We start from the raw sequence: 115343 nt of genomic DNA, 5'->3' as shown, positions 1-115343 counted from the left end.
CGGCAAACAGAGCCGCCAGCATGAATATCGGCCAGTCTTCGCGAACCACGGTAGATATAGCACCATTGGTCAATCCGTCATGGCCGACACCGACATCCATATAGTTGTCTCTGTTCTGCGCGTTGATCGCAAGTGGCAGCACATACTTATCGACACTTATCACTGTCGCACATTCATGCAGACGAAACGCCTCACGTGGATGCACGCTCACGCCATTCTGAGCCCGGCGTATCGAGATGCCGACATAGTGCTCTTGCAAATTGTGTTGCTTTAACTCAGTACTGAGCATTGCATCTCTCTAGAGGCAATCAGTGGTCTCGTGGCAATCGCATATACATGACGGAGGTGGACTTTGATGACACTCTTGATGATGGTGGCGATGATCGCCAGGACATGGAGGATGTTCCCGCTCGGTCATGTCGGCCAAGTCGACATCGCCGTCCATGTCGAGGTCGGCCACGGGGTAGACGGTCGGCTCGCCGTAGGACGAGTAGCGGACGTACTCCAGCGGCGTGCCGTCGGACTGCGTGACGGCCACGACGTCGGCCCGCCAGTTCTGGCAGAGGTAGCGGCGTTCTTCGAGGGTGCCGTCGGACGCGCAACGCCACGGGTCGACGCCGCCGCCGCAGGAGGTGTTGTCGCGGTCTCGCAGGATCATGGCGTCAATGTACGAACCCCCGCCGAACCCGCTACCAACTTCCTCGCGCTCAGCCAGGCCCCGGCGTGGTGCACGAACGCCTCCTTCGGGCTCGTGTCGGCGTTGCGGAACGTCGCGACCGCCCGCCACCGCTCGTCGTGCATGAGATAGTACCGCTCCTCGTCCTCCAGCGTTGCGTCGGCGTCGGTGTCGTACTGCCACATCGTGCGGAAGCCCAGGCCGTTGGTGCGCGGGCGGTGCGTACTGCGGTCGCGTTGGCACAAGCAGCCCTGAGAGATTGCTTACTCGCTTTGGGCCGCGGCGGAGTGCGCGTGCAGATGCCGCGATGAGTCGCCCAGCACCAAGCCCGCTCGGGAACGAACCCGCCCCTCGATAACCCCTCGGCGAGAAACCCGCCCAGCGACAAGTCCCTTCGGCGACACGCCCGCCCTGCGACAGGCTGGCGCGGCGACGAGCACCGGCCGCCGGTGGGTGGCGCGGTGCGGAGTTCTACTTGCACCGGACTCACGGACGTATGTGAAGTGCGGCCCAGCCCCTGCCGATCGACAGGGACGGCCGGTGGCATCCTCACCGATCCGCTCGCGGCTGTCCAAGTTCAGGGTCGTTGCCCCGACTCGACCCCGCCCGACGGTTTTGTCAGTGATGTTTCGGCTCGTCCCCCGGGTTCCCTTTGGCGAAGAAAGGCAGATTCATGGTTCGCGAGAACACGCTGTCCGACTTCGCCGCAATCCGGCGCAGGTCGGTTGGAGGGCACATCGCCGGCGCGCTGGCCGTGGCGTTGGTTACCGGCGTCGCGGGGGCCCAGCCCGAGGCGGGCGACGAGGGCGTCGCCGAGGAGTCGCGCTTCGGGATCACGCTGGGCGCGGACGTCACGAACGCGTACTTCTTCCGCGGCATACGTCAGGAGACCACCGGGTTCATCCTGCAGCCGTACGCCGACGTGTCGCTGGAGGTGTTCCGCGCCGAGGACGCGACGCTGTCGGTGAAGGCGGGGATGTGGAACTCGTACCACGGCACGTCAACGGGTTCATCGACGGGCGACAGCTTCATCAAGCATTGGTACGAGGCCGACATCTACGCCGGGTTCGGGCTCGCGACGGGCGAGTGGGCGTTCGACCTTCGGTACATCTGGTACACGAGCCCGAACGACGCGTTCGGCACGGTTGACGAGATCGATTTCAGCGTGGCGTACGACGACACGGAGCACCTGGGCGCGTGGGCGTTGAAGCCGGCGGTCACGCTCGCGACGGAGCTGGGATCGAACGCGGCCGACGGCGCGCGCAAAGGCACCTACCTGCAGGTGGGCGTCTCGCCGGGCTTCTCGATCGACGAGGGCGCGCTCGAAGGCGTGGCCGTCACGTTCCCGGCGGCGGTGGGCCTGAGCCTGAGCAACTACTACGAGGGCACCGGGGGTGAGAACGACGCGTTCGGCTTCGCGTCGATCGGTGTGAAGGTGTCGGTGCCGATCCCGACCGACCCCACGTGGGGGTCGTGGACGGCGAGCGCGGGCGTGCAGGTGCTGTTCCTGGGCGACGCGGCGGAGACTCTCAATCGCGGTGATACGACCGAGGTCATCGGCACGGTGGGCGTGTCGGCGACGTTCTAGCGGACGCGTCGGCGGATTGGTTGCGCGGGAGGTGGATCGCATGCAGCTCAAGGATCTCAGCGTCGGGCTTCGTTTCGGATTGCTGGTCGGTGTCGTCGTGCTGGTGCTCGGCATCGCCGGGTTCATCATCTACGGCAAGGTCGAAGCGACGAAGGTGCAGGGCCCGGCGTACCAGCGGATCATCCTCGGCAAGGACCTTGTTGCGGACATTCTTCCGCCGCCCGAGTACATCATCGAGAGCTACCTCACCACGCTCCAGCTCCCGCTGGCCGATGGTCCGCAGGAGATCGAGCGGCACGCGGCCCGTCTCGCAAAGCTCCGCGAGGAGTTCGAGGGCCGTCAGGACTACTGGGCGCAGACACTGCCCGAAGGCCCGATGCGCGCGATGCTGCTGCAGGAATGCGCGGTCCCCGCGCGTGAGTTCTACGACCTGGCGGAGAATCGCCTGCTCCCGCTCTACCGCGCCGGCAAGCGCGACGAGGCGCTCACGCTGCTGAAGGGAGATCTGCGGGGCGCGTACGACACGCACCGCGCGGCCGTCGACCGCCTGGTTGTCGCCGCCAACGACTATTCCGCCACCGTCGAGCGCGAAGTCGCCGCCCAGCTCCAGACGAGCTGGCTGGTGCTCGGCACCACCGGGGCCGCGGCGCTGGGCATCATCGCCGCGTTCTGCGCCGTGCTGGCACGCAGCCTCACCCGCCCGCTGGCGCAGTTCCAGGAGCGGTTCAAGGACATCGCCGCGGGCGACCTCACGGTCCAGCTCGACGCCGCCCGCAAGGACGAGCTCGGCTCGGTGGCACGGTACTTCAACCAGCTCGTCGCCCGCCTGAACTCGACGTTCGTCGAGGTGCAGGCGAGCGCGCGGGACATCGGCGCCGGCGCGACGCAGAACTCCTCGGCCAGCCAGTCGCTCGCCGAGGGCGCGAGCGAGCAGGCCGCCAGCCTCGAGCAGATCGGCGCCAGCGTCGAGCAGATGTCCTCGATGACGCAGCGCAACAGCGAGCACTGCAAGCAGGCGAGCGTGATGGCCGACAGCGCCAAGCGCGCCGCCGACAACGGGCAGCGTCAGATGACGCAGATGACCACGGCGATGGGCGAGATCAAGCAGTCGAGCGCCGAGATCGCCAAGATCATCCGGGTCATCGACGACATCGCGTTCCAGACGAACCTGCTCGCGCTGAACGCCGCCGTCGAGGCCGCCCGGGCCGGCGAGGCCGGCAAGGGCTTCGCCGTCGTCGCCGAAGAGGTCCGCTCGCTCGCGCAGCGTTCTGCCGAGGCCGCCAAGAGCACCTCGGGGATGATCGAGGTCGCCACCCGGCGTGCCGACAACGGCGTCGAGATCGCCGCGGCGGTCGGGCGCGCGCTCGACGAGATCGCCGCCTCCTCTTCAAAGGTCGACACGCTCCTCGCCGAGGTCGCCGCCGCCTCCGACGAGCAGAGCAAGGGGATCGGGCAGATCAACTCCGGGATCGCGGAGCTCGACAAGGTGACGCAGCAGACCGCCGGGAACGCCGAGGAACTCGCCTCCGCCGCCGAGCAGACCGCCGCGCAGGTCTCCTCGCTCCAGGAACTCGTCCGCCAGTTCAAGACCTCCGCGCCCGCGCAGCGTGCCTCCTCCACGCCCGCACGCTCCGCCACTCCCCCGCCCGCCGCCGCCGTTCGCGGGCTGGCGGCCTGAGGACCACCACCCCACGCGTTCCGTGCCGGGCGGCTCCGGCCCTGCCCGGCGCCCCCGGATTCCTACGATTGCTCGGGCGAGCGTGCCGCGCGGCCCGCGCTTGCGTCCGCGCGTCGTTCCCGCGCTCTCGCCCCGCCGGGAGGCCGCTCATGTCCACCACGTTCGCCAACCCCATCGACATGCAGAACCGCCTCTTCTCCGAACTCTCGCGGATGTTCGGACGCGAGGTCCCGCTCTACGACAAGTCGCTGCTCGTGAACAGCGTGACCAACCGCGCCGTCTGCGACCTCCTCGCCGCCTGCTTCGACGGCTTTTCGATCACCGACGAGCAGCTCGACAAGACCAGCGGCGAACGCCACGGCGCCATCCGTATCGGCCGCCCCGACGAGTACCGCTGGATCGGCCGCTTCTTCGCCTGCTTCGCGATGCAGCCCCACAACTTCTACGACATGACCAGCGTCGGCGCGAAGAGCCAGCCCGTCATCGCCACCGCGTTCCGCTCGCTGGTGCACCCCGAGCACCGCATCTTCACCTCGCTCCTCCAGACGAGTTACTTCGACGACGACACCCGCCGGCGCGTCGAGGCGCTCCTGGCGCGCCGCCAGGTCTTCTCGCCCCGCGCCATGCAGCTCATCGAGGCGTGCGAGCGCGACGGCGGGCTTTCCTCCTCCGACGCCGACGCGCTGATCGCCGAGGGCACGACGCGCATCTTCAAGTGGACGGGGCGCGCGCACGACCACGCGCTCTACGCCCACCTCTGCAACGCCGGGTTCAAGATCGCCGCCGACATCGCGTGCTTCCAGGCCCACCACCTGAACCACCTCACGCCCAACACGTTCTGCATGGACCTGTACACCAGCGCCATGAAGTTCTGCCTGGGCGAGATGAAGGAGCCCACCTTCCGCACCCGCGCGTCGACCGCGCTGCAGCGCCTCGAGCAGCACGCCGACGCCCACTGGATGCGCCTGCACTTCAAACACCTCTCGCGCGACGAGATCGCCGCCTTCCGGCGCGCTGCCCCCGCCCCGGGCACCATCGCCCGCGCGGTCGACGCCCTCGTCGCGCGCCTCTCGCGCGACGACCTGCGCCTCGCCACGCTCAATCACGCCGGCTTCAAGGACTTCACCGAGGGACCCTCGCAGGACACCCCCGTCCTGCTGCGTCAGGACGCGTACAAGGCCCTCACCGAGCCCGTGCACTTCACCAACCCGGACGGCACGCAGTTCGACACCGTTCACACCGCCCGCTTCGGCGAGATCGAGCAGCGCTTCTACGCCACCACTCCCCACGGGCGAGAGCTCTACGACCGGTGCCTCGCCGCTGCCGAGCGTGATGTGCCCGCCACCCTCGCCAAGACCGACTTCTCCGCCTACGAGGCCGCCTACGCCAGTCATTTCGCGCAGTTCCCCAAGACGCTCCCGGAACTGCTCTCGCAGGGGTTCGTGTACGCCTGGTTCGAGCCCACCGCCAAGGGCCTGAACGCCCGCGGCACGATCGATTCCACCGACATCTTCGATCTCGTCCGCGAGGGCTACGCCGCGTACGAGGGGCTGCGCTACGAGGACTTCCTCCCGGTCAGCGCCGCGGGCATCTTCGCCTCCAACCTCAACCAGTACGGCACGCAGTCCACCGCCGCCGTCAAACCAACATACACCAAGCAGATGCTCGAGGAGATCCTCGGCAAGCCGATCATCGAGGCGGACGTCGTGTACCGGGGCCTGCACGCCGAGTCGCTCCTGCACACGTACGCCGAACTGGGGCTCACCGAGCGCCTCGACGCCGCGGCCCGCGCCGCGCTCGAGCGCGACGCCGCCGCCCTCCCGCCCGACGCCGCCTCGCGCTACGCGGAGCGCAGCGTGCTCGCGGCCCGGGCCTGAGCACACCGCGGATTCCGAAGCACCGTGCCGTTCCCAAGCACCGACCCGTCGCCAGGCTGTTCCCGCGCGCGGTCGCCAGCATCCCCTCGCGTCGCGCCGGCGATGCCCGCAGAACCGGCGAATCTGCATGAAAAGCGGCTCATGCGATATGGGCGCCGTGGCCCGCCCGCTACGCTCCGAGCCGAAAAACACCCAAGGCTGTGCGCGACGCGGTGGGGCCCGCCGGGCGCTTAGGAGACCGTGATGAAGCTGTCGCGAGCCGACACGCGAGCTGACGACGACGTCATCGCCGATCTGCAGGCCTCGAACTCCCAACTCCGCGAGAGCGAGCGCCGCTGGCGCGAGATCTTCCACGCCGTGCCCACCGCCATCTACGCCTGCGACGGCGCCGGGCGCGTCATCGCCTTCAACCAGGCCGCCGTCGAGCTGTGGGGGCGCGTGCCGTGCGTCGGCAAGGACTACTGGTGCGGCTCGCACCGGCTCTACCGCGACGACGGCACGGCCCTCGACCCGGCCCTCTGCCCCATGGCCAAGGCCGTACGGGGCGAACCCTTCGACGACTCGTCCGAAGTCATCATCGTCGAACGGCCGGACAGCACGCGCCGGTACGTGCGCCCCCACCCGCGTCCCCTGTGCGAAGCCGACGGATCCGTTGCCGGCGCCGTCAACCTCGTCGTCGACGTCACCGCCGAAGTGCTCGCGAACCAGGAGCGCCTCGCCACCGAGACCCGCTTCCGCCGCATGGCGGACGCGGCCCCCACGCTCATCTGGATGTCCGACACGCACGGGCAACGCGTCTGGTTCAACCGCCCGTGGCTCGACTTCACCGGACGCACCGCAGAACAGGAACTCGGCGACGCCTGGATGGACGGCGTGCACCCCGACGACCGCGCGACCTACCTCGACGCGTTCCGCGCGCACTTTCAGTCCCGCACCGAGTTCCGTCACGAGTACCGCCTCCGCCGCGCCGACGCCGAGTACCGCTGGGTGCTCGACCAGGGCGCGCCCAACTTCGCCGCGAACGGCGCGTTCGACGGGTTCATCGGATCGTGCGTCGACATCACCGACCAGGTCGCCGCACGGCGTCTGCTCGAGGAGCAGCACTCCCTGCTCGAGCAGGCAGTCCGCCACCGCACGCGCGAACTCGCCGCCGCCAGCGAGCGACTCCGGCTCACCGACCGCCTCGCCACCATCGGCACGCTGTCGGCGGGTCTGGGGCACGACATGGGCAACCTGCTGCTGCCCGTGCGGATGCGCCTCGACGCCATGGAGGCGAGCGATCTTCCCGACGAGGTCCGCGACGACGTCGCAGCCATCCGCAAGGCGCTCGATTACCTCCAGCGACTCACCGGCAGCCTCCGCATGCTCTCCGTCGATCCCGACCGCGAGGACGCGCAGGTGCCCACCGATGTCGCCGCCTGGTGGCAGGAGGCCGAGGGAATGCTGCTGAACGGGATCCCCCGCACCACGGCCCTCTCCGCGGATATCGAGCCGGGCCTTCCTCCCATCCAGCTCGGCAAGCCCGCGCTCACCCAGGCGATCTTCAATCTCGTGCAGAACGCCGGCGACGCGCTGCGCACCGCCGTCGAGGGGCGCGTCCAGTTCCGCGTCTCCCGCGCGCCCTGCGGCACGTGCGCCCGCCTCACCGTCAGCGACAACGGCCCGGGCATGTCTCCCGAAGCCCGCGCACGCTGCCTCGAGCCGTTCTTCACCACCAAGACCCGCGCCCTCGGCACGGGGCTGGGCCTCCCCCTCGTCAAGAGCATCGTCGCCCGCGCGGGCGGATCGCTGGAGGTCGAGAGCACCGAAGGAGGCGGCGCGAGCGTCACGCTCATCATCCCCCTGGCCGAGCCCCGCCCGACCATCGACCCGGGCCTGCAAGGCGTCGCCGCCGTCCAGTGCGCCGATCCGCGGGTCGCCAGCTACATCGACGCCATGCTGGCCGCGCGCCGGTACGCCGTTCGGCGCGCCGAGCCCGACGACACCACCCGCGTGTGGATCACCGATCGCGACGGCCCCGAAGGCCTCGCCGCGGCGCTCGCGTTTCTCCGCGATCGTCCGGACCGCCTCGTCATCTCCCTCACCGATGACGCCGATTCAGACAGTGGTCATCCGAGATTCACGCGCATCGGGCAAGGCTTACGCATGTCCGCGCTTCGAACAGCTCTCGATCGGGCGATGGCATTAGCCCAACTAACCTGAGAGGACGCGTCGTGTCGTCACAGCCTCCCGAGATCATTCGGTTGATGTGCATCGACGACAACGAGTTGCTCATCGACTGTCTCCGACGCCTGTGCGCGCAGCACGCGTGGATCGAGTGGGCGGGCGCCGCCACCAGCGATCGCGGCGTCGTCGACCTCGTGCGCGCACGCCGCCCCCATGTCATTCTGCTCGACGTGGACATGCCCGGCATCGACACCTTCGCCCTGGTCGCCAGCATCTTCGCCGCCGCGCCCGACGCCCGCGTCCTCATGCTCAGCGGGCACCTCAAGCCCGTCGACATCGAGCGCGCCTTCGACAGCGGGGTCTGGGGTTACATGTGCAAGAGCGACGATCCCTGGCTGATCTTCGACGGCGTCCGACGCGTCGCGCGAGGCGAGGTCGTGCTGAGCGACGACGCTCGCGCCGTGCACACCCATCATCCGCCCCGAAGCCGCGCGGCGCCCCCCCCCACTGGTCCTTCCACGCGGTCCAACGACTTCTCGACCGGCAATGCCTAAGGGCCCTCCGCGCCCGCAACCCGACGGATGATCGTCAGCACGTCCTTCGGCGGCGTCCCCTTGTCGATGTACTCCGCCGCGCCCGCCCGCTTTGATTCCCCCGACCACTCCAGCGGGCTGCGACCGGAATACACGATCGTCTTCACCTTCGGAAACTCCCCCGCGATCTCGGCGATCAACTCCATCGCCCCCGGCAGCGACAGATCGACCAGCACGACGTCCACCGCCGATTGACGCACCACCGGCAGCACGTCCGCGACCCGCTCCACCGCCGCGACCAGTTTCATGTCCGGCTGCGTCCGCACCAGCCGGTCCCACGCCGAGAGCAGCGGCGGATGATCGTCCACGTATACCAACTTGATCTGGGCATCCGGCATGTGCTGTCCCCTGACAGAATTCTCGCGTGTCCTGCGCGCACGAACCGGCCCAAGACGCCCGAGTATACACCGGGGCTTCGTCGAAAGGTCTCAGAATGTGCGTGTTTGTCCGCAAAAAAGAACATCTCTGTGCATGCGCGCACGGCGCGCGTGTTCGGCCCCGCGCTTCCCCCCACGCGGCCCGCACGGCGCGCAATGGTGTCTGCGATAACTGCGCACCGCGCATCGCGGCCGCGGTCGGCGTCGCCCGCTTGCAACACAATGCCCCGACGAAATACACCGCATGCCGCTCGGCGCCCGTGCCAGCCTTGCACTCGCCGGCATCCGCGCATCCAGGTAGACTCCCGCCGTGCCGCCTTCGCCGTCAACTCATGAAGGCCCCGACCACGGCCCGCCGAGCGGCGGCAACCCCGGGTCCGACCATCTCTTAGCGCTCGTGTACGAACAACTCCGGGAAGTGGCCCGGCATCGGCTGTCGGCGGAGAACCCCGGGCACACGCTTCAGGCGACCGCGCTCGTCCACGAGGCCTTCCTCCGCATCGGCCAGGACCGCCGCGTCCCGTTCCGCGACCGCGCCCACTTCTTCGCCGTCGCCGCCGAGGCCATGCGCCGGATCCTCATCGACCACGCCCGGGCCAAGGGCGCCGCCAAGCGGCGCCCGCCCGCCGCGGAGTTCCTCTCCGTCGTAGACCTGGCCGAGCACCGCGATCCCGAGCAGATCATGGCGCTCGACGCGGCCCTTCAACGCTTGGAGGGGGCGGAGCCCGAAGTCGCCGCCGTCGTGCGACTCCGCTTCTTCGCGGGGCTGAGCGGCAACGAGACCGCCGAAGCGCTCGGCATCTCGCCCCGTCAGGTCGACCGCCTCTGGGCCTACGCCCGGGCCTGGCTCGCGCGTGAGATTTCTCCATCGGAGTGACCGATGCTCGATCGCGCCAGAGTCCGGCAGGTGTTCGCAGACGCGGCTGATCTCCCGGCGGAACAGGTCGCCGCCTTCCTCGACCACGCGTGCGGGGACGACGCCGCCCTCCGGCGCGAGGTCGAGTCGTTGCTTGTCGCGGCGTCGCGCCGGCCGGGCTTCCTGGGCGCTCCCACCGCCGCGCCCCCCGCCCCCCGCCCCGTCGGCGAGTCTGTCGGCACCACGATCGATCAGTACCGCCTTCTGGAAGAGGTCGGCCAGGGCGGGTTCGGAACCGTGTACGCCGCAGAGCAACTGGCGCCCGTGCAGCGCCGCGTCGCGGTGAAGATCCTGAAGCTCGGCATGGACACGCGTGCCGTCATCGCGCGCTTCGAGGCCGAACGACAGGCGCTCGCGATGATGGACCACGCGAACATCGCGCGCGTGTTCGACGCGGGCGCGACCGAGTCCGGGCGGCCGTACTTCGTGATGGAGCTGGTGAAGGGCGAGGCGATCACCAGCTACTGCGATCAGAACAACCTGGACATCGCCGAACGCCTGGGCGTCTTCGTGCAGGTCTGCCGCGCCGTGCAGCACGCGCACGCGAAGGGCGTGGTCCACCGCGACATCAAGCCCGGCAACGTGCTGGTCTCGACGCAGGACGGGCGCCCGCACGCTAAGGTCATCGACTTCGGCATCGCCAAGGCGACGCAGCAGCACCACGCCGAGAAGACGGCCTTCACCGAGCTTCGCCAGTTCGTCGGCACGCCCGAGTACATGTCGCCCGAACAGGCCGAGGGATCGCAGAACACCGACACCCGCACAGACGTGTACAGCCTGGGCGTCGTGCTGTACGAACTGCTCACGGGCGCGACGCCCTTCGACCCCGTCGCGCTGCGCGCCGCGGCGTACGACGAGATCAAGCGCATCATCCGCGAGGTCGAGCCGCCCAAGCCCAGCACCCGCGTCAGCACACTCGGCGATTCCATCGCGTCCGTCGCGGCGCAGCGCCGCACCCCGCCCGCCAGGCTCTCGCCCCTGCTCCGGGGCGACCTCGACTGGGTCGTGATGCGCTGCCTCGAGAAGGATCGCGCCCGCCGGTACCCCACCCCCGACGCGCTCGCCGCCGACCTCGAGGCGTTCCTCCGCGGCGACGCGGTGAGCGCCGTCCCGCCCACGTCCGCCTACCGCGTCCGCAAGTTCGCCGCGAGAAACCGCGGGCTCGTCGCCGCGATCGGCGCGGTGTTCGCGGTCCTTCTGCTGGGCGTCGCGGGAACAACCCGGGGCATGATCGCGGCCCAGCGCGCCGAACGCACCGCTCAGCGCGAGCGGGGCGCCGCCGCGACTGTGCGCGACTTTCTCCGCGAGACGTTCGAGGGTGTTGCGCCGCAGGTCGCCCGAGGGCGGGACACCGCGCTGCTCAGCGCGCTCATGGACAACGCCGCCGCACGCATCGAGTCGGGCGAACTCCGCGAGAGCCCCCTCGCGGCGCTCGAGCTGCGCCTTGTGATTGCGGAGGTCAACCTCACGCTCGCCCGCTACGAGCACGCCCGCCGCATCACGGCGCCGATCGACGCGACGGCGTCCATGCCCGACCGCCTCCGCTCGCGCCTCCTTCTGCTCCGCGCCGAACTCGCCCTCGCCGACAGTGATCTGGACCGGTCCGAGTCGCTGCTCGCCGACGCGCAGCGCATCCACGACTCGCAGACGCATCCTGACCCGGTGCTCTACGTGCAGCTCCTGGGCGCCCGGGCGCACGCCGCCCTCGAGCGGAACCGACTCAGCGAAGCCATCGAACTGCAGCGGCGTGCGCTCTCCGCCGCCCGAGCGCTCCCCCGCCCCGACCCCGACCTCGTCGCCGACCGCCTCTACCGGCTGGGCAACGCGCTGAACAAGGCGGGGCACGAATCCGCCGCGCTGGAAGCATGGGCCGATGCCCTCCGCGTGCTCGACCAGGCCGCCGGCGATGACAACGACACCATGAGCTCGCCCACGCGGGTGGACGTGCTCGTGGCCCGCGCCGCCCTGCACGCACAGCACGCCGATCCGCAGCTCGCCCTCGCCGACCTGCACGCGGCGCAACGCCTCGGGGAACGCCTCTTCACGCCCAACCACCCCACCATGCTCGGTATCCGCTATGCGCTCGCCAACGTGCACCTCCACTCGGGCGACGGGCGCGATGCACTCGCCGAGTTCGCCGTCTTGCTCGCGGCGAACCGCGCGAGCTTCGGACCCGAAAGCCTCCACGTCGCCACGACGCTCGACTCGATCGCCGAGATCCACTTCATGGCCCGACGCTGGTCGGACGCGCTCGACACGGCCTTGGAGGTCGAGCGCATCCGCGCGCTCCACCTGCCGCCCGAGCAGCAGGCCGCCCTCGGCGGCTGGACAACCATCGTGAACAGCCTGTGCCGCCTCGGGCGCAGCGCCGAGGCCCTCCCCCTCGCGCGCCGATCTTTCGAGCTTCAGCGCGCCACCCTCGAGCCCGCCAGCGAGCCGGGCATCGTGGGCCGCTACGTGTACATCCAGTGCCTCTACGCGGCGAATCAGCTCGCCGAGACCATCGCGCAGGGCCGATCCTTCATCACGCTCTGCGCGGAGCAGCGCCCGGATGATCCGCCGCCCTCCCTGCTCGACGTCTACGTCATCACCGCCTCCGCGATGCTGGACAACGCTGATCCGCGCGACCTTCCCGAGTGCGAGCGATTCCTGCGCACCTGCATCCAAGAGCGGCTCGCGCTGCACGGCGAGAACGACCCCCGTGTCGCATTCGCCCGGATCTGGCTGGGACGGACGCTCGGGGCGGCGGCCCTCGCCCCCGACATGCAACCGCCGGACGGGGGCCAACTGGCCCGCCTGCGCGAGGCCGAATCGCTCATCGCGCCGAACTTCCAGACGCTCGCCGACAACGTCTGGCGGCTCGACCCGTCCATCCGCGCACGACGCGTGCACGACGCCGCGGATTCACTCATCGCCCTCTACGACGCCTGGGACCGCTTCGAGCCCGGCATGGATCGGAGCGATGATGCGCGCAAGTGGCGGGAGCGTCGCGACGCCGTCCTGCGTGCGGTTGAAGCAGGCCTCCCCACGCCCACCCGCTGATCCGGGAAGACCAGGGCTCCCCGCAGAATTCGTGACGCTCGCCTCCCGGCGAGCCCGCTTGTATTGATGTCCCCGGCGCGATCGCCGGGCGTACACCAGGAGCCTCCCATGCGCACCCGCACACCGACGCTAATCCTCGCGCTTGCACTCACGACCGCCGCCCATGCCCAGTCCACCGCGTTCACCTACCAGGGCGAGCTCGCCGACGGCGGATCGCCCGCGACCGGCACGTACGACCTTCGCTTCCGGATCTTTGACGCGTCCACGGCCGGTGCGCAGATCGGAGCGCAGTTCTGCGCGGATAATGTACAGGTCACAAATGGCAAGTTCAGCACGGCGCTGGATTTCGGCGCGGTGTTCGCGACGACCGCCGGGCGGTTCCTGGAGATCGAGGTCCGGCGCGACACGGGGCTGAACTGCGGGAACGCCGGCGGGTTCGTCATCCTCGCGCCGCGCCAGCCGCTCTCACCGGCGCCGCGCGCCACGGCCGCGAGCGTCGCGAACGCCCTCGCGGCCCCCGACGGTTCACCAGCCAGCGCGGTCGCCGTGGACAACGTCGGGAACGTCGGCATCGGTACGACCACACCACTGTCGCCCCTGCACATCGCCGCTGGCGCCGCGGTCTTTGACAATCCGGGCGGTGCGATCCGGGTCACGAAGACACAGGGGCTGCTGAGCAGCGACGATCTCGGGATATGGAATCGGGGCGGCAACGGGAACCAGCCCTTTGCAATCGCCGATTGGAACACGGGCTCGCGGGGCATCTTTATCAACACGGCTTCAGGAAACGTCGGCATCGGCACGTCCGCACCCTTGGCAAGACTCGATGTGCGGGGCGATATCCGGTTGGGTTCATCTGGCCAGTTCCGCGCCGCCGCCAGCGAGGAGAATCTTCGCATCGTGCGAGGGTCCGTCGAGACGCACCCGTTCGACGGCTGCGACTCGACGCCCACGATCGTCGCGGGCTCGGGCTTCACGGTGCAACGGTTCTCCTGCGGCCGATACCAGATCAACTTCACGACCCCTTTCACGGGAATCCCAACCGTGACTACGGCCGGGACGCACAACCAATCCGCGGGCTGCCCAACCTACGTCTCAGTCGTGAGCGCAAACGCTTCCAGTGTCATTGTGACCGTGCACTGCCGCCCGGAGACTGAGGCGGCGTGGCCGTTCAGTTTCATCGCCGTCGGCCCGCGGTGATTTCCATCGGGCGGCAACACCGACGCGATCGGCGCCGAACTCGCTGACACGCTGCCGGCTCGCGAGAGGCTGGTACCGGCGATCGCCGTGCCCATCAACATCGGCCACACCGGAAATGTGTGCAAGTCGGTCGGCAACTCCAACACCACGGTCGTCGGCGTGGGGAGCAGAGCGAACCACTCCTCCGTGTGTTCTGCTCGTGGCAGGCCGAGCTTCGAGATTCCTGGCGCTCGCCCGTCTGGTTCTCGCTTGAGATGGTGCTGGCAATCCCGCCGGCCCATACGGAGCGCACCATGCGGAGCACACTCGCCGTCCTTCTCGCGTCCCTCGCCGCCGCGGGCGCCGCCCACGCCCAGTCCACCGCGTTCACCTATCAGGGCGAACTCGCCGACGGGGGCATACCCGCCTCGGGCGCGTACGACATCCGCTTCCGACTCTTCGATGCGGCCACCGACGGCACGCAGGTCGGCACCACGGTGTGCGTGGACAACGTCGCCGTGACCAACGGGCGCTTCACCACGACCATCGACTTCGGCCAGCAGTTCGCCGTGCCGAGCGCCCGGTTCCTGCAGATCGAGGTCCGCGCCGACACCGGGCTCACCTGCACGAACACCACCGGCTTCTCCGTCCTGTCCCCGCGCCAACTCCTCACCGCCACCCCGCTCGCCAGCCACGCCAAGTCCGCATTCGCCCTCGACGCCGCCGACGGCTCGCCCGCCAACGCGGTGCTCGTCGACAACAACGGCAGGGTCGGCATCGGCACGACGACGCCCGGCAGTCTTCTGCACGTCTTCGGCAACCGCCCGGAACTGCGCCTGCAGGATGACGACCTTGCGGGGAGTTTCGCCCAGATCGATGATCAGAGCGCAGGCCAGATGCGCATCAACAAGGTTTCGACCGCAACGATCTCGTTCATCGACATCAACCCGCAGATCACCAACGGGATCAACGATGTGGCTGTCCGGTTCTTCCGCGAAACAAACACCACCGGCATCCGGCGCGTCCTGTTCCACGCCGGCAACAACTCCGCGGCGACATCCGCTGAGATCGGCGTCGGAGGCCGCAGTTCATACTTCCAAGTCGGCGGCGGCAACTTCGGCATCGGGACGGCGCTCCCGGCAACGAACCTCCACATCACCAAGCTCGGCGGCATCCCCAACGGCGGGCCGGTGATCGTCCTCCAGGACACCGGCGGCAACAGCACGCAGTCCGGCTACCTCGGCTTCTGGAACGGCAGCGGCGCCGAGACCGGCTGGATCGGCTACGGCACCCCCGGCAGCCCGCACATGACCATGATCAACACGCGCGCCGGGGGCGACATCTTCATCACGCCCGCCGCAGGCCGCGCCGTCAAGGTACCCGTGCTGGAGATCACCGGCGCCGACCTCGCCGAGAAGTTCCCCGCCAGCGAGACGCTCGAGCCCGGCACCGTCGTCGCCATCGACCCGGACAACGTCGGCCAACTCTGCATGTCCCGCGGCGCGTACAACACCCGCGTCGCCGGCGTCGTCAGCGGCGCCAACAACTTCTCGGTCGGCGCCGTCCTCGGCAACCTCCCCGGACACGAAGACGCCCCCGCCATCGCGCTCTCGGGGCGCGTCTACGTCCGCTGCGACGCCGCCACCGGCGCGATCGAGCCCGGCGACCTCCTCACCACCTCCGACACACCCGGGCACGCCATGAAGGCGACCGACCGCGACCGCGCAAACGGCGCCATCCTCGGCAAGGCGATGCAGCGTCTCGAAAAGGGCGAGCGCGGGCTCGTGCTCGTGCTCGTCAACCTGCAGTGAACGACCGCTCGGCACCGTCGCACACGCCGGCGACACAGGAAGGCGCAAGATGATCCCCGAGACCGCACAGCCTCTCGGTCACCCCTGGACATACCTCGTCGCATCGTGCCTCACCGCCGGCGCGGCGCTCGCCCAGCCGTCGACCAACGTTGGGCCCGGCGAGCAGCGATTCAACACGGGCAGCTACAAGGCGAGCCACAACTCGTACGAACGCGACGAGTCCTACGCGTCGCAGATCGACAACTGGAACTGCTGGTGCCTGGAGCTCGACATCGCCTGGCACCCGGACAACCAAGTCCGCGTCCAGCACGGGTGCAGCGTGCCCAACGCCGGCCCGCTCCTCCTGCCGCACCTCCAGGCCATCGCCCAGTCCATCGAAGCACAGGACCGCGTCACGGTCGTGTACATCGAGATGAAGGGTGGCTGCTTCGCATCCTGGCCGGCACGACAGGTCTACCGCTCGTACATCCGCAACGCCGTGGACACGGCGTTCGGCTTCCGCGTCTACCCCGCCAGCGAGTTCAAGCAGTTGGACCAGTTCGCCTGGCCCTCGTACCAGGAACTGCTCCGCCGCGGGTACCGCTGGATCGTCATCCTCGACGAAGAAGAGACCGGCTTCGCCGACGACGACTTCTTCTTCGGCATGGCGCGCGGCAACCCGCCCACGGCCTTCGAAGACAACAGCGTCCTCGTCAACAGCGGCAACGACGACCTGCCCACCGACCGCGGCTCCCAGCCCGACCGCTGGTTGTTCCGCGCCTACCCCACCCCCTTCTGCGATATCGGCGACGACGAGGGCTACTACGACGACGCGATCGCGAACGGCTATACCTTCGTCGCCACCAACTGCATCGATCGTCACTACACCATGACGCCCACCACGCACTCGCCGTCTCCCGTGCGCGTCACGAGCGGCGGCGGCGGCACCGAGTTCGGCACGCTCTCCTTCCCCTACCGCTTCGGCGACGGGCTCCTCCGCGCCGTCGACCGCGCCTCGCCACGCGTCCCCGTCAACATCGTCGGGGGAACGTACCACGTCCCGCCGGGCACCCGGCTCTCGCGTCCCGTCGTCCTGCGCGCGGCCGGCGGCCCCGTGCAGATCACCTCGCCCTGACCGACCGTCCGCGTCCCGTCTTCCCTCGCCCGCCACGAAGCGTCCACCTCTGCAATGGAGCATGCCATGCGCACACTCTGTCCGATCGTCCCCGTGCTCGCGTGCGTCGCCGCGATCTCGGGGCACGCCCGCGCCCAGACGCCCGACGCGTATTACATGCACGTGGGGAACTACCCCGTCGCCGAGACCAGTTGGAGCAACGACGCTCAGGGAGTCGATCACGACGACAACAACTGGTACATCACGACCACCCACGACCTGTGGAGAGTTCCTGTCGGGCTCGATCTCCGCACGGTGACAGCGTCATCCCCCGGCGTCATCCGGCGCGAGGTGGCGACTCGGTACCCGCCACTCGCGGCCTACGACCACCTCGGCGACCCGGACGTCTTTCGCTACCAAGGAACCGATTACCTCGTCGTCCCGATGGAAGATGAAGACGCCACCTGCAATGGCGGGGTCGGCGGCGCCGCCCTGGCGTTCTTTCGCATCACGCCTACCGATTTCTTCTACGTGACGCACCGACAAGTTCCCATCCTCTGCAATGACGCCGGCTGGGTCGCCATCAACAGCCAGGGCGGCATCGTCATGTCCCAGCAGCACGTCGGCGCCCCGCCCGGCTCCCCCGCCGTCACCCAGCGCGGCCTGCACTTCTTCACTCTCGACTGGAACCAGCTTCACAACGCCGATTCCGCCTCGTCCCTCACCTTCACGCACATGCAGCAGCTCACCGACGAATCCGGCAACCGCCTCGAGATGGTCACCATGCAGGGCGGCGAGTACGCCCCCGGCGACAACCTCCTCTACCTCGTCAGCGGGTTCTACGACGACTCCGGCGGTCGCGAAGAACGCGAGGGCATCCACGTCATCGATACGTCCACCTGGCAGCGCGTCGAGCACTCCACCCGCGGGTTCGGGCACTTCGATTTCTACTACGACCCGGGATTCCCCACCTACGAAGAGCCCGAAGGCCTCACCATCTGGGACCTGGACGACGGACGCAGCCCCGGCGTCCGGGGCCAACTCCACGTCTTCGTCTCCGACAACGACGCCGACGCCGGCGACATCGACTTCAAACACTACAGCTACATCATCCGGGCCGATCGCAACAGCGGCGTATCGTGCCAGACCGGCAGCCCATCCTGCCCGTTTCACACCGTCCAGGCCGCCGTCGCTCTGGCCTGGAACGGCGCCGAAGTCCGCGCCCGCGCCGGGGCGTACTCGGGCCCGCTCACCATCTCCAAGCGCATCCGCGTGTCGGCCGAAGGCGGCGTCGTCCGCATCGGAAACTGATGCCGCACATCGCCCCGCCCCGATCCCCGCGTGAATTCACCCCAGCGGCCGACAAGATCCCTTCAGTAGCGAGTTTCGGGGTGCGAGCCATCGCGGGTTGTACCTGGGAATCATCGACGCCAACATCTGCCGAACACGCCGTCCCGAGATTCCCAAGAACCCGCGGATCCACTCCCGGAACACGGCCTCGCGCTGTAGACTCCTCCCCGCCAGATTGGCAATGGCGGCGGACAGAGAGTTCACCGGCGAACTAAACCTCCGCTGACTTGTCGGTCTGGTGGGCCGTGGGGAGAGGTGGATCATGAACTGGTCGATCCGGGTGGCGTCCGCGCTGTTCGTGCTCGCGGTGGTGTCGTTCCTCGCCCGTGCGCAGTGCTCGCCGGGCATTCAATCCGAGTTCGGCGCCGGGGTGACAACGACCTACACCGTCAATAGCGCCTCCCAAGTGGTGGGTCTCGGCGACGAGTTCGCGCTGGTGAATGTCTCGAACCCCGCGGCCCCGCTTCGCATCTACGGCACACGCCTCGACGGACCCGTCGAGGACATCGACTCGATCGTGAGCCTCGAGTACACCGCCGTCACGCCCACCTCGCTGTACCGCATCCGCGCCGGACTCAACGGCCCCGAGATCCTCTGGCGCACCAGCGGCGGCATCCCGGGCGTCTTCCCCGCCATGCAGGGCGGGCGCGCCGTCTCCGAAAACGGGAACTTCCAGTACGTCGCGGCACAGAACGGCCTGCACATCTTTCTGGGAGGGATCCAGCGCGACCACGTGTCCATCGTCGCCGATGACGTCGCGCACTCAAGCCCGTCCACCGTCTGGACGGTGGACGGAGTCGCCCTGCGCCGCGTTACCCACAACGACGAAGGCCGCATCGCGGGCAGCATCGCGCAGTACTTCTTCGAAGATTCCCAGCAGAACCAGTACGTCCCCCGCGCGGTGCTCGTCGTGGGCGTCCAGCTCTTCGTGCTCACCACTCGCGCCCAGACCGGCATCCTCTGGGTCTTCGACATCCAGCCGGACCGCTCGCTGCTATCACGCGGCGAGGCGCTGTTCCCACTCGCCGGCAGCGCCTCTCGGGTTCGACTCGCCAAGAACGGCAGCTTCGTCTACGCGTGCATGGGCTCGCTGGGCACCCAGGTGTTCAACGTCTCAAACCCCGACAGCCCGAACTTCGTCACGTCCCTCGGCGGCGACAGCGACGACCGCGCGATGACCTTATTCGGCACCGGCACCGGCTCTCGCGCCTACGTCGCCAGCCTCGGGCAGGGCCTGCGCATCCTCGACGGCGGCACGCTCAGCCAGCTCGGTGCGTTCCGCCCCTTTCCCGGCGAGGCGCAGGACGTCGACATCTTCGCCGATTCCTACCTCGTCGTCGCCGACCGGCGCTCCGGCATGCACGTCTACGACATCGTCGCCAACCCGGGCGTCCCCACCTACCGCGGCTCGCGCGACTTTTCCGGCATCGCCACCCGCGTCAGCACCGCCGACTGGAACGCCTACTTCGCTACCGGCACCACCGTCACCGTTGTCCGTTTCTTCACGCCGACCAACCCGACAGTCATCGGCACGTTCAACGTCCCCGGCGGCGAGACCGCACGCGACGTGCTCACCAACGGGCTGCGCCTCTACGTCGCCACGCCCACCACGCTGCACGTCTACAACATCCAGACCACCCCGGGTGCGCCCCCGCTCATGGGCAGCATCGCCCTCCAGACCCCCTTCCCGGCGACCGGCCAGATGGGCTTGGGCGACAGCCGCGTCTTCGTCCCGACTCAGGCCGGCGTCGAGGTGATCAGCATCAACACCACCACCGGCGTCCCGACACGCAGCCAGGTGCTCGCCAAGGACGCCGACGACACCGTCATCTCCGTCGCCTCGCGATTCCTCACCGTGCCGTCGGCCGAGTTCGTCGCCATGCTCGTCCGCACGCCATCGCAGAACGGCTTCTATGACAGCTACCCGCGCGCGCATCTCTACACGCGCCGCGACTTCCCAACGCCTCGAATTCACGTCCGCTACGGCACCTGGGTCGGCCCGGGACACAGCGCCTTCGATCCGATTCCTCCCATCGATCGCGCCATCTCGATGCAGGGCTCGCTCCTCACCCCCTTCACCGACGACACGGTCTCCTTCGTCGACATCGGCAACCTCGGCTCACCCCAGGTCCTCGGCACCGTCCCGCTCGCGTCCTACGACGCCGGCGGCATCGTCGCCGGCGCCACGGGCGTCTACGCCGCCCGCGGCCTGAAGGGCGTCGCCGCCCTGGCCCGCTCCTTCAACAGCGCGCCCCAGGCTCGCTTCATCACGCGCCAGCCCTTCGTCCCGCCCTGCGCGGGCGGGACGGTGCAGCTCGCGGCCTCGTTCGCCGGCTCGCCACCCCCGTCCGTCTTCCGTTGGACCGCCCTCCACCTGCCGGATGATCCCGTCGTGGTCGATGGCGTGCAGCCCGATGGCTCGATCATCTCCGGCGCCACCACCGACACTCTCACGGTCTCCAACGTCGCCGCCGGGCCCTTGTGGTTCGCCTGCCGCGCCGAGAACGTCTGCGGCTTCGACTCCGTCTCCAGCGAGTACATCGAACTGCAACCCTGCTGCGACCCCGACTACAACCAGGACGGCAATGTCGACCAGGACGACGTGGAGTACCTCGTCAACGTCGTCGCCGGCGGCGCCAACCCCTCCGGCCGCGACCCTGACTTCAACCGCGACGGCAACGTCGATCAGGACGACATCATCACGCTGGTCGACGTGATCGCCGGCGGACCCTGCCCGTAGGCCGGCCGTCTCGGCGTGGGACGCGTGTCAAGACCTGCCCGGGACGCTCGACCCGATCGCGCGTGCGTGCGTCGCCGCAGCCCGCGAAATCGAGCGACGAGACAGCGGCAATGACCTCGATGGGATTCGAACCCATGTCCCCACCGTGAAAGGGTGGTGTCCTAGACCAGGCTAGACGACGAGGCCGGTCGCACAGGATAGGAACCCGGGGCCCGCGAATCATCCCATTCTCGCCGGTGCCCTCTCAAAACGTGGGCGATCCGCACACCGCCGATCCACGCCGCCCGGTCGCACTTCCCATCTGCGTCGCCCACCCGCACCACCACCCTGCGTCGCTAGCATCGCCGATGCCGGCCGCCCGCGCCCGCCCCTCCACCAACCCCCACGGCCCGAGCCTCGACGTTCTCGCGCCCCGCGCCGACCCGCTCGTGCTTTTCGGCGGCACGTTCGACCCGCCCCACCGCGCGCACCTGGTGGTCATCCCGCGCGCCGTCCGCCGCGCCCTCGGGCCCCGGGCCGCGGTCGTCTACGTCCCCGCCGCACGCAACCCGCTGAAGTCCGAAGGCCCAACCGCGTCAGACGCCCACCGCCTGCGGATGCTCGCCCTGGGCCTGGGGCTCAAAGCCGCCCGCGCGGGAACGCGCGCTCCGGCGCGGGCCGCGACGCCGACATCGTGCGTCTGGACGTACGAACTCGACAGCGCCGCGCGCCCGCGCCGGCAGGACGCGCCGCCGCGTCCCAGTTACACGATCGACACCGTCCGGCGGCTGCGCCGCCTCGTCGGCCCGCGCGTGCCCCTCCGCCTGCTCATTGGCGCCGACCAGGCCCGCGCGTTCCACAAGTGGCGACACGCCCGCGCGATCGTCCGCCTCGCCGAGCCCCTCGTCTTGCCCCGCGACGGCGTGGAGACTCCCGACGACCTCGCGCGCGCGATGGACACCGCCTTCTGGACGCCACGCGAACGCGCCGCCTGGGGCGATCGCCTTCTCCGGAGGCGCCCGGTCGAGGTCTCGGCGACCGCGATCCGCGCCGCGCTCCGCGGCGCGCCCCCGGACCACCGCGCCTGGCGCACGCACCCGGTGCTGCGCATGCTCACACCCCCGGTCGCGCGCTACATCGCCCGGCACGCCCTCTACGCCGTGGACGCCTCGCCCGCGCCGCCGTCCTCGCGGACGATCACGCCCGCGTCGGGCCCCGCCCCGGGCACGAAGCGCGGCACGACGCGCAGCACATCGATCGCCGCGCACTCGTCCACGTCCGCCGCCAGGCCCTGACGCGCCAGGTTCCGCCCGCCGCGGCTTGCGCGCATCGCCTCGTTCAGCCCGCCCGGCGACGCCAGCGCCCCGCGCCAGGCCATGAGCGCCACGCGCCCGGAATCCTCCGCCACCAACTGCCTCCCGGCCTCCACCAAGCGCTCGACAAACGCGCCCGCGGGCAGCACGTCGTCGAGGCTGATCTCACTTCGCGTGCCGCAGCACACGATGTGCACCGGGCGCGGGTCATTTGCCACCGCCTCGGCGACGGCCCCGAGGTTCGGAAACGCGCCGACGAGCACCCGCGCCCCGCCCCGCGCGTGCAGCAGCGCAGCGGTGCCGTTCGTCGTCGTGAATACGACCGTCGCGCCCGCGACGCGCTCCGGCGTGTACCGCCGGGGCGAGTTGTCGAGATCGAACCCGGGGATCAGCACGCCCCCGCGTTCGCCCCCGAGCACCACCCGCTCGCCCATCGCCCGCCAGCGTGTCCCCGAGGCCAGCGCGTCGTCCACCGTGAGCGCGGGCACGACCCGCGTCGCGCCCGACGCCAGCGCCGCCGCGATCGTCGCGCTTGCGCGCAGCGCGTCGATCACCACCACCGTCGCGCCCACGAGCGCGTCCGGCGACACCAGGTTCACGTGCAGATGCACCTGCAGCGGACGCTCGGTCACCACGAACTCGGGGGGCGGCGGAAGATCGGGCGCGGGCATCGTCCAGTCTATCGGCCCACCCGGCGCGGCACGCCCTTCCCATCGTCGGCGGCGACAGGAACCCGGCTTCCCCGACACCCGGTCCACGCCGACGCACGCACGCCCCCCCGAACGAAAAAGGCCCCCGATGCCGGGGGCCTTCGCACTGCGATCATGCCGCGCGGCTTACTTGTTGTTCTCGTCCTTCACCTTGAAGTCCGCGTCGATGACGTCGTCCTTGCCGCCCGCCGCGCCCCCCGCGCCGCCGCCGGACGGTGCCCCGCCCGACGCGCCGCCCGCGTTCTTCGCCGCCTCGGCCTCGTAGATCACCTTGCCCAGCTCCATGCTGGCGTTCTCGAGTTCCTTCACAGCGATGTCCAGCGCGTTCTTGTCGTCCCCCTTGATCTTGCTCTCGAGGTTCGACATCGCGCTCTCGATCTTCCCGCGCACCTCCTGCGACACCTTCCCGCCGTGCTCCTCCAGCGCCTTGCGCGTCTGGATCAGCATCGCGTCGGCCTTGTTCTTGGCGTCGATCATCTCCCGGCGCGCCTTGTCCTCCGCCGCGTGCGCCTCCGCGTCGCGCTTCATGCGGTCGATCTCGTCCTTCGACAGCCCGCCGCTGTTCGTGATCTTGATGTCCGCCTTCTTCCCGGTCCCCTTGTCGGTCGCGACGACCGTCAGGATCCCGTTGGCGTCGATCGCGAACTCCACCTCGATCTGCGGCAGGCCCCGCGGCGCGGGCGCGATGCCCTCGAGATCGAACTGCCCCAGCAGCCGGTTGTGCTGCGCGATCTCACGCTCGCCCTGGTACACCTTGATCGTCACGCTCGTCTGGTTGTCCGCCGCCGTCGAGAAGACCTCCTTCTTGCTCGTCGGCACCGTGGTGTTCCGCTCGATCAGCCGCGTCATGACCCCGCCCAGCGTCTCCACGCCCAGCGACAGGGGCGTCACGTCCAGCAGCAGGATGTCCTTGACGTCGCCCATCAGCACGCCGCCCTGGATGGCCGCCCCGATCGCGACCACCTCGTCCGGGTTCACGCTCTTGTTGGGCTCCTTGCCGAAGATCTCCTTCGCGATGGCCTGCGCCTTGGGCATGCGCGTGGAGCCGCCCACCAGCACCACCTCGTCGATCTTGTCGGTGCTCAGCTTCGCGTCCTTGAGCGCGTTCAGGCAGGGCTCCTTCAGCCGCTGGAACAGCGTGTCCGTCAGCGACTCGAACTTGCTCCGCGTCAGGCTCACCTGCAGGTGCTTGGGCCCGTTCTGGTCCGCCGTGATGAACGGCAGGTTGACCGTCGTCTCCTGCATCGTCGAGAGCTCGATCTTCGACTTCTCCGCCGCCTCCTTCAGGCGCTGCAGGGCCATCGCGTCCTTGCGGATGTCGATGCCCTCCTTCTTGCGGAACTCCTCCGCCAGGTAATCAATCACCACCTGGTCCCAGTCGTCGCCCCCCAGGTGCGTGTCGCCGTTGGTGCTCAGCACCTCGAACACCCCGTCACCGATGTCCAGGATCGACACGTCGAACGTGCCCCCGCCCAGGTCGAAGACCGCGATCTTCTGGTTCTTGCGCTTGTCAAGCCCGTACGCCAGCGCCGCCGCCGTCGGCTCGTTGATGATCCGCTCGACCTTCAGCCCCGCGATCTCGCCCGCGTCCTTCGTCGCCTGGCGCTGCGCGTCGTTGAAGTACGCCGGCACCGTGATCACCGCGCGCTCCACCTTCTCGCCCAGATAGTCCTCCGCCGTCTTCTTGAGATCCTGCAGGATGAACGCCGAAATCTGCTGCGGCGTGAACTCGCCCTGGTTCACCTTCACCTTCACAAACTCGTCCGCGCCACCCGTGAGCGCGTACGGCACCTTCGCCTCTTCGTTGCCCGCTTTCCCGTACCCCCCGGCCCCGCCCGACGACACCTCCGCGCGCCGACGACCCATGAACCGCTTGATCGAGAACACGGTGTTCCGCGGGTTCGTCACCTGCTGGTGCTTCGCCAGTTGCCCCACCAGACGCTCGCCCTTGTCCGTGAACCCCACCACCGACGGCGTGATCCGGTTGCCCGTGCTGTTCGTCAGAACCTTGGGCGAACCGCCCTCCATCACCGCCACGCACGAGTTCGTGGTGCCCAGGTCGATGCCGATGATCTTGGACATTGCGTGCCTTCCTTCCCGCCGCGGATGGTGCTGCGACCCGCGCGGCTGCTCCAGCGTAGTGCAATCCCGATGCCAGCGCCGTCCCGACGACGCGTCCGCCGCCCCGACGAAACCGCCCGGGCCGCAGCACCCCGCCCCCGTTCGACTGCCGATTTTGCAGCCTACGCCGCCAGCCGAGGGGCGCTCTCCGCCGCCGCCTGGGAATCCCGCAGCGAACGCTCGCAGATGCTCGCGAACTGCGCCTCCACCTTGTCGAACGCTTCCACCACCTTCGGGTCGAACTGCGTCCCGGCTCCCTCCCGGATGATCCGCGCCGCCTTCTCGTGCGGCATCGCCGCCTTATACACCCGCGCGGACGTCAACGCGTCGTACACGTCCGCCAGCGCCACGATCCGCGCCGCCAGCGGGATCTCCGTCCCCTTCAGCCCCGCCGGATACCCCGCCCCGTCCCACCGCTCGTGGTGCGAGTACGCCACCGACACCGCCATCTCGACCAGCGCATCCCGACCCAGCTTCCCGCGGATGGCGATCAGCGTGTCCGCGCCGATCACCGTGTGACGCTGCATCCGCGTCCGCTCCTCCGGCGTCAGCGCGCCGGGCTTCAGCAGCACCTCGTCGCAGATCCCCACCTTCCCGATGTCGTGCAGCGACGACGCCACCCGCAGGTCCTCCGCCCACGCGTCGTCGATCTCGGGGTACGACCCCCGCATCGCGCCTGCCAGGAGCGCGCAGTAGTCGGCGATCCGCTCCAGATGCCGCCCCGTGTCCGTGTCGCGACAGTCCGCCAGCTTCGCCAGCCCGAAGATCAGCGTGTTGCGCGCGTTGAGCGTCTCCCCGATCCGCACGTGCACTTCATGCTCCAGCCCGCGCCGCACCTCGTCCATCGCCCGGTCGTGCCGCCGCACCTGCCGGTACACCGCCACTCCCGTCAGCCCGAGCACGAACACGCCCGTCGCCAGCCCCAGCGTGCCCACCCCGCTCATCGCGGCCTGCGACACGCTCGCCAGCCCGCTCTCGGGCTGATGCACCAGCAGTCTCGCGTTCATCGCCGGAATGTGCTGCGCCGCCACGTAGTGCACGCCGTCGACCGAGAACCGCACCTGCCCGGGCACCGCGTACGGCTTGGACACCTCCGCCAACGCCACCGTCCGCCCGTTGCCCATCCGGAGCATCTCGGCCCCGAGATTCAGCTCCCGCAGCGACTGGTCCGTTCGGATCTCCGGATGGCACAGCACCCTGCCGTCCGGCCCGATCAGGCACGCGAACCCCCCCGCCGGCAGGTCGAGGTGCTCGATCATGTCCTGCACCTGCGACCACCGCTCCGACCCGTACTCGAGTTCGCCCTGTCCCAACCCCGCCATCGCCGCCGCGAGCGACTGGGCCGTCTCCACGTTCTTGTCGAGAATGGTCCGGGACAGCGCCCGGGATCCCTGCGCCCGCACGAATAGCACGGTGCCGGCCCACGCGATCCCCAGGATGGCCGCCTGCACGATGAGCGTCCCGGCGAGGGTTCGCCGCCACGTACCGCTCCTCACACCCGCCCCTTCCACGCGCGCCATGCGATGTGCTGGATCGACCCCCCGACCCCGGGCCCGCAGCGAATGCGGCAATCCGCCGCCCGGACGCGACGCCCGCAGCGCCCGCGCCGCCTGCGCCGCCCTGGCCCCACCGGCCCACCCCCCGCCGGCATGTATTTTCGAAGATTTCAGTTGTGGTTGAAAACTCGCCCCACGCCTACAGTCACCCGATGTCCGCCCTCGTCCCGCCGCCGTTCTCGAGCGCCGCACGCCCCGACCGCCGGTCGCGGTCCGATGCCCGCCTCGACCCCGTCCGCGACAAGGTCCTGCGGGGCGAGCGTCTCTCCCTCGCCGACGGCGACCTGCTCTACACCACGCCCGACCTGCACAGCGTGCTCGCGCTCGCCGACATCGTCCGGCGACGCCTGCACGGGACGAACGCGCATTACAACGTCAACCGCCACCTGAACTACTCGAACGTCTGTGCGCTCTCGTGCAAGTTCTGCGAGTTCTACCGCAAGAAGGACGACGCCGGCGCGTACACCCGCGACATGGACTACGTCCGCGCGGAAGCGCGCAAGGCGGTCGAGGCAGGCGCCACCGAGATCCACTCCGTCGGCGGGCTGCACCCGTACCTCCCGTTCTCGTACTACACCGACCTCATCTCCACCATCCGCGACGAGGCCGCCCGCCTCGGCAGCGACCTGCACGTCAAGGCCTTCACCGCCGTCGAGATCGTGCACCTGGCCAAGATCGCCAAGGTCTACAAGGGCGCCACCGACTTCAGCGACGCCGGGCGCCAGGCGCGCCTCGACGGCATCCGCTGGGTGCTCGAGCACCTGAAGCAGGCCGGGCTCGGCTCGCTGCCCGGCGGCGGGGCCGAGGTCTTCGACGACCGCGTCCACGACGAGGCGTACAAGGGCAAGATCCGCAGCGACGTCTGGCTCGACGTGCACCGCGTCGCGCACGAGATCGGCCTCAACACCAACGCCACCATTCTTTACGGGCACATCGAGAGCCGGCGCGAACGCCTCGTGCACATGGACATGCTCCGCACCGCCCAGGACGAAGCGCTCGGGCGACTACGAAAGTGGCAGAGTGGCACAGTGGCCGAGTGGCAGAGTGCGCCGGAATCAGAGCCCATCACGCTGACGAAGCCCGGCACGCCACTTCCCGAGAAGGTGGTCTTCGCCGCCCGGGATGCGCACCGCGCAACGCCGAATCCCGCTCCCGCGCCCGGCTACTTCCAGACCATCATCCCGCTGCCCTTCTTCCCCGATGGCTGCGATCTCGAGCACCTCCCCGGCCCCGGCGGGCTCGAGAACTACCGCACGCTCGCCATCGCCCGGCTGATGCTCGACAACTTCCCGCACGTCAAGGCATTCTGGATCATGCAGACCCTGCCGATGGCCCAGTTGATGCTCGAGAGCGGCGCCGACGACCTCGACGGCACCGTCGTGTGGTACGACATCACCCACGTCGGCGGCGCCTCCACGCACCAGGAAGTCGACGTCTGGGCGCTCCAGAAGGCCATCCGCGAGGCCGGCTTCATCCCGGTCGAGCGCGACACGCTCTACCGACGCGTGGTGCGCAACGCCGATCGCTGGCACGTGGAGGCCTGACCCGTGATCCTCGGCCGGGCGCCCGCGCCTCGTGCTTCCCCCCGCCTCGCGCGGAACGCGACCGCGCTGTGGCTGGTGCTCACCGCCGCCGCCGGGGCGGCCCTCGCGCTGGGCACGCTGCTCGGGCCTTCCGCCAACCTCATCTTCCTCGCGCTCCTCTTCTGCGGCACGTGCGGCGTGTGGATGTCCTTCGCCGGCAGGAGCGCCGATCACGAGGCCGGGTGGCTGCTCATGCTCGGCTGGGGCATCGTCGTGCAGATCGCCGGGCCCGTCGCCTTCATCGCCCCCGGGGCCTCGCTGCACGAGATCGCGATAGTTCCCGCCATGCTCACCGGCCCTGTGCTGTGGGTCGGCACCCGCTCGCGCCTCGTGCTCCTCGCCCCCGCCATCGGAGGCGCCGCCATCTACGCCCTGGGCGTGTGGGGCTTTCACCCGCTCACATGGGGCCTGGGCGTGTGGCTCGCGATCGTCTCGGCGGCGATGGGCGCCTGGGCCGCACGCGCCCGCGCGCACGAGCACCTCGTGCTCACGCGTGGGCGCTGCGGGTGTTGCCGCTACGACCTGCGCGATCTCGACAGCCCGCAATGCCCCGAATGCGGCTTCGCGCGCGGGTCGTTTCCCCCCGCCGCCTGAGCGAGCCCCACCGCGCGCACCAGCCGCACACGGATTGGGCCCCGGGACTTTGATGGGTCCACCACGCGCCCGCCCTGCGTGATCTCGACCTCGCGCTGCGCCTCCAGACGTCGGGCGGCCATGCGGGCCGGCTCCATCAGTTCGCGCCAGCCGTCGGGGCACACCGCACGGGCCGCCTCGCTCGGACAGATCGTCGCCCCCCTCGGACGCCCGCACAGCAGCATCCGGATCGCGTGCTCCAATCGCTCGTCCACGGACGGCGCGCCCCGCCTGCGACAGCGATCCGAGCAGTACCGCACGGATTCCCAGTCCCGCTCCCACTTCTTCCGCCACGAGAACTCGCGCCCGCACGACCGGCACACTTTGGTTGGCAGTTCGCCCACGCTCCCGGGTTCGCCCGGTTCACGCGACGGATTCTGCTCGCGGCGCCATCTCCTCTACGCTCCCGACGAGCACGGCATGCCCGACGACCCACCGCCCCACCCCGAGCGCCCCCCAGCGCGCCTCAGCCCCTACGCCGCGCTCGCCTCCACGAACTACCGCTTCTTCGCGGGCGGGTTCCTCCTCTCCTCGTGCGGCCTGCAGATGCACGCCACCGCCCTGGGCTGGGAGATCTACGAGCTCACGCACGATCCCTTCTACCTCGGCCTCGCTGGCCTCGCCCGCGCGCTGCCCGTCATCCTGCTCGCACTGCCCGCCGGGCACATCATCGATCACCTGTCCCGCCGGCGCGTCCTCGTCGCCACGCAGGCCGCCATGGGCGTTGCGATCGCCATCCTCGCCTTCGCCTCCGGCACCATCGAGGACAAGTCGCTCCGCCTCTGGACGATCTACGCGATGCTCGTCCTGGTGGGCGCGGCCCGATCGTTCAACGGGCCTTCCCGCGCCAGCCTGCTGCCCCTCATCGTCCGCCCGACGGACTTCTCCAACGCCGTCACCTGGAACAGCGGGATCTTCCAGTTGTCCGCCACCGTCGGGCCCGTCCTCGCCGGGCTGATGCTCGCGCGCGCGGGCGAGGCGTGGCCCGTCTACGCCTGCTCCGCCGCGGGCTGCTTTCTCTTCGCCGTCTTCGCCTCGAACATCCGCCCAATCGGCGACGACGCCTCGCCCGGACGGTTCTCGCTCCGCTCCATGACCGCCGGCGCCGGGCACGTCTGGCGCGAGAAGACGATCCTGGGCACCATCACCCTGGACCTTTTCGCCGTCCTGCTCGGCGGGGCCACCGCCCTCATGCCCGTCTACGCCAAGGACATCCTCCGCGTCGGGCCCGAGGGCCTGGGAATGCTCCGGGCCGCCCCGTACGTCGGCGCGTTCGTCATGGCGCTCGTCCTCGCGCACCGCCCGCCCTTCACCAAGTCCGGACGCGCGCTCTTTCTCTCCGTCGCCGGCTTCGGCGCATGCACCATCCTCTTCGGGTTCTGCGGCGAGTTCCCCAAAGTGCTCGCCTTCCCCGTCGCCCTGGGCGCCCTCGCCGTCGCCGGCGCCCTCGACAACATCTCCGTGGTCATCCGCCACATCCTCGTGCAGGTGCGCACGCCGAACCACCTGCGCGGGCGCGTCTCCTCGGTCAACTCCGTCTTCATCGAGAGCAGCAACGAGATCGGCGCCTTCGAGAGCGGGCTGGTCGCCAAGTTTTTCGGGCCCGTCGTCTCGGTCGTCAGCGGGGGCATCGGCACGCTCGTGGTCGTCGGCGCCATCGCCGCCGCCTTCCCCGCGCTCCGACGCCTGGGCCGCCTCGAGCTGGGCGCGCCGCACGACCCCGCGCCCGGCGAGGCCCCCGTCGCCCCGGCACCGCCGCCTACCGCGAGCCCAGCACAAAGAACGCGATCGCGCCCAGGATCAGCAGCCCCGCGATGATCGCCAGCGCGATCTTCCACGCCGAGTACGGGCGGTCGCCCTGCACCTCGCCCGTCCGCGCGTTCACCAGGAACCGGTACACCTTGCCCTTGTACCGATAGGCCGACACCCACACCGGCAGCAGCACGTACTTGAACGTCGTTTCGCGGTGCGTCGTGTGCTTCCACGAGATCCGCTGCGAATCGCCCCCGATGTCCGCGCGGATCGTCCCGTCGATCGCCGGCTCCATCAGGCGCAGCGCCAGCCCCCACCCGCTCTTCAGGTCGATCGTGTAGCACTCCGCGCGGAACCCCGCCAGGTACTCGTCCGCGTACGGCTTCACCGCCTTCGTGTCCCACGGCTCCAGCGAGTGCGTCAGTCGCTCCGGCAGCGAGCGGCTCGCCAGCACCAGCAGGTCGTCGAAGTGGTTCCGCACCCGCCCGCTCGCCGACGTCCAGCGCATCCGCCGCTCCGTCCGCCGGTTGTTCCCGCTCCCCACCGTCACGTAGTACGCGTCCCCCCGCTGCCCGCGGTACTCCGTCGTCGCCTTCGTATCAAACGTCCAGCACGGGAGGTACACCCCGCTCAACTGCTCGTCGATCAGGCTCTGCCGCTTGAGCGCGTTGGGCGCGAACCACCGCGACGAGATCCACGTGCGGAACGCGCCGACCGCCGCCTCCCGCGCCACCCCGAACGGGAGCACCCCCATCGGGCGCACCCGCGACTGGCTCTCCATCTGCGACACGATGTTCGAGCCGCAGAACGCGCACGACAGGCTCGTCGTCGTCCCCGCGACGCTCGTCTCGGCCCCGCACCCCTGGCACCGCAGCACGCGCACGTCCTCGTGCGCCGCCGCCTCCTCCAGCGACGCCAGCGTCGCGAAGAAGTCCTCCTCCGCCACCACCGCGCCTTCGTCCGGGATCTCGTTCTCCGCCTCGCAGTACGGGCACCGCAGGCTCGACGTCCCCGGCGCGAACTCCACCTTCGCCCCGCACTGGCGGCACGGGAACGCTCGCAACGAGTTTGTGGCGGCTTCGCTCAAGTGTTCACCACGCAGTGCCACGGGTGCCAGAGGACGACACATGCAGACCACGAGAGCACACGGCGTGTGATCCCATCGCCTTGAGTTCCACAATCACGGACTCATCCACAATCAGATCGACTCGGTAGCCGCGATCGAGCCGCTGGTGCTTGTACGGTACCGGGAGCGCCACCCGCCGGCAGACCCGGAGGCGTTTGCCCGCGAGCTCCCAGGCAAGGCACGCCTCGTACGAGGACTCCAGCAGCCCCGGGCCCAGAACGTGATGCACCTCGATCGCACACGCGAGAATGTCACCCGTGATGTCCTCGTGTACAAGCGCCACGCCCCGTCGCCCCCCCACCCGGCCCGCACCGTCGTACCTCCGTGCCCTCGGTGGCTCTCCGTGGTGTGCATCCCTCACGGCAGCGGCGGGGGCATCGTCGCGAACAACGCCGCCAGATCCGGCACCTCGCCCGCCTTCATCCACGACGCCATCCCCTGCTTCCACACCAGCGTCTCGCGCGTCAGCCGCCCGTCCTTCGCCATCGCCGTCAGCGCGCCGGTGTCGAACGGGCCCTGCTGCTGGTTGTTGATGCCCACCAAGAACGCCACGGGCGTCGGCAAGGGCGGCGGCGCCGCCGCGATCTGCTGCGGGCCCGCCTGCGCCGCCCCGCCCGCGACCTGCCCCATCTGCCCGGCGAGCACCTGCCCGACGCCCAGGCCCAGGATCGTCCCCGCCGCGCCCGGGTTCTTCGCCGCGTCGCGCAGCGCGTCCGCCGCCTGGAACTTCGCGTACTGGTTCACGTCCCCGATCACGCTCATGCTCGAGCGCTTGTCGAGCGCCTGCTCCACCTCCGGCGGCAGGCTGATGTTCTCGATCAGCATCGTCGACAGCTCGACCCCCAGCGTGTCGAACTCCGGCTGCATCACCCCCGCGATCCGCCCGCCCAGCGTCCGGAAGTTCCCCGCCAGGTCGAGCATCGGGATCTTCGCCTGCCCCAGCGCGTCGCCGAAGTGGCTCACGATCAGGTTCCGCAACTGCCCGGTGATCTCCTCCGTCGTGAACCGGTTGTCCGTCCCCACCACGTTGCGGATGAACGTGCCCGCGTCCTTCACGCGGATCGCGTACGTGCCGAACGCCCGCAGACGCACCGGCCCGAACTCCGGGTCGCGCACCATCACGGGGTTCATCGTCCCCCACTTCATGTCCGTGAACAGACGCGTCGAGACAAAGTACACCTCGGCCTTGAACGGGCTCTCGAAGCCGTACTTCCACCCCAGCAGCGTCGCCAGGATCGGCACGTTCTTCGTGTCCAGCGTGTACGTCCCCGGGCCCAGCACGTCCGCGATCTTCCCCTCGTTCACGAAGACCGCCTGCTGCCCCTCCCGGACGATCAGCTTCGCCCCGTTCTTGATCTCGTTCTGAAACCGCTCGAACCGGTAGCAGAGCGTGTTATTGGAATCGTCGAGAAACTCGACGATGTCAATCAGTTCCTTCTTCAGCCGATCCCAGATGCTCATGGCGGCCCTCCGGTTGCGCAACCGAGACTCTTCCGGAACCAGTTTACGCGGTTTCAGGACCTCGCACGACCCGCCGACCCCGCGCCGCCCGCGCCCGCGCGCACTCACCCGCGCGCCCGCGGCAACATCCGCCGCCGAACGTCGTTGTGCTGCTGGCCACCCTTCGCGTGGAATCGCACAGTGTCCGACCGGAGCCCTCACCCATGAACCACTCGATCATCCGCCTCACCATCGCCGGCATGCTCGCCTGCGCCGGCCTCGCCTCGGCCCAGGAAAGCACGCCCCCCGCCCAGTCGTCCGAGAAGACCTCGACCACCACAAGCACCTACACCAAGGACGGCAACACCGTCACCAAGACCTCCACCACCGTCCTGCCCAACGGCACGACCGCCTCGAGCGTCACCAGCGTCGTCAGGGACGGCGACACCACCGTTCGCAGCACGACGACCACCGGGCCCAACGGGAAGTCCGCCACCAGTTCCGCCACGCGCGTCAAGGATGGCGACACGCTCACGCGCGAGGCATCGCGCACGGGCTTCAATGGCAAGACCTCCTCCGCCAGCGGCTCGTGGACGAAGTCCGGCTCCACCGTCACCGGTCAGAACGTCGTCACCGGCCCCAACGGCAAGAGCACCACCATCAACTCGTCGTCCTCCCGCTCCGGCAACAGCCGCACCACCGATCGCAAGTTCACCTTCCCCAACGGCACGCAGGGGTCCGCCTCCACCCAGGTTGTCAAGAGCGAGGGAGCCGTCACCAAGTCCACCACCGCCGTCGGCCCCAACGGCGAACAGGCGTCGCGCTCCGCCGTCTTCACCAGGTCCGAATCGGGCGGCGTGCAGCGCGAGGTCCGCGCCAGCGGGCCGCGGGGCGGCGAGGCCTCATCCTCGACCTCCTGGAAGCGCGACGGCAACACCGTCACCAGCCAGATCTCGCGTTCGGGCTCCAAGGGCAAACCCCGCAAGTAAGACGCACGCCCCCGCGGGCGGGCGAACGGCCCGCACGCGGCCCGCGATCCCCGCCCCACGCGTCCGGTGAGCCCGCGCTCACCGCACCTGTCCGTCGCCCTCCACGATCCACCGCTGCGCAGTGAGTTCCTCGAGCCCCATCGGCCCGTACGCGTGGATGCGCGACGTGCTGATGCCGATCTCGGCCCCCAGGCCCAACTCGAACCCGTCGTTGAACCGCGTGCTCGCGTTCACCAGCACGCACGACGATCGCACCCGCGACGTGAACCACGCCGACACACGCTCGTCGCGCGTGATGACCGCCTCGGTGTGATCGCTCCCGTGCGTGCGGATGTGCTCGATCGCATCGTCCACGTCCGCGACGACGCGCACGCTCAGCACCAGGCCCAGGTGCTCGCGCCCGAAGTCCTCGGGCCCCGCCGCGACGCACCCCGGCGCGAGCGCGCACGTCCGCGCACACCCCCGCACCTCCACGCCCGCCGCCATCATCGCGCTCGCCAGGCGCGGCACGAACGCGGGCGCGACGCCCTCGTGCACCAGCACGCACTCCGCCGCGTTGCACGTCGCGGGCGCACTCGTCTTCGCGTTCAGGCACACGCGCTCGGCCATCTCGAGGTCCGCCGCACCGTCCACGTACACGTGGCACACGCCCCGCGCGTGCGCCAGCACGGGCACGCGCGCCGCCCGACGGACGAACTCGATCAGCTCGGGGCCCCCGCGCGGGATCGCAACATCGACCAGCCCCTCCAGCGACACCAGCTCGCCGACGTCTTCGCGCGTCGCACGCGCGAGCACGGCGCACGCGTCGTGCGGCAGGCCGTAGCCGTCCAGCACCGCGTGGATGAACTTCATCAGCGCCGTGTTCGATTCCCCCGCCTCGCGACCGCCCTTCAGGATGCAGGCGTTCGCGCTCTTGAAGCACAGCGCGAACGCGTCGAGCGTGACCAGCGGGCGAGACTCGTAGATGAACGCCACCACGCCCAGGGGCGTGCGCTCGCGCCGCACGCGCAGCCCGTTCGCCAGCGTGCGCCGCTCGGTCACGCGCCCCACGGGGTCGGGCATGTCCGCGACCCGCCGCAGCCCCTCCGCGCACCGCGCGATCGCCTCGGGCGTGAGCGCAAGACGCGCCAGCTTGGCCTCGGCCACGCCCGCGGCACGCGCCTCGAGCACGTCCTTGCCGTTCATCATGCAGATCAGCGGCGCCGCGGCCTCGACGCACTCGGCCACGCCCCGCAACACGCCCGACCGCGTCGCGTCGTCGAGCGTGGGCAGCCACGCCGACGCCGCTTTCGCCCGCTCCGCCGCGTCACGGATCGCGCTCATGTCGTCCCCTTCTTGCCCCGTACGAGCACCAGATCGTCGCGATGGACGATCTCCTCGCGATAGCAGTACCCGAGCACCGACTCGATCTGATCGCTCCGCACGCCGACGAGCCGGCGCGCATCGTCCGACGAGTACGCGCTCAACCCGCGCGCGATCAACTCGCCGCCCTGCGTGCGGATCGCCACCGCCGCCCCCGCCTCGAACACGCCCTCCACCCCCCGCACGCCGATCGGCAGGATGCTCGCGTGCCGATCGACCACCGCGTCGCGGCATCCGTCGTCCACCACGAGCGTGCCCCGCACCCGCGTGGCCCGCCCGAGCCAGCGGTCGCGGGCCCGGCGGGCCAGCCCGCTGGGCACGAACGCCGTCCCGATCGCCTCGCCCGCGAGCAGGCGCGTGAGCACGTCCGGCAGCGCGCCGGGCGCGATGACCACGCGCGCGCCGCACTCGGTGGCGATCTCCGCCGCGTCCAGCTTCGTCCCCATGCCGCCGGTGCCCACCCCGGACGTCCCCGTCTGCACGTGCGCCCGGGCCGCCGCGATGTCGTCCACCGTCGCGATCACCCGCGCCGGATCGCCCTGCACGCACAACCCCGGCGCGACCGAGAGCATGACGAGCGCGTCCGCCCCCACCAGCGCCGCCACCAGCGCCGCGAGGCGGTCGTTGTCCCCCACCTTGATCTCCTCGAAACTCACCGAGTCGTTCTCGTTGATGATCGGAACCACCCGCGCGTCGAGCAGCACGTCCAGCGTCCGGCGCGCGTTCAGGTGGCGCTCGCGATGGTCCAGGTCGTCCGCCGTCAGCAGCACCTGCGCGCTCCGCACCGCGTGCGTGCCGAGCGCATCATCCCACGCCCGCATGAGCAGCGGCTGCCCGACCGCCGCCGCCGCCTGCTTGCGAATGATGCTCCGGGGCATGGCGTCCAGCCCCAGCGCGCGAAACCCGCTCGCGACCGCGCCGGACGACACGACGACGACATCGCGCCCGCTCCGCGCCGCGAGCGCCAACTGGGCCGCCAGCGCCGCGACACGGGCCGTGTCGAGCACCCCTCCCGGCGCGATGACGGCGCTGCCGACCTTGACCACCACACGCCGCGCCTCGGCAAGCCCCGCCGCGCCGCTCCCGGGTTCCATGTTGGTCATACCCGTACACATTCCGACTGTGATCTCCGGCCGAACCCGAGAAAATCCCTCGACACGCGACCGAAGTCAACGGTATTCTGTCCCGCGTACGGGGATCGAGAGAGACGAGCCCCCACGCCATTCACGGACTCCGCGCCCCGAGTGCGCGGGGTTGGGTCATCGCGCGGCCGACGCCGCGGAGGGAGAGACGATCATGCGCACGTTTGTTCTCAGCACCGTTGCCGCCTGCGGGCTCGCGTCGTCGGCCCACGCCGGCATCGCCAGCGCCATCTTCGCCGAGACCGGGCCCAAGGCCGTCGCGCCGGGCATGGGCGGGCTCACGTTCACCGCCTTCGACCGCCCGTACCGCTCGGCGAACGGGCAGCACTGGATCATCACCGCGACGGTCAACACCGGCAACACCGCGACGGACGAACTGGTGATCACCGGCATGGGCGCCGCGGGCACCACGCGCGCGCAGGAGGGCGTCTCCACCCTCGGCGGCAACGTCATCCGTTCCGGGTCCATCGACACGCTCTGCTCGGTCAACGACTCGGGCGACTACGCGTTCACGGCGAACAACGGCCCGACCACCAGCACCCTCAACGACGTGATCGTCAAGGGCGTCGGCTCCGCCCTGGCCATCGCCCCCAACGCCGCCAGCAACCTCGCCCCGCCCGGGCTGGGCGGGCCGAACAACGGCACGAGCCTCACCAGCGCGAACATCGACAACGCCGGCCGCACGTCGTGGCGCACCGCCGGCATCCCCGGCGCCGCCACCGGCCAGAGCCGCGCCCTGCTCCGCCAGGACGGCACCGTCCTCGACGGACGCTCGGGCGTCACCATCCCGGGCGGTCTGCTCGCCGGGACCGAGAGCACGGTGAACGACTGGGACACCCAGGGCTACTCCGTCGCCGCGAACGGCACCAACTGGCTCGTCTACGGCGACACCAACTTCGCCACCACCACCCAGGACAACTTCCTCGCGGTGAACGGCACGGCCGTGGTGCAGGAGGGCGTCACCAGCATCGCCGGCGGCACCGCGTCGCTCATCAACGAGGCGTACATGCAGGGCGACGGTACCTGGTGGGCCCGCGGGTCCAACACCACGGGCACCGGCTCGGGCGACTGGGTCATCTTCGGCGACGCGACCGGCTCCTACGCGGTGCGCGCCATGACCGATGCGCCCATCGTTCCGGGGGCCACCGAACTCTGGGACGACACGCTCTTTGGCCAGACCTTCTTCATGGCCGCGTCGAACGACGCCGGCGACAGCGTCGTCGGCGGGGTCACCAACAACGCCGACGAAGGCCGCAACGCCGTGCTCGTCTGGCAGGGCGCCGACGGCTCCGCCTGGGCGTTCCTCCGCGAGGGCGACGCCATCGATCTCGACGGCAACGGCCTGCTCGACGACAACGCCTTCATCTCCATCTTCAACAACGACGACTGCTTCCTCGCCGGCGACACGTTCTACTTCACCGGCGACATCGTCGACGGCGCGGGCGTCGGGCTTGGCCAGGCGTTCATGTCCGTCACCGTCCCCACGCCGGGCGCCCTCGCCCTGCTGGGCCTGGGCGGGCTGTTCGCCGCCCGTCGGCGTCGCTGATCTTCTGTTTCAGGACTGACCGTCACGGGTCCCGGGCACGCGCCCGGGACCTGTTTCATTTTGCACGGCGGCCGCGCCGGCCCCCGCCGGCGGGCGCGCCGCCAATCGGTGCTGCGCCACCAGCACCACCCCGGCGCCGCTGAGCGCCAGCAGCCCGGTCACCCACTGCAAGGGCGTGAGCGCCTCGGCGAAGATCGCCCACGACGCCAGCGAAACCGTCACCGGCTGCAGCTGCACCACCGCCGTCGACACCGCCAGCCCCAGGCGCTTGATCGACAGGAAGTAGAACGTGTGCCCCAGCCCGATCCCCACGATCGCGCTCAGCACGAGCAGCCAGAACTTCCCGGGCCCCAGCGACAGCGCCGACAGCCCCGCGTCCCACGCGCCGGTCTTGAGATCGTGCCCGAAGGCGAGCATCAGCGCGACGAGCGCGACGCCGGTGAGCTGGTTCACCGCCGCGAACGCCACCAGCGGGCCGATGCCCATCATGGTGCGCCGCACGCTGAGCGCATAGCACGCGTAGAACAGCCCGGCGCCGATCGCCATCGCCACGCCGACGCCCGACCCGCCCCCCAGCCCGCCCGGCTCCAGCGCCACCGTCGCCAGCGTGCCCCCCAGCACCATCGCAATGCCGATGAGAAACCAGCGCGAGCGGATCACCCGGCGCTCGGCCGGAAACAGCAGCGCCGCACCCGTGAACAGGAACACGATCTGCAGGCGCATGCTGAACGTCATCAGCCCCGGCTCGACGTAGTACGGCGCCAGCCCGAACAGCACCTGCCCGGGCACGTTCCAGATGCTCGGCATCATCGCCGCGCGCCACAGGCCCTTCGGCAGCGTTCCCCGCCGCCACCCCAGCAGCAGCACCGGAAGCCACAGCAGCGCCGACACCCCGTACCGCCACCCGTTGGCGGTCCACGCGTCGACGTCCTTCGTCAGAAACCGCAGGAACAGCGGGATGCTTGTCCACCCGGCCAGCGTCGAGACGATCGTGACGACGCCCAGCAGCCTTCCCGACGGCGGCGGGGCTCCCGCGTCGGCTTGCGTGTGGGCGTCCGGGTGCGGCCCGGTGTGCGAACGTCCGTCAGACATCCATGCCGACCCTCACGCGGGCGCGCTCCGTGCCCGCCGGCCTTCCGGTGGGGGTGGTGAAGTGGAGCGGAGGAGAGTCGAACTCCCGACCCCATGCTTGCAAAGCATGTGCTCTACCAACTGAGCTACCGCCCCGTGCGTCCGGGAGGTCCCGGGACGCGAAGAGCGTAGGAACCCCAGCGCCGCGCACGCGCGGCCGCCGTAGACTCGGGGCCTATCGCCGCGTGCCGGTGCTCGCGCGCCGCCCGGCCTGGAGGACACCCATGCTTCGTCGTGCCGCCGCGCTCGTGTTCCTCGCCGCACTCCCACCGGCGGCCCTCGCGCAGCTCGGGCCGCCCGTTCCTGAACAGCCCGCCGACACCGGCGGCGCCCCCGCCCGCGCCTCCGACGCCCGCGCGTCCGACGACCCGGCCCCGCAGGACGCCTCCCCGCGCCCCGACATCCAGGCCACCCTTAAGCTCGACGTCGAGCACGACTTCTCCGCCGACTTCGACGAGGCCCCGGGCAGCGTCGACGTCACACGCCTCCGCGCCGACATGGAGGTCGCGATCCCGCTCGAGGGCGGACGCGCGTTCACGATCTCGCTCACGAACGAGTACTCCGCGTACTCGTTCGACGACGCCACGGGCTTCGTCTCGGGCGTCAGCGAGCCCTGGGACGACGTGCTCGACCACCAGATCGCGCTGGGGTATCGCACGCGCCTGGGCGAACGCTGGGGCCTGTTCGTCGGCGGGAGCGCCCAGGCGTCGTACGAGATCGGCGCCACCTTCGGCGATTCGCTCACCTACGCCGTCCGCGGCGGGCTGTCGTACGCCGTCAACGAACGCACCCGCGTCGGGCTCGGCGTCGCGGTCGTGTCGCGCCTCGAGGACAGCGCGTTCGTCATCCCGTTCCCCATCATCGAGTGGCAGTTCGCCGATCGCTGGACCCTGCGCACCACCGGGGCCTCGCGCGGCGCGCTGCTGTCACTCGCGTTCCAGGCCACCGACAACCTTGAACTCTCCCTGGGCGCGGGCATCCGCGGGCGCGAGTTCCGCCTCGAGGACGACGGCCCCGTGCCCGACGGCGTCGGCAGCGAGCTGGGCGTGCCCGTGCTCGTCGCCGCCCGCTGGAACATCACGCCGCAGATCACCCTCGTCGCCGAGGCCGGCGCGTTCGTCTACCGCAACTACACCCTCGACGACGCCAACGGCAACGAACTCGCCGACATCGACACCGACATCGCGCCCGCCGCCCGCGTCGGCGTGTCGTTCAACTTCTGATCGCGTCCGCGCCCGATTCACCGCGCCTCGGGCGCGTCCGCGGGGCGCTCCGCCCACGCCGGCAGCCGCCCGATCGGCGGCGCGTCGATCAGCCGCGCGCCCCGCAGCACCGGCGGGTCGATCGGCCGATCGCCCTTCACGGGCGTCGCCGCCAGCGCCAGGATCGTGTCCGCTCCCCACACCGCCCGCCCGAACGCCGTGTACTGCCCGTCCAGCCTCGCCGTGCCCGCGCGGCTCAGGCACACGAACACCTGCGACCCGTTCGTGTTCGGGTCCGCGTCACGCGCCATCGACAGCACCCCGAACTCGTGACGCAGCCCCGACGCCTCCAGGTCGATCGCGTACCCGGGCGTCCCCGAGCCCTCGCCCGTCGGATCGCCCACCTGCACGACGAACGGCTCGCCCGTCCGCGTCCGCGGCACCACGCGATGAAAGACCACGTCGGTGTAGAACCCGCCCTCCACCAGGCGCATGAAGTTCTGCACCGTGTTCGGCGCTTCGTCGGGACGCAGCCGGAACTCGATCGTTCCCAGCGATGTCTCGAACACCACGTGCCGATCCACCCACGCGCACACGCCCGTGAACGCCGGCGGGTCGGGCGTGTACACGATCTCCCCCGCCCGCGGCTCGAACGTCTCGCGCCCCGTCACCGGGTCCACGTAGTACGCCTTCCCATCCGCGCGGCTGTACAGCATCGCGCGCCTCGGGCTGCGCATCGGCGCCACCACCACCGACGACCCCACCGGCACGTCCCCCACCACCAACTGCGCATACCGCACCGGCGCGCCCGGGTCGCCCCAGATCGACGGGAACAGCACCGCCAGGTTCACCGGGCCCGCCTCCACCGCGCTGCGCACCGGCGCGGGCCGCTCCACCACGTCCGCCGGATCGCGGTGCACGCTCCGCGCATCGTGCAGCTCGACGTACGCCTCAGACCCCGCCAGCCCCTCGGGGATGTGCACCTGCATGGGGATCGGCCGCCCAACGCCGTAGTACGTGCGATCCGGCGTGAGCTGCGCACGGACGCACGCCGACGCGACGCACACGCACGCGATCGACCCGAGCACCTTGGCCAGTCTCATGCGCCGATGATACCTGCCGGCGGCGTGCGATGGTCGCACGTGCGAAGGCCAGATCGGTCATCGCCCATCGACGCAGTTCCCCGGCGGCTCATCCCGGGCCGGTGGCAGACACCCGGTCAAAGCGCGTCCAGGCCTGGTCGACCGCGCGCGGCGCCTCGGGATCGTTCTTGTCCTCGGGCAGATCTTCCGCGAGCGCCCGGTTCGAGTCGTTGAACCAGTGCACCGTCAGATCGGCGCGGAAGAAGTTGACGCCCACCCGGTGGTTGTAGTCGGTCCGCACGCGCATCCCGTCCGCGATCAGCGCGGAACGGGCGGGATCGATCATGAACAACTTGGTCGTCATCTGCGAGCCCGAAGACGGCCGCGCCGGCCCGCCACCCCGGTAGTGGTAGTTGCAGACGATCTCGCCGATCCCCTCGTTCCAGAGGTTCGCGTACTCGGAATACGGGCTGTCGCCGAAGTGCGACGGGCAGTAGAACACCTTGGGCGCGCTCACATACCCCGTCTGGAACAGCACGCCCAGCCCGTCCCACGGGGCCGCCGGATCCTCGCTCGTCGGGAGGCGCACCGTCACCATCTCGTGCGGACGGTCCGACCCGCGCTGGCGCGGATCATCACTGATGAAGACGCTCGGAGGCAGGTACCCGCGGAAGTCGTCGGCGTACATCAGCACGCCCAGGCCGATCTGGCGGATGTTCGACTGGCACACCACCCGGCGCGCTGTCTCGTTCACCTTGGCGAACGACGGGAGCAGGATGCTGATCAGGACGGCGATCACCGCCATGGAAACGAGCACGTCCAGAAGACTGAAGCCGGCGCGCATCCGCCCCGGTCCGCTCCTCAGGAGTTTCTCGCGCGAGCCACGGACTGTGGTCGTCGCATTCATATCTTCCTACACCCCTAGCCTGATCCTTAAACGATATCGGCCGGCGGTCGGGCACGCAAGGGTTTTCTCGTCGCTTCGCCCCAGCAGTTTCAGGTGGTATCACCGGATTTTGCGTTTGTGTTCCGGACGGGTAGAACTCGGGTCGTCTTCGTACAGAAGTACAGATCGCCGATTGCGCTGGCGTACGGGTGCCGGTGAAAGTACACTCACCGCGAAGCATCCCTTGGCCGCGTCACGACGTATAGACGCCCGGCGCGGCCTGAGTGTTCGGACCGCGTCGGTCCGTCGCCGGCGCTTCCGGAGCGCTGGAGTCTCGGCGGGATCGGGAGTTGGTAGATGGAGGCACGCCAAGGTCAGCCCGGAGATGGCGAGAGCCCGGAGCACGCCGGCGCAGACACTGTGCTGATGCGCGCTGTCGCCTCGAACGACGAGGCCGCCATCGCCGAGCTCTACGACCGCTTCGGCTCCCTCGTCTTTCGCATGGCCATTCAGGCCCTGCCGAGCCGCATGGAAGCCGAAGACGCCGTGCAGGAGGTCTTTGTTCGGCTCTGGCGCACCGCGGGCCGGTACGACGAGTCCCGATCGGCGCTCGTGACGTGGGTGATGCTCATCGCCCGCAGGCACCTGGTCGACAAGCTCCGTCGCTCGCGGGCCCGGGTCCGGGCGACCAGCCTCGACCAGCCGCAGATTCCCGCGGCGGAAGCGACGAAATCTCCGAGCAAAATCGATCAGGACGAGCGTCTGCAGAGCCTGATGAAGCGTATCGACGCGCTCCCCGAACTGCAGCGGACGGTCGTCACAAGGGCATACCTGGGCGGGCAGACGCTGCGGCAGATCGGGGAAGAACTCAACACACCGCTCGGGACGATCAAGTCCGCCCTGAGCAGAGCACTAGTCCGGTTGCGGGAACGGTCGGGGGAGGAGTTCGCGGCATGAACATTCAGGAACTGCTCGAAAACGCCCACCTCGATGCGCTCGGCCTCCTCGACCCCGAGGAGCGGGCCGCGTTCGACTTGGCGTTCCTTCGGGCGCCCGAGGGCGTGAAAGCGCACGTCCGGGCCGAGCAGGCTCGCGTGGCGGTCTCGCCCGCGCTGCTGGCCGACGCGTCGCCCCCGCCCGCGCTGCGCGAGAAGGTGCTCGCCGGCGTCCGGGCCGCCATGCTCGAGGCCGAGGTCCGCGCGGTCGAGGACGAGCCGCTGGTCTCGCGCCGGCGCGTCGCGCCCTGGTGGCGTCCGACGGCGATCGGCATGCTGACCGCCGCCGCCCTTCTGGGCGCCGCGTTCGTGAGCGTCTACTTTGAGAACGCGAAGCTCCGCCAGGAGGTCGCGAGCAGCGCGGTGATGAACGATCTCATGGGCATGCGCCTGGGCGCGGGCGTGCTCGACGACACCCTCTTCTCCCCCGACACCCGGCGCATCGTCTTCGAGGCCACCGACCAGGCCCGCACCGCCGAGTTCCCCGGTCGGGCGGCGGTGTACGTCAACCCCCGCTGGGAGGACGCCCGGTTCTTCTGCGCGGACCTGCCGACCGCGCCCGGCGCGTCGTACCGCCTGGTCACGCTCACCGCCGACAACCGCATCGCCGGCGAAGTCGCCGAACTCCCCGCCGAGAAGGCGATCACCACGCGCGGGCTGGGCGAACTGGCGTCGGGCACGCGCCTGGCGATCATCCGCGTTGGCGAGGGCGGGGTCTTCGACGCCGCCGCCGACATCTTGCTCATCGCCACCGTCTGAGCCCGCCTGGCGGGCGCGTCAGCGCGGGTTCACCCAGTGGGCCTCGTCGAGGACCGACGCCAGCGTCGAGTCGTGCTCGAAGCTCGACTTCGCGTGCGCCAGCTTCTTCCACACCAGCAGGCCCAGCACAAGGCTGAACAGCGTCCCGCCCGCCATCATCCCGCCCGCGACCACGGTGCGCGAGTGGTCCACGGGGCTGTCGTCGGCCTTCGCCGGCATCGGGATGATCGTGGAGCCCCCGTCGATCCGGCGCTGCTGCGCACCGTTCGCGTAGCTCGCGAGCGACGCCGAGAACGCCTCGAGGATCCGGCGCGTCCGGTCCTGCCCTTCGCCCCGCAGCGTCACCTTGATCTCGTCGTCCACCATGCTGTCGGCGTGCACGGACGTCGTGATGAGCCCCGACACCGCCGCCGGCGTTCCCAGCGCCGAGAGCCCCTGGCGCACGAACCGGTCCGACGCCGCGTGGTGGAACATCGGGTCGTTCAGCATGTCGTAGTGGAAGCGGCGCCACTCCTCCAGTTCGGCCTCGTTCAGCTCGCGCCCGCGTCCGTCGGCCTTCAGCGTCACCTCCGCGACGTACTGCCCGGGCGACACCTCGCGCGCCAGCGCCCAGCTCAGCCCCGCGAGGATCGACAGCGCCGCCACCGAGCACAGCGTCACCACGCCCGCGCGGGTGCGGGCCCGCGCCTTGGCGACCCGCTTCTCGCCCTCGATGATGCGCTGGCGAGCCGCCGCCAGCTCCGCCCGCTGCTGCAGCAGTTGATCGACCTGCTCCATCCGCTTGGAGATCGCCTCGCTGGCCTTGCGCACCTTCTGCAACTGGCGGCGGACCGCGAGGCGGTAGTTGTGCAGACGCCGCCGGCGCGTCTCGAGGAACGTGTCGTTCCGCGCGGGCATCCGCTCCATCGCCTGCTGCGCGAGCAGCGCCTCGCTCTGCACCTGCTTGAACCGGGCCGTCAGCTCCGCCAGTCGCTTCTCCAGGTCCGCGTTCGCGCTCTTGAGCGACGACACCTGCGTCTCGACCTCCGACGCGCGTCGTGCGGCGTCCTCCGCCCGCACCGACTCGCCCTTGTTGCGCCCCTGCGCGAGCGCCAACTGACGCATCAGGTCCTCGTTCGTCGCCCGCTCCTGCTCCAGTTCTGCGCGCAGTTCCGCGGCTTCCTGCCCGAGGTCGCCCGCCCGGCGCAGGTTCTGCTGCGCGGCGCTGAGCGAGGCGTCCAGCTCCGTCCGAAGCCGCGCAACCTCGCCCTCCCGCTCCGCCAGGCGCTTGCGCGACTCGGCGAGCACCTTCTCCTGATGCCCGAGTCGCGCCGCCAGGGCCGAGAGCTCGCCCGCGCGTTCCTCGAGGTCGGCCCGGGCCTTGTCGCTCGCTTCCGTCGCGCGCGCCCGCTCCTCCTCGTGCTCGCGCAGCGCCCGCTCGAGCGCCTCGCGGCGCTCCTCGTGCTCCCGGCGCGCCTGCGCGAACTCGGCCTGCTGCTCGCGCAGCCGCTCGTCCTGCGCGCGCAGCTGCGCGTCGCGCTCGGCCACCGCCTTGTGCTTCGCCACCAGTTCGACCTGCAGCGCCTCGCGCTGGCGATGCAGTTCCTTCAGGCTCTCTAGCCCGGTCTGGAAGTCGGCCAGCACGCGCATGATGTCGCCCTGCGCCGCCGCTTCTTGCAGGTTGCGCGGCTCGAAGGCCGGTGCATTCCCGTGCTCGTTCACATGGTCCAGGTTGTCGTCGGTCGGGCTCGTCATGTCTCTCGGCTCCGATAACGCGACTGCGGGCGCGCGCCCCCGGGAGGGTCGTTCGGGAGCATCGGCCCGGTTCCCGCCCGGCTGAACTCGGACCACACCGCGCAGCGAACAATCCGCGCGGCCTACCGTATAAATCACGTAGACGCGTCCATTCCCCGGTACCCACCGCAGCAGGAGACCCCGATCATGAAGTGCGCTTGCAGCACCGGCCTCGCCAGCACCGCCGCCGTCGTTCTCGGATTGGGCGCCCTGGGCTTCGGCGGGTACAACCTCGCCACCACCGGCTGCGTCCTGGGCAACTGCTCCACCGACGCCGCGGTCACCGCCGTCGCCGCCCCGGCCGAGTCCGGCTGCGCCCTGTGCGACGATCACGGGGACTCGGTCTCCACGGTCGCGAACACCGCCGCGCACGGCTCGTGCTCCGCCGACAAGGCCGCCTCCTGCGGCGACCACGAGAAGGCCGGCTGCGATAGCGAGAAGTCCGGCTGCGACTCGCACGAGGGCGAGATGCAGGACACCGTCGACGCCACCGTCGCCGAGGCCCCGGCCAAGCAGCCCGCCTGATCGGCCGCCCGCAACCAACACCAGACGCGCGCCTCGCCGCATGGTCCGCGCGCGGGCTATCACTTCGGGCATGACGCGCCTGGATCTCCGCTGCGATCCGCTCCGACTCGAGGTTGACCCCGCGCTCGGCGGCGCCGTCACCGGACTGTGGCTCTGCCCCGACGGCGCCCGCCCCACGCCGCTGCTCCGCCCTACCCCCGGTTTCGCATCGCACTTCGACAACACCGCCTGCTACCTGCTCGCCCCGTGGGTGAACCGTCTGCCCGGCGGCGTGCTGGACTGGCGGGGCGAACGCCACGTGCTCCGCGCCAACTGGCCCGACCCCAGCGCGATCCACGGCGACGTGCACTCGCGCCCCTGGCGCATCCTCGACCGCTCGCCCGTGTCGGCTCACCTGGGGATCGAGGCCCGCGACGCGAGCGCGCGCAACTGGCCCTGGGCGTACGGGGCGCGCGTGCGCTACGAGCTCGGGCCCGACTTCCTCGAATGCGCGCTCGAGGTGCGCAACCTCGACACGCGCCCGATGCCCGCGGGGCTGGGCTTTCACCCGTACTTCCAGCGTGCGCTCTGGCACGCCAGCGAGTGCCCCCGCGTCACGCTCGCGTGCACCGGGCGGTACCCGCTGCGGGCGTGCATCCCCACCGGCCCGGCACGCGACGACGAACTCTGCCGCGCCCTGCGCGCGGGGGCTCTGATCGACGACCTCGTCGCGCGTGCGGACGGGCTCGACGACGTCTTTGCCGGGTTCGACGGGAAGGCCGAGATCCTCTGGCCCGCGAGCGGCGTGCGCGCGTCGTTCGCCTGCTCGGACGCGTTCGGGCACGCGGTGATCTACGCGCCCCGCCACAGCGCAGGCCCATCAACCTTTTTCACGCTGGAGCCGGTTTCGACCACGACCAACGCGGCGGCTCTGGAAGCGGCAGGCGTCCCGGGCACCGGCCTGCGCACCCTCGCGCCGGGCGAAGCCCTCCGCGCGACATGGCGCCTGACGATCGCCCGCGTCTAGCACGCCCCGGGCACGACCACGCAGCGCGCGGGACGCGCGAACAATCACCCGCGTGCCCACCTTCCTGCTCAAGACCGAGCCCGGCGAGTATTCGTACGACGACCTCGTGCGAGAGAAGCGCTGCGCGTGGACGGGCGTTACCAACGCCGCGGCCCGCATCGCGCTGCGCGCCATGAAGAAGGGCGACGAGGCGTTCATCTACCACACGGGGGAGGAGAAGGCGATCGTCGGGCTCGCGACCGTCGTGCGCGGGGCGTACGAAGATCCGGACGAGCCGGGCCTCAACGGCAAGGGCGAGATCGCCGCGCCCGTGGTCGACCTCGCCCCCGCCCGGCGGGCGGCTTCGCCCGTCACGCTCGCGCAGATGAAGGGCGACCCGCGGTTCGCGGCGTTTGCGCTGGTGCGCCAGGGGCGTCTGAGCGCGATGCCCGTGCCCCCGGAACTCGACGCGGTGATTCGCTCGCTCGCGGGGCTGGAAGCCGCTCGCGGGGCAGCGCGCCACTAGCGCGGGCGCCCGCCCCCCAGGGGCGTGATCTCCCGCAGGCGGGCGATGTCGTCGTACGCCGGCACGGCGCAGGTGTCGTTGTAATATTCCATGATCCACGTCAGGTGCCCGGCGTCGTGCAGGCGGGAGAACCGCTTTACCGCCTCTGCCAGGTATCGCGACCCGGCGTGCTCGTGCAGCTCGCGCACCGCCAGGCGGGCGGCCTCCGGGCCAACCGCCGAGCGGTACGGGCGCACGCTCGTCATCGCGTCGAACGAGTCGATCACCGCGAAGAACGCCGCTGCGAGCGGAACCCCGTCGCCCGACAACCCGTCCGGATACCCCCGCCCGTCGATCCGCTCGTGATGATGGCGGACCAGTTGCAGCAGCACCGGATCGGTCTCGCCCATCGCCACGAGCCGCTCGTGCCCGCGTGCGGCGTGGGTGCGCATGAGCGCGAACTCCTCGCCCGTCAGCGGGCCGGGCTTGCGGAGGATCTCGTCGGGGATGTCGATCTTGCCGATGTCGTGCAACGCCGCGGCGTACGACAGGCGGTCCACCTGGTCGTGGTCCAGACCCGCGTCATCCGCCAGCGCACGGGTGTACAGCACCACGCGCCACGTGTGCGCGGCGGTGGAGAAGTCCTTCGCCTCCAGCGCGCTCACCATCTCGCTCACGAGTGCGGGTTTCACGACGCTGGCACGTCCGTGGGTGCTCGCCGCGCCCCGATCTCGGTCAGCACGTCGGCCTGGTGGTCGGCGTGATAACTGGAGCGGACGAGCGGGCCGCTCTCCACGACCTTGAAGCCCCGCGCGAGCCCTTCGCGCTTGAACATCGCGAACGCGTCGGGGTGCACCCAGCGGTCGATGGGCAGGTGGTTGCGCGTCGGCTGGAGGTACTGGCCGATGGTGAGGATGTCGCAGGAGTTCCGAAGTTCCGGCGTGGCCGCGTGGCTGAGCGGCGGAGTGCCCGCGTGAGGCGTTTCATCGCCGCTCTTCGCTTTGACACTTTGCCACTTCGCCGCTTGACCACTTCCCGCTTGACCACGTTCCGCTTGGCCGCTTCTGGCCGCGCTCGTGCCCTCGCGCACCTCGTCCATCAGCGCGAGGACTTCCTCGTCATGCTCGCCGATGCCGACCATGATGCCGGTCTTGGCGACCATGCCGGCCTGCTTCACGCGTCGCAGCAGTTCGAGCGAGCGGTCGAACTTCGCGCTGGGGCGCACCGCCGGGTACATCCGGCGCACGGTCTCGAGGTTGTGGTTGATGATGTGCGGGCGGGCGTCGATGACCATCTGGAGGGCCGCGGCGTCGCCCTCGAAGTCCGGGATCAGCACCTCGATGCTCATGTCCGGGCAGGCCTCGCGCGTCCGCAGGATCGTCTCGGCCCAGATCGACGCCCCGCCGTCGGGGAGTTCGTCGCGGTTCACGCTGGTGATGACGACGTGCTTGAGCGCCATGAGGCGCAGCGACTCGGCGACGCGCCGGGGCTCGTCCTTGTCGACGGTGCCGGGGCGCCCCGTCTTGACGTTGCAGAACCCGCACGCGCGCGTGCACGTGTCGCCCAGGATCATGATCGTCGCGACGCCCCGCGCCCAGCACTCGCCCATGTTCGGGCAGCCGGCCTCTTCGCACACCGTGTGCAGGCGGTGCTCGGTCATGATGGACTTGAGGCGCGTGTACCCGGGCCCGCCGGGAACCTTGGCGCGCAGCCAGTCGGGCTTGCGCTTGACGGCGAGCGTCTGCGGGCCCTCGCGGTTATTCAGGACCATCCCCGAGAGGCTCAGGCGCGGCGGATCGATCGTCTTGAGCGGATCGCCCCCGAGCGGGCGCGGGTGGCGGGGCGCCGGCGCGGTGGCGCCGGGCGTCGGGGCGGGGGGCATGCCGGACATGAGCGAGTCTAGGAACGCGCAAACCTTGTCTCGCGGGGCGTCGTAGGCAGGGCTCGCCAGCGGCGCGGAGGCCACGCGAGGGAAAAAGCGCGAACGCGTTGAATGCGGGCCCGCTCCCCGGTCGATCGGTACGGTCCGGGAACTACTATTGGGACGAACTTCCCGTTCGGGTTCGAGCCGGGTCGGGGACGGGGTGAAAAGGAGCGCACGTGCAGGATCGAGCATTCGAACGTGGACGGGGCGTGGCCACGAGCCGGGCCGGGGTCGCGATGCTGCTCGCCGCGGGCGGCGTGTGGGCCGCGTGCGGCGCTGGCGGGTGTTCGAAAAAGTCGTTCCTCGACCCCAGCGTGGACGGGAGCGGGCGCTGGGGACGCACGCCCGTGTCGATGCCGATCCTCACGCGGATCGCGGCGATCGAGGAGGAGGCCGGCGACATCGTCGAGTTCTCCGACCCGCAGCCGGGCGACCTGGTTCCGCTGCCGACGCAGTACCGCCTCGGGCAGGGCGACGCGCTGCGCATCACCCTGTACGACCTGATCGAGGCCAACCGCGCCGAGGTGTACGAGGTCGAGGTCGACGCGCGCGGCGTGATCGAACTCCCCCAGCTCGGGCGCATCTCCGTCGGCGGGAAGACGACCGAAGAGACCGTCGGCGTGGTGCAGGAGGCGATGAAGCGCTTCGTGACCAACCCGCTCGCGTCGGTCGTCGCCGTCGCCCAGCGCCAGCAGACGTTCAACCTCATCGGCGCGGTGGATCGCCCCGGGCCGTACTTCGTCCCCCGCGCCAACTACCGCCTGCTCGAGGCGATCTCCGCCGGCGGGCGGTACGACAACACCGCCGACTACGTCTACGTGATCCGCGAGGTCAGCCTCACGCCCCAGGGCGCGGGCGACGCGTCGTCGCCCGATGCCCCCGACCGTCCGCGTGCGGCACCGGAAGACCTGCTGAAGGTGATCGACGACCTGGCGCCCCCGGCGCCCGCCACGCCGCCCCCTTCCCCGGGCGCGCACTCGGCGCAGCCGGCGGCGTTCATCGCCCAGCCCGACGGGACGCCTTCGAACACCGGGCGCGCACCCGTCGTGGACCTTCCGGAAGAGGGGCGTACGAGGACGGCGCCCGACCAGAACGATGCGACCCCGGGCACGACCCGCTGGGTGTTCCTGAACGGCAAGTGGACGCAGGTGGCGACCCAGCGTCCGCAGGGTGCGGCGGGCGATTCGCTGCCCGAGGCCGAGCAGGACCTCGTGACGCAGCGCGTGATCCGCGTGCCCATCAAGGACCTCGAGGCCGGCAAGCAGTCGGTGAACATCGTGATCCGCCCGGGCGACGTGGTGCGCGTGCCCACCCCGCCTTTCGGCACGATCTACGTCGGCGGGCAGATCCAGCGTCCGGGCACGTACTCGCTGCCCAGCACGGGCGGGCTGACGCTGCAACGCCTCGTCCACGCGGCGGGCGGCTACGCGGGCATCGCCGTCCCCTCGCGCATCGATCTCACGCGGGTGGTCGGCAAGGACCGGGAAGCCACGATCATGCTCGACGGGGCGGCGATCGCGAACCGGACGCAGCCGGACGTCTATCTGAAGCCGAACGACTCCGTGGTTGTGGGAACGACGTTCTGGGCCCTCCCGCTGGCGATCTTCCGGAACGGGCTGCGGATGAGCTACGGGTTCGGGTTTGTGCTGGACCGCAACATCAGCAACGACCTGCTGGGCCCGCCGCCCGTCAATCAGTTCGGGCAGTAACGACGGTCGGGCGGGAATCGGTGAAGTTGGCGGCGAACCGGGCTGCATCCCGGTCGTAGGGAGGTTCTTCGACGGATCGGGTGGGTGGACGGGGTGTGCCGTGTCGAGTGCGAGCGCGTCAGGACGGGTCGTGGGTGTCGGCGCGGAGGGGCAATCTCCGTGGCAGGTCCTCCCATGGCGTGTCTGGACCCAACTGGGCCTCCTGCTGATCGCGTTCGTCGCGCTCTTTCATGACTGGCTGTGGACGCAGATCCAGTTCAGCAAGCTCGAGATCGAGGACTGGGGACACGCGTTCGTCGTGCCGATCATCAGCGGGGCGATGCTGTGGCAGCGCCGGGCCGAGATCGCGCGGACGCCGATCCGGACGTTCTGGCCCGGGGCGCTCCCCCTCGTGCTGGGCGTGGCGTGCTACTTCTTCTTCGTCGTGGGGATCTCCAACCACATGCTCCAGGGATTCGCGATGATCCTGTCCGTGGCGGGGGTGGCGCTGCTGGCGGGCGGGCCCGCGATGTTCCGCCACCTGTTCCTGCCCATCGCGTTCCTGGTCTTCGCGGTCAAGATCTCGCCCCAGATCATGACCAAGGTGACGTTCCCGCTGCAGTTGCTCGCGTCCGACGGGGCGTACGTGCTGCTCCGTCTCATCGGGTCGCCGGGCGACTGGTTCTTCGCCGACGTGCGGGGCAACGTGCTCGAGATCGAGTACGCCGGGCGGACGATCCCGCTGAACGTCGCCGAGGCCTGCTCGGGCATGCGGATGGTGATCGCGTTCCTCGCCCTCGCCGCGGCGGTGGCGATCTTCGCCTGCCGCCACTGGTGGCAGCGCATCGCCCTGCTGCTGCTCGCCGTGCCCGTCGCGCTGCTGATGAACATCGTGCGCGTCGCGGTGCTGGGGCTGGCCTCGCTGTGGGACATGAACCTGGCCTCGGGCAACGCCCACATGCTCATCGGCACGCTGCTGCTCGTGCCCGGCATGTTCCTCTTCCTCGCGGTGGTCTGGGCCCTGCAGAAGGTCGTCTCCGACGACGGCGAGGCCCGGGCATGAAGTCCTGGGGCATCAGCGCTGGGGTGGTGGCGGCGGCGGCGATCCTCCTCGCCGGCGCGGCCGGGCTGGGCTCGGTCAAGCGCCACTTCAAGATCGTCCTGCGCAAAGAGGCCATCTATCCCGAGGGCGGACGCCTGCTCGCCTCGCTCCCCACCGAGACGCCCTCGTGGGTGCGCATCGGCAGCGACCACCTGGAGCCCCCCGAGGTCGTCGAGACGCTCGGCACCCGCAACTACGTGACGCGCACGTACATCGAGAAGGCGCCCAAGGACCCGACGCGTCCGATCCGCCTGACCTTCCACGCCGCGTACTACACCGGCATGATCGACACCGTCCCGCACGTGCCGGACCGGTGCTTCGTGGGCGGGGGCATGCAGATCGGCGAGATCGTGGGCGATCTGCCGCTGAACTTCAGCGAGGAGTGGTGGCGCGAGGACCCGGACGTGCCCGAGCACCTGAAGGGGCGCATCTTCCGCGTCCGCACGAGCGACGGGCAGTACCCGCGCCTGCCGCGCGACCCGCGATCGATCCGCCTGCGCACCATGCAGTTCCTCGACGCGCAGCAGCGCCCGTTCTACGCGGGGTACTTCTTCATCGCCAACGGCGGGACCGTGAGCCGCGCCGAGGAAGTGCGCCTGCTCGCCTTCGACCTCAACAGCACCTACGCGTTCTACCTCAAGGTACAGGTGACGTCGCAGGACGTCGAGAGCGGTGAAGACCTGGCCGCGGCCGGGGGCGTGCTGATCGGCGAGATGCTCGGGGATATCGCGCGGTGCGCGCCCGACTGGGTCGAAGTGGAGACCGGACGCTACCCGCCCCGTGCGGACGGCGTCGCGGGCGGATCGTGAGGCGCGCTCGCGCCGGGGAGTGAGTTCATGGCCGGAGCAAAGGTCAACACGAAGTTCGTCTTCATTCTCGGCGCCGGGCTGGTGGCCGTGCTGGGCGGGTTGCTCGGGGCGGCGTACCTCGTGCTCTACAACACCGCCGGCGAACTGGTGCAGAAGGGCGACCGCGCGATGGCCTCGCAGGACTACCGCGAGGCCGCCACGTACTACTCCAAGGCCTGCGACCGCGAGAAGACCAACGCGGAGTACTTCCGCAAGTGGCGCTCGAGCATCGCGGCCCAGACGCCCGACACGCCCGTGAAGTACCAGGAGGCCCTGCAGGGATACCGCGGCGCCACCCGCCAGCTCGCCGTCATCCAGCGCGACTCAGTCGAGGCGCAGCGCGAGTACCTCGAGATGCTCAAGAAGGGCATCTTCGCGGGTCCCTTCGACCGCCAGTCCGTCAGCTACCTGCGCGACGAGGCGGGCGTGTTCCTCGCCTTCCACGCCGGCAAGCCCGCCGGCGACTGGGAGGTGCTGCGGCGGTACCGCGGGCTCGCGAACGCGCGCCTGCTCGCGCAGTCTCCCGACGCCAAGCCCGAGGATTGGGCGAGCGTGCGAGAGGACCTCGAGGCCGCCATCCGCGTGGACCCCTCGGACTTCGAGTCGGTCTCAAACCTCGAGGGGACGCTGCTGGAACTGAGCGACCGGGCCCGCGTGGCGGGACGCGAGGACGAGGCGTCGTCGCTGCAGCAGGCGGCCAACGCCGTGGTGACCGCGTATCAGGCGGCGAACCCCGACGACCCCATCATGCAGCTCGCGACGCTGCGCCGCGACTTCCTGAACGAGGTTCGGGCGTTCCAGCGCCGATCGCGCGAGGCGGTGGACGCGGGGCAGACGCCCCCGGATCCGGTCGTCGCCGCGGAGCAGTTCACGAACGAAGCCCGGGGGCGCCTTGACCGCGCGATGGAGGTGTGCCGGCGTCTGGACGCCAAGGACCTCACGCCCGAGCTGATGAACCTGATGCGCGCCAGCGAGCAGGTGGTGGACGGCGCGGGCCGCTTCGCCCGCTCGAAGGAACTGCTGACCCGCGCGCTCGAGGCCCGCCCGGACGACCTGGAAGCGCTCTCGGGCCAGGCGGAAGTGGCGGCCCAGACCGGGGACTACGACGCGGGGATCCAGTATCTTCAGAAGATCATCGACCAGCCCAACCGCCCGGTGAGCCCCGAGGGCGGCGCGCTCTTCGGGTACCGGGACAGCGCCCGCTATCTCCAGGCGCTCTGGGCGCTGCGGGCCTACCTGGCCCTGGACGCGGAGACCCCCGAGGCGCAGCGCGAGGCGTCGCTGAAGCGGGCGCGCGCGTTCCACGACGTCTTCACGAAGAGCGAGGCGCCCGAGTCGGTGCGCCGGATGATGGTCGACGCGTGGCTCGCCTTCGTGGACCGCGACCCGCAGACCACCAACCGGCTGCTGACGGGGGTGAACAAGAAGACGCCGATCAGCGACCCGGACACGCTGGTGCTGTGGGCCCAGGCCGCCCTGCAGACCAACGAGCCCGGCGCCGCGCGCGAGCGTCTGCTGCGCGTGCTGGACATCCAGCCGAACAACATCAGCGCGGGGATCGTGTACGGGCAGCTCTCGCTGCAGCTCCAGGACTTTGCGCAGGCCGAGACGACCTTCTCGAACATCCTGCGTCTGCAGCCCGACAACCAGCTGGCGCAGAACGGGCTGAACTTCGCGCGGGCCGGGCGCGGCGCCGACGACGCCGGCAGCCCGGTGCAGCGCGCGATCCTGACCGCCGTGCGCATGCAGCGCGAGGGGGTGGGCAAGCCCGAGACCGACGGGCAGGTCAACCTGTTCCTGACCGAGCAGGTGGAGAAGAACAACCACGACCCGCTGCTGGTGCGGGCGCTCGTCACCACGCGACTGGGCCTGGGCGATCGCGAGGGGGCGATGAAGGTCGTCCGCACGGCGATGGAGAAGCACCCCGACAGCGTGCTGCTCAAGGATATCCAGACCACGCTGACGTCCGAAGACCCCACCGACGCGCAGCTCACGATCATCGCCAGCCGCACCGACGTCCCCGAGCTGCAGCGTCGCCTCGCCCGCCACTCGGTGTTCACCCGCGCCGGGCGCGCCGACGAGGCCCGCGCCGAACTCGCCGAGCTCGTCAAGCTCGACCCCGACGGCGAGCAGGTCCTCGAACTGCAGTTCCTCGACGCGCTCGCGCGCCAGGACTGGGACGCGGCGTCGGCCCTCGCCGACAAGGCCGGGAAGCTCAACACCGACCGCGCCGAGGGACGCACGTTCCGGGCCCGGATGCTCGCGGCCCGGGGCGACCCCCGCGCGGGGGCCGACATCATGCAGCAGGTCATCGACGCCGGCGGGGCCTCTCCCGAGGTCTTCCGCCTGCACGGGCGGCTGCTGAGCGCCATCGGACGCCACGCCGACGCGCTCGCGTCCTATCAGGCCGCCCTGCGCCTGCGCCCCAACGACGCGGGCTCCATCCGCGACGTCGTCGCGTCGCTCGTGACGCAGGGTCGGCGCGACCAGGCGCTCGTCGCCGCGCGCGACGGGGCCAAGTTCGCCGAGAACGACCCGGAGTTCCTCGACCTGTGGCTGCGGATCGAGGCCGAGTTCGGCAACCTGCCGATGGTGCTGACGCGTCGTGAGCGCCTGGCGGCGGCCAACCCGCGCGACCGCGAGAACCTCATCGAGCTCGCCCGCCTGCAGATCCGCACGGGCGAACTCGAAAAGGCCCGGACCGTGATCGACCAGGTGCGGGCGCAGGGCGACGACCTCGACGGGGCGTCGCTCGACGCGTCGTGGCACTGGGCCCGCAACGACCGGGCAGGCACGTTCCGCGTGTTCGACGCGTACGTCGAGAGCCGCAGCGCCGCCCCGGACAAGCTGCGCGCGCTGCTCGACTTCGCCCAGTTCCTGTACGCCCGCCAGGACGTGCCCAACGCGCTGGGCGTGCTCGAGAAGGCCCGCGCGGTGCAGGACCCCGCGACCCTCGAGGCCGACAAGGCGATGGCCGAGGCGTACTTTGCGCAGAACGCCCTCGAGCAGGGCGTCGAGGTCATGCGGCGCATCCTGGCGGCGAAGGCCGACTCGCCCGAGCAGTCGTACCGCAAGCGCCTGGTCGAGTCGCTCATCCGCCTGAAGCGCGTGGACGAGGCGGAGACCGAGCTCGCCCCGCTGCTCGCCAAGGACCCGGACCTGGTGGCCCAGCTGCTCGAGGCCGACCTGCGCCTGGCGCAGGAGAAGCCCGCGGAGGCCCGCCTGGCGCTGGACCGGATCGTGTCGCGCTTCCCGGCCGAGCCCTCGGTCTTCGTCAAGCGCGGGCAGTTGCTCATGCGCACGCCCGAGACGCACCGCGACGCGCTGGCGGACTTCGGCAAGGCGATCCAGCTCCAGCCGCAGATGTGGCAGGCGTTCCGCCTCCGGGCCGCCCTGCACGGGCGCATGAAGAACTCCGACGCCGCCCTCGCCGACCTGCGCGAGGCGATGCGCATCAACCCGACGGACGACGAGATGCTCGTCTCGCTCGTCACCGACCTGCTGCGCCTGGGGCGTGACCAGGAGGCCGAGCAGGCGGCGGAGGACGCCATCGCCGGGCGTCCGCGCGAGGCGCTGGTCTTCTCGCGCGTCGCGAGCCTGTTCTCGCAGACCGACCGCCCGGCGATCGCCGCCAAGTTCTACGAGAAGGCCTTCGACCTGGACCCCAGCGACCTGGTCTCGCAGAAGCTGCTCGACTCGCTGATCAACACCCCGACGCCGAACCTCGCGAAGGCCGAGGACGTGCTCCGGCGCATCGGCAGCGAGCGCATCGGCAAGAGCCCCGGCTTCATGATGGCCCTGGGCAAGCTCCGGGCCGCCCAGGGACGCGTGCCCGAGGCGCAGCGCGCCGCGCTCGACGCCGTCCGCCTGCTGAACCCGGAGAACGGCCAGATCATGATGGTCTGGCACGAGGACATGCAGCGTCTCATCACCAACCCCACGCGCTACACCGAGTTCCTCGAGGCCAGCATCCGCAACGGCGTCGTCCCCCAGCTCAACGAGTGGCTCGCGTTCTTCGCCGGCGAGGTGAAATCGCGCCAGCCCGGGCAGCAGGAGGCGGCCCTGGCGGACCTCGCCCGCCTGCGCGACTCGAAGAACCAGGCGCTCCGCGCGTACGTGCTCCGCCTCAACGGCTCGCTGCTCTTCCAGGCCGGGCGCGTCCAGGAAGCCAAGGACGTCTGGGTCATCGCGCTCCGCGAGTTCCCCGCCGACCCCGAGATGAACAACAACCTGGCCTACGTGCTCGCGAAGGAGGAGAAGTTCACCGAGGCGCTCCCCTTGGCCGAGACCGCCGTGCGCGGCCTGCCCAACAACGCCGACATCATCGACACGCTGGGCTACATCCGGATGCGCCTGAACAAACTGACGGACGCCGAACTGGCGTTCCGCTCGGCGCTCTCGTACGTCCGCACGGCCCAGCAGGGCGTTCAAGTCGGGGCGCACCTCGCCGAATGTCTGCACTTGCTGGGCCGGACGGACGAGTCGCGCAAGATTCTGACCGAGGTCGATGCGGTGCTCGCGAGCGAGCGGGCGAACATCCAGCCGGATGCCCTCGCGGAGTACGAACGCGTGAAGAAGATGGTGGAAACCCCGTAAACCGACCGAACGCGACGGGCGGTGATCGGACGCCCCGAGGGATCTCAACCCCCCGGGGTATCGGACCGAATGGAAAGAGAGATCTCGCGCCGGGGAGGCCCGGGGCGGGGCGGCAGGACGAGCGGCGGGGGACGGCGATCGACCGGTGTCGAGCGTCCGATCCATGTGAGCAGGTCGAAGGAAGGGTCACGTCATGACGAGTGTTCCGATGTCCGCCGGCGGTGCGACGCCCGCCTCTCGCCCCGCGACCGCCCCCGCCGCAGCGCCCGTGCCCGCGATGGGCTCGTCGATCGATCCGCTGCGTCTGCTGAACAAGTACAAGTTCCTGCTGCTGGGCGTGGCGATCGCCGGTGCGGTCACCGGGTACGTCGCGAACGCGGTGCTCCGCCGCGTCTACCCGCTGTGGACGCCCGCGGCCGTCTTCAACTGCCTGCCCCCCACGAAGGAAGTGAGCGACCTGGTGGGCGCCCAGAGCCAGGAGGAGATGAGCCGCTTCATGCAGACGCAGGTCCGCGTGCTCACCTCGACGCAGGTGCTCAACCGCGTGTCGGAAGACCCGGCCCTGCGCACCAACGCCCCGGAGTGGTCGAGCAGGTTCGAGAAGGTCGACACCAGCACGGGCGCTCCGGCCTTTGACTCGACCGAGGCCCTGAAGAAGCTCAAGGACGACGTCAAGGCGCGCGTGATCCCGGGAACGAACCTCATCGAGGTCTCGATGAGCTGGCGCAACAAGCACGACGCGACCGCGATCGTCGGCCTGGTCCGCCAGAAGTACATGGCGATGCTCGCCGACCAGGGGCGCGCCGGGCTCGACGACAAGATCGCCGCGCTGAACGGCGCCATCAAGAGCCTCGAGGACGAGGCCGGCGGCCTGAGCATCCAGAAGGAAAACCTCATTCAGCAGAACCAGGTGGACACGATCGACAACCGCGTCGAGACGAGCCGCCAGGAACTCAACGACCTCACCGGGGACATCATCGAGGTCCAGCGGACGCTCGACAGCGGGCGCACGCGCCTGGCGCAGATGGACGCGGAGATCAACAACCCGGGGGGGATCGTCTACGGCGCCGACCTCCGCGAGGAGGTGGAGCGCGAGCCCCAGCTCAACGAGCTGCGCAGCCGCATCCAGCTCCTGGAGACCGAGCAGCAGAGCATGCTGCAGCAGGGGTACTCGCGCGACCACCGCCAGTACGTCTTTCTGCAGAGCCAGCTCGACGCGACCAAGCAGAGCCTGGAGATCAAGCGCGACGAAGCGCTGCGCAAGGCGTTCGCGGGCGAGCTCGACCGCACGCGCAAGCTCGTGGCGCAGTTCGAGGCCCAGGAGAAGACGCTGCTCGAGAAGCGCGCCACGGCCCAGAAGCGCCTGCAGGACCTCACCCGCATCCAGTCGCGCCTCAACGACCTCGACAACCGCATCCGGGGCATCGCCGAGAACCGCACCCGCAAGGCCGACGAACTCTCGACCCTCAAGGCCCAGGCCAGCACCCTCTCGGTCAACCGCGTGCTGCTGCAGGAGCAGGAGCGCCCGCCCACGGAGCTCTCGTTCCCGCAGCTCAAGCTGCTGCTGCCCGCGGGCGTGGCGCTCTTCGTCTTCCTCACCGCCGGCGTCGTGCTGCTGCTGGAGATCGTCGACCAGCGCGTGAAGAGCCCCTCCGACATCGCGATCATCCCCCGCGCCCGCCTGCTCGGATGGGTGCCCGACGCGGCCGAAGACCCCGCCGGGCAGGGCGCCGCCGAAACGGCCTTCCGCGATCGACCCCGCGGGATCGTCGCCGAGAGCTTCCGCCAGCTCCGCGCGGGCGTCACGAAGCGCGTGCAGGCCAGCGACCACCGCGCCATCCTCGTGCTCTCGGGCATGCCCGCCTCGGGCGCGACGACCGTCGCCGCGAACCTGGCGCTCGCCTTCGCCGCGGCCGACCGCAAGGTCCTGCTCATCGACGCGAACTTCCGCCGGCCCGGGCTGCACCGCGTCTTCGCCGTGCCCGAGTCTCCCGGGCTGGCCGACGTCCTCGCCGGGCAGCGCGACCTCGCGCAGTGCGCCCAGGCCACCAACGTCCCCAACCTCGATCTCCTCACCGCGGGGATCAAGGACCAGCGCGTCTACGAGCGACTCTCCAGCGCCGCCATGGGCGAGATCCTCGCCAAGGTCCGCGCCATGTACGACCTCGTCCTCATCGACGTCGCCCCCGCGATCGTCGGGGGCGACGCCATGGCCCTCGCCCAGCGCTGCGACGCCACCATCCTCGTCGTCCGCGCCCGCGCCGACAAGCGCGGCATGGTCGCCCGCATCAAGAACGAACTCTCCGAATCCCGCTCGGAGTTCCTCGGCATCCTCGTCAACGCCGTCCGATCCGCCAGCGGCGGGTACATGAAGCGCAACATCAAGACGGCCCACGAATACCAGAACACCAGCACGTGACTTCGTCCTCGCCCCACCTCCCGGCGAACCTTCCCCCCACGCCCCGGCGCGTGCTCGTCAGCGGCGGGGCCGGCTTCATCGGCTCGCACCTCGTCGATCGACTCCTCGCCCGCGGCGACACCGTCACCGTCGTCGACAACCTCTCCACCGGACGACGCGACAACCTCCCGGGCGCCCACGAGCGCCTCCGCTTCGTCGAGGCCGACCTCAAGGACGCCCTCAACGCCTTCGGCAAGGGCGAGCGCTTCGAGCAGATCTACCACCTCGCCGCGGCGGTGGGCGTCTCCCTCGTCATCGCCGATCCCATCCGCTCGATCGAGACCAACGTCGAGCAGACCGCCGCCCTCCTCCGCTTCGCCGTCTCGCGCGCCGAGGGGGGTGCGCCCGTGCCCACGCTCGTCGCGTCCTCGTCGGAGGTCTACGGCAAGGCCGCCAAGTCCCCCTTCCACGAGGAGGACGACGTCGTCTACGGGCCCACCACCGTGCCCCGCTGGTCGTACGCGTGCAGCAAGGCGATCGACGAGTACCTCGCCCTCGCCTACCACGCCACGCACCACGCGCCCGTCGTCGTCGCGCGCTTCTTCAACACCGTCGGCCCGCGCCAGGTCGGCTCCTACGGCATGGTGCTGCCCCGCTTCGTCGAGCGCGCCCTCGCCGGGCGCCCGCTCGACGTCTACGGCGACGGCACGCAGTCACGCTGCTTCTGCGACGTCCGCGATGTCGTCGGCGTCCTGCCCGCGCTCCTCGAGACCCCCGCCTGCCACGGACGCGTCTTCAACGTCGGGTCCGATCGCTCCATTTCCATCCGCGAGCTGGCCGACCTGGTGGTCCGCACCCTGGGCGCGGCGTCCGCCGTCCGCACCATCCCGTACGCCGAGGCCTACCCGGGGAACTTCGAGGACCTCCGCCAACGCCGCCCCGACCTCTCGCGCATCCGCGACGCCGTACGCTTTGCCCCGTCGATCCCGCTCGAACGCACGATCCGCGATGTGGCGGCGTGGCTCGGAACGGGGTCGGGCGGGGGGGCGAAACTCACGGAGCGTCCGGCGTGATCTCGCCATTCTCGTGCATCGCCGCGCTCCGCCCGACGTTCCCCGACGTCCTCCCGGGCCTGCCCGCCGACGTCGCGGCCGGCGAGCCCGCCGAGCCCACGGGTCGCCTCGCGATCTTCGAGGGCTACATCGGCGTGCTCGTCGTCTCGTTCCTCGTGGCCGTCATCGCCACGCCCCTCATGCGCCGCCTCGCCGTCTCGCAGGGCATCATCGATCGCCCCAACGAGGCGCGCAAGGTGCACAAGGTGCCCATCGCGTACCTCGGGGGCGTGGCCGTCTACCTCGGCATCATGGGCGGCATCTTCTTCGCCATCCTGGGGACGCGGTTCACCGACCTCATCCAGTGGCACCCGACCCGGTTCGAGAAGAACGTCGACTTCAACCTCCCCGTGCCCTTCTCGATCATGCTGGGCATGACCGTGATCCTGCTCGTCGGGGTCATCGACGACGTCACCGGCATCTCCCCGCGCGTCAAGATCGGCGGGCAGCTCTTCGCCGCCGCCGCTCTGGCGATGGACCGCGTGGGCGTCCAGCTCGCCGCGGGGATTCTGCTCCCCGTGGCGCGCACGTTCGGCATCCCCACCGAGTCCAACTCGCTGGGCATCGAGACGCTGCTCCTGAAGGTCCCCCTTCCCTTCGACATGCTCGGGGGCGGGCACATCCCCGTCGATGTCGTCTACTGGGTCGGCACCGGGATCATCGCGGTCGCCGTCATCGGGCTCTGCAACGCGGCCAACCTCATCGACGGGCTCGACGGGCTGCTGAGCGGAACGACCGCCATCTCCGCCGCCGGGCTCCTGGTCGTGGCGCTGGGGCTCGCCCTGGCCGACGACGGCCCGCGCGACGGCGAACGCCTCATCCTCTGCATGGCGCTGCTCGGGGCGTGCCTGGGGTTCCTCCCGCACAACTTCAACCCGGCGACGATCTTCCTGGGCGACGCCGGGAGCCTCCTGCTGGGCTTCACGACCTGCGTCATCATCCTGATGATGGGCGACACCGGCAAGACCAGCCTGGTCGCCGCGGGCGTGATCATCTTCGCGCTCCCCATCATCGACACCACCCTCGCGATCGTCCGGCGCAAGATGGAGGGGCGGTCGATCTCCTCCGCGGACGACCAGCACCTGCACCACCAGCTCAAGCGCGCCCTGGGCGTGAAGGGTGCGGTGATGGTGCTGTACGGGATCGCGGCGACGTTCGCGACCATCGGGGCCGCCGTCACGCTCATCCGCGCCCGCAGCGTCTTCCTCCTGGCGCTGATCCTGGGGGCGTACGTCGGGGTGACGGCGATCAAGATCGCACGCCGCCGCGCGGTCGAAGCCGAGGCCGCCCGGCACGACACGCGGGTCGCGGCCGGGCTCGCGAGCACCTCGGCGCCCCAGCCGGCGCCGCACCCGCCCGGCGCGGGCGTGGCCCCGCGCACGCCCTGACGGGCGTTTCCCGCAAGGCCGCCCGCCCCCCCTCGTATACTCGCGCCATGCCGGACGGAGCCAGCAGACCCGTGCGCGTCATCGCGCTCATGAACCAGAAGGGCGGCGTGGGCAAGACCACGACGACCGTAAACCTGGCTGCGGCGATCGCGCGCCGGGGTCGCGAGACGCTGCTGGTCGACCTGGACCCGCAGGCGCACGCCACGCTGCACGTGGGCGTCGATCCCGACGCGCTCGAGCACTCCGCGTACGACGTGTTCGGCGCGTCGGACGTCGCCCCGCGGGACTGCGTGCGCCGCGTGGGCGACCATCTGTCGCTCCTGCCCGCGACGACCAACCTCGCGGGCGTCGAGGCCGAACTCGCCGGCGCGCCCGACCGCCAGCGCCGGCTCGAGCGGGCGCTGGACGCGCTGGGGCGTGCGTACGAGTTCGTGCTGATCGACTGCCCGCCGTCGCTGGGCCTGCTCACGGTCAACGCGCTGGCCGCCGCCCGCGAGGTCATCATCCCCATGCAGGCGCACTTCCTGGCGCTCCAGGGCGTGGGCAAGCTGCTCGAAACCGTCGCCATCGTCTCGCGGGGCGTGAACCCGCGTCTGCGCGTCACCGGGGTCGTGCTGTGCATGCACGACCCCGCGAGCACGCACACGCGCGAGGTCGTCGCCGATCTCGAGGGCTTCTTCGAGCAGGCCCGGGGCGCCGAGTCGCCGTGGCGATTCGCGCGCGTGCTCCGCCCGCCGGTGCGCCGCAACATCAAGCTTGCCGAGTGCCCCAGCTTCGGCAAGACGATCTTCGACTACGCCCCCGACGCGCCCGGCGCCGCCGACTACGGCGCGCTCGGCGATGCCCTTCTGCGCGAGTGGGACGCCATGCTCGCCCGGCGCACGCCCGACGAGGCCCCGGTGGTGTCGGTCCCCGCGGCCGCGGCGGTGCGCGAGGGGCGGGCGTGATCTCGGCCGGCGCCGGCTGGGCCCGGCGCGTCCCGCGCGTCGTCTTCCCGCTGTACGCCGTCGTCATCTTTCTGCTCACCCACTGGCCGGGCGTCAAGGTCGAGGGCCCCATGCCCCGCGCCGACCTCTGGGCCCATCTGGGCGCGTTCGGGCTCTGGGGGTTTCTGTTCGGATGCACGGCCTGGCTCGGCCCGCCCGAGACTCGCCGGGGGTTTCTGCGCGCCCTGCTCGCGGGTGGCGTCTACACCGCGATCGATGAGTCGCTGCAACTCATCCCCGCGCTCGCCCGCGTCGCCGCGTGGGACGACTGGCTCGCGAACGTCGCGGGCGTGCTGCTGGGACTGCTCGCCGCGGGATTACTCGGGCGCTGGGCCGCCCGGCGCGCGCGGTCGCTCTAGACTCTGCCCGCATGCACGGCGACGATCGCGTTGAAGGCAAGTTCCTGTGGTACGGCCCGCGCCTGTGGGTTGTCACAGCGCTCCTGGGCGTGCTCGCCGGCTGGGGCGCCACCCGCCTCCTGCCCCCGACCTTCGATGACGCGGGGATCCCCATCATCCCGCTCGCGCTGGTCGCGCCGTTCGCGCTGCTGCTCCTGACGATCGCCGTCGCGCCGCTCGTCGACGCGCGGTGGTGGCACCAGCACTTCCCCGACGTCGCGTTCTTTCTGGGCGCGCTCATCGCGACCTACTACCTGATCGCCTTCCGACCGGCCGCCCCCGGCGCGCCGGGATACGGCTCGCACGCGATCCTGCACGCCGGCATGGAGTACTACTCGTTCATCGCGCTCGTCGGCGGGCTGTACGTCGTGAGCGGGGGCATCCTCATCGACCTGCGCGGGCGTGCGGGCCCCATGTTCAACGTCTTCCTGCTCGCCTTCGGCGCGATCGTCTCGAACGCCATCGGCACCACCGGCGCCTCGATGCTCCTCATCCGCCCCTTCATGCGCGCCAACCACGGACGCCTCACTCCGCTGCACATCGTCATGTTCATCTTCATCGTCAGCAACTGCGGCGGATCACTCACCCCCATCGGCGACCCGCCCCTGTACCTCGGCTACCTCAAGGGCGTCCCTTTCTTCTGGACCACCGCCGCCCTCATCGGCGACTGGGCCTTCACCGTCGGCGCCCTGCTGACGATCTTCTTCGTCATCGACACCGCGCTCGAGCGCGCCACCGAGCGCGCGCGGGCGCTGGCGCACCTCGCGCCCCTCGAGCCCGCCGCGTTCTTCCCCAAGCCGCGCATCCGGGGCACCACGGGCCTCATCTGCCTGGGCCTCATGATCGCCGGCGTCTTCATCGACCCGGCGCTGCACGCCTTCGCCCCGCACCTCCCGCAGCTGCCCTTCGGGGCCACGTTCCAGATCCTCGTCGCCGCCACCGCCTACGTCCTTACCCCGAAGGAGACGCTCAAAGCCAACGAGTTCTCGTTCTTCCCCGTCAAGGAAGTCGGCATTCTGTTCCTGGGCATCTTCCTCACCATGATCCCGGCGCTCGGGTACCTCGCCGCCAACGGGTCGAGCCTGGGGATCGACTCGCCCACCGCGTTTTACTTCGGCACGGGCGCACTCTCGGCGGTGCTCGACAACGCCCCGACGTACCTAAACTTCCTGCAGGTTGCCGTGCCGGGCGAACTCACCCCTGACGCCGTGCGCACCCTGCTGCAATCACCCGGCGGGCGGGCGAACGTGATCGCGATCTCGACCGGGGCCGTCTTCTTCGGCGCGATGACGTACATCGGAAACGGGCCGAACTTCATGGTCCGCACGATCGCCGAGAGCGCGGGGGTCAAGATGCCCTCGTTCTTCGGCTACCTGTTCCGGGCGATCGCGCTGCTGCTCCCCGTGCTCGTGGTCCATTGGGTGATCTTCATCCGATAGCAAGGGGGCCATGCCGCCCGCCGGGCACCCGCCCCCCGACAAGCTGCCCACGCCACCGTCGCCCCAGCCGGCGCCGCACGCCCCGGCGCCGCACGCCCCGCTCGCCGGCGCGGTCCGCGTGGTGTCATCGCTCACGCTGCTGTCGCGCGTCGCGGGGCTGGCCCGCGACGTCCTGACCGCGCGCCTCTTCGGCGACACGCTGCTGGGGTCGTCGTTCCGCGCCGCCTACGCCGTGCCGAATCTCTTCCGCCGGCTCTTCGGCGAGGGCGCGCTTTCCGCGGCGTTCCTCCCGGAATACTCGCTCCTGGCGCGCGACGACCCCGCGAAGGCCGACCAGCTCGCCTCGCTCGTGGTCCGCCTGCTCACGCTCGTCACCGCGTCGCTCACCGTGGTCCTCGTGGGCGTCCTGGCGCTGGTGCTCGCGCTCGCGCCGCACGACGCCGAACGCTCGCTCAGCTTCCGCCTCATGATCCTCATGCTCCCCATGATGCCCTGCGTGTGCATCACGGCGGTGCTCGGGGGCATGCTGCAATCGCACGGGCGATTCGCCCCCACCGCCGCCGCGCCCGTGCTGCTGAACCTCTTCCAGATCGTCGCGGGGGCGCTCTGCCTGCTGGGCGTCGTGAAGGACCCCGTCACCGGCGCGTACGTCGTCGGCGCCGCGGCGCTGGCCGCCAGCGTCGTGCAGATCGCCTGGAGCCTCGCCGCCCTGCGCGGCAAGGTCCGCTGGACGCGCCTGACCGCCGGCGCCCGCGCCCACGCCCGCGACGTGATGCGCCGCTTCGTCCCCGCGCTGCTCGGCCTGGGCACGCTCCAACTCAACACCATGCTCGACGTCGTCATCGCCATGTGGCCCGTCTGGGTCGGGCCCACCGTGCTCGGGTTCCGCGTCCCCCTCGACGACACCTCCAACGCGATCCTCAGCTACGCCCAGACGCTCTACCAGTTCCCGCTGGGCGTCTTCGGCATCGCCGTCGCCACCGCCGTGTTCCCGCTCCTCAGCCGCACCGCCGACCGCCCGGCCGACTTCCTCGCCCACCTGCGCCAGGGCCTGCGTCTCTCGCTGTTCATCGGCCTGCCCGCGAGCGTCGGGCTCGTGCTCGTGCGCCACGACCTGCTCGCGGTCATCTTCGGGGGCGGGCGCCACGCCGCGTTCTCGCCCGAGGGCCTCGCCCGCGCGGGCGACGTGCTTCTGGGCTTCGCGCCCGCCATCTGGGCCTACTCGCTCAACCACGTCCTGACCCGCGCCTTCTATGCCCAGCGCGACACCACCACGCCGATGCGCCTGGCCGTCCGCATGGTCGCGCTCAACGTCACGCTCAACCTGACGCTGATCTGGTTCCTCGGAGAGGCCGGGCTCGCGTGGTCCACCGCCATCGCGGCCAGCGTGCAATGCCTCGCCCTGTGGCGCCTCGCACACACCCGCCTGGGCCTTCGACCCCTCGATGCGCCCACCCGCGCCGCGTTCGCCCGCATCGCCGGCGCCACCGCCGCGATGACCGGCGGGGTCGCCCTCGTCCTCTGGCTGCTGCCCCCCGCGGATACCTGGGCGGGGCACGCGCTCCGGCTCACCGCCTGCCTCGTCGCCGGCATCGGCGTGTACGCCGGCGCCGCCCGCCTGGCACGCCTGCCGGAACTCGGGATGCTCCTGCGCCGCCCGCGCGCCGGGCCCGCCGGGCCGGTCTCATTCGACTAGCATTTCGGCCTCTTTTCGGAGAACCAGCATGAACCGCGTTCGCTCGCTCTCGCTCGCCCGCACCTCGCTGCTCCTGGGCACGCTCGCGCTGCCCGTCCTCCTCGCCGCGTGCAACACGGTGAAGGGTGCCGGCAAGGACCTCCAGTACGCCGGCGAGAAGACCGAAGAGGTCATCACCGGCGAGAAGGACGGCACGAACCCGGACAAGCGCTGAGTGCCGGCCGACCTCGCCGGGCGTCCCATCGCCATCACCGGCGCCAGCAGCGGCATCGGCATGGTGACCGCACTCGCGTGCGCCCGCGCCGGCATGCCGGTCGCGCTCGCCGCACGACGCATCGACCGCCTCCACGAGGTCGCCGAGACCATCCGCAAGGGCGGCGGACGCGCCATCGCCGTCCCGTGCGACGTCGTGAAGCCCGACGACTGCGCCGCGCTCGTCGAGCGCACCGTCGCCGAGTTCGGCTCGATCTACGCGATCTTCGCGAACGCGGGCTACGGCATCGAGGGCGAGATCGAGCGCACCGCCGATGACGCGCTCCGCGACATCTTCGAGGTCAACTTCTGGGGCACCCTCAACACCATCCGCCCCGCGATCCCGCACATGCGCCGCGCCGGCGCCGGGCACATTCTCATCTGCTCCAGCGTCGTCAGCAAGATGGGCATCCCGACCCTCGGGGCCTATTCCGCCACCAAGGCGGCCCAGGACCACATCGGGCGCGCCATGCGCATCGAGCTGCACCCGACCATCCACGTCTCGACGGTGCACCCCATCGGCACCAACACCGAGTTCTCGCAGGTCGTGACCGCCCGCTCGGGCAACCGCGCCCGCACCGCGCGCGCGCCCGAGGGGTTCCGCCAGCCGCCGGAGGCCGTCGCGAACGCGATCGTGCGCTGCCTGCGTCGCCCGCGGGGCGAGGTGTGGACCAGTTTCCGCGGGCGAGCGATCGCCGCCCTCGCCACGCTCGCGCCCGAACTCGCGGACTGGGGCCTGCGCCGGTACTTCGCGTCCAAGGCGTCCGGGCAGTGAGCGCGATCGCGCCCGCTTAGTCAACGCGGGGGCGTTCCGCCCGCACCAGGAGCACCACCGCGTGCGCCTCGACCGCGCGCCCCTCGCCCACCGCGTCCACGCGCTCGTGCGTCTTGCCCTTCACGTTCACGCGCGACACATCGGCGCCCACCAGCCCCGCGAGCGTCCGGCGCATCGCGTCCTTGTGCGCCCCGATCTTCGGCCGCTCCAGGATCACGGTCGTGTCGAGGCTCGCGACGCGCCAGCCCGCGCGCGCCACGCGGGCGGCGGCCTCGCGCACGAACTCGGCCGAGTCCCGCCCCTCGTGGCGCGGGTCCGTGTCCGGGAACAACTGCCCGATGTCCCCCTCGCCGATCGCCCCGAGCAGCGCGTCGGTGACGGCGTGCAGCAGCACGTCCCCGTCCGAGTGCGCCGCCACCCCGCGGTCATGCTCCAGGCGCACGCCCCCCACGACGAGCGGCCTCCCGGCGCCCGCCGGCGGCGTGGCCTCCAGGCGATGCAGATCCCAGCCGTGCCCGATCCGCAGGTCGTCCGCGTGCATCGGCGCACTCTAGCAACCGGCGTCCCCGCGGTGCCGCGGCCGCCCCGGAGGCCGTCAAAAATGATCGAGACCGCCACGGTGATCGCCTTTCGGCGACTCGCGGCGGTCTCTCTCGGTCATACAGGCGGGGCCTTATGCCACGCCGCGAGAATCAACCCCCAGCACGTCGATGCAGTACTTCGTGACCGGCGGAGATCGCAGGCCGGTCACGACCTGCCAGAACGGCTCGCCGTGCCCGTCGGCGTACCAGCGTCGGAACTGCCCGCGCGGGTCGTCGGCGTAGATGTCGAGCACCGACGAGCCGACGAAGATGGCCCGGTGGAGCAGGAGCAGGTCGTCGGAGACGTACTCGGATTCCGCGGCGACGCCCGCGATGGCGTCGACGATCTGCCCGAACAGCCGGTTGTCCTGGCGCAGGAGCACGTCGGCGTCGTGCCAGATGTAGTAGCGGAACTTGGTCTCGGCGCGCCCGCGGAACGACGCCCGCGCCCGCAGCAGCGCGACCGCGCCGCGCGGGCCGTCCACGCGGCGTTCGAGCGAAGGACCGGGGATCGCGCGCTCGAGCTGGTAGCAGAACGAGTCGAGGTCGGTGATGAACTTGCCGTAGAAGACGCACACCTCGGTGTCGCGCTGTCGCCCGAGGAACTGTCCGAGCGTGACGGCGAACTGTGTACGTCGGGCCTGCACATCCGACCAGGCCACCAGGTGGCTCTCGTCCAGCATCTGCGTCACGTCGCTCTGCCAGTCGGCGACGAGGAGCGGGACTTCGGGTTGGCGAGAAATAGCGCTCATCGAACAACGTGCCCCACCCGCCGCGGACGAACCCCCGGCGCCGCGCCCGGGGACACCCGTCCCCGAACGCTCCACACTGCTCCCGGCCCGGACGCACCATCGCGAACGACGCGCTGCTCACGCCCGTCTGGCCGGAACTCTGACGCTGTCTCTGCCCCCCGCCCGCGAGTAAAAAATGCCTCAGGTTGCGGCGGCGACAACCCCTACAGGCCATTTCTTTAACACATGCGCTGCGGTTTTCTACCTCGAAACCGTGTTCGCGGACTGAAACCCGTATGAACCCCTGATAAAAGTCCGAGAACTACTTGAGTTCTTCGCACCAGGGGAACCACGGTGGGATCAGACCGCGCTGCCCGGTCATCCATCCAACCATCCATTCAAACGCATCCACCAGCCGCGGCCCCGGTCGGTTGAACATCTGGTTGCCGTCGACCACCGCCACGCGGCCGGATCGCACCGCCGGGATATCAGACCAGCCGGGCCGGCTCGTCAGCCCGCGTGCGCTCGCCGACGCCGCGCGTAAGTCCAAGCCGCACGGACAGATGACCAGCCATTCCGGCCGGCTCTCGACGAACTCGTCCCATTCCACCCGTCGCGACGCCGGCACCGTGCGCTGCGAGGCCTGCGGCCCGGCCGCGGCGCCTGCGCCTGGCTGGGGGATACTCTGGTTCAGGGGGTGGCTGCCGCCGGCGCGTTCGATGATCTGCACCGTCCAGTGCCCGGCCACGAACGGCGGGTCGGTCCATTCCAGGAAGCCGACCGGGGCGGGTTCGGCGTAGGGGTTGACGTGATCCTGCGCGCGGGCGAGCCGCTCGCGCAGGCGGACGACCGCGTCCCGGGCGACGTCGGGCGTCCCCGTGGCCCGACCGACGCTGAGGACGTCGTCGAGCACTCCGTCGAGCGTGGTGGGGTTGAGCGAGAGGATCGCCGGGGCGGGGTCGAAGGTGGCGGCGGCCCGTCGCACCGCGGCGAGGTCGATGGAGCAGACGGCGCACAGGTCCTGCGTCAGGATCAGGTCGGGGCGGAGGGCGCGCAGGGCGGGTTCGTCGAGTTCGTACAGCGAACGGCCCTGGGCGAGCGCGTCGCGCACCTGCGCGTCGATCTCGCCCGGGTCGGTCCCGTGTACGCGGGGGGCGGTGAGCACCGGGAGGTGGTCCAACCCGGGCGGGAAGTCGCATTCATGCGAGCGCCCGACCAGCCGGTGCGAAACACCCAAGAGGCCGACGATCTCTGTCGCGGAGGGGAGCAGGCTGACGATGCGTTGGGGCGGGGATGCCACGGCCTATCTTTGACCCTGCGTGCGGGGTGTGCCGGCCGCCCCAACCCGGCGGCCCCGGCGCCCCGGGCGCGCAGGCCGCGGGCGTTTCAGGGAGGATGTACGAGTGGACACGGCGCGAACGTGGCGGCTGGCGGCGGTGGTGGGCGCGGCGCTGGGCATCGGGATGGCGGCGTCGGGGCAGCCGGGCGCGTTGCCGCGCGCGGTGCCGGTCCCGGGCGATCAGCCGGACGTTCCCGAACCTGAGGTCGAGGCGCCGGCGCCCAAGGCGCCCGACATGCGTTCGGAAGATCCCGACGCGGTGACGCTGTCGGCGTTCGCCGAGCCGGTGGCGATGAACACGCTGGTCGAACTGGTGACGAGCACGCTGAACATCAACGTGACGGTCATCGGCGACGTTCCCGGGACGGTGCGGTTCAACGCGCCGGTGCCGGTGAAGAAGAGCGAACTGCTGGGCCTGCTGGCGACGCTGCTGGAGCAGCAGGGCTGGGCGATCACGAAGGACCGGTTCGGGCTGTACACGGTGCACGCGAACGCGGCGGTGGTTCCGAACGCGACGGGCGACCTGCCGACGACGCGCGTGTTCCGCACGCCGAACATCCGCCCGAGCTCGCTCAAGCAGCACATCGAGGGGTTGATCGGGATCCCGATGCCGAACTCGCAGGGGGGTGGCCAGCGGCAGTACGCGTACGTGGATGACCTGGGCGTGATCGTCGCGACGGACACGCCCCGCCGGCTGGAATCGCTGAACGAGGTGCTGAACCTGATGCTGGCCGAGGACCGGCGGATGGCGTACACGCGCGTGGCGCTGGAGCACATCACGGCGTCGGTGGCGCGGGAGCGATCGCTGCAGTTGATCGGCCAGGCGCAGCAGGCGGCGGGGTCGACGCGGGTGGGCGTGCCGGGGGGCGAGGGCGGGCAGGGGCAACCGACGCCCCGGAACCTGAGCACGCTGTACAGCCTGGCGGACCGGCTGACGGTGGACCAGCAGGGGAACGCGCTGATCTTCCGCGGGACGCCGGACGAGGTGGCGCAGGTGCGCCAGGTGATCGCGGTGATCGACGTGCCGAATGAGCTTGTGCCGCGGGCGTACGAGGCGGGTCGCTCGGCGGCGCAGGTGGCGGACATCGCGCGGGGCCGCGGGCTGGGCGAGGTGATCACGATCACGCCGACGAACCGGGACGGGTTCAACGGGCTGGACATCGGGCGCCAGCAGCAGCAACTGGGCCTGAACCGGCAGGGGCAGAACACCCCGAGCGTGGGCGGCCCGCTGATGGTGGTGGACGAGCAGCGCGGGCAGATCGTGTACTACGGGACCGAGTCGCAGCAGGTGCAACTGGCGGCGCTGCTGGAGCAGCTCGACACGCAGGCCGAGTCGGTGGTGACGCGGGTGTACAAGCTGCGCAACGCGGACGCGGAGGAAGTCGCGGAGATCATCAACGGGATCATCTCGAACACGACGCCCGTGGGCGAGAGCTCGCTGCTGCCGGGCGACAGCGGTTCGAGGCCGGGGTTCCGCGCGCCCCGCCCGACGCCCTCGCGCCAGGCGCAGACGCCCCAGCCCGCGGGCGGGGGCGGCGAGGACGGGATCGCGCTCGACGCGACGAACGCGTTCGTGTATCCCGACATCAAGAACAACCAGTTGCTGGTGAAGGCGCAGGCCGGCCAGCAGTCGGAGTTCGCGAAACTGATCGAGAAGCTCGACCTGCGCCGCCCGCAGGTGTTCGTCGAGGCGAAGATCATCGCGGTGAACGCCGACGACCGCCTGCGGACGGCGTTCGAGACCCAGCTCATCAACGCCAACGCCACCGGCGGGGTGTTCACGCAGAGCTTCGGGCTGGCGAACTACGGCTCGGGGAGCACGATCACCACGCCCCCGACGGTGAACGCGCTCACGGGGTTTACGGCGGCGATCATCCGCAACGACATGGTGCCGATCGTGATGACGGCGCTCGCGAACGAGACGGACTCGCGCATCATCTCGAACCCGCAGTTGCTGGTCGACGACAACGAGGAAGCGACGGTGGTGAGCCTGGACCAGCAGCCGACGAGCACGCTGAGCCGCGGGTCGACGGGGCAGACGGACGTGGTGACGGCGGGCGACTACGCCGAGGCGGGCACGACGCTGACGGTGACGCCCCAGATCAGCGACGGCGGGTACATGCGGCTGAAGTACAACATCCAGTTGTCGAGCTTCACGGGCGAGGGCTCGGTGGTGGGCGGGACGACGCTGCCCCCGCCGCGCCAGGAGAACACGCTGAGCAGCGAGAGCATCACCGTGCCGTCGGACTCGACGGTGGTGGTGGGCGGGCTGGTGGTGGAGAGCAAGACCAAGTCGGTGGCGAAGATCCCGCTGCTGGGAGACATTCCGCTGCTGGGGCTGCTGTTCCAGGATCGGAGCACGGGCGACCGCAAGACGGTGCTGTACGTGTTCCTGACGCCGCGGGTGCTGCGCGACCCGACGTTCCAGGACCTGAAACTGCTGACGAAGGGCCCGCGCGGGGCGGTGAACCTGGCGGACGAGACGCCGAAGCTGCGGCCTTCGAAGATGGAGATCGTGATGCCGCGGGGCGGGTGGGGCGCGGTGCCGGAGCCGGCGCCGTCGCAGCCTGCGCCGCGTGGGCCGGAAGAACCGGAAGCGCCGGCGTTGCCGGGGGCGGCACAGGCCGCGCCGGGGCGAGTGACAGACGAGCACGGCGTGGACGAGCCGAACCCGGACTGAATCCGGAGGACACGTGTCGACGGCGGAGAACGGGAAGAAGGGCGGGTTGCTGGCGCTGCGTCGCCCGGGCGTGACGCGCGCATCGTCGCCTGGGCCGACGGCGGGCGAGCTCTCGCGACTGGCGGAGTTGTTCGCGCCGATGCCGCTGACGGCGGAGCAGGTGCGTCGGTTCGCGGCGGTGGACGGGTCGGACGAGGAGCCGTGGGACGTGCTGCTGCAGGTGCTGGCGCTCGACGAGCACCAGGGGCTGGAACTGCTGTCGAAGCGGACGGGGATGCGGTTTGTCGCCGAGCCGCGGTTGGGCGAGTCGGCGTCGCGGTTCTACGAGACGGTGCCGGTGGACGTGGCGCGGGCGCGTCTGTGCGCGGGGCTGGAGAGCGACGGGCAGGTGATGACGGTGGCGACCGCGCAGCCGATGCAGCCGGCGGCGTTCGCGATGCTCGAGGACATGCTCGGCATGCCGGTGCGCTTCGTGCTCTCGCCCCGGGCGGGTGTGGCGAACCTGATCAACCGCGGGTACGAGCAGCGCCAGGACCTGGTGACCGAGATCATCGAGGAGATGCCGCTCGACGAGCGGGCGATCGCGGCGGCGGCGGCGAACGCGGGGCAATCGACCGACCTGCTGCAGCTGGCGAAGCAGACGCCGGTGATCCGGCTGGTGAACATGATCCTGTTCGAGGCGCTGCGCCGGCGGGCGAGCGACGTGCACGTGCACCCGCAGGAGACGAGGCTCGTCATCCGCTTCCGCATTGATGGAATGCTGGTGGACGCGTTCAGCCCGCCCCTGAGCCTGGCGCCGGCGATCAGCTCGCGCCTGAAGGTGATGACGGAGCTGGACATCGCGAACCGGCACAGCCCGCAGGACGGGCACACGAGCGTGCGCGTGGGAAGCCGCAAGGTCGACATCCGGTTCTCGGCGATCCCCACGGTGTACGGCGAGCGGCTGGTGCTGCGCCTGCTGGATCAGACGGCGACGCAGTTGTCGCTGGACGAGATCGGCATGACGCGCGACATGCAGACGCAGCTGCTTGACCTGATCGAGCGCCCGAACGGGATCATCCTGGTGACGGGGCCGACGGGCAGCGGCAAGACGACGACGCTGTACGCGGCGTTGTCGCGCATCGACCGCGCGAGCCGCAACGTGATGACCATCGAGGACCCGGTGGAGTACCACCTCGAGGGCATCAGCCAGATGCAGGTGAACGTGAAGCGCGGGGTGACGTTCGCGGTGGGGCTGCGGAGCCTGCTGCGCCAGGACCCGGACGTGATCCTGGTGGGCGAGATCCGCGATGCGGAGACGGCGCAGCTCGCGATCCAGGCGTCGCTCACGGGGCACCTGGTGCTCGCGACGCTGCACACGAACGACGCGCCCAGCGCCATCCCGCGCCTGGTCGACATCGGCATCGAGCCGTACCTCATCACCAGTTCGCTGCTCGCGACGCTGGCGCAGCGCCTGCTGCGGCGCTCGTGCCGCGCCTGCGGCGGGGCGGGGCAGGTCGCCGACGACCTCGGGCGGCCCACCGGGCGCTGCGAGGCGTGCTACGGCACGGGGTACAAGGGGCGCCTGGCCGTGTACGAGATCATGGCGATGACCGACGAACTGCGCCGATTGACGGCGACGCGCGCGGACGCGGTGACGCTGTACGACACGGCGCTGCGCTCGGGCTTCCGCCCGATGCGCGAGGACGCGCTGGCGAAGGTGCGCCTGGGGTTCACCGACGAGGCCGAGGTCTACCGCGTGCTGCACTAGGCACCCGGCCGCGGGCGCGCCCCCACTATCATCCCGCATCGCCCGACGCGCGACCCCCGCGCCGCCACCAGGAGCACGCGATGACCACCACCAGCGCCGGCCTCGCCGACCGCCTGAAGCTCGAGACGCGCGAGATGCACACCGCCGCGGAGCGCCACCCGCTGCACGCGGCCCTCTTCAAGGGCGAGCGACCGCTGGCGGAGTTCGCGCGGCTGCACGCGCAGACGGCGCTGGTGCAGCGCGCCGTGGAGGCGCGCGTGGGCTCATCGCCCCTGCTGCGCCCGATGCGGCGCGACTACCACACGCGGGCCGAGGCGATGCTGCGCGACGCCGCGGCGTTCGGCGTTGGGCCACACCCTGCCGACGCCACGCGGCGCATGATCGACGAGATCGACCGCGCGGACGAGGCGACGCTGCTGGGGCTGTGGTACGTGCTGGAGGGCGCGACCAACGGCGGGCGGTTCATCGCCGTCGCGCTGACGCGGGCGCACGGCGCGTTTACGATGCCCTCGCTGCACCCGCACGGCGAGCAGCAGGGCGAGCGGTGGGGCGCGTTCCGCGCGGGGCTCGAGTCGCTGGCGCTGACGGCGCCGCAGCAGGACGCCGTCGTCGCGGGCGCGGCCCGCATGTTCCGGCACATGGTCGAGCTCATGGACGAACTCGCCGGCGCGCCCGCGGCGTCGGCCTGAGGCCCGCTTCGCCCGCCTGCCGAACCGACGATCATGGACGTGCGTCCCACAGTGCTCAATGGTCGGACGCTGCGCCTCGAGCCGCTGTCGATGCTGCACGCCCCCGGGCTCGCGGCGATCATCGACGCCGACACGTTCGCGCACTTCCCGCCGCCTTTTCGGCCGGAGGGCGATGCGCTTCACGCGGCCGAGATGTACATCCGCGCCCGCGCGGCCGAGGGCCTCGCGTTCGCCATGGTGCTGCAAGGCGGGACGGACGGCAGTTCCGGCGGGCGCGTCGTCGGCGCCTCGTGCTATCTCGACGTGCGTCCCCAGCACCGGGGGCTGGAGATCGGCGCCACCTTCATCGCCCGGGATCAGCGGGGCACGCGCGTGAACCCCGAGGCGAAACTCCTCATGCTCGGGCACGCGTTCGACACCCTGGGCTGCGTGCGCGTGCAACTGAAGTGCGACGCGCGGAACCTCGCGAGCGCCGCGGCGATCGCGAAGCTCGGGGCCGTGCGCGAGGGCGTGCTCCGCCGCCACATGGTGATGCACGACGGGTTCATGCGCGACACGGTGATGTTCAGCATCACCGACGCGGAGTGGCCGGGCGTGCGCCAACGCCTGCTGGCCCGCCTGGGGTATCCTGACGCCCCGTGAGCATGCCCCCCGAGCGGACCGACCCGTCCCCCGCCACGCCCGCCGGCGCGCCGCGCGATCTTCCGCGCCTTGTGGGCGTGTGGGGCGCGGCCGCGGTCATGGTCGGGATCATGATCGGCAGCGGGATCTTCCGCACGCCCACGGCGATCGCGAACGAACTGGGCCAGCCGTGGCTCATCCTCGCGCTCTGGGGCGCGGGGGGCGTGCTGTCGCTGCTCGGGGCGCTCACGTTCTCGGAGCTCGCGTGCATGTACCCGCAGTCGGGCGGGGTGTACGTCTTTCTGCGCGAGGGCTACGGGCGTGCGGCGGCGTTCGTGTTCGGCTGGACGTACATGCTGGTGAGCAAGCCCCTGGCGGCGGCGGGCATCGTCGTGGTCTTCGCCGAGCACGTGTTCACGCTCGCGGGCATCGAGTACGACACGGCGGCCGGGCCCGACTGGCGGGGCAAGGCGCTCGTCATCGGCGTGCTGGCGATGCTGACGTGGATCAACGTGCGGGGCGTCTCGCTCTCGGCGGGCGTCGCGAAGGTGCTGACGGGCGTGAAGTTCGGGGCGCTCGCGCTCATCGTGCTGCTGGCGCTCGCCCTGCGCAAGGGCGACGGCGCGAACTTCGAAACCACGCCGTCCTCCGTGTCGATCTTCGCGGCCCTGGCGCCCGTGCTCGCGGCGATCATGTGGACGTACGACGGCTGGAGCGACATCGGGGCGATCGCGGGCGAGGTGAAGCACCCGCAGCGGAACCTGCCGCGCGCGTACATCCTGGGGACCGCGGCCGTGACGGTGCTGTACGTCGTGGTGAACGCGGTGTATATCTGGCTGATCCCGCTGGGCGAGATGCGGGGGATGGCGACCGTCGCGCCGGCGGTGATGCAGGCGCTGGTGGGCCCGGTGGGCGCGACGCTCGTGACGGGGCTCATCGTGATCTCGACGCTGGGCTCGTCGCACGGGTCGGTGATGACCGGGGGGCGGGTGTCGTTCGCGCAGGCGCGCGACGGGCTGCTCTTCTCGCCGCTGGCGCGGGTGCACCCGCGCTTCCAGACGCCCGCGGTCTCGCTGTGGGTGCAGCTCGCGCTCTCGATCGCCGCGGTGCTGCTGGTGGGCACGTTCGAGAAGCTCGCGGGCGGGTTCGTGTTCACGATCTGGATCTTCTACGGCCTTGCGGGCGGGGCGCTGTTCATCCTCCGCGTGCGCCGCCCGGATGAGGCCAGGCCGTTTCGCTGCCCGGGGTACCCGGTCGTGCCGGCGCTGTTCGTGCTGGCGGCGGGGGCGATGACCGTGATGGCCGTGATCGACGACCCGCTCACCACGGGGGTGTGGATCGGCGTGCTGGTGGCGGGGTTCCCGGCGTACGCGTTGTGGCGGCGGGTGGCGAAGCGCTCGAACGGGTGATCGCTGGGGCCCGACACTCCTCCGATGCGAGGCGTGCGCTTACTCGCCGAAGAGCGTGCGGAAGTCGCGAGCGCCGTGGACGACGCGGATGATCCGCACGCACCGGGCGTCGATCCGGTAGAGCACGACGTACGGACGAATCACGATGCATCGCAGGCCGCGCCGGATATCGTCGCGCTGACGTCCGGACTTTGGCGCGTCGGCGAGCCGGGCGATGGCGCGGATCAGACGTTCGGCCAGCAGGTCCGCGCGGCGCGGCCCGCTTTCTTCGGTTACGGTCGCAACGATGGCCTCGATGTCGCGCGCCGCCTCGGGCGAGACGGTGACGCCGGTCACGCGGCGCTTCGGCCCGTGCGCCCCCGCCGGGACACGCGCCGCCTCACCTCGTCGAGCCCGAGCCAGCCGTCGCGTGTGGCAGAAGCCTCGCCCTGGTCGAGCAGCGACCGCAGGCGTCGCAGTTCCGCCCTGCGGATCGCCTCTCGCTCATCGAGCGCCCGGAGCGCCTCGCGCACGACCTCGCTCGCGGACGCGTACGCCCCCCCCTTCACGCGGGCGGCGACCTTTCTCGCCAGTTGGGGCGTGAGGGACACGTTGAGCGTGTGCTGCTTGGCCATATGGCAAAGTATAGCACTTTATGGCGGTGGGCGGCCTGCGCCGGGCGGCACCGTCTCGCCGCACTCCGGGCACCGGGCGGCCCGCAGGCCGGTGAGGTCGTACCCGCAGTGGATGCAGATGGGCCCGACGGGCTCCACGGGCTCGCTCGGGCGGCCGGGCCCTTGGGCCTCGTCGGGCCCTTGCGGCTCGGTGTTGTATCGCCCTGCCGCGATGTATAGCAACCACCCGCCGAGGATGCAGACGCCCCACACCGCGAGCGCTCTGTAGTCGACCGCGTGCACCGACACTCGGCATGTTCCACATCGGAACGGGCGCGGCGGCGGGGCCCAGACGCCGTACTGCAGCACGCAGTCCTCGCACAGGCAGCCGTCGTACGCCGCCGGCAGCGTCAGGGTCGAATAGGCCGCGGCGGATGTTCGCGCGCCGTGGTCGCTGTTCGCCCCGGCGGGCGATACGAGCATCGGCACCGCCAGGATCCACGCCGCTCTTGCCCGGGATGCACGCACGCCGGGTCTACCGGCGCGGGCGCGCCACGGTTGCGGCGCGCGGGTGTTGGTTGCGACGCGACGATCGCGGTTGCGACGCGCTGATCCCGGTGGCTACGCGATGGTCATCATCGGCGGGTCGAGGGGCAGGTTGCGCGCGTGCTTGAGGAACGCCGCGACCTGGGCCCGCACCTCCACCATCGAGTCGCCGGCGAACTTGGCGCGGAACGCGCGGGCGATCTCGAACGCGACGACGTTTTCGACGACGACGCTCGCGGCCGACACGGCGCAGATGTCGCTCCGCTCGTACTGGCTCGCCTGCGCCTCCTTCGTGTTGAGGTCCACGCTCGGCAGCCCGCGCAGCAGCGTCGAGATCGGCTTCATGGTGGCGCGGACGACCACGGGCTGGCCGTTGGTCATGCCTCCTTCGGTGCCGCCGGCGTTGTTGGTGTCGCGCGTGAAGCCCAGGGACGGGTGCGTATCGCGGATGGCGGGGTCGAAGCGGATGGGGTCGTGCACCGCGCTGCCGGGGACTGCTCCCGCGCGCGTGCCCAGGCCGATCTCGACGGCCTTGATCGCTTGCACGCCCATGACGGCGTAGGCCAGGCGCGCGTCGAGCTTGTCGCGCCAGTCCATGCAACTGCCCAGCCCGGGCGGGCAGCCGAAGACGTGCGCCTCGACCTGCCCGCCGACGGTGTCCTTGTCGAGCTTCGCCGCCCGGATGATCTCCTTGTGGCGCGCGGTCACGCCCTGGTCGGGGCAGTAGGTCTCGCTCGCGTCGCGCGGGCCGACCAGGCCTCGCCACGTGTGCTCGGTGACGCCGACGTCCGTCGCGGCGTCGCGGATCGACCGCACGAAGCCGAAGGTCTCGATGGCGAACTCGCGGAGCAGGCAGCGGGCGAGCGCTCCGGCCGCGACGCGGGCCGCGGTCTCGCGGGCGCTGGCGCGCTCGAGCGTGTCGCGGCAGTCGGTGGTGAGCCACTTGATGCTGCCCGCGAGGTCGGCGTGCCCGGGGCGCGGGCGATGCACGGGCGGGGTCTTCTTCGCGTCGTCGAGGCGCGAGTCCTTGTTGGGGATCAGGAACGCGACGGGCGAGCCGATGGCGGCGCCCTGGCGCACGCCCGAGAGCACCTGGACGTGGTCGTCTTCGAGGCCCTGGCGCCCGCCGCGCCCGTACCCGCCCTGGCGGCGCTGGAGTTCGGCGTTGATGAACTCGAGGTCCACGCTCAGCCCGGCGGGCAGGCCCGAGACGATGACGACGAGCCCGGGGCCGTGAGACTCGCCGGCGGTCTGGTAGTCGAGCATGGGCGCAGGGTAGCGGCGGGCGCGGGCCGCACGCCCGGCAGGGGGCGTCACTCTTCGGGCAGCCACCAGCCCTGAAACGAGCCCAGCAGGTCCGAGTAGTCGTCGGTCCAGAGCGAGGTGCCGGTCGAGGGCGGCGGGGCTTGCCAGGCGCCGGGGAGCGCGAGCGAGCCGAGGGCCGCGGGGGAGCGCGCGAGCACGACCCAGTCGGACTGGCGTTTGGCCTCCTTCGCTTCGTCGGAGAGGACGAGCGGGTCGAGGCGCATGCGGACGGTCAGGTTCTCTTCTTCGCCGATGCGCGCCAGCACGGGCGCGAGTTCGAAGTAGCGGCTCGAGACATGGAACGCGAGGATGCCGTCGTCGGCCAGGACGCGCAGGTACGTCCGCACCGCCTCGAGCGTGATGAGGTGCACGGGGATGGCGTCGGACGAGAACGCGTCGATCACGATGAGGCGGTACGTGCCCGCGGGGGCGCTCGCGATGTCGACGCGTCCATCTCCCGGGCGCGCGGGCGAGGCGACGCGCACCGTGGGGTCGCGCATCGCGTCGGTGATGTACGAGAAGTAGGCGGGCGTGCGCGCGAACTCGAGCACGGCCGGATCGATCTCGTAGATGTCCCACGACGAGTTGGGGCGGGCGTACGCCAGCAGGCTGCCGGTGCCGAGCCCGATGAGCGCGACGCGATCGAGGCGCCCCGAGTCGGTGAGTTCGCGCATGACGTCGCCGATGGGGCCCGTCGGGTGGTAGTAGGTCGTGGGGATGAGATGGAGGAACTTGATGCGTTCCTCGCGCGGGATGCCGGCGTTGCCCCGTGCAAAGAGCAGGCGTCGGCGGAACTCGGCGTCGGGGTAGGGCGTCAGGTCGCCCAGCACGAAGTCGGTCCGGAGCTGGATGCCGTGCAAGGTTGTGCCGTGACGCAGTTCGCGCCGGGTGTTGGCCTGGTCGCTGGCGACGGCGTGCACGCCGAAGAACGTGCGCCGGATGTCGAGGGTGTAGGCGCCCACCGAGGCGAGCGTCGCGCCGAGCATGACGCCCAGCACGGCGCCGGCGAACCGCACCGACCCGCGCCGGACCAGTGTCAGCGCCACGATGAACGTGGGGATGCCCACCAGCACGAGCAGCGCCGTGTACGACGAACTGCCGGCGCCGTCGGTGGACGGCGCGAGGATGACCCCGGTCTGCGAGGCGGTGATCAGGTTCAGGACGCCCACGAGCAAGACGAGCATCGCGACGCCGGCGACGCCCCATTCGAGCAGGCGGCGGCGGGGCGACATGGCGCGCAGCACGTCGTCGGTCTGCGGGCGCAGGAGGAGCGCCAGGCCCAGCACCAGCGGGTACTCCAGCACCTGCTCGAACACCACCGGCGCCACGAGCGCGTTGAGCACGCCCCCCAGGACGCCCCCGAGCGACAGGCACAGGTAGAACTCGGTGAGGTGCGCGGCCGGCGGGCGCGATTCCGCGAGGCGCGTGTGGCACAGCATCGCCAGCACGAGGAAGCCCCCGACGTGGAGCCCCGCGATGACCAGGATCGGGTACGTCGCGCCGGCGAGCGTCGGGATCACGATCCCCAGCAGTGCGAACGGCGCCACCCGCCCCCACCACCGCGCGGACGGCGCCACCCGGGGCGAGAACGCCCACACGAAGGAGAGCAGGTAGAGCGACAGGGGCAAGACCCACAGCAGCGGGATCGCCGCGACATCGGTCGAGATGTGCTGCGTTACGCCGAGCATGAGGCTGGAGGGGACGAGGCTCAGCACGATCCAGCGCAGGCGATCGGCGTTCGAGGGCGGGCTCGCTGCGAGGGCGGGCGGCCCGCCGGACGACGAGGCCGGAACCTCGGCGCGTGCCGCGGGTTCGGGCCGGGGCCTGGCGCGCACCGCGCCCCACGCCACCAGCGCGACCAGGGCCACGAACGCGGCGCCCCACGCCATGAACTGCGTCGCGCGCGAGAGCAGCGGCTCGACCAGCAGCGGGTATGCCAGCAGGCCGACGAAACTGCCCGCGTTGCTCGCGGCGTACAGAAAGTACGGGTCCTTCGCCGCCCGGTGGTCGGTGCGCGAGAACCACCGCTGCAGCAGCGGGCCCGACGTCGAGACCGCGAAGAACCCCGGACCCACCAGCAGCGCGAGCGTCAGCACGAGCGACAGCGTGGGCGACGCGGCGTCGGCCACGGGCACGCCCGCCGTGAGGCGCGCGACGGGCCCGTTCTCCGAGAGAGCCGCGTACGCGACGTGGGCGCCGGCGGCCAGCAGCACGCCGACGTGGACGATCCGCTGCGTCTTCTCCGTGGCGCGGCTGGTGAGCGCGTGCGCGTAGAGGTATCCCGCGAGCAGGACCGCCTGGAAGAACACCATGCACGTGCTCCACACCGCCGGGCTCCCGCCGAGCATCGGCAGCAGCACCTTGCCCGTCATGGGCTGGACGAGGAAGAGCAGCGCGGCGGAGAGGAAGATGGCGAGGGCGAACAGCCGGAGCACGGGCACAGGGTACCGGGTCCGCGGGCGTGTGCGCCGTGGTTCTCGGCCCCCGCGGAAGGTCGCCGGCGTGGCGGGCGTCGGGCTCAATACAGTTTCGCGATGATCCGCATCGCCATCCGGATGCTGCTGGGCCAGACGGCGCGGTGGCTGGGCGTGGTGCTCGGGATCCTGCTCTGCACGTTCCTCATCACGCACATGCTCTCGATGTTCTCGGGGATGATGCGTCGCAGCTACGCGCTGGTGAGCGACATTCCCGAGGCCGAGGTCTGGGTGATGGATCCGGCGGTGGAGTACGTGGACGAGCCCGCGGGCATGCCCTCGACCGCGCTGTCGCGCGTGCGCGGGGTGCAGGGGGTCGCGTGGGCCGTCCCGCTCTACACGGGGAGCCTGCGCGTGCGTCTTCCCAGCGGGGCGCTGCGCCCGGTGCTGCTGATCGGCGTGGACGACGCGACGCTGATCGGTGCGCCGAGGAACCTGGTGGCGGGGAGCCTCGACGCGCTGCGCGCCACGGACAGCGTGATCATGGACTCGTCCTCGGCGCAGGGGCTGATGCGGATGCCGGTGGAGGCCCCCGCCCGCGCGGTCGGCTGGAACATGCCGGACCTCTCGCTCCCCACGCGTCCGCTGCGCGTGGGCGACGAGATGGTGGTGAACGACCATCGCCTGGTGGTGGCGGGGATCGCCGAGCTGACGCCGCGGTTCCTCGCCAAGCCGGTGATGTACACCACCTACAGCCGCGCCGAGTTCGTCACCCCGCGCCAGCGCAACCTGCTCTCGTTCGTGCTGGTGCGTGCCGCCCCGGGCAGCACGCCCGCGCAGGTCGCGGACCGCATCCAGCGCACGACCGGCCTGCGCGCCCGTACCTCGGCACAGTTCGCCGACGACACCTACTGGTACTACGTCCGCACGACGGGGGTCGTGGCGCGCATCGCGCTCATGATCGGCATCGCCGTTGTCGTGGGCATCTCGGTGAGTTCGCTCCTGCTCTACCTCTTCACCGTCGACAACGCCCGGTACTACGTGACGTTCAAGGCGCTGGGCGCGGGCACCGCGACGATCCTGCGGATGGTCGCGGCGCAGGCGCTCGTCTCGGGGTTCATCGGCTTCGGGCTGGGCGTGGGCGCCTCGTCGCTGCTGGGGTCGTCCGTCTCGGTCGAGGCGATGCCCTACGCGCTCACCCACTTCACCATGCTCTTCGCCGGGAGCATCGTCCTGCTCGTCTGCGTCGTGTCGGCGTTGCTCAGCGCCATGAAGGTGCTGCAGTTGGACATCGGCACCGTGTTCAAGTCCTAACCTCCGCCCGTGCCACCCGACCCCGCCACACCCCGCGCCGCACCCCGCGCCTTCGACGCCATCGTCTGCGACATCGACGGCTGCCTGGCGCCCGAGAGCAGCGCTCCGCTCGATGCGCCCGCGCTGGCGCGCCTCGCGGAGCACAACGTCCGGGCCCAGCGCGAGGCCGACCGCCCGGTGCTGTCGCTCTGCTCCGGGCGCCCCGGGGCGTTTGTCGAGTGCCTGTGCCGCCTGCTGAGCAACACGAGCGTGCCGTGCGTGGCCGAGATGGGCGTCTGGCTGTTCGACCCGCGGGTTGGGCGCTTCGAGATGGACCCGGGCATCACGCCCGCGCACGTGGGCGCCGTCCGCGAGGCCACGGCCTGGGTCGAGCGCGAACTGGTGCCCCGCGGCGTGATGATCCAGCCGGGCAAGAGCGCGTCGCTCTCGCTGTGGCACGCCGATCGGGAGTGGCTGTTCGCGCAGAAGGCCCGCCTCGCCGAGGTCTTTGCGCGCGAGGGGTGGCCCCTGCGGGTCTCGAGCACGGTCGCGTGGGTCAACTGCGACCTGGCGCACGTGAACAAGGACACGGGGATCGCGCGGGCGGTGGCGGGCGCGGGCCTTACGAAGGCGCGCCTGGCGGGGATCGGCGACACGCTGGGCGACCTGGCGATCCGCGAGAGCGTCGGGTGGTTCGCGTGCCCGGCGAACGCGGCCCCGGAACTGAAGGCCCGGGCCGATTACGTCTCGCCGCACGCGGAGATCGAGGGCGTACTCGACATACTCACGCACCTGCCGCGGGGCTGAGGCGTGAGCGCAGGTCCTTGGCACTGCGCTGCAGCAGCCCCAGGTAGCGGTAGACGATGAAGACCACGCCCCAGAAGGCCAGGCCCAGCAGCCCGAGGACTTGAAGCCCATGCACCTCGTTCAGCTTCGTCACGCGGACGACCCAGTTCGCCGCCACAAGGCCGATGATCCAGGGCACGGCCCGCATGAGCCGCTGCAACGACTCGACGGCGGCGCGATTCTCGGTCTGGCGCATGAGGAACGACAGCACCGGCGCCATCGCCGCGACGTGCACCCACAGCAGCACGAGGAATCCCAGCGAGCGCACCTGCTCGACCCAGGGCTCGATCACCGGCAGCACATTGCCCACCAAGGGCGATGGCACGATGCGCAGGCCCGCGATGATGGCCGTGACAGTCGCGATGGCGGCGACCGCGCCGGCCGAAATCTCGGTGCGTCGCAGCCGCACCTCGAGGTGATGCCGCTCCGCGATGTCCGAGAGCGCGGGACGCACGTCCCGGAGCGTGCGCACGAACCACCACGCCAGGGCGGCCGACACCGTCATCACGGCGAACAGGACGACTTCCCGTCCCCCGGCCATGAGCGCCGCGACGACAAACGCCACCGCGAAGGCTCCCCAGGCCAGCGAGATCGACCACCAGCCGATCGTGTGCATCCGCCTCAGAAGCGCCGCCAGTTCGATGACGCGCCCGGCGGGCAACTCCCCCGCCACCAGCGCCCGCGATTCGCTCACCGGACGCGCACACTCCGGGCATACCGCGTCGCCGGGCAGGCCCCGCAGTTCGTACCCGCACCCGACGCACGGCACGGAGGCCGTCGGCGGCAGCACCGTCACGCGGTCGGGGAGGGGCGGGGGCAACCGGGGCGGGAACGGCGCTCGTACCGGCGGCGCGCCTTCGGGCGGCGCGGCTTCCGGCGGCGCGGGCTCGTGCGCGTCGGTGCGAACGGGCACGCCCGTCGACGGCGCGTCGCTCACGGCGCTCCGGCCTCCGGTGCCCCGATGGGCTTGACGTACCGGTCGAACCACTCGACCATCTCGGCGAGCACGTGCCCGACGCTCTCCCGGGCCGCGTACCCGTGGCTCTCGTAGGGCAGCACGACCAGTCGCGCCGTCCCGCCCTGGCCCTTGATGGCCTGGAACAGGCGTTCGGACTGGATGGGGAAGGTGCCGGAGTTGTTGTCGATCTGCCCGTGGATGAGCAGCACCGGCGTCTTGATCTTGTCCGCGAACGTGAAGGGCGACATGTTCACGTAGACGTCGCGGGCTTCCCAGAAGCTGCGGCGTTCGCTCTGGAACCCGAAGGGCGTGAGCGTGCGGTTGTACGCCCCGCTGCGCGCGACCCCGGCGCGGAACATCCCCGCCGGCGCGTGCGCCAGCAGGTTGGCGGTCATGAACGCGCCGTAGCTGTGCCCCGCGACGCCCACGCGGCGCGGATCGGCCACGCCCATCGCCGCCGCCTTGTCGATCGCCGCCTGCGCGTTCGCGACGATCTGCGTCACGAACGTGTTGTTCACCGTCTCGGGGTCTCCCACCACCGGCATCGACGCGTCGTCCATCACCGCGTAGCCCGCGAGCAGCAGGAACAGGTGGCTGCTCCCCGCGATCCGCGTGAACCGGTGCTCCGACCCTTCGACCTGCCCGGCGGTCGACGCGTCGGACACTTCGTTCGGGTACGCCCAGATGATCAGCGGCAGGCGCTCGCCCCCCGTGTACCCGGGCGGGGTGAACACCGTCGCCGACAGCGGCACGCCGTCCGCCCGCGCGTACGTCACGATCTCCTTCTTGATCGAGCGGATCTGGGGCGTGGGGTCCTTAAAGTCGGTCACCGCCCGCGCCTCGCTCAGCCCGCCCCCGGACAGCGTGCGCACCCGCACGTTCGGCGGGCTCGTCTTCGTCTCGTGCGACGTCAGCACCAGCAGCCCGGGCTCGGCCCGGCCCTCCACCACGTCGATCACGCTCTCGTACTGCTCGCCCTCGCAGCGCCACAGGCGCGTCGTCGACAGATCCGCCAGCGACAGGCGATCCAGGAACGGACGCTCGCCCTCGGGCGTCGCCCCGGCCCCGGCCAGGAACACCCCGTCGTCGTGCACCTTGATCACCGTGAAGCCCTGCGCCGTGCGATCGGTGATCGGCGAGCCCGGGTCGTTGTACCGGTCGTTGATCGACCGGTCGAACACCACCCGCGTCTCGCCGGTGCGCGACATCGCCCGGTCGGCCTCGATCAGGTACGTCCGCGTCCAGCGCCGCTCACGCTCGTACTCGCTCAGCATTGCGCGCGACGTCGGGGCGCCGGGCGCCTCTTCCATCCACGTGACGCCGCTGAACCGGTGCTGCACGCGCAGGAACTCCGACGGCTCGCCCGCGAAGGGCGCCGCCCACGTCATCACCCGATCGCGGTGCTCTACCTTCTTCCGTGGGTCGCCGCCGTCCAGCGCCTCGGCCCAGAGCAGCGTCGCCGGACGAACCTCCACCCATTCCAGCCCGCGCGGCCCGGTCTGCACGCCCTGCGTCGGGATCGTGTCGCGCAGCGGCATCCGCGCGACTTCCTTTACCACCCGCCCGTCCGACGCGCTCCAGACCTCCCAGACCTGCGGGAACAGGCTCCACGGCACCAGGAACGAGTACGGGCGTTCCACCCGCCCCACCAGCAGGTACTCGCCCGACGGGCTCGCCGACGCCTCCGCGTAGATCCCCGGCGTGCCGATGTTCCGCCGCGCGCCCGTCTCGACATTCACCACCGCCAACTGCGAGGGCATGATCCAGTCGAACAGCGCCTCGTCGTACGTGTCGGAAAGCAGGTCCTGGTACGTCCGCACCGGGGCGGTCTCGCCCGTCGCGTCCTGCACCACCGGGCCGTCCGGGCGGCGCGGGCGTTCGGGCATCGCCCCGCGCCCCTGCGGCACGAACTTGACCAGCAGGTGCTTCTGATCGGGCATCCAGCGGGCCGTGGCGCCCGACGCACCGTGCACCGTCGCGTCGGTCAGGCGCTTGGCCTTCCCGCTCGCGACGTCGAGCACCCACAACTCCACGCCCTGATCCAGCGTGTTCGTGAACATCGCGAAGCGCCCATCCACCGACCACGACGGGCCCGACAGGTTCGCCTCGCCCCCCAGGTCGACCGGCATCGGCGCCGCCTTGCCGGCGACGTCGCGCAGCGTGAACCCGCTGATGCGCCTGGGCCCGTGCGGCCCGCTCGTCAGCGGGTTCAGCCGCGACCCGCCCAGACGCAGCATCGGCGCCGACAGATCGGACACTGGGGGCAGCCCGCGATAGTGCAGCAGCAGCATGCGCGATCCGTCCGGGCTGATCGACACGCCCGGCGTGGGCGGGGTATCGAGCACCGCCCGGATGGCCTCGGGGGGCTCGCGGTATCCGCCGCGCCCCGCGGGCTGGGCCGCGCTCACGCCCGGGCTCCACAGCGCCAGGCACCCGATGGCGCCGAGCAGGCCCGCACGCACGACGCCCCGGACGCGCCCGCCGCCGGGCGCCGCCCACGATCGAATCTGTGCACACATGGCGACTTCCTCCGCATGGATGAGCGATGCTACCACGATTCGGCGCGCATACGCGGGAGGGCGTCGCCTGTTACCGTCGCCCGGCCGCCGCCAGCCCCGCCTCGCCGATCACTTCCTCGGCGTAGTCGTTCATCGCGTCGCGCAGCTGTTCGAAGCTGTCGAGGACGTAGTAGATCGGCTGGAAGTGGTCGATTTCGAAGTCGGTCTCGCAGATGCGGCGGAGGTCGAACGGGCGCCACTCCGGCACCTCGCGGGGCGTGCAGTCGGGCGTGCCCGCCCCGCCCGCGCGCTCCCACTGGCCCTTGAGGGCGTACTCGCTCTCCGCGTGGCTGCTCACCAGCCCGCTGCCGTACACCTTTACCTGCCCGTCCTCGCGGATGAGGCCGAACTCGACGGTGAACCAGAACAGGCGCGCCAGGTGCGTCACGTGCGTCGGATCGTCGCAGAGGAGGGCCGCCTTCCCGTAGGTCTGCAGGAAGTCGGCGAACACCTTGAGCGTGTGCAGCGGGACGTGCCCGAAGACGTCGTGGAAGATGTCCGGCTCGGGCAGGTAGTCCATGACCTCGCGCGGGCGGATGAGCACCGTCGTGGGGAACTCGCGCTGCGCGAGGCACGCGAAGAACGCCTTGGCCGGCAGGTAGCCCGGCACGCCGTAGCTCGCCCACTCGCTCTGCGCCTGCAGGAACTTGTTGATCCCGTCGAGGCGCGTGCCGCCCGCCACCTTCACGCCGCCAGCGATCTCGATGTCCTGCGCCAGCACCAGGTCGTCGAGCAGCGGGAGGCGGTCGCGCGTGAGGCGGAGAATCCGCATCCCCTCGATGAACTGGCGCGACACCTGCTGCTCGAGCACCGTCCACCGCCGGTCGAAGAGGTCCCGCCACACGTCGTGATCGGCCCGCGTGTACAGCTCGTAGCGCTGCGTGATGTAGAACTTGTCGGCGTCGATCTCCGACGCGCTCTGCCCAGGCGCCGCGTCCGCCGCCGCCTGCGCGATCCGCGCCTCGTCGCCCGCGATCACGTTGTTGTACCGGATGTCCTGGCGCATGTCGCGCACCTCCCGCCGCCCGCGCGGGACCAATCGCCCGGCGCGCGGCCATCCATTCTATGTGGGCGGGGTGCGCTCGAAACACCGCCACGCGTCGGCCTCGCTGATGGCCTGCCTCGGCGCGATCCGCCGTTCCCGCGCCATCCCCGCGCGTCCGCGATCCACCGCCGCCCGCACCGAATCCTCCGGGTTCGCCCGCACGATCGGCACGTCGCTGCCGAACCACAGCAGCTCTCCCGGGCGGCATCCGCTCGCCATGAGATCGCGCAGCGGCAGCACGCGCTCGAGCCGGTCGGCCAACTGCCGCTCCAGCACCTCGATGTCCGTCAGCAGGTGGCACGGCTGCACGCTGCACACCACTCCCAGCCCCGCGAACCGCCCGACGTCCGCCGGGTGCACCAGTTCCGCGTGCTCGATGCGCAGCGCGGGGGTCCCCGGGCGGATCCACACGTGCTTGCCGGGGCCGGCGCGCTCCCATGCGTCGAGCACGGCCCGCACCGCGCCGTCGCCGATCGCGTGCGCCGCCAGGCCGAGCCGGGCCGCCCGCGTCCGGGCGATCGCCCCGTCCAACTGCGCGGGGGTCAGCAGCGCCATGCCCGTCGGGCGCTCGGGCATCGGGTCGGCGTAGGGCTCCAGCATCCACGCGGTGCGGGCGTTGAGCGTGCCGTCCACGAACACCTTGGCGCCCGCCAGCACGACGTCGTCGCGCTGCCACGCCCCTGCGCCCGCCAGCACCTCGTCGAACACTTCCAGCGCCGGGTAGAGCTTGACGAGCACCGGCAGTTCTCCCGCCGACGCCATGCGCGACAACTCCGGGCCCAGCCACGCCGGGCTCAGCAGGTCGTGCACCTCCGAGAACCCCAGCGCCCGCAGGTGGGCGAGCGCGTCGAGCACGACGCGCGCGCGTTCCTCGCCCTGCGGCTCGGGCTCGGCGACCCGCACCTTCCACGCCGCGCTCTCCAGCAGCAGGCCCGTCGGCGTGCCGTCGCGCGCCCGCTCGACCACCCCGCCGGGCGGGTCTGGGTCGGCGTCGGCGATGCCCGCGGCTCGGAACGCGGCGCTCCCCGCGACGAGCGCGTGGTGATCGAACGACATCACGTACGCCGGTCGGCCGCTCGCGATCGCGTCGATTTCATCACGCGTGGGCCAACGAGCGTCGCGCCAGGCGCTGACCCGCGCACCCCGGGCCGCCAGCCAGCGCTTCCCGGCGGGGTCGTCGGCCGACAGCGCATCCGCACGCTCGCGCAGGCGTTCCAGGCATTCCTCGCGCGAGACGCAGTCCGAGAGGTCGAGCGTGCGCAAGGCGAGACCGAGCATCGGGATATGCGCGTGCGCCTCGCGGAGCCCCATCGCGTTCATGCCCGCGCCCCCATGAGGCGTTCGACGGCGCGGCGCGCATCCTCTGCACTGGAGGCTTCATCGTCGAACTCCAGACGCACCAGCCCGAACCTGCCCCGAACCTGCACGCCCCACGGGTCGACGCCCAGCGCGACCGGCGCCGCCGGGCGAACGCCGGCGCGCGCCAGGCACACGTCCGCCAGACGGGCCGCGTCCTCGTTCATCACGCGGCAGAGGTCTCGTTCTATCGCGCCGATGGGGCTGGCGCGGATGACCTCCGGGCCGGACGCGATGACGTCCGCTCGGCGCACCGCCTCGATCTCCAATCGGTACCACGGTGCATGCTCGGGGCGGCCGAAGCTGGCCTCCCAGCGCGCGGTGAGCGCATGCCCCCGGGGTACAGGTGTGGGCACGCCCAGCAGTTGCAGCGCGTCGGCGCCCTCGTCGGGGGTGCAGAGCGTGGCGGACTCGGCGTCGTCGAGCGGGATGGGAGAGTTGAAGACGGGCCGCCCGGACGCGGGATCGACCACGAACTTCACCTCGACCGCGTGCTCGTCGGCGAGCAGCATGCCGCCGGTGCCCGCCCAGAGGAGGCGGCGAAGCGCAGCCATCGGGTCGCGATCGCTCACGCCAGCATTGTGGGTTGGGCGAGACGCTGTGGCAAGGGGTCGCGGCGGGCGAATTGAGGTGGATCGGCGCTCACCGTCGGTTCACGCGCGACTCACGGCGTCGCGGGCGGGGGTTCACGGGGGGCGGGAGGACGTGCAAAACGGAAGCGGGACCGCTGTTCGCGGCCCCGCCCCGTCGAGTTCGTCTGATTGTCGGCGAGCGGCTCCGCGTCAGAATCTCGCGGAGGGCACGCAGGTGGCGTGCGTCGCCGGTTGGCAGGGCCGCGCGGGCTTGAGTGCGAGGCGCGAGCGTGTGCTCGCGAGGGCGCCCGGATGGGACGCCGCGCCCCGCCCGCCGCGGCGAGGCGCTACTTCTTCTTCGCCTTCTTCTTGGCCTTCTTCTTGGCCTTCTTCTTCGCCATGAAATGGACTCCTTGAGAGTGGATCACCGATCGGGGCGGCATCGGCCGCCCGCTTACTTCGAGGCTTTCTTCTTGGCCTTCTTCTTGGCCTTCTTCTTCGCCATGACGCGTTCTCCGTCGTGCGTTCCTGTCGGCGGCGCGGCGCACCATGCCCCGCATACCCCGCCGCTCATGCTGGCAGATTATCGGAAGTCGCTCGCGCGCCGCTTGAGTTCACACGAAAAATTGCAGACGACGATCAACCGTCGCTCGCGCGCCTCTCCGTAGACTCTCCTCATCGTCGCGAGATCGACCCCGCATGAACGACATCACCACCATCACGCTGCCCAACGGCCTCGCGCTCGCCGTCGAGCGCATGCCGGGCGTCAAGAGCGCCGCCATCTCCATCCTGCTCCCCGCCGGCGGCGCCTTCGATCCCGCCGATCGCCTCGGACGCGCCGCCATGTGGAGCGAACTCGTCATGCGCGGCGCGGGCGACCTCTCCTCGCGACAGCAGGCCGACGCCTTCGATCGCGCGGGCGTCTCGCGCACCGCGTCGTGCGGCCCGATCACCTTCCGCATCGCCGGCGTCTTCGTCGGGCGCAGCCTCCCCATCGCGCTCCCGCTGCTCCTCGACATGGTCCGCCGCCCGCGCATGAGCCCCGACGCCATCGATCCCGCGCGCGACCTCGCCCTCCAGGCGCTCGCCTCGCTCCACGACGATCCGCACGAACGCGCGGTCCTGCTCGCGCGCGAGCGGCACCTCCCCGATCCCCTCAATCGCTCGGGCCTGGGCGATGAGCCCGGCCTCCGCGCCATCTCGCGCGACGATCTCCTCGACGGCTGGGCCCGATGCGCTCGCCCGCGCGGCTCCGTCGTCGCCGTCGCCGGAGATGTCTCGCGCGAGAGCGTCCTCGCCTCGCTCGAGCCCCTTATCACCGACTGGACCGGCTCCAACCCCGAGCCCGCGCCCGGAGCCGCCCCCGTTCGGGGCTACTCGCACGAGCAGGACGACACCAGCCAGGTCCAGATCCTCGTCGTCTCGGACGCGCCACCCGAACATCATCCCGACTCCATCCTCGAGAAGCTCCGCGCCGCCGTCCTTTCCGGCGGCATGTCGGGCCGCCTGTTCACCGAGGTTCGCGAGAAGCGTGGTCTGTGCTACAGCGTCAGCGCGTCCTATCAGGGCGATCGGGCCTTCGGGCTCTTCTCGGCGTACGTCGGCACCACCCCGGAGCGCGCCCAGCAGTCGCTCGACGTGCTCCTCGCGGAGCTGGATCGTCCGGGCACGCCCGCGGGCCGCGTCACGCAGGACGAGTTCGACCGCGCCCGCATCGGCATGAAGTCCGCGCTGGTCTTCAGCGGGGAATCCACCGCCGCCCGCGCCGCCGCGCTGGCCTCGGACATGCGCCGCATCGGACGGCCGCGTGCGCTCGACGAACTTGCGGACGCGATCGACGCCGTCACGCTCGACCGCCTCAACGACTACCTGGCCCGGCGCGACCCGGGGCGTCGCACCATCCTGACGCTGGGCCCGCGCGCCCTCGTCGCGCCCGTCTAGGCCTCGCCACCCGGCGGGCACCGGTCGCTACACTCCGCCCCGTGCCCCGATCCCCGGCCCGGTACGCGCGACGTGCATGGCAGTACCTGCTGCTGGGGGCGTGCCTCTGCGCGCTCGGCGCGTTCCTGGTCTACCCCATCATCCTCACCGTGCGGGGCGGGTTCTACGAGGATCCGGCCGCCCGCACCGGCTTCACGCTCTCCCACCTGCGCCTGGTCTTTGAAGACCCCCGGCTGGTGCGTGCCCTCGCGAACTCGCTCACCATCGCGACGCTGACCACCGTGCTGTCGGTGCTCATCGCGCTGCCGCTCGCGGTGCTGTCGGCGCAGTTCGACTTCCCCGGCAAGCGTTTCTTCAACGCGGCGGTGCTCGTCCCGCTGATCTTGCCCCCGTTCGTCGGGGCGTTGGGCATGCGTGCGATCCTGGGGCGTGAGGGGGCGCTGAACGCGTTGCTCGGCACCGACATCGACATCCTCGGCAACGCCGCCATGGCCGGCGTCGTCGTCGTGCAGGCCCTGGGCCTGTACCCCATCATCTATCTGAACGCGACGGCGTCGCTCGCGAACCTCGACCCCGCGCTCGACGAGGCCGGGCGCAGCCTGGGCGCCTCCTTCGCCCGGCGGTTCGGACGCATCACGCTCCCGCTCGTTCGCCCGGGCCTCTTCGCGGGGGCGACCATCGTCTTCATCTGGAGTTTCACCGAGCTCGGCACGCCCCTGATGTTCGACTACTACGAGGTCGCGTCGGTGCAGATCTTCAACGGGCTGAAGGAAGTGGAGAACTCGGCCCGCCCCTACGCCCTCACCGTGGTCGTGCTCGCCATCGCGATCCTGTCGTACGCGATCGGCAAGTTCGCGTTCGGTCGCCAGGGCTACGCGATGCAGACGCGCGCCTCGCGTGCCGGGGCCGCGGCCCCGCTCACGGGGTTCGCGGGGCTGGCCGCCACCGGCGCGTTCGCCCTGGTCGCGTTCCTCGCGCTGCTCCCGCACCTGGGCGTGGTGCTGACGAGCGTGACGCGCCCCGGGGCGTGGTACGCCACGGTGCTCCCGACCGCCTTCACCGCCTCGCACTACGAGCAGGCGCTCACCAGCGCGGACGCGTTCGGCGCCATCTCCAACAGCCTCCAGCTCTCGGCGCTCGCGATGATCGTCGACATCGGCATCGGGCTGCTCATCGCCTACCTCATCGTCCGCACCACCCTCCGCGGGCGCTGGCTGCTCGACGCCCTGTGCATGCTTCCCCTCGCCGTGCCCGGGCTCGTGCTGGCGTTCGGCTTCGTCGCGATGAGCCTGCGCTGGCCCTTCGGCAAGGACGGCCCGCTCAGCGGGTTCGCGAGCATCCTCGCGACCGACCCCAGCCCCGTGCCGTTCCTGATCGTCGCGTACGCCGTGCGGCGCCTGCCGTACGTCGTGCGGTCGACGGTCGCGGGGCTCGAGCAGACCAGCGGCGACCTGGAAGAGGCGGCGATGAACCTGGGCGCGTCGCGGTTCACCGCGGTTCGTCGCGTGATCGTGCCGCTCATCATGGCGAACCTGATCGCGGGCGGGCTGCTGGTCTTCAGCTTCTCGATGCTCGAGGTGAGTGACTCGCTGATCCTGGCGCAGCAGACGGCCGACTACCCGATCACCAAGGCGATCCTGGCGTTCATGGACCGGCTGGGCGACGGGCCGTACATCGCCAGCGCGATGGGCGTGTGGGGCATGGCGCTGCTCACGACGACGATCTTCGCCGCGAGCCTGCTGCTGGGGAAGAAGCTCGGCTCGATCTTCCGGGCCTGACGGGCGAGGGCGATTACTTCACGCCGAGGAGTTCGATCGAGAACACCAGGTCGCTCCGCGCGGGGATGAGCACCCCGCCGTTCTGACGATCCGGGATCTCCTGCTCGCCGTACGCCAACTGCCACGGGATGGTGAGGCGCCGCACGCCCCCGACCTTCATGCCGGGGATGCCCATCTGCCAGCCCTTGATGAGGTTCGAGAGCGGGAACTCGATGGGCGCCTTGCCGCGCGTCGAGTCGAAGACTTTGCCGTTCTTGAGCGTGCCGTGGTAGTTGATCTTGATCGTCGAGCTCGGCTTGGCCTCCGGGCCGGTCCCGACCTTCAGATCCTCCATGAGCAGACAGATGGACGAGGTCTGCACAATGTCCAGCATCGTCCCGTCCGGCGCCTCGGCCTTTCCGGGCTGCGCTCCGCCCGACTCGGTGTTCGTCATCGACGTGTCCTTCCCCGGCGCAGCGGCGCCGGGTTGCGTGGTCGGTTGCCCGCCTGTCTTCTCCGGCTGGGTGGCCATCAGGCCAAGGCCGGCGGCGAGCGAGAGCAGTACGGCAGCGGCGGTCACCTGCATGCGAAGACTCCTGTCTTCCCCCACTCTAGCCCCGCCCCGAAACGCCCCGCCGCCGCCACGCGATACGATCCGCCCGTGACGCCGCTCGTCGCGATCTCCGCAGGCGACCCGGGCGGCATCGGGCCCGAGGTTGTCGCCGCCGCCCTCGCCGATCCCGCGCGCCGCGCCCGCGCACGGTGGCTCGTCTTCTGCCCGGCCCGCGCCTTCTTCGAGGCCTGCGCCGCCCGCCACAGCGACGTCTGCATCCTGCCCGCCTTCCCGTCCTTCACGCTCGACCCCGCGCCGGGCGCGATCACGCTCGTCGAACCCCCCGACCCGCGCCCGCGCGACCCGTTCCCCGCGCACGACGACAGGCGCTCGGGCGAGATCTCGTTCTGGTGCGTGCAGCGCGCCATCGACGCCGCCCTCCTGCCCCGCGACCATCCATCACACGCGCACGCGATCGTGACCGGGCCGATCTCGAAGCGCGCGTGGGCGCTCGCGGGGCACGCGGAGTTTCCGGGGCACACCGAACTCCTCGCCGCCCGCTGCAACGCGCCCCACGCCGCGATGATGTTCCACGCGCCGCCCGCGCCGTCGCCTACACCGGCGCCCGGCACGCCGCCCGCGCTCCCCGCGGGCCTCAACGTCATCCTCGCCACCGTGCATCGCCCCCTGCGCGACGTCCCCGCGCTCCTGACCACGCCGCGACTCGTGCAGATCATCCGCCTCGGGCACGACACCATGCGCCGGCTCGGCGTCGATCGCCCCCGCGTGGGCGTCTGCGGCCTCAACCCCCACGCCGGCGAAGAGGGCCTCCTCGGCTCCGAAGATCGCGACATCATCGCCCCCGCCGTCACGCTCGCGCGCGCGGCGGGCATCGACGCCTCCGGCCCCCACCCGGCCGACACCATGTTCGCCGGCGCGCTCGCCTTCCCGGGCCTCGCCCCCGCGCGCTTCGACCTCGCGGTCGCGATGTACCACGACCAGGGACTCATCCCCCTCAAGACCCTCGCGCGCGACCGGGCCGTCAACTTCACCGTCGGCCTGCCCATCGTCCGCACCAGCCCCGACCACGGCACCGCGTTCGACATCGCCGGCACCCACGCCGCCCACCCCGGCAGCACCGCCGCCGCCATCGACCTCGCGCTGCGGCTCGCGGGGGTGTAGGGGCGCGAGCCCACCGCCTGAACGGGGCGCGATCGCTTCCGATCGCGCCCCATCCTCTCCGATCGCACCCGCTTGAATGCGATTGCGCCCGGTCACTCCCGCTCGCGTTCAGTCACGCCCGCTCATCCATTCGCGGCCCCGACAGGGGCCGCGGCTTGTAGCCACGGCTGGGCCCTGCGTAACTTCACGTGGCAGGAGGGATGCAGCATCTTCACCGTCAGTAAGTCGCAGGAAAAGGCGGCGAAGAAGTACATCGCCGGGCAGGACGAACATCACGAGAAGGAGGACTTCAAGTCGGAGTTGTTACAGATCCTCCGCGCTCATGGCGTGGAGTTCGACGAGGAGTTCGTGTTTGATTGAGTACGTGCGATCAGGCGATTCCTCTGCCCCTTCGAGGCAGAACCGAGAGTGCGTGTCCTCTTCCACGGGTTGCGCTCCGCCCGCGAAGACGCGGGCTTCGCTTCACCCGTGGCTAGAGCCCGGCGCCCCTGCGGGGCGAGGATCGACCGCCTCGCCGCCTCCCTCGCCGCGTGATCACCTGGCCCACCCTTCTCGCCCCCGCCTATCCTCTGCGACCATGGACCAGCGACGGCACATTGCCCGACCGTAGACGACGCCGCGGCGACCCCGCGCGGCCGGGCCGGACGCCCGTGCCGCGGCCCGCGTGTTTCCGCGGCGTGTCCACCCCGACGCGTTTTTCGCGCATCTCACCCATCGCTCGCGTCCTGACCCCAGACAGTCGCTCACCCTCCGCGTGCCGCGCCGTGCGTGTGCCCGCGTCTCAAGGTTTCCGCCATGTCGACCGCACTCGATTCCGCCCACACGCGCCCCGCCGCCAGCCCGTGGCGTGAGACGCTCGCGATCGCGGGCCCCACGGTCGCGACGATGACGTCGTACACGCTGATGACGTTCACCGATAAGTGGCTGGTCTCGATGATCGGCCCCGAGCCGATCTACGTCGGCGCGCAGGGCAACGGCGGGCTGGCGGCCTGGGTGCCCATGTCGATCCTGCACGGCACGCTCACGATCATCAACACGTTCGTCTCGCAGAACATGGGCGCGGGGCGTCCGGAGCGCGGGCCGGCGTACGCGTGGAACGGGCTGTGGCTGGGGCTGCTCTTCTGGGCAGTCTTCCTCTTCCCCTTTTCCTTCACGCTCCCGGCCATCTTCGACGCCGCGAAGATGGACCCCGCGCAGGCGCGCCTCGCGACGCAGTACGGCCAGATCCTGCTCTGGGGCTCGTTCATCACGATGGTGACGCGCTCCATGTCGCAGTTTTTCTACGGCATGCACAAGGCGAAGGTCGTCATGGTCGCCGGGGTCGCGGCCAACATCTTCAACCTCGGCATCAGCTACGTGCTCACCTTCGGGCTCTTCGGGCTGCCCAAGCTCGGCGTCGCCGGCTCGGCCATCGGCACGGTCATCGCAACGCTCGTCGAGGCCGCCATCCCGATGGGCGTTTTCCTCGGGCGCGCGATGAACACGAAGTACCGGACGCGTGCCGCGTGGCGCCCGTCGCTGCCCGTGGTGCGCGACATCGTGCGCCTCGGCTGGCCCGGCGGGATCATGTTCGGCAACGAGATGGCCTGCTGGTCGATCTTCATGGTGTACCTCGTGAGCCATTTCGGGCGCGAGCACGCCACGGCGGGGTGGATCGCGCACCAGTACATGTCGCTCTCGTTCATGCCGGCCGTGGGGCTTTCCGTCGCGTGCACCGCGCTCGTCGGCAAGTACCAGGGCATGGGCCGCAGCGACCTGGCGCAGCATCGGGCGTTCCTGTGCCTGCGGGCGTCGGTCATCTACATGGGGATCTGCGGCGTGCTGTTCCTCGTCTTCCGCGAGGAGCTCATCCGGTTCTTCGTCCCCGGCACCACCGACCCCGAGGCCGTCGAACGCCTCGTGGAGATCGGCTCGGGGTTCCTCATGGCGACCGCGGCGTTCCAGTTGTTCGACGCCGGGGCCATGATCATCTCGGGCGCGCTCCGCGGCGCGGGTGACACCGTCTTTCCCGGGGTGTTCACCGTCATCGCGTCGTGGGTGCTCATCGTGGGCGGCGGGTTCGCGTTCGTGGAGTTCGCGCCGTCGCTGGGCTCGCTGGGGCCCTGGATCGCCGCGGCGGGGTACATCACCGTGCTGTGCATCGCGCTGCTCGCGCGGTTCTTGAGCGGGCGGTGGAAGTCGATCAAGGTTGTCCACGACACCCCGAGCGGGCCGGGGGCTGCCGACCGCACGCCGACCCCCGAACCCGCCGCCGCCGCGGGCGCCACGACCGACGGAATCGTGTAACACGCCGTCCGCCCGGCCCGCCGGTGCCCTCCTATCCTTCCCTCCTGATTTCTCGCCCGCCCGCAGGAGACTTGGCGCCCATGGCCCACGACCCCCTCGACACGGTCATCGGATTCTCGGACACCACCAAGAAGGACGCCGCCGCCGCGGCGAAGGCGCTCACCGCCGCCCGCGCGGCCCTCGCCTCCGGCGAGCGCGAGCAGTCGCTCCACGAACTGCGGCGTGCCGTCAACGCCGACCCCGACAACCCCGAGGCCCTCTTCCACCTGGCCTTCCAGCTTGACCTCTGCGGCGAGGAAGAAGAGTCGCTCGCGCTCTACGAGCGCTGCTGCGACCAGCAGCCCCCGATGGTGAACGCGCTGGTGAACCTCGCCGTCATGTACGAGGACCGGGGCGACTACGCCGCGGCCGAGCGCTGCCTGCGCCAGGTGCTCGACACCCGCCCGAACCACGCCCGCGCCCAGCTCTACATGAAGGACGTTCTCGCGAGCCGCGAGATGGTCGTCGTCGAGGAGCAGGACCGCGACATCTTCAAGCGCAAGGCGCTGCTCGACACGCCGGTGACGGACTTTGAGCTCTCCGTTCGCGCCCGCACGTGCCTGAAGAAGATGAACATCCGCACGCTCGGCGACCTCCTGCGCATCACCGAGGCCGAACTGCTCGCGTACAAGAACTTCGGTGACAGCAGCCTGCAGGAAATCCGCAAGATGCTGAACGCGAAGGGCCTGCGCCTGGGTCAGGGGCTGGAAGACGCCCACCGCGCCGCCCGACGCGCGCTGATCGAGCAGTACAAGGGCACCGGCAAGGAGACCGTGCTGGCCAAGCCGGTCGCCGAACTGCAACTCTCCGTCCGCGCCCGCAAGGCCCTGCAGCTCCTGAGCATCCAGACCCTCGGCGACCTCGCCAGCCACACCGAGGCCGAGCTCATGGGCATCAAGAACTTCGGCGCCACCTCGCTGAAGGAAGTCCGCGAGCGCCTCGCCGAGCACGGCCTGTCGCTCCGCAAGCTCGACTCGTGACCGCGCGGCCCTGAGTCCCCATCACCCCGCGTCCGGCGGCGCCGCCCCGGGAGCGTCTTCGCCCATCGCGCGCTGATCGAGGTCCGGGTCGCGCGCCTGCGTCGCGCGGAACACCAGCCGCGTCCGCGCGTACTCCTCGGGGCTCACCCGCAGGTCCGGCAGCCGCCCTGCTGCGTGCTCGGCGTGCAGGTGTTTCAGGAACGGCACACACCACATGCACGCCGTGCCCGCGCCCAGGCACTCGCTGATCAGCGACGCCACGGTCGGGTTCTCTCGCTTCAAGTACGTGCGGATCTTGCGGAGCGTCACGTGGAAGCAGAGACACACTTCATCGTCGGGGTTCACGCCCCCACGGTAGCACGGGGCATTTTCGCCGGCAGGTTCCTGCGCGTTTCACCGGCTCACGGGCAGGGGCCGCCGGCCACCACCTGAACGAGTGTGGCGATGTCCGACTGATCCACGTTCCCGTCGCGGTTGTAGTCCGCGTCGCGCGGGCTGCACGTGGTGTCGCCCCCCACCAACAGCACCAGGCACAGCACGTCGAACTGGTCGACGCTGCCGTCCTGGTTGAAGTCCGGGTCGCAGCAGTCGGTCACCGCGAGCATCGCCGCGACGCTGCGCGCGCTCCCGCAATCGGTCGTCGCAACGCAATCGATGGTGCCCGAGTCGGCAGGGCCCGGGGCGGTGATGGTGAGCGTGGCGGTCGAAACGCCCGTCGCGACGCCGCCGCCCGGGAGGATCTGCCCCTCGCTCAACGCCACGCCGTTGCGTCGCCAGCGGAGCGCCGCCCCGTCGCTGGCGGACGCTGTGAACATCGCAGTGTCGCCCGCGCACCCGCCCGCGTCCGCCGGTTGATCGACGAACACCGGCGCGGGCGACGCGCGGTACCGCGCGAGATACGGCGAAGGCCGCCCCCCGGCGTCGCGGAAGACGCCGCTTACCCAGAGCACGCCATCGGCGTCGACGAACGTCGACGAAGCTCTGGGCGTCTGCGAGAGGTCGCCGGGCGGCTGCGCACTCGGATCGCCCGGCAGGGCCCGCCAGCCCACCCCGTCGTACCGTGCCACGCGAGCCGTGGGCATACCAGCGACGTTGAACGCCCGCGCCGCGAGCAGATCGCCACGGTACGTGTCTAGCGATCCCGACAGCGAGTTGGTCAGCGTCGTAGTGAACCCTGAGCCCAGCGGGACCCAAGCCCCGTCGCGTCGCTCCGCCACACACGACGAGGACGCGGGAAACCCGCCTTCGCACAGCGCGTAGTCGGACCCGTTCACCCGCCGGAGTTGGACGATGTTCTGGGGCGACCCAGGCACGAACGGCCACGCGCTGCCCGACCACTGATACGAGCCCGCGAGCAGCACCCCGTCGACCGGCTCGATGCACCGGGGGCCCGTGCTCAAGACCCATCCCGTGGACTCCCAAGCCAGACCGGTGTACCGCAGGATGCCCCGGACGCTCCCGCTCACCGCGCCGTTGCCGGTCACGAACAGCGCGCCCTCAAATGTTGCAAAGTCGTACATCTGGCCGGACGGGTTGCCGCTGGGCGATTGAACCGTCCGCCGCCACGCCGTGCCATCCCACACCGCCACCCCGCCCAGGAACGAGCCCCCGTCGGTCGCGGCGAACTGTCCCGCGGCGTACAGGCGTCCGTCGGGCCCCGCATGCAGGTCCGACACGATCTCCCCGGTCGCCGACGTCGTGTTGCTGAACAACCCCTGCCCCATGCCGCGGAACGTCGCGCCGTCCCACCGCGTCACCCCGTTCACCCTTCGCCCGCCCGCCATGCGGAACGGTCCGGCCAGCACGAGGTCCTCGCCCCACTGCTCGAAATCCAGCGCCGCGCCGTCGAGCCCCTTGGCGAACGTCAGCCACTCCGCCCCGTCGTACTCCAGCAGGCAGCTGCGCAGCTGCAGTTCCGTGCCGCCCGTCGCTCGATAGCCCACGTTGAGCCCGCCCACCACCAGCCGCCCCGCGTATGGTGCGAGCGCGAGCGGCTGCTGCAACGGGAACACGAGCAGCGGGCCCGTATCGGCGGCGTGCGTGAACGCGTTGGCGTCCCACTTCGCCAGACGCGTGGGCAACGGCACGCCATTGACAGCCGTCAGGTTCCCGCCCGCGTACAGCACGCCCCCCAGCGACGCGAGCGTGAAGAGCTCGCCGCTCGCCTGGCTGGGCAGAATCGTCCACGACCCGGCGTCACCGTCCCACGAGGCGACCGCCGACCCGTTCGGCAGGATGCCCCCCGCGTACACGGAACCCGAGTGATTCGCGAGGGCGTTCACGCGTCCGCCGGCCGAGGCCAGGCCGGGCATCGCGTGCCACGCCGCGCCGTCCCAAGACGCGACATCCGGCGAGTCGAGCCCACCCGCGGTGGCAAAGTCGCCGCCCACCACGAGCGCGGCCGGCGTGACCAGAAGGGCGCGCACCGTGAGCTGCGCGCCGCCCGGTCCGACCAGCCCCGTCCCCAGGGCACGCCACTGCGTGCCGTCCCATCGCGCGATGCCGTCGCCCGATGGATCGCCCCCGGCGTTGAAGAAATCGCCCGCGGCGAAGAGCTGCCCGTTCCATACGGCCAGCGCCCGGACGCGCCCCGGCAGTCCGCTCGCGAAGGGCTGCCACGCCGTGCCGCTCCACCTCGCGACGTTGAGCACCCCGGTACCCAGGCTGAACTGCCCGCCCACCACGATCTCGCCGTTGAAGACGCACACGCTGTCCAGGTTGAGCACCGCTACGTTCTGGACGAGGGTGGTCCAGCGCGCACCGTCCCACTCGGCGATGCCACGCGCGATGGTGCCTTCGATGTTGTCGAACTGCCCGGCGACGAGCAGCCGCTCGCCCAGCGGGCCAGACCCGTCCGGGTCGTACACGTGCATCGCGCGCACGACCCCGTTGAACGAGCCGCCGTTCGTCAGCGCGGGGGTCGCCCAGCCGTCGAGCCACTCGGTCGTGCACTGCCCGCGCGCGGGCGCGCACAGCACGCCGAGCAGAGCCGCCACGCCGACCCAATACACGCACATGCTCCGGATGCTCGGGGTTCGCATCCGAGCAGTGTACAAGTGACCCGCGAGCCCGCAAGACCCGCGGACCCACCAGACGCGCCTTCCCGCACCGCGTGAACTCAGGGTGCGCAACGCCGATTGTGACTTCGCCCGGGCGTCCGCACGCAACAACTACCCGGAGATTGTCGGGTGCCTCCCGCCGGACGTCTGCTCCTGCGCCGGCACGTTCGAGCGCACGTGGGCCCCGCCAGCCCGCCCGCACTCCGGGCAGCGTGCGTCGCGGACGCCGGCGAGGTCATAGCCGCAGGCGGGGCAGAGCCCGAATCGCCGACGTCGCCTCGCCCGCCGCCAGAACGGGAACATCGCGCCGGCGGGAAGAAGCCCGCCCGCGACGATGATCCAGATCGGGCCGCGCACCGACCACCAGCGAACGCGGTTGTCGGCCGTCCGAAAGTCGCTGTACCAGCCGTGGTTCGGCCACCAGTGCAGGCGTCCGAGGTCGTGCAGGCGCGGGTAGGCGTGCAGCGTGTCGAACCCCGGGCCGAAGTACGTGCCGCCGGTGGTGACCCACAACTCGCCGCGCTGCAGCGCGACCGTGAGATCGCCGCGGCCCGGGCTCATCCGCCGATAACTCACGATGCTCAGGCTCGCAATCCACATGACCAGGCCCAGCACGCCCAGCGTGACGCAGGACCACATGGCGAGGGCGCGGATCATGGAGGAGTATCAGCCGCCGGAGCGCCCGCCGCCGCACGGTGACGCGGAAGATACATGGGTCCTCGCGATGACTGACGAACGCGTTGCACCCGGCGCTCCCGGCTTGGTTTCCCGCGCCCGCCCTTGCCGCGCCCGGCCTACCCCCGCACGGCCCGCAGCACGCGCTTCATCGCACGCCGCACGCCCAGCGAACCCAGCAGCCCGTTCACGCGGTCCGCGGCCCGGTACCGGATGTTCTCCTCGATCACCGACCGCACCCGCCGCTCCAGCACCGGGTGCCCCGCGCCGACCTCGTCTCCCGTGAGCGCCTTCCAGTCGAGGAACCGTGCCCCGCGCGAGGGATCGCGCGTGCGTGGGAGGTGGCGCGCGAGGATCCTCGCGCGGTTCGCCAGGCGCGACTGCTCGCTCGCCGCCCGGTACATGCTCGCCTCGCGCGTGCGGTAGAGGAACAGGAACTCGGGGATGATCGACCCCCGCAGCCCCGCCGCGGCGATGCGACACCAGAACTCCCAGTCTTCGAACGTCGTCATCCACTCGTCGAACCCGCCGGCCTGCTTCCACGCCTCCACCCGCACCAGCGAGCACGAGCACCCCGCGAGGTTCAGCGCCGGCTGCATGTCCGGATCGATGCCCAGGGGCGTCCAGCCCCAGTTGTGATCGCCCTCTCGCGTGTAGAAGAACCGCGCGAACGTCGAGACGTACGCCAGCCCATCGTCGAGCTCCGTCACGCGCAGCGCGCGCTCCAGATACTCGGGCGCGATGAGGTCGTCCGCGTCGAGCATGAGCACCCACGGGGCCCGGGATGCGCCGAAGCCCGCGTTCCGCGCCGACGCGAGCCCGCCGTTCTCTTTGCGGACGATGCGCAGCCCCGCGCACGGGCCGACGAAGGCCGCCGGGTCGCGCTCGACCTGCTCCAGCAGCGTCCGCGCGCCGGGGCTGGTCGAGCCGTCGTCCACGATCACCACCTCGAAGTCGCGCTCGCGCTGGGCGGCGATCGACGCGAGCGTCTCGGGCAGGTAGGCCTCGAGGTTGTAGAACGGGATCATCACGCACACGCGGGGCTTCGCCCCCGCCGCGGCCCGCGCCGGCGCGGGCGCCTTCTCGCTCGGCGCCGTTGCCCGCTCGAACCCGCGCACGAAGGTCTCCGCGTCGGCGTAGTGCGCCGCCCGTGCCGCCGCACGCTCACCCAGCATCGCGCGCAGGGATGCATCGCCCAGCAGCCGGAGAATCTCGCGCGCCAGGGCGGCGTCGTCGTCCACCGCCGTCACCAGCCCGCTGACGCCGTGCTCGACCACCTCGGGCAGCGAGCCGCCGGCCGTCACGATCAGCGCCTTCCCGCGCGCCATGGCCTCCACCGCCGCGCACGAGAACGTCTCGAGGCGCGACGGCAGGCACACCACCTCCGCCGCGTCGATCGCGCGGACGAGCGACTCTCGCGCCACGCCGTCGCGCAGCACGATGCGCTCGCGCTCCGGGCCGATCAGCGCGCGCAGCTCGGCGCTCATGTCGCCCCCGCCCCGCCCGGTGTGGGGCGTGTCGCCCCCCAACAGCACGAACCGGACCCGCGCGGCGGGGCCGAGCTCGTCCAGCACGCGTCGTGCGGCCCGCACAAGCGTGTCCACGCCCTTCAGCCTTTGCAGCCGCCCGAAGTACAGCACGGTCCGCCAACCAGCGTCATCTTCGCCGCCCGTCGCGGGCGCGCCGGGCAGGGTGACGGGGAACGCCAGGAGCGCCGTCCGCCGCCCCCACGCCGTGTCTTCCTGCCATAGCCCCCGGGCTCGCGCCAGGTCGCGGGTCATTGTGAGCGCCGCCTCGCTCGCGTGCAGCAGCAGGTCCGCCTCGTTCACCGACGCCAGTTCCATGTGCTCGGTGTGCACGAGGTCCAGGTCCAGCAGATCGGTCTCGTCGTGCACGCGGCACAGCGCCGCCGACGCGTGCAGCCGCACCGCGAGCAGCGTCCGCTCGAACGCCCGTCCTGTGCGCTTGGCGCGCAGCGAGAAGTACCCCTGCCCCTGGTAATCGGGGAACTCCACCACGTCGAACGCCGGCTGCGCCAGCAGGTGCTCGAGCACCGCCATCGACCAGCGCGCATTGAACGACCCGTACGCGTTGATCGCCGCCCGCCCGCGATGCACGTCCACGTGCTGCACGCGCACGCCGTCCGTCACTTCGCCCTCGGGCGAGGCCTGCGCCGGGCCCTGGGTCAGGAGCGTCACGTCGTGCCCGGCCCGGGCCAGCACGCGCGACATCTCGCGCACGCCCGTGCCGATGCCCCCGCCCGCGCCGGGAACGCTCTCCCTCGCCACCAAACAGATCCGCATGCACGCGCTCCGCGCCCCGACAGGCCGCATCAACTATACGTGCCGCCGGCGCAGTGACTTCCGGAACCACCGGCGTCGCGATCCCGCGTTTTCCTATGCGCGAGCCCGCCGGTCGTTCTCGTCGGAGACCCCGCGACCGGGCGAAGTCGCGACCTAAACTCGCCCTCCCGCTCGAAGTGTTCGGCGGGGTGTGCGCGCTGTCGGCGGGGTCGCCGCTCGATACGCCGTGCCTTCGTTCGCGGGCGACCATGCAGGAGCGGCGTTCATGAACCGGTCTCTCGGCGTGCTGGCGTGCGGCGTTCTTTCCCTCGGGCTGGCGGGCCCCGTGTCGGGCTCCGCTCCTCTCCACCGCGACGTCGCCAATGTCATCCAGGCGAACGCCGACACCGTCGTCGCCGTCAAGTTCGCCCTCAAAGGGCCCGACGGCGAGGTCGAGACCGAGGCCATCGGCGTCATGGTCGATCCCTCCGGCCTGCTCCTCATGAGCAACGTCGCCCTCGGCGGGCTCGCACAGCGCTTCCAGGGCGCCAACGTCGCCGCCGAGCGCTTCAAGGTGCTCATCGGCGACGACACCGAGGGCGTCGACGCCAGCCTCATCACGCGTGACGGCGAGCTCGGGCTCGCCTGGGTCCGCATCAAGGAGCCCAAGGGCACCTACAAGGCCGTCGACCTCGCCGCCAGCGCCACCGCCGCCCCCGGCGACGACGTCTTCGCGCTGAGCCGCATGGGCAAGTTCTTCGACCGCGCGCTCCAGGCCATCGAGTGCGACATCACCGCCGTCACTGCCAAGCCCCGCAAGCTCTACATCCCCGGCTCCACCACCGGCAGCACCGAGTTCGGCAGCCCCGTGTTCACCGAGGACGGCAAGATCATCGGTGTCATCACCGTCATCCTGCCCGAAGACGATGAAGCCTCCGGGCCCGGCGGCATGCAGGAAGCCCTCAAGGGCGTCACCAACGGCAAGATGATCCTCCCCGCCGCCGAAGTCCTCGCCAAGACCAACCAGGCCAAGGACATGAAGCCCGAGCCCACCCCCGAGCCGGCGCCCGAACCGGCCCCGGAGCCCGCGCCCGGCATGGCCCCCGCGCCCGCGCCGGCCCCCAAGTAGGCCTCGCGGTCGTCGGTCGACTCGCTGTTCACTCTGTCACGATCCGGGCCGCCCTCGCGGCCCGCTTTTATTTGTCCGCAACCCCCGCTGTCAGAAGTCGCGCCCACGTACGCCGTCCCGCGTTGTCGCGTACGGGCCGACCGACCAGATCCAGCCGGCGTAGACAGGGGCCCTCGCGTCGCGCGGCCAGCGGAGCGAGGCGTGCCCATCAAAGAACGCCACGGCGCTCGGACGTGGTGAGTTCGAATACTCCAGCGTTCCAACATCTGTTCCCGGCGTGCCATCGCCTGGGAACCCGTGCCACACCTTGGACTCGAACAGAACCGCCTTCGCATCGGGGAAGATGACCGCATCAACGCGCTGCCCCCGGGCGCCAAAGTCGGACGGGAACGAGCCGTTCGGCACGTCGCGCGCGAACACCTCGGGGCGCGCGAACACGCACCGCGCGATCCGGAAGTCCACCGGACGCGGGTAGTTCTCGCGTCCGGAGTAGTGCGCGCCGCAGCGGTACAGCGTCTCATCCGCCCCCGACCACGCACGCCACATCTCGCCGCGCAAGGCCGAAATGGACTGATTCATGTACCGAATCTGCTGGCGAAGTGTGCGCAGCTGCATCGGATCGTCGCTGTAGATCATCGGGGGCATGCCGCGATGGTCGACGGCGTACGCATGCACGAGGCGTGCGAGTTCCCCGGCCCGGGTGACGCATCGCAACTCCACCGCATCTCGCTTCGCGCGCCCCAGCGCCGGTGTCAGCAGCGAGAACAGCACCGCGACGATCCCGATGCTGACAATCAACTCCGGGAGCGAGAAGCCGCGCCGGCGCGAACCATCGCGCGAACGAGACTGACGCACGCCCGAGTTGTTCATCGCCCCGCCTTCCAGCGCCACACGACCCAGCCCATGCCCAGCGCGAGCATTGCCACTCCGGCCCAACGCAACCCCATCGTGATGCCCGACAACGGCGCGGGCGCCGGCTCCGCGCCAAGGGGCGGCGGGTGAACAAGCCGCCCGTTCTCAAACCGCGACACGCGCGAGTCGTCGCGGTGTGCCATCGACACCCCACGGGCAACACCCTGGGATGCGGCGCGGGCTCGGACCTTTTCCGGAATCTCGGGCGGGAACCGGTCCAGCCGCTCCGCCCGAATGAGCCCCTTGATCGAGATGTTCCGATTGTCGTGCTCGTACACGAGCCGCCCGTCGGGCATCTGACGCAGGTTCGGCGCATCGCTCATCCGTCTCCGAGGAAACGGCGGCAGGCCGGGCAGCTCCGCGTAGTCCTCGAAGCGTTCGACGAACACCGCGCCGTCCATGTCGGGCATCGCTGGCGCATGCTCAGCGCGCACGAGCACGAAGGCGTCCTCCAGCGGCGCGAGCACGAACACGCGGTCCGTCGCACGCGGGGTGACGCGAAGGGCGCCCCCGGGCAGATCCTCGATCTTCGCCCGGGCCGCCTCGGCGGGATGCTCCAGCACCCACCACGCAAGGGCGTGTGGGCCCGCATGAACAGCCCCTAGAAATCGATCATCCTTCGGCTCGACACGGTGCAAGTCCCCGCCCGCGACGCCCCGTGTCAACACGTCGTCGAGCAGCAGCCCGTCCGGTGATTGGTAGAGCGACGTCGGGTGTCGGAGAACCGCGTCCTTCGGATTCGCCTGCACCCAGTTCTCGATCGCCCACGGCAGGTCCTCGGGAGGGAAGGGCTCGCCGCGTGTAAACACGCGGTCGCTCTTCAGAAGTTCGTACGGCCTGCCGAGCGTCGTGTCGATCAGCGAGCATCGATACCGCTCCTGCGGATCCGCCGCGCTCGGGCGTTCAAACTGCCATCCCCATGTCGTGCGCACCGCGGGGACGTCGCTCCAGACGCGCGCAAACGCGGCAAGCCGCGGATCGATCCACCCCGGCTGTCCCGCCGCATGCCCGGATACCGCCCCGAGGACGATCGTTATCATACAGAGGACCGGGTGCACTCGCATCGCTGCAACCTTCCGAGAGTCAACTGCCTGAGTTCGGATCGGGCATCGGACAGCTTACGCCGGTTCGCACGAGATGGGAGCGTTGTAGCGAGTGACCCACTTGACCAACGGGGGCTCGACGTCCGTCGGCTCTTCGGCGCCGGAGACACATCGGCCGGCGACGCACTTGCCCGCGCCGTACCAATCACATTCCATCGACACGAGCGTTGGTGTTCCGCAGTTGTCCCACGTTCCCTGGCCCGCACCAACAGTCTGACAGGTGTCGTCTCTTGGACACTTCATCGCGAGCGAGCACGGCGTGTCGTCCGGGCCGCACGATGCGTGCAACTGCCATTCCTCCCCAACTCCGGCGATCACATTGTTGTTGCACCACTCAGCGGAGGGCTGGCTTGAGGCGGCCTGCGTCATGCACGCCGCAAAGGCCGCCACCGTCGTACGGCCGACATGATTCTGAATGCGACGTCGTGTGCATCGTGTCGAGCTCGTCACGGCACAGCGTTGGGGGACTTGGATCATCAGCAACCGCGGGGGGGGGGGGAGTGCGCATCGCCGAAACCTCCTTATCGCGTCATTTGACATGGGAGGATACATGCTGTCAAGATGAATCCCGCGGAACCACCGAAGCTCCGATCGGTGTGGATTGCCGGTGGAGAAGTCGCCGGTCGGCAAGTGCCGCGGACAGTCGCGCTAGGCTACCGCATGCAGGATCGCTACCAACGCCGCGTGCTCGACCACCTGAAGCACGAGTCGTACACACCCCGGCGCATGCCCGACCTCGCGGCGGACCTCAGCGTGCCGCGCGAGGAGACCGACGAGTTCGTCGCCGCGGTGCGCGCCTTGGAAACCGCCGGCAAGCTCGAGTTCGGCGACAGCGGGCACGTGATGCTCCCCTCACTCGCCGGCAAGGGCGGGCAGGTGACCGGCAAGTTCCGCAAGACGATGCGCGGCTTCGGGTTCATCACGCCCGCCGACGCCGTCCGCGAGCGCTCCGTCTTCATCCCCGCCGACAGCGTTGGCGACGCCCTCACCGGCGACACCGTCCGCGCCAGCATCGCCCCCGACCGGCGCTCGCCCGGCGGCGACGGCTACTCCGGCACCATCATCGAGGTCGTCGAACGCCACAAGTCCAGCTACACCGGCACCGTCCAGAAGCGCGGCCAGCAGTGGGTCGTCATGCCCGACGGGCGCCAGGTCACCTCGCCCATCGTCGTCCCCGACGCCGCCAGCAAGAACGTCAAGGAAGGCGACAAGGTCGTCGTCGAGCTGACGCTGTGGCCCGAGGCCGACATGCTCGGCGAGGGCGTCATCACGCGCGTGCTGGGCGAGGCCGGGCGTCCCGACGTCGAGACCCAGGCGGTCATCGCCGCGTATGACCTTCCGGGCGAGTTCCCCGAAGAGTGCGTGCAGCAGGCGCGCGAGGCGGCGCAGACGTACGAGCGCGAGATCGCGGCCTACGTCGCCGACAAGACGCTGCCCGACCGGCTCGACCTCACCGACGACTTCATCATCACCATCGACCCGCCCGACGCCAAGGACTACGACGACGCCATCTCCATCCGGCGCACCGACCAGTTCGAGGGCGGCGGCTGGGAGGTCGGCGTGCACATCGCCGACGTCGCGCACTTCATCCCCCGGGGCAGCCCGCTCGACGTCGAGGCCTCCGACCGCTGCAACTCCTGCTACCTCCCCCGCCACGTCATCCCCATGCTGCCCGAGGTGCTCAGCAACGGCATCTGCTCGCTGCAGGAGGGCGTGTACCGCTATTGCAAGAGCGCGTTCATGACGTACGACTCGCGGGGCGAGGTGCGGGGCGAGGGTGTCGCCCAGACGCTCATCCGCAGTTCCAAGCGCCTGACGTACCTCGAGGCGCAGGCCCTCATCGACGGCGACCCCGACGAGGCCCGCAAGCACGCCAAGACCAAGCCCGAGTACACCGACCAGCTCATCGACACGCTGCGCGAGATGAACCGCTGCGCCAAGGCCATCCAGGCCCGGCGCGACCGTAAGGGCATGATCGTCCTCGACCTGCCCGAGGTCGTGCTGATCTACGACGAGAACGGGCACGTCGTGGACGCCGAGCGCGAGGACGACGCCTTCACGCACAAGCTCATCGAGATGTTCATGGTCGAGGCCAACGAGGTGCTCGCGCGTCTCTTCGAGAACCTCGGCGTGCCGCTGCTGCGCCGCATCCACCCCGACCCGGTCCCGGGCGACGTCGAGGGCATGCGCAAGGTCGCGATGGTCGCGGGCTTCCGCGTGCCGAAGAACCCGACGCGCGAGGAACTCCAGGGGCTGCTCAAGGCGACCCACGGCACGCCCGCCGCACGGGCCGTGCACCTCGCCGTCCTGCGCACCCTCTCCAAGGCCGAGTACAGCCCCGCGCTCATCGGGCACTTCGCCCTGGCGAGCGACGCCTACGCGCACTTCACGAGCCCGATCCGTCGCTACGCCGACCTCACGGTGCACCGCGCGCTCGCCGAGTACCTCGCCCGCACCGACAACGGCAAGAAGCGCCCGCGGGGCGAGCGCGAGCAGAAAGAACTCGGGCGCGACCTGCGCAGCGCCAAGAACTGCCCGCCCGAAGAGGAACTCGTCGAGATCGGGCACCAGGCCGTCCGGCGCGAGGTGAACGCCGAGAGCGCCGAGCGCGAACTGCGCAGCTTCCTCGTCCTCCAACTCCTCAGCAAGCACGTCGGCGACGCGTACAAGGGCGTCGTCACCAACGTCACGCCCCGCGGCATATTCGTGCAGCTCGACAAGTACCTCGCCGACGGCTTCATCAAGAGCGAAGACCTCCCGGGCGACGTCACCCGCGAGAACCTCACCCCCATTTGGCGCATCGACCCGCGCAGCGGCGCCCTCACCGATCAGCGCTCCGGCCGCAGCTTCAACTTCGGCGATCTCGTCACGGTCCGCATCGCCAACGTCGACCTCGCCAAGCGCCAGATGGACCTCGTCATCGAGGACGCCGCCACGCGCGCGGGGGGCAAGGCCAGGAAGCCCATCCCCGACAAGCCCGCCGGCGGCATCGGGGGCGGCATCGGGGGCGGCATCGGCGGGGGCTTCGGCCCGGGCAAGTGGGATTCGTTCAAGACCGGCTCGCAGAAGCGCAGCCAGCGCAGCAAGAGCCGCGACAAGGGCAAGAAGCAGCACCGCCGCGACCCGTGATCTGGGTACCACCACACTCCGCCGGGTACCACCACACTCCGTGTGGTGTCCCGCATCCGGTGGTGTCCTACATCCGCTCGATCGCCGGGATGCCCAGCACGCCCAGCCCGTCGGCCAGCACCCGCCCCGTCAGGTCGCACAGGCGCAGGCGCGCATCGCGCGTCGCGTCGTCCCCCGCCGCCAGCACCGGGCACTGGTCAAAGAACACGCTGAACGCCCCCGCCAGCTCGTAGACGTACGCGCACAAGCGGTGCGGCTCGAGGCTCTCGGCCACGCTCCGCAGCACCCCGGGGTAGCGCAGCAGCGTCAGCGCCAACTGCTTCTCGCCCGCGTGCGACACCACGAACGGCGCCCCGCGCCACGACTCGCCCACGCCGCGCTCCGCCGCCTTGCGGAAGATGCTCCGCACCCGCACCAGCGCGTACAACAAGTACGGGCCGGTGTTCCCCTCGAACGCCAGCATCCGGTCGAAACTGAACACGTAGTCCTTCACGCGGTCCGTCGAGAGGTCCGCATACTTGAGCGCCGCGATGCCCACCGCCCGCGCCACGCCCGCCGCCTCCTCGCCCGCTAACTCCGCGTTCCGCGCCGCCAGCACTCCCCCAGCGCGCGCGAACGTCTCGCGCAGCAGGTCCGCGAGCTTCACGCTCTCGCCCGAACGCGTCTTGAACGGGCGCCCGTCCTCGCCCAGCACCGACCCGAACGCCGCGTGCGCCATCCGCGCGGGCCTCCCGGTCTGCGGGTGGATGGCGTAGCCCGCCTTGATCGCGCTCGCGAACACCTGGCGCAGGTGCAGGTTCTGGCGTGCGTCGATCGCGTAGAACAGCTCGTGCGCGCCGAACCGCTGCACGCGCCGCCGCACCGCCGCGATGTCCGTCGTCGCGTACAGGTACCCGCCGTCGGTTTTGCGCACCAGGCAGGGCTCCCGGATCGGCTCCCACAGGGGCGTGCCCGCCTCGTCGGTCGCCGGCTCGTCCAGACGCACGATCAGCGCCCCCTGGTCGGCCACCGCCACGCCCCGCGCCGTCAGGTCCTCGATCAGCGGCCCCAACTCGTCCGCGTAGCTGCTCTCCCCGGCGCTGTCCGCCTCCGTCACCCGCACATCCAGCAGGCGGCACACCTCCAGGCACGTCGCCATCGTCACGTCGTAGATCCGCCGCCACACCGCGTACGTTGCGGGCTCTTTCGCCTGCAAGCGCACCAGCGTCTGGCGCGCGTGCATGAACGCCTCGGTCGCCCCGGCCACCTGCTCTTCCAGCTCCGCCTCCGCCTTGGGCCCCAGCCCGTACCGACGCACGCACGCCAGCCCCGCGCTGTCGCGCTGGCACTCCAACTGGGCCGCCTTGTAGGCGTCGTCGAGTTCGTCCAGCGTGACGCGCGACAGGTCCACCCGCCCCGCCGCCGCCAGCGTCATGAGGCGCGCGGTCACCATCGCGATGGGCAGGCCCCAGTCGCCCACATGGTTCTGGCGGATCACGCGATGGCCCAGACGCTCGAACACGCGCGCGAGGCAGTCGCCGATGATCGGGCTGCGCAGATGCCCGACGTGCATCTGCTTCGCCAGGTTCACGCCCATCAGGTCGACGACGATCGTCCGCGCCGGGGCCGCCGCCTCGACGCCCAGCCCGGGCGCGTCCAGCGCCGCGAGGCTCCCCGCCAGGGCCGCGGCCTTCAGCCGGATGTTGATGAACCCCGGGCCAGCGACCGACCCTTCCGTCAGCCCTTCCGCCACGTCGTCCAGCCGCACCTCGCGCACGAGCGCCAGCGCCACGTCTCGCGGCTTCATCCCCACGCGCTTCGCCAGCGCCATCGCGCCGTTCGCCTGAAAGTCGCCCAGGTCCGCCGACTTGCAGGGCGTGATCACCGGGTCCGTCGTGCCGGCCTGCGGGTACAGGCGCGCGATCGCCTCGCGAAACCGCTCGCCCAGCACCGCCGCCGGATCCCGCGTCGCCCCGCCACCCTCGCCGTGCGCATCGTGCGTGCTCATAGAGCCGCGATCGTAGCGGCGTGCGCCCCGCGCCCGATCACGCGCGCCATGCCCGCAGCAGCCCGCGCACCGCCCCCGCCACCCCGGCCAGGCTCGTCGCGGGCAGCAGCCCCAGCGGATCATCGATCACCGCCACCCGCCCGCGCTCGAACGCACCCGCGGCCACGCGCGCGAGCGAACCCAGCCGCTCGCGAGCCGCCGCGCCTGTGATCGCTGCGCCGGTGTTCGGCGCGCCATCGCTCGCTGTGCTCCGCGTGCCC

92 protein-coding genes, 2 tRNA genes and 1 pseudogene (2 of these 95 running past the window's edge) are annotated in these 115343 nt (G+C 70.7%); 52 read left to right on the top strand and 43 right to left on the bottom strand.

From position 1 onward, the window contains the following. The 3 genes in view from SFY69_05980 to SFY69_05970 are tightly spaced (at most 9 nt apart) and all read right to left on the bottom strand, a layout consistent with a single transcriptional unit that may run on beyond the window. Positions 1 to 289, bottom strand: partial view of a hypothetical protein gene (locus SFY69_05980; protein MDX2131579.1) — the start only. Its footprint begins 377 nt before the window's first position; 289 of the gene's 666 nt are visible here — the first part of the coding sequence; its start codon is at positions 287 to 289; its stop codon lies off the left edge, out of view. A 9-nt stretch (positions 290 to 298) separates the two neighbouring features. Continuing rightward, positions 299 to 658 (bottom strand): hypothetical protein, encoded by a 360-nt coding sequence (locus tag SFY69_05975; GenBank protein MDX2131578.1) that lies wholly within the window; start codon positions 656 to 658, stop codon positions 299 to 301. Then, positions 655 to 921 (bottom strand): hypothetical protein, encoded by a 267-nt coding sequence (locus tag SFY69_05970; protein ID MDX2131577.1) that lies wholly within the window; start codon positions 919 to 921, stop codon positions 655 to 657. The genes SFY69_05975 and SFY69_05970 overlap by 4 nt, the downstream gene beginning before the upstream one ends. Positions 922 to 1349: 428 nt before the next feature. On the opposite strand from SFY69_05970, the gene SFY69_05965 reads away from it, so the two are divergent. The 5 genes from SFY69_05965 to SFY69_05945 all read left to right on the top strand — a co-directional run bounded on the left by SFY69_05965 (position 1350) and on the right by SFY69_05945 (position 8539). After that, on the top strand, positions 1350 to 2264 hold the full coding sequence (locus tag SFY69_05965; GenBank protein MDX2131576.1) for a hypothetical protein: 915 nt from the start codon (positions 1350 to 1352) through the stop codon (positions 2262 to 2264). Positions 2265 to 2304: 40 nt separating this feature from the next. Continuing rightward, the gene (locus SFY69_05960; GenBank protein MDX2131575.1) at positions 2305 to 3942 is read left to right on the top strand and encodes a methyl-accepting chemotaxis protein; all 1638 of its coding nucleotides are present in this window, start codon (positions 2305 to 2307) and stop codon (positions 3940 to 3942) included. A 149-nt stretch (positions 3943 to 4091) separates the two neighbouring features. Next, positions 4092 to 5819, top strand: coding sequence for a DUF1338 family protein (locus SFY69_05955; GenBank protein ID MDX2131574.1), 1728 nt, complete (start codon positions 4092 to 4094; stop codon positions 5817 to 5819). 243 nt (positions 5820 to 6062) lie between these two features. Next, complete coding sequence (locus tag SFY69_05950; GenBank protein MDX2131573.1) at positions 6063 to 8021, top strand: PAS domain-containing sensor histidine kinase; 1959 nt, start codon at positions 6063 to 6065, stop codon at positions 8019 to 8021. 44 nt (positions 8022 to 8065) lie between these two features. Beyond that, positions 8066 to 8539, top strand: coding sequence for a response regulator transcription factor (locus tag SFY69_05945; GenBank protein ID MDX2131572.1), 474 nt, complete (start codon positions 8066 to 8068; stop codon positions 8537 to 8539). On the opposite strand, the gene SFY69_05940 is transcribed toward SFY69_05945, so the two are convergent. Continuing rightward, a complete protein-coding gene (locus tag SFY69_05940) occupies positions 8536 to 8916 on the bottom strand; it encodes a response regulator transcription factor (protein MDX2131571.1) in 381 nt (126 codons plus the stop codon). The two genes, SFY69_05945 and SFY69_05940, sit on opposite strands and share 4 nt — an antisense overlap. A 349-nt stretch (positions 8917 to 9265) precedes the next feature. On the opposite strand from SFY69_05940, the gene SFY69_05935 reads away from it, so the two are divergent. From SFY69_05935 to SFY69_05905, 7 genes are all read left to right on the top strand, one after another. Beyond that, the gene (locus SFY69_05935; protein ID MDX2131570.1) at positions 9266 to 9832 is read left to right on the top strand and encodes an ECF-type sigma factor; all 567 of its coding nucleotides are present in this window, start codon (positions 9266 to 9268) and stop codon (positions 9830 to 9832) included. Between the two features lie 3 nt (positions 9833 to 9835). Further along, positions 9836 to 12913, top strand: coding sequence for a serine/threonine-protein kinase (locus SFY69_05930; protein MDX2131569.1), 3078 nt, complete (start codon positions 9836 to 9838; stop codon positions 12911 to 12913). Between the two features lie 108 nt (positions 12914 to 13021). Then, the gene (locus tag SFY69_05925; protein MDX2131568.1) at positions 13022 to 14113 is read left to right on the top strand and encodes a hypothetical protein; all 1092 of its coding nucleotides are present in this window, start codon (positions 13022 to 13024) and stop codon (positions 14111 to 14113) included. A gap of 293 nt (positions 14114 to 14406) precedes the next feature. After that, on the top strand, positions 14407 to 15903 hold the full coding sequence (locus SFY69_05920) for a hypothetical protein (protein ID MDX2131567.1): 1497 nt from the start codon (positions 14407 to 14409) through the stop codon (positions 15901 to 15903). A gap of 49 nt (positions 15904 to 15952) precedes the next feature. Next, entirely contained in the window at positions 15953 to 17017 is a 1065-nt protein-coding gene (locus SFY69_05915; protein ID MDX2131566.1) for a hypothetical protein, read from the top strand. 66 nt (positions 17018 to 17083) lie between these two features. Further along, on the top strand, positions 17084 to 18307 hold the full coding sequence (locus SFY69_05910) for a hypothetical protein (protein MDX2131565.1): 1224 nt from the start codon (positions 17084 to 17086) through the stop codon (positions 18305 to 18307). A 301-nt stretch (positions 18308 to 18608) separates the two neighbouring features. Further along, positions 18609 to 21086 carry a hypothetical protein gene (locus tag SFY69_05905; protein ID MDX2131564.1) on the top strand — a complete coding sequence of 826 codons (2478 nt, stop codon included), beginning with the start codon at positions 18609 to 18611 and terminating at the stop codon, positions 21084 to 21086. Positions 21087 to 21197: 111 nt separating this feature from the next. On the opposite strand, the gene SFY69_05900 is transcribed toward SFY69_05905, so the two are convergent. Next, positions 21198 to 21272 (bottom strand) — tRNA-Glu (locus SFY69_05900). A 161-nt stretch (positions 21273 to 21433) separates the two neighbouring features. Between SFY69_05900 and SFY69_05895 the strand changes: the two are divergent. Beyond that, positions 21434 to 22105: pseudogene (locus SFY69_05895) on the top strand (hypothetical protein). A 113-nt stretch (positions 22106 to 22218) separates the two neighbouring features. On the opposite strand, the gene SFY69_05890 reads toward SFY69_05895, so the two are convergent. From SFY69_05890 to SFY69_05880, 3 genes are all read right to left on the bottom strand, one after another. Next, the gene (locus SFY69_05890) at positions 22219 to 23049 is read right to left on the bottom strand and encodes a 2-phosphosulfolactate phosphatase (GenBank protein MDX2131563.1); all 831 of its coding nucleotides are present in this window, start codon (positions 23047 to 23049) and stop codon (positions 22219 to 22221) included. Between the two features lie 165 nt (positions 23050 to 23214). Then, a complete protein-coding gene (gene dnaK / locus SFY69_05885) occupies positions 23215 to 25170 on the bottom strand; it encodes a molecular chaperone DnaK (protein ID MDX2131562.1) in 1956 nt (651 codons plus the stop codon). 161 nt (positions 25171 to 25331) lie between these two features. Then, a complete protein-coding gene (locus SFY69_05880; GenBank protein ID MDX2131561.1) occupies positions 25332 to 26705 on the bottom strand; it encodes an HD domain-containing phosphohydrolase in 1374 nt (457 codons plus the stop codon). Between the two features lie 212 nt (positions 26706 to 26917). On the opposite strand from SFY69_05880, the gene SFY69_05875 reads away from it, so the two are divergent. Together SFY69_05875 and SFY69_05870 are read left to right on the top strand one after the other, a co-directional pair. Continuing rightward, on the top strand, positions 26918 to 28309 hold the full coding sequence (locus SFY69_05875; protein ID MDX2131560.1) for a radical SAM protein: 1392 nt from the start codon (positions 26918 to 26920) through the stop codon (positions 28307 to 28309). A 3-nt stretch (positions 28310 to 28312) separates the two neighbouring features. After that, positions 28313 to 28942 carry a hypothetical protein gene (locus SFY69_05870; GenBank protein MDX2131559.1) on the top strand — a complete coding sequence of 210 codons (630 nt, stop codon included), beginning with the start codon at positions 28313 to 28315 and terminating at the stop codon, positions 28940 to 28942. On the opposite strand, the gene SFY69_05865 is transcribed toward SFY69_05870, so the two are convergent. Next, positions 28864 to 29325 carry a DUF2256 and DUF3253 domain-containing protein gene (locus SFY69_05865; GenBank protein MDX2131558.1) on the bottom strand — a complete coding sequence of 154 codons (462 nt, stop codon included), beginning with the start codon at positions 29323 to 29325 and terminating at the stop codon, positions 28864 to 28866. The two genes, SFY69_05870 and SFY69_05865, sit on opposite strands and share 79 nt — an antisense overlap. 76 nt (positions 29326 to 29401) lie before the next feature. On the opposite strand from SFY69_05865, the gene SFY69_05860 reads away from it, so the two are divergent. Next, positions 29402 to 30799: an MFS transporter gene (locus tag SFY69_05860; GenBank protein ID MDX2131557.1), complete on the top strand. Its 1398-nt coding sequence runs from the start codon at positions 29402 to 29404 to the stop codon at positions 30797 to 30799. Here SFY69_05860 and SFY69_05855 read toward each other — a convergent pair. The 3 genes from SFY69_05855 to SFY69_05845 form a co-directional block, all read right to left on the bottom strand. Next, positions 30741 to 31820, bottom strand: a complete 1080-nt coding sequence (locus SFY69_05855) for a hypothetical protein (protein ID MDX2131556.1) — start codon at positions 31818 to 31820, stop codon at positions 30741 to 30743. The genes SFY69_05860 and SFY69_05855 overlap by 59 nt on opposite strands. 4 nt (positions 31821 to 31824) lie before the next feature. Continuing rightward, a complete protein-coding gene (locus SFY69_05850; protein MDX2131555.1) occupies positions 31825 to 32142 on the bottom strand; it encodes a GxxExxY protein in 318 nt (105 codons plus the stop codon). Between the two features lie 74 nt (positions 32143 to 32216). Further along, complete coding sequence (locus SFY69_05845; GenBank protein MDX2131554.1) at positions 32217 to 33320, bottom strand: SPFH domain-containing protein; 1104 nt, start codon at positions 33318 to 33320, stop codon at positions 32217 to 32219. 203 nt (positions 33321 to 33523) lie between these two features. On the opposite strand from SFY69_05845, the gene SFY69_05840 reads away from it, so the two are divergent. Further along, positions 33524 to 34288: a hypothetical protein gene (locus SFY69_05840; GenBank protein ID MDX2131553.1), complete on the top strand. Its 765-nt coding sequence runs from the start codon at positions 33524 to 33526 to the stop codon at positions 34286 to 34288. A 78-nt stretch (positions 34289 to 34366) separates the two neighbouring features. Here SFY69_05840 and SFY69_05835 read toward each other — a convergent pair whose 3' ends face one another. Together SFY69_05835 and proB are read right to left on the bottom strand one after the other, a co-directional pair. Further along, on the bottom strand, positions 34367 to 35611 hold the full coding sequence (locus SFY69_05835) for a glutamate-5-semialdehyde dehydrogenase (protein ID MDX2131552.1): 1245 nt from the start codon (positions 35609 to 35611) through the stop codon (positions 34367 to 34369). Then, the gene (gene proB, locus SFY69_05830) at positions 35608 to 36753 is read right to left on the bottom strand and encodes a glutamate 5-kinase (protein ID MDX2131551.1); all 1146 of its coding nucleotides are present in this window, start codon (positions 36751 to 36753) and stop codon (positions 35608 to 35610) included. The genes SFY69_05835 and proB overlap by 4 nt, the downstream gene beginning before the upstream one ends. A gap of 193 nt (positions 36754 to 36946) precedes the next feature. On the opposite strand from proB, the gene SFY69_05825 reads away from it, so the two are divergent. Continuing rightward, positions 36947 to 38338 carry a hypothetical protein gene (locus tag SFY69_05825; protein ID MDX2131550.1) on the top strand — a complete coding sequence of 464 codons (1392 nt, stop codon included), beginning with the start codon at positions 36947 to 36949 and terminating at the stop codon, positions 38336 to 38338. A 9-nt stretch (positions 38339 to 38347) separates the two neighbouring features. Here SFY69_05825 and SFY69_05820 read toward each other — a convergent pair whose 3' ends face one another. Beyond that, on the bottom strand, positions 38348 to 39430 hold the full coding sequence (locus tag SFY69_05820) for a DMT family transporter (protein MDX2131549.1): 1083 nt from the start codon (positions 39428 to 39430) through the stop codon (positions 38348 to 38350). Between the two features lie 62 nt (positions 39431 to 39492). Further along, a tRNA-Ala gene (locus tag SFY69_05815) sits at positions 39493 to 39565 on the bottom strand. A 128-nt stretch (positions 39566 to 39693) separates the two neighbouring features. On the opposite strand from SFY69_05815, the gene SFY69_05810 reads away from it, so the two are divergent. Beyond that, entirely contained in the window at positions 39694 to 40692 is a 999-nt protein-coding gene (locus tag SFY69_05810; protein MDX2131548.1) for a DUF6268 family outer membrane beta-barrel protein, read from the top strand. A 17-nt stretch (positions 40693 to 40709) separates the two neighbouring features. Here SFY69_05810 and SFY69_05805 read toward each other — a convergent pair whose 3' ends face one another. After that, positions 40710 to 41774 carry a peptidylprolyl isomerase gene (locus tag SFY69_05805; GenBank protein MDX2131547.1) on the bottom strand — a complete coding sequence of 355 codons (1065 nt, stop codon included), beginning with the start codon at positions 41772 to 41774 and terminating at the stop codon, positions 40710 to 40712. Positions 41775 to 41862: 88 nt separating this feature from the next. Continuing rightward, the gene (locus tag SFY69_05800) at positions 41863 to 42570 is read right to left on the bottom strand and encodes a DUF1559 domain-containing protein (protein ID MDX2131546.1); all 708 of its coding nucleotides are present in this window, start codon (positions 42568 to 42570) and stop codon (positions 41863 to 41865) included. Between the two features lie 426 nt (positions 42571 to 42996). On the opposite strand from SFY69_05800, the gene SFY69_05795 reads away from it, so the two are divergent. Both SFY69_05795 and SFY69_05790 read left to right on the top strand, forming a co-directional pair. Beyond that, on the top strand, positions 42997 to 43596 hold the full coding sequence (locus tag SFY69_05795; GenBank protein MDX2131545.1) for a sigma-70 family RNA polymerase sigma factor: 600 nt from the start codon (positions 42997 to 42999) through the stop codon (positions 43594 to 43596). After that, positions 43593 to 44393 carry a hypothetical protein gene (locus SFY69_05790; GenBank protein ID MDX2131544.1) on the top strand — a complete coding sequence of 267 codons (801 nt, stop codon included), beginning with the start codon at positions 43593 to 43595 and terminating at the stop codon, positions 44391 to 44393. The genes SFY69_05795 and SFY69_05790 overlap by 4 nt, the downstream gene beginning before the upstream one ends. 18 nt (positions 44394 to 44411) lie before the next feature. Here SFY69_05790 and SFY69_05785 read toward each other — a convergent pair whose 3' ends face one another. Further along, complete coding sequence (locus SFY69_05785) at positions 44412 to 46127, bottom strand: hypothetical protein (protein MDX2131543.1); 1716 nt, start codon at positions 46125 to 46127, stop codon at positions 44412 to 44414. A gap of 186 nt (positions 46128 to 46313) precedes the next feature. Between SFY69_05785 and SFY69_05780 the strand changes: the two genes are divergently transcribed. The 3 genes from SFY69_05780 to SFY69_05770 all read left to right on the top strand — a co-directional run bounded on the left by SFY69_05780 (position 46314) and on the right by SFY69_05770 (position 48202). Then, entirely contained in the window at positions 46314 to 46691 is a 378-nt protein-coding gene (locus tag SFY69_05780; protein MDX2131542.1) for a hypothetical protein, read from the top strand. 70 nt (positions 46692 to 46761) lie between these two features. Next, positions 46762 to 47697, top strand: coding sequence for a hypothetical protein (locus SFY69_05775; protein MDX2131541.1), 936 nt, complete (start codon positions 46762 to 46764; stop codon positions 47695 to 47697). A 52-nt stretch (positions 47698 to 47749) separates the two neighbouring features. Further along, positions 47750 to 48202 (top strand): EVE domain-containing protein, encoded by a 453-nt coding sequence (locus SFY69_05770; GenBank protein ID MDX2131540.1) that lies wholly within the window; start codon positions 47750 to 47752, stop codon positions 48200 to 48202. Here the strand turns inward: SFY69_05770 and SFY69_05765 are convergent. Together SFY69_05765 and SFY69_05760 are read right to left on the bottom strand one after the other, a co-directional pair. Further along, positions 48199 to 48873: an HD domain-containing protein gene (locus SFY69_05765; protein ID MDX2131539.1), complete on the bottom strand. Its 675-nt coding sequence runs from the start codon at positions 48871 to 48873 to the stop codon at positions 48199 to 48201. The two genes, SFY69_05770 and SFY69_05765, sit on opposite strands and share 4 nt — an antisense overlap. Next, on the bottom strand, positions 48870 to 50072 hold the full coding sequence (locus SFY69_05760; protein ID MDX2131538.1) for a lipoyl synthase: 1203 nt from the start codon (positions 50070 to 50072) through the stop codon (positions 48870 to 48872). The genes SFY69_05765 and SFY69_05760 overlap by 4 nt, the downstream gene beginning before the upstream one ends. 242 nt (positions 50073 to 50314) lie before the next feature. Between SFY69_05760 and SFY69_05755 the strand changes: the two genes are divergently transcribed. From SFY69_05755 to SFY69_05695, 13 genes are all read left to right on the top strand, one after another. Continuing rightward, complete coding sequence (locus SFY69_05755; protein ID MDX2131537.1) at positions 50315 to 51814, top strand: polysaccharide biosynthesis/export family protein; 1500 nt, start codon at positions 50315 to 50317, stop codon at positions 51812 to 51814. A 100-nt stretch (positions 51815 to 51914) separates the two neighbouring features. Then, positions 51915 to 52856 (top strand): exosortase/archaeosortase family protein, encoded by a 942-nt coding sequence (locus tag SFY69_05750; GenBank protein MDX2131536.1) that lies wholly within the window; start codon positions 51915 to 51917, stop codon positions 52854 to 52856. Then, positions 52853 to 53704, top strand: a complete 852-nt coding sequence (locus SFY69_05745; GenBank protein MDX2131535.1) for a hypothetical protein — start codon at positions 52853 to 52855, stop codon at positions 53702 to 53704. The genes SFY69_05750 and SFY69_05745 overlap by 4 nt, the downstream gene beginning before the upstream one ends. 27 nt (positions 53705 to 53731) lie before the next feature. After that, complete coding sequence (locus tag SFY69_05740) at positions 53732 to 58339, top strand: tetratricopeptide repeat protein (GenBank protein MDX2131534.1); 4608 nt, start codon at positions 53732 to 53734, stop codon at positions 58337 to 58339. 193 nt (positions 58340 to 58532) lie between these two features. Next, a complete protein-coding gene (locus tag SFY69_05735; protein MDX2131533.1) occupies positions 58533 to 60758 on the top strand; it encodes a polysaccharide biosynthesis tyrosine autokinase in 2226 nt (741 codons plus the stop codon). After that, positions 60755 to 61810 carry a GDP-mannose 4,6-dehydratase gene (locus SFY69_05730; GenBank protein ID MDX2131532.1) on the top strand — a complete coding sequence of 352 codons (1056 nt, stop codon included), beginning with the start codon at positions 60755 to 60757 and terminating at the stop codon, positions 61808 to 61810. Before SFY69_05735 ends, SFY69_05730 begins: the two co-directional genes overlap by 4 nt. Then, positions 61807 to 63237, top strand: coding sequence for an MraY family glycosyltransferase (locus SFY69_05725; GenBank protein ID MDX2131531.1), 1431 nt, complete (start codon positions 61807 to 61809; stop codon positions 63235 to 63237). Before SFY69_05730 ends, SFY69_05725 begins: the two co-directional genes overlap by 4 nt. Before the next feature lie 47 nt (positions 63238 to 63284). Beyond that, positions 63285 to 64184 (top strand): AAA family ATPase, encoded by a 900-nt coding sequence (locus SFY69_05720; protein ID MDX2131530.1) that lies wholly within the window; start codon positions 63285 to 63287, stop codon positions 64182 to 64184. Continuing rightward, on the top strand, positions 64181 to 64582 hold the full coding sequence (locus SFY69_05715) for a VanZ family protein (protein MDX2131529.1): 402 nt from the start codon (positions 64181 to 64183) through the stop codon (positions 64580 to 64582). Before SFY69_05720 ends, SFY69_05715 begins: the two co-directional genes overlap by 4 nt. Positions 64583 to 64593: 11 nt before the next feature. Next, a complete protein-coding gene (locus SFY69_05710; GenBank protein MDX2131528.1) occupies positions 64594 to 66060 on the top strand; it encodes a sodium:proton antiporter in 1467 nt (488 codons plus the stop codon). A gap of 10 nt (positions 66061 to 66070) precedes the next feature. Further along, complete coding sequence (murJ, locus tag SFY69_05705; protein ID MDX2131527.1) at positions 66071 to 67756, top strand: murein biosynthesis integral membrane protein MurJ; 1686 nt, start codon at positions 66071 to 66073, stop codon at positions 67754 to 67756. A 28-nt stretch (positions 67757 to 67784) separates the two neighbouring features. After that, positions 67785 to 67970, top strand: coding sequence for an entericidin (locus SFY69_05700; protein MDX2131526.1), 186 nt, complete (start codon positions 67785 to 67787; stop codon positions 67968 to 67970). Beyond that, positions 67971 to 68783: an SDR family NAD(P)-dependent oxidoreductase gene (locus tag SFY69_05695; protein ID MDX2131525.1), complete on the top strand. Its 813-nt coding sequence runs from the start codon at positions 67971 to 67973 to the stop codon at positions 68781 to 68783. Between the two features lie 16 nt (positions 68784 to 68799). On the opposite strand, the gene ispF is transcribed toward SFY69_05695, so the two are convergent. The 3 genes from ispF to SFY69_05680 all read right to left on the bottom strand — a co-directional run bounded on the left by ispF (position 68800) and on the right by SFY69_05680 (position 71395). Beyond that, positions 68800 to 69324 carry a 2-C-methyl-D-erythritol 2,4-cyclodiphosphate synthase gene (gene ispF, locus SFY69_05690; GenBank protein MDX2131524.1) on the bottom strand — a complete coding sequence of 175 codons (525 nt, stop codon included), beginning with the start codon at positions 69322 to 69324 and terminating at the stop codon, positions 68800 to 68802. A gap of 132 nt (positions 69325 to 69456) precedes the next feature. Further along, a complete protein-coding gene (locus SFY69_05685) occupies positions 69457 to 70116 on the bottom strand; it encodes a hypothetical protein (protein ID MDX2131523.1) in 660 nt (219 codons plus the stop codon). Positions 70117 to 70417: 301 nt separating this feature from the next. Continuing rightward, positions 70418 to 71395, bottom strand: a complete 978-nt coding sequence (locus tag SFY69_05680) for an ABC transporter substrate-binding protein (GenBank protein ID MDX2131522.1) — start codon at positions 71393 to 71395, stop codon at positions 70418 to 70420. Positions 71396 to 71498: 103 nt separating this feature from the next. Here SFY69_05680 and SFY69_05675 point away from each other — a divergent pair, with 103 nt between their 5' ends. From SFY69_05675 to SFY69_05655, 5 genes are all read left to right on the top strand, one after another. Then, a complete protein-coding gene (locus SFY69_05675; GenBank protein MDX2131521.1) occupies positions 71499 to 74114 on the top strand; it encodes a secretin N-terminal domain-containing protein in 2616 nt (871 codons plus the stop codon). 13 nt (positions 74115 to 74127) lie between these two features. After that, positions 74128 to 75864, top strand: coding sequence for a GspE/PulE family protein (locus SFY69_05670; GenBank protein MDX2131520.1), 1737 nt, complete (start codon positions 74128 to 74130; stop codon positions 75862 to 75864). An 80-nt stretch (positions 75865 to 75944) separates the two neighbouring features. Continuing rightward, positions 75945 to 76553 carry a biliverdin-producing heme oxygenase gene (locus SFY69_05665; protein MDX2131519.1) on the top strand — a complete coding sequence of 203 codons (609 nt, stop codon included), beginning with the start codon at positions 75945 to 75947 and terminating at the stop codon, positions 76551 to 76553. 39 nt (positions 76554 to 76592) lie between these two features. Continuing rightward, positions 76593 to 77195 (top strand): GNAT family protein, encoded by a 603-nt coding sequence (locus SFY69_05660; GenBank protein ID MDX2131518.1) that lies wholly within the window; start codon positions 76593 to 76595, stop codon positions 77193 to 77195. 2 nt (positions 77196 to 77197) lie between these two features. Further along, a complete protein-coding gene (locus tag SFY69_05655; protein MDX2131517.1) occupies positions 77198 to 78583 on the top strand; it encodes an amino acid permease in 1386 nt (461 codons plus the stop codon). Between the two features lie 39 nt (positions 78584 to 78622). Here SFY69_05655 and SFY69_05650 read toward each other — a convergent pair whose 3' ends face one another. The 5 genes from SFY69_05650 to SFY69_05630 all read right to left on the bottom strand — a co-directional run bounded on the left by SFY69_05650 (position 78623) and on the right by SFY69_05630 (position 83462). Beyond that, on the bottom strand, positions 78623 to 78919 hold the full coding sequence (locus SFY69_05650; GenBank protein ID MDX2131516.1) for a type II toxin-antitoxin system RelE/ParE family toxin: 297 nt from the start codon (positions 78917 to 78919) through the stop codon (positions 78623 to 78625). Next, complete coding sequence (locus SFY69_05645; GenBank protein MDX2131515.1) at positions 78916 to 79197, bottom strand: type II toxin-antitoxin system ParD family antitoxin; 282 nt, start codon at positions 79195 to 79197, stop codon at positions 78916 to 78918. The genes SFY69_05650 and SFY69_05645 overlap by 4 nt, the downstream gene beginning before the upstream one ends. Before the next feature lie 18 nt (positions 79198 to 79215). After that, positions 79216 to 79704: a hypothetical protein gene (locus tag SFY69_05640; GenBank protein ID MDX2131514.1), complete on the bottom strand. Its 489-nt coding sequence runs from the start codon at positions 79702 to 79704 to the stop codon at positions 79216 to 79218. A 93-nt stretch (positions 79705 to 79797) separates the two neighbouring features. Further along, complete coding sequence (gene aroC, locus SFY69_05635; GenBank protein MDX2131513.1) at positions 79798 to 80988, bottom strand: chorismate synthase; 1191 nt, start codon at positions 80986 to 80988, stop codon at positions 79798 to 79800. A gap of 47 nt (positions 80989 to 81035) precedes the next feature. Next, positions 81036 to 83462, bottom strand: coding sequence for a hypothetical protein (locus SFY69_05630; GenBank protein ID MDX2131512.1), 2427 nt, complete (start codon positions 83460 to 83462; stop codon positions 81036 to 81038). Positions 83463 to 83561: 99 nt separating this feature from the next. Between SFY69_05630 and SFY69_05625 the strand changes: the two genes are divergently transcribed. Both SFY69_05625 and SFY69_05620 read left to right on the top strand, forming a co-directional pair. Next, a complete protein-coding gene (locus tag SFY69_05625) occupies positions 83562 to 84755 on the top strand; it encodes an ABC transporter permease (GenBank protein ID MDX2131511.1) in 1194 nt (397 codons plus the stop codon). A gap of 9 nt (positions 84756 to 84764) precedes the next feature. After that, on the top strand, positions 84765 to 85541 hold the full coding sequence (locus SFY69_05620) for an HAD hydrolase family protein (GenBank protein ID MDX2131510.1): 777 nt from the start codon (positions 84765 to 84767) through the stop codon (positions 85539 to 85541). Here the strand turns inward: SFY69_05620 and SFY69_05615 are convergent. From SFY69_05615 to SFY69_05595, 5 genes are all read right to left on the bottom strand, one after another. Further along, on the bottom strand, positions 85519 to 86517 hold the full coding sequence (locus SFY69_05615; protein MDX2131509.1) for a hypothetical protein: 999 nt from the start codon (positions 86515 to 86517) through the stop codon (positions 85519 to 85521). The two genes, SFY69_05620 and SFY69_05615, sit on opposite strands and share 23 nt — an antisense overlap. Beyond that, complete coding sequence (locus SFY69_05610) at positions 86514 to 89057, bottom strand: prolyl oligopeptidase family serine peptidase (GenBank protein ID MDX2131508.1); 2544 nt, start codon at positions 89055 to 89057, stop codon at positions 86514 to 86516. Before SFY69_05610 ends, SFY69_05615 begins: the two co-directional genes overlap by 4 nt. Before the next feature lie 70 nt (positions 89058 to 89127). Then, on the bottom strand, positions 89128 to 90102 hold the full coding sequence (locus SFY69_05605) for a phenylalanine 4-monooxygenase (protein MDX2131507.1): 975 nt from the start codon (positions 90100 to 90102) through the stop codon (positions 89128 to 89130). Between the two features lie 57 nt (positions 90103 to 90159). Beyond that, positions 90160 to 91461, bottom strand: coding sequence for an amidohydrolase family protein (locus SFY69_05600; GenBank protein MDX2131506.1), 1302 nt, complete (start codon positions 91459 to 91461; stop codon positions 90160 to 90162). Continuing rightward, a complete protein-coding gene (locus SFY69_05595) occupies positions 91458 to 92069 on the bottom strand; it encodes a hypothetical protein (GenBank protein ID MDX2131505.1) in 612 nt (203 codons plus the stop codon). The genes SFY69_05600 and SFY69_05595 overlap by 4 nt, the downstream gene beginning before the upstream one ends. 699 nt (positions 92070 to 92768) lie before the next feature. On the opposite strand from SFY69_05595, the gene SFY69_05590 reads away from it, so the two are divergent. Next, on the top strand, positions 92769 to 94010 hold the full coding sequence (locus SFY69_05590; GenBank protein ID MDX2131504.1) for a pitrilysin family protein: 1242 nt from the start codon (positions 92769 to 92771) through the stop codon (positions 94008 to 94010). 41 nt (positions 94011 to 94051) lie between these two features. Continuing rightward, on the top strand, positions 94052 to 95788 hold the full coding sequence (locus SFY69_05585; protein ID MDX2131503.1) for an iron ABC transporter permease: 1737 nt from the start codon (positions 94052 to 94054) through the stop codon (positions 95786 to 95788). A 13-nt stretch (positions 95789 to 95801) separates the two neighbouring features. Here the strand turns inward: SFY69_05585 and SFY69_05580 are convergent, their stop codons facing one another. Further along, complete coding sequence (locus SFY69_05580; GenBank protein ID MDX2131502.1) at positions 95802 to 96353, bottom strand: FKBP-type peptidyl-prolyl cis-trans isomerase; 552 nt, start codon at positions 96351 to 96353, stop codon at positions 95802 to 95804. Positions 96354 to 96428: 75 nt separating this feature from the next. Between SFY69_05580 and pdxA the strand changes: the two genes are divergently transcribed. The 4 genes from pdxA (at position 96429) to SFY69_05560 (ending at position 100807) form a co-directional block, all read left to right on the top strand. Next, entirely contained in the window at positions 96429 to 97502 is a 1074-nt protein-coding gene (pdxA, locus tag SFY69_05575; GenBank protein ID MDX2131501.1) for a 4-hydroxythreonine-4-phosphate dehydrogenase PdxA, read from the top strand. 72 nt (positions 97503 to 97574) lie between these two features. Beyond that, the gene (locus SFY69_05570; protein MDX2131500.1) at positions 97575 to 97862 is read left to right on the top strand and encodes a hypothetical protein; all 288 of its coding nucleotides are present in this window, start codon (positions 97575 to 97577) and stop codon (positions 97860 to 97862) included. A gap of 435 nt (positions 97863 to 98297) precedes the next feature. Then, positions 98298 to 99788: an MATE family efflux transporter gene (locus tag SFY69_05565; GenBank protein ID MDX2131499.1), complete on the top strand. Its 1491-nt coding sequence runs from the start codon at positions 98298 to 98300 to the stop codon at positions 99786 to 99788. An 80-nt stretch (positions 99789 to 99868) separates the two neighbouring features. Next, the gene (locus SFY69_05560) at positions 99869 to 100807 is read left to right on the top strand and encodes a DNA-directed RNA polymerase subunit alpha C-terminal domain-containing protein (protein ID MDX2131498.1); all 939 of its coding nucleotides are present in this window, start codon (positions 99869 to 99871) and stop codon (positions 100805 to 100807) included. Between the two features lie 21 nt (positions 100808 to 100828). On the opposite strand, the gene SFY69_05555 is transcribed toward SFY69_05560, so the two are convergent. The 4 genes from SFY69_05555 to SFY69_05540 all read right to left on the bottom strand — a co-directional run bounded on the left by SFY69_05555 (position 100829) and on the right by SFY69_05540 (position 106844). Beyond that, entirely contained in the window at positions 100829 to 101152 is a 324-nt protein-coding gene (locus tag SFY69_05555; protein ID MDX2131497.1) for a (2Fe-2S)-binding protein, read from the bottom strand. 56 nt (positions 101153 to 101208) lie between these two features. After that, positions 101209 to 103848 (bottom strand): hypothetical protein, encoded by a 2640-nt coding sequence (locus SFY69_05550; protein MDX2131496.1) that lies wholly within the window; start codon positions 103846 to 103848, stop codon positions 101209 to 101211. A 129-nt stretch (positions 103849 to 103977) separates the two neighbouring features. After that, positions 103978 to 104523, bottom strand: a complete 546-nt coding sequence (locus SFY69_05545; protein MDX2131495.1) for a hypothetical protein — start codon at positions 104521 to 104523, stop codon at positions 103978 to 103980. Positions 104524 to 104660: 137 nt separating this feature from the next. Then, the gene (locus SFY69_05540; GenBank protein MDX2131494.1) at positions 104661 to 106844 is read right to left on the bottom strand and encodes a glycosyltransferase; all 2184 of its coding nucleotides are present in this window, start codon (positions 106842 to 106844) and stop codon (positions 104661 to 104663) included. 265 nt (positions 106845 to 107109) lie between these two features. Here SFY69_05540 and SFY69_05535 point away from each other — a divergent pair, with 265 nt between their 5' ends. Beyond that, complete coding sequence (locus SFY69_05535; protein ID MDX2131493.1) at positions 107110 to 107952, top strand: serine protease; 843 nt, start codon at positions 107110 to 107112, stop codon at positions 107950 to 107952. Between the two features lie 90 nt (positions 107953 to 108042). Here SFY69_05535 and SFY69_05530 read toward each other — a convergent pair whose 3' ends face one another. Both SFY69_05530 and SFY69_05525 read right to left on the bottom strand, forming a co-directional pair. Then, on the bottom strand, positions 108043 to 108807 hold the full coding sequence (locus SFY69_05530; GenBank protein MDX2131492.1) for a type II secretion system protein: 765 nt from the start codon (positions 108805 to 108807) through the stop codon (positions 108043 to 108045). 11 nt (positions 108808 to 108818) lie between these two features. After that, positions 108819 to 109904 carry a hypothetical protein gene (locus SFY69_05525; protein MDX2131491.1) on the bottom strand — a complete coding sequence of 362 codons (1086 nt, stop codon included), beginning with the start codon at positions 109902 to 109904 and terminating at the stop codon, positions 108819 to 108821. Between the two features lie 723 nt (positions 109905 to 110627). On the opposite strand from SFY69_05525, the gene SFY69_05520 reads away from it, so the two are divergent. Then, the gene (locus tag SFY69_05520) at positions 110628 to 113096 is read left to right on the top strand and encodes a VacB/RNase II family 3'-5' exoribonuclease (GenBank protein ID MDX2131490.1); all 2469 of its coding nucleotides are present in this window, start codon (positions 110628 to 110630) and stop codon (positions 113094 to 113096) included. A 67-nt stretch (positions 113097 to 113163) separates the two neighbouring features. Here the strand turns inward: SFY69_05520 and argS are convergent, their stop codons facing one another. Together argS and SFY69_05510 are read right to left on the bottom strand one after the other, a co-directional pair. Further along, positions 113164 to 115083, bottom strand: coding sequence for an arginine--tRNA ligase (argS, locus tag SFY69_05515; protein ID MDX2131489.1), 1920 nt, complete (start codon positions 115081 to 115083; stop codon positions 113164 to 113166). Between the two features lie 37 nt (positions 115084 to 115120). After that, a protein-coding gene (locus SFY69_05510; GenBank protein ID MDX2131488.1) for a hypothetical protein crosses the window boundary here: on the bottom strand, positions 115121 to 115343 show its 3' end. It continues 830 nt past the right edge of the window; 223 of the gene's 1053 nt are visible here — the last part of the coding sequence; its start codon lies beyond the right edge, outside the window; it ends in the stop codon at positions 115121 to 115123.

It is taken from the genome of Planctomycetota bacterium, from assembly GCA_033763975.1.
GTDB lineage: Bacteria > Planctomycetota > Phycisphaerae > Phycisphaerales > UBA1924 > RI-211.
This window is presented reverse-complemented; position numbering and strand designations above follow the sequence as displayed.

Coding starts and splice junctions, on each gene's coding strand:
- SFY69_05975 (MDX2131578.1), bottom strand. CDS start 658: ATGATCCTGCGAGACCGCGACAACACCTCCTGCGGCGGCGGCGTCGAC.
- SFY69_05965 (MDX2131576.1), top strand. CDS start 1,350: ATGGTTCGCGAGAACACGCTGTCCGACTTCGCCGCAATCCGGCGCAGG.
- SFY69_05960 (MDX2131575.1), top strand. CDS start 2,305: ATGCAGCTCAAGGATCTCAGCGTCGGGCTTCGTTTCGGATTGCTGGTC.
- SFY69_05955 (MDX2131574.1), top strand. CDS start 4,092: ATGTCCACCACGTTCGCCAACCCCATCGACATGCAGAACCGCCTCTTC.
- SFY69_05950 (MDX2131573.1), top strand. CDS start 6,063: ATGAAGCTGTCGCGAGCCGACACGCGAGCTGACGACGACGTCATCGCC.
- SFY69_05945 (MDX2131572.1), top strand. CDS start 8,066: ATGTGCATCGACGACAACGAGTTGCTCATCGACTGTCTCCGACGCCTG.
- SFY69_05940 (MDX2131571.1), bottom strand. CDS start 8,916: ATGCCGGATGCCCAGATCAAGTTGGTATACGTGGACGATCATCCGCCG.
- SFY69_05930 (MDX2131569.1), top strand. CDS start 9,836: ATGCTCGATCGCGCCAGAGTCCGGCAGGTGTTCGCAGACGCGGCTGAT.
- SFY69_05925 (MDX2131568.1), top strand. CDS start 13,022: ATGCGCACCCGCACACCGACGCTAATCCTCGCGCTTGCACTCACGACC.
- SFY69_05920 (MDX2131567.1), top strand. CDS start 14,407: ATGCGGAGCACACTCGCCGTCCTTCTCGCGTCCCTCGCCGCCGCGGGC.
- SFY69_05915 (MDX2131566.1), top strand. CDS start 15,953: ATGATCCCCGAGACCGCACAGCCTCTCGGTCACCCCTGGACATACCTC.
- SFY69_05910 (MDX2131565.1), top strand. CDS start 17,084: ATGCGCACACTCTGTCCGATCGTCCCCGTGCTCGCGTGCGTCGCCGCG.
- SFY69_05905 (MDX2131564.1), top strand. CDS start 18,609: ATGAACTGGTCGATCCGGGTGGCGTCCGCGCTGTTCGTGCTCGCGGTG.
- SFY69_05890 (MDX2131563.1), bottom strand. CDS start 23,049: ATGCCCGCGCCCGATCTTCCGCCGCCCCCCGAGTTCGTGGTGACCGAG.
- dnaK (MDX2131562.1), bottom strand. CDS start 25,170: ATGTCCAAGATCATCGGCATCGACCTGGGCACCACGAACTCGTGCGTG.
- SFY69_05875 (MDX2131560.1), top strand. CDS start 26,918: ATGTCCGCCCTCGTCCCGCCGCCGTTCTCGAGCGCCGCACGCCCCGAC.
- SFY69_05860 (MDX2131557.1), top strand. CDS start 29,402: ATGCCCGACGACCCACCGCCCCACCCCGAGCGCCCCCCAGCGCGCCTC.
- SFY69_05845 (MDX2131554.1), bottom strand. CDS start 33,320: ATGAGCATCTGGGATCGGCTGAAGAAGGAACTGATTGACATCGTCGAG.
- SFY69_05840 (MDX2131553.1), top strand. CDS start 33,524: ATGAACCACTCGATCATCCGCCTCACCATCGCCGGCATGCTCGCCTGC.
- SFY69_05835 (MDX2131552.1), bottom strand. CDS start 35,611: ATGAGCGCGATCCGTGACGCGGCGGAGCGGGCGAAAGCGGCGTCGGCG.
- proB (MDX2131551.1), bottom strand. CDS start 36,753: ATGACCAACATGGAACCCGGGAGCGGCGCGGCGGGGCTTGCCGAGGCG.
- SFY69_05825 (MDX2131550.1), top strand. CDS start 36,947: ATGCGCACGTTTGTTCTCAGCACCGTTGCCGCCTGCGGGCTCGCGTCG.
- SFY69_05820 (MDX2131549.1), bottom strand. CDS start 39,430: ATGTCTGACGGACGTTCGCACACCGGGCCGCACCCGGACGCCCACACG.
- SFY69_05810 (MDX2131548.1), top strand. CDS start 39,694: ATGCTTCGTCGTGCCGCCGCGCTCGTGTTCCTCGCCGCACTCCCACCG.
- SFY69_05805 (MDX2131547.1), bottom strand. CDS start 41,774: ATGAGACTGGCCAAGGTGCTCGGGTCGATCGCGTGCGTGTGCGTCGCG.
- SFY69_05795 (MDX2131545.1), top strand. CDS start 42,997: ATGGAGGCACGCCAAGGTCAGCCCGGAGATGGCGAGAGCCCGGAGCAC.
- SFY69_05790 (MDX2131544.1), top strand. CDS start 43,593: ATGAACATTCAGGAACTGCTCGAAAACGCCCACCTCGATGCGCTCGGC.
- SFY69_05785 (MDX2131543.1), bottom strand. CDS start 46,127: ATGACGAGCCCGACCGACGACAACCTGGACCATGTGAACGAGCACGGG.
- SFY69_05780 (MDX2131542.1), top strand. CDS start 46,314: ATGAAGTGCGCTTGCAGCACCGGCCTCGCCAGCACCGCCGCCGTCGTT.
- SFY69_05775 (MDX2131541.1), top strand. CDS start 46,762: ATGACGCGCCTGGATCTCCGCTGCGATCCGCTCCGACTCGAGGTTGAC.
- SFY69_05760 (MDX2131538.1), bottom strand. CDS start 50,072: ATGTCCGGCATGCCCCCCGCCCCGACGCCCGGCGCCACCGCGCCGGCG.
- SFY69_05745 (MDX2131535.1), top strand. CDS start 52,853: ATGAAGTCCTGGGGCATCAGCGCTGGGGTGGTGGCGGCGGCGGCGATC.
- SFY69_05740 (MDX2131534.1), top strand. CDS start 53,732: ATGGCCGGAGCAAAGGTCAACACGAAGTTCGTCTTCATTCTCGGCGCC.
- SFY69_05735 (MDX2131533.1), top strand. CDS start 58,533: ATGACGAGTGTTCCGATGTCCGCCGGCGGTGCGACGCCCGCCTCTCGC.
- SFY69_05720 (MDX2131530.1), top strand. CDS start 63,285: ATGCCGGACGGAGCCAGCAGACCCGTGCGCGTCATCGCGCTCATGAAC.
- SFY69_05710 (MDX2131528.1), top strand. CDS start 64,594: ATGCACGGCGACGATCGCGTTGAAGGCAAGTTCCTGTGGTACGGCCCG.
- murJ (MDX2131527.1), top strand. CDS start 66,071: ATGCCGCCCGCCGGGCACCCGCCCCCCGACAAGCTGCCCACGCCACCG.
- SFY69_05700 (MDX2131526.1), top strand. CDS start 67,785: ATGAACCGCGTTCGCTCGCTCTCGCTCGCCCGCACCTCGCTGCTCCTG.
- ispF (MDX2131524.1), bottom strand. CDS start 69,324: ATGCACGCGGACGACCTGCGGATCGGGCACGGCTGGGATCTGCATCGC.
- SFY69_05685 (MDX2131523.1), bottom strand. CDS start 70,116: ATGAGCGCTATTTCTCGCCAACCCGAAGTCCCGCTCCTCGTCGCCGAC.
- SFY69_05665 (MDX2131519.1), top strand. CDS start 75,945: ATGACCACCACCAGCGCCGGCCTCGCCGACCGCCTGAAGCTCGAGACG.
- SFY69_05655 (MDX2131517.1), top strand. CDS start 77,198: ATGCCCCCCGAGCGGACCGACCCGTCCCCCGCCACGCCCGCCGGCGCG.
- SFY69_05645 (MDX2131515.1), bottom strand. CDS start 79,197: ATGGCCAAGCAGCACACGCTCAACGTGTCCCTCACGCCCCAACTGGCG.
- aroC (MDX2131513.1), bottom strand. CDS start 80,988: ATGCTCGACTACCAGACCGCCGGCGAGTCTCACGGCCCCGGGCTCGTC.
- SFY69_05625 (MDX2131511.1), top strand. CDS start 83,562: ATGATCCGCATCGCCATCCGGATGCTGCTGGGCCAGACGGCGCGGTGG.
- SFY69_05610 (MDX2131508.1), bottom strand. CDS start 89,057: ATGTGTGCACAGATTCGATCGTGGGCGGCGCCCGGCGGCGGGCGCGTC.
- SFY69_05605 (MDX2131507.1), bottom strand. CDS start 90,102: ATGCGCCAGGACATCCGGTACAACAACGTGATCGCGGGCGACGAGGCG.
- SFY69_05600 (MDX2131506.1), bottom strand. CDS start 91,461: ATGAACGCGATGGGGCTCCGCGAGGCGCACGCGCATATCCCGATGCTC.
- SFY69_05590 (MDX2131504.1), top strand. CDS start 92,769: ATGAACGACATCACCACCATCACGCTGCCCAACGGCCTCGCGCTCGCC.
- SFY69_05580 (MDX2131502.1), bottom strand. CDS start 96,353: ATGCAGGTGACCGCCGCTGCCGTACTGCTCTCGCTCGCCGCCGGCCTT.
- SFY69_05565 (MDX2131499.1), top strand. CDS start 98,298: ATGTCGACCGCACTCGATTCCGCCCACACGCGCCCCGCCGCCAGCCCG.
- SFY69_05560 (MDX2131498.1), top strand. CDS start 99,869: ATGGCCCACGACCCCCTCGACACGGTCATCGGATTCTCGGACACCACC.
- SFY69_05550 (MDX2131496.1), bottom strand. CDS start 103,848: ATGCGAACCCCGAGCATCCGGAGCATGTGCGTGTATTGGGTCGGCGTG.
- SFY69_05545 (MDX2131495.1), bottom strand. CDS start 104,523: ATGATCCGCGCCCTCGCCATGTGGTCCTGCGTCACGCTGGGCGTGCTG.
- SFY69_05540 (MDX2131494.1), bottom strand. CDS start 106,844: ATGCGGATCTGTTTGGTGGCGAGGGAGAGCGTTCCCGGCGCGGGCGGG.
- SFY69_05535 (MDX2131493.1), top strand. CDS start 107,110: ATGAACCGGTCTCTCGGCGTGCTGGCGTGCGGCGTTCTTTCCCTCGGG.
- SFY69_05525 (MDX2131491.1), bottom strand. CDS start 109,904: ATGATAACGATCGTCCTCGGGGCGGTATCCGGGCATGCGGCGGGACAG.
- SFY69_05520 (MDX2131490.1), top strand. CDS start 110,628: ATGCAGGATCGCTACCAACGCCGCGTGCTCGACCACCTGAAGCACGAG.
- argS (MDX2131489.1), bottom strand. CDS start 115,083: ATGAGCACGCACGATGCGCACGGCGAGGGTGGCGGGGCGACGCGGGAT.